At 66.7% G+C, this 115343-nt stretch carries 94 protein-coding genes, 1 tRNA gene and 1 pseudogene (1 of these 96 running past the window's edge); 63 read left to right on the forward strand and 33 right to left on the reverse strand.

Annotated features, from left to right (window positions below):
- The 6 genes and pseudogenes from LTH96_RS03855 to LTH96_RS03880 form a co-directional block, all read right to left on the reverse strand.
- Positions 1-181: pseudogene (locus LTH96_RS03855) on the reverse strand (hypothetical protein); the annotation flags it as partial.
- Positions 182-410: 229 nt separating this feature from the next.
- A complete protein-coding gene (locus LTH96_RS03860) occupies positions 411-1196 on the reverse strand; it encodes a class F sortase (RefSeq protein WP_241464454.1) in 786 nt (261 codons plus the stop codon).
- A 306-nt stretch (positions 1197-1502) separates the two neighbouring features.
- Positions 1503-2321: a hypothetical protein gene (locus LTH96_RS03865; RefSeq protein WP_241464455.1), complete on the reverse strand. Its 819-nt coding sequence runs from the start codon at positions 2319-2321 to the stop codon at positions 1503-1505.
- Between the two features lie 233 nt (positions 2322-2554).
- Positions 2555-3340: a sortase domain-bontaining protein gene (locus tag LTH96_RS03870; protein WP_241464456.1), complete on the reverse strand. Its 786-nt coding sequence runs from the start codon at positions 3338-3340 to the stop codon at positions 2555-2557.
- A 153-nt stretch (positions 3341-3493) separates the two neighbouring features.
- Positions 3494-4642, reverse strand: a complete 1149-nt coding sequence (locus LTH96_RS03875) for a GAF domain-containing SpoIIE family protein phosphatase (RefSeq protein WP_241464457.1) — start codon at positions 4640-4642, stop codon at positions 3494-3496.
- 173 nt (positions 4643-4815) lie between these two features.
- Entirely contained in the window at positions 4816-5349 is a 534-nt protein-coding gene (locus LTH96_RS03880; protein ID WP_241464458.1) for a hotdog fold thioesterase, read from the reverse strand.
- A gap of 160 nt (positions 5350-5509) precedes the next feature.
- Here LTH96_RS03880 and polA point away from each other — a divergent pair, with 160 nt between their 5' ends.
- A complete protein-coding gene (gene polA / locus LTH96_RS03885) occupies positions 5510-8341 on the forward strand; it encodes a DNA polymerase I (RefSeq protein ID WP_241465065.1) in 2832 nt (943 codons plus the stop codon).
- 87 nt (positions 8342-8428) lie between these two features.
- On the opposite strand, the gene LTH96_RS03890 is transcribed toward polA, so the two are convergent.
- A complete protein-coding gene (locus tag LTH96_RS03890) occupies positions 8429-9139 on the reverse strand; it encodes a maleate cis-trans isomerase (protein WP_241464459.1) in 711 nt (236 codons plus the stop codon).
- 119 nt (positions 9140-9258) lie between these two features.
- Between LTH96_RS03890 and LTH96_RS03895 the strand changes: the two genes are divergently transcribed.
- The 7 genes from LTH96_RS03895 (at position 9259) to rpsA (ending at position 17750) form a co-directional block, all read left to right on the forward strand.
- Positions 9259-9780 carry a DUF3830 family protein gene (locus LTH96_RS03895; protein WP_241464460.1) on the forward strand — a complete coding sequence of 174 codons (522 nt, stop codon included), beginning with the start codon at positions 9259-9261 and terminating at the stop codon, positions 9778-9780.
- Between the two features lie 67 nt (positions 9781-9847).
- Positions 9848-10828, forward strand: a complete 981-nt coding sequence (locus LTH96_RS03900; protein WP_370644381.1) for a UbiA family prenyltransferase — start codon at positions 9848-9850, stop codon at positions 10826-10828.
- Positions 10825-12264: an NAD(P)/FAD-dependent oxidoreductase gene (locus LTH96_RS03905; protein WP_241464461.1), complete on the forward strand. Its 1440-nt coding sequence runs from the start codon at positions 10825-10827 to the stop codon at positions 12262-12264. The genes LTH96_RS03900 and LTH96_RS03905 overlap by 4 nt, the downstream gene beginning before the upstream one ends.
- Before the next feature lie 96 nt (positions 12265-12360).
- Positions 12361-13197: an Asp/Glu/hydantoin racemase gene (locus tag LTH96_RS03910; RefSeq protein WP_241464462.1), complete on the forward strand. Its 837-nt coding sequence runs from the start codon at positions 12361-12363 to the stop codon at positions 13195-13197.
- A 163-nt stretch (positions 13198-13360) separates the two neighbouring features.
- Positions 13361-14434 carry a sugar-transfer associated ATP-grasp domain-containing protein gene (locus tag LTH96_RS03915; protein ID WP_241464463.1) on the forward strand — a complete coding sequence of 358 codons (1074 nt, stop codon included), beginning with the start codon at positions 13361-13363 and terminating at the stop codon, positions 14432-14434.
- A 125-nt stretch (positions 14435-14559) separates the two neighbouring features.
- Positions 14560-15966, forward strand: coding sequence for a GNAT family N-acetyltransferase (locus tag LTH96_RS03920; RefSeq protein WP_241464464.1), 1407 nt, complete (start codon positions 14560-14562; stop codon positions 15964-15966).
- 263 nt (positions 15967-16229) lie between these two features.
- Complete coding sequence (rpsA, locus tag LTH96_RS03925; RefSeq protein WP_241464465.1) at positions 16230-17750, forward strand: 30S ribosomal protein S1; 1521 nt, start codon at positions 16230-16232, stop codon at positions 17748-17750.
- Positions 17751-17928: 178 nt separating this feature from the next.
- Here rpsA and LTH96_RS03930 read toward each other — a convergent pair whose 3' ends face one another.
- Positions 17929-19164, reverse strand: coding sequence for a methyltransferase (locus LTH96_RS03930; protein WP_241464466.1), 1236 nt, complete (start codon positions 19162-19164; stop codon positions 17929-17931).
- A 318-nt stretch (positions 19165-19482) separates the two neighbouring features.
- On the opposite strand from LTH96_RS03930, the gene LTH96_RS03935 reads away from it, so the two are divergent.
- A complete protein-coding gene (locus tag LTH96_RS03935) occupies positions 19483-21270 on the forward strand; it encodes a BCCT family transporter (protein WP_241465067.1) in 1788 nt (595 codons plus the stop codon).
- Positions 21271-21387: 117 nt separating this feature from the next.
- A complete protein-coding gene (locus LTH96_RS03940) occupies positions 21388-22077 on the forward strand; it encodes an SGNH/GDSL hydrolase family protein (protein WP_241464467.1) in 690 nt (229 codons plus the stop codon).
- Here LTH96_RS03940 and LTH96_RS03945 read toward each other — a convergent pair.
- A complete protein-coding gene (locus LTH96_RS03945) occupies positions 22050-23042 on the reverse strand; it encodes an EamA family transporter (RefSeq protein WP_241464468.1) in 993 nt (330 codons plus the stop codon). The genes LTH96_RS03940 and LTH96_RS03945 overlap by 28 nt on opposite strands.
- Positions 23043-23113: 71 nt before the next feature.
- Here LTH96_RS03945 and LTH96_RS03950 point away from each other — a divergent pair, with 71 nt between their 5' ends.
- The 6 genes from LTH96_RS03950 to LTH96_RS03975 all read left to right on the forward strand — a co-directional run bounded on the left by LTH96_RS03950 (position 23114) and on the right by LTH96_RS03975 (position 31060).
- The gene (locus LTH96_RS03950) at positions 23114-24076 is read left to right on the forward strand and encodes a LysR family transcriptional regulator (protein ID WP_241464469.1); all 963 of its coding nucleotides are present in this window, start codon (positions 23114-23116) and stop codon (positions 24074-24076) included.
- 40 nt (positions 24077-24116) lie between these two features.
- Positions 24117-24731 (forward strand): dephospho-CoA kinase, encoded by a 615-nt coding sequence (coaE, locus tag LTH96_RS03955; RefSeq protein ID WP_255727991.1) that lies wholly within the window; start codon positions 24117-24119, stop codon positions 24729-24731.
- 9 nt (positions 24732-24740) lie between these two features.
- Positions 24741-26888, forward strand: coding sequence for an excinuclease ABC subunit UvrB (gene uvrB / locus LTH96_RS03960; protein WP_241464470.1), 2148 nt, complete (start codon positions 24741-24743; stop codon positions 26886-26888).
- 115 nt (positions 26889-27003) lie between these two features.
- Complete coding sequence (locus LTH96_RS03965; protein ID WP_241464471.1) at positions 27004-28377, forward strand: polysaccharide biosynthesis tyrosine autokinase; 1374 nt, start codon at positions 27004-27006, stop codon at positions 28375-28377.
- Between the two features lie 3 nt (positions 28378-28380).
- On the forward strand, positions 28381-29001 hold the full coding sequence (locus LTH96_RS03970; RefSeq protein ID WP_241464472.1) for a low molecular weight phosphatase family protein: 621 nt from the start codon (positions 28381-28383) through the stop codon (positions 28999-29001).
- A 532-nt stretch (positions 29002-29533) separates the two neighbouring features.
- The gene (locus LTH96_RS03975) at positions 29534-31060 is read left to right on the forward strand and encodes a sugar transferase (protein WP_241464473.1); all 1527 of its coding nucleotides are present in this window, start codon (positions 29534-29536) and stop codon (positions 31058-31060) included.
- Between the two features lie 2647 nt (positions 31061-33707).
- Here LTH96_RS03975 and LTH96_RS03980 read toward each other — a convergent pair.
- The 4 genes from LTH96_RS03980 to LTH96_RS13200 are packed head-to-tail and all read right to left on the reverse strand — an operon-like array spanning position 33708 to position 37729.
- On the reverse strand, positions 33708-35066 hold the full coding sequence (locus tag LTH96_RS03980; RefSeq protein WP_241464474.1) for a hypothetical protein: 1359 nt from the start codon (positions 35064-35066) through the stop codon (positions 33708-33710).
- A complete protein-coding gene (locus LTH96_RS03985; protein WP_255727992.1) occupies positions 35063-36043 on the reverse strand; it encodes an acyltransferase family protein in 981 nt (326 codons plus the stop codon). Before LTH96_RS03985 ends, LTH96_RS03980 begins: the two co-directional genes overlap by 4 nt.
- A 13-nt stretch (positions 36044-36056) precedes the next feature.
- Positions 36057-36659, reverse strand: coding sequence for a DapH/DapD/GlmU-related protein (locus LTH96_RS03990; protein WP_241464476.1), 603 nt, complete (start codon positions 36657-36659; stop codon positions 36057-36059).
- Entirely contained in the window at positions 36656-37729 is a 1074-nt protein-coding gene (locus LTH96_RS13200; protein WP_241464477.1) for a glycosyltransferase, read from the reverse strand. Before LTH96_RS13200 ends, LTH96_RS03990 begins: the two co-directional genes overlap by 4 nt.
- Positions 37730-37872: 143 nt before the next feature.
- Between LTH96_RS13200 and LTH96_RS04000 the strand changes: the two genes are divergently transcribed.
- Genes LTH96_RS04000 through LTH96_RS04010 form a run of 3 tightly spaced genes read left to right on the forward strand, consistent with a single transcriptional unit; the run spans position 37873 to position 41209 of the window.
- Positions 37873-39144 (forward strand): glycosyltransferase family 4 protein, encoded by a 1272-nt coding sequence (locus LTH96_RS04000; protein ID WP_241464478.1) that lies wholly within the window; start codon positions 37873-37875, stop codon positions 39142-39144.
- A gap of 44 nt (positions 39145-39188) precedes the next feature.
- Positions 39189-40232 carry a GDP-mannose 4,6-dehydratase gene (gene gmd / locus LTH96_RS04005; RefSeq protein ID WP_241464479.1) on the forward strand — a complete coding sequence of 348 codons (1044 nt, stop codon included), beginning with the start codon at positions 39189-39191 and terminating at the stop codon, positions 40230-40232.
- The gene (locus tag LTH96_RS04010) at positions 40229-41209 is read left to right on the forward strand and encodes a GDP-L-fucose synthase (protein ID WP_241464480.1); all 981 of its coding nucleotides are present in this window, start codon (positions 40229-40231) and stop codon (positions 41207-41209) included. The genes gmd and LTH96_RS04010 overlap by 4 nt, the downstream gene beginning before the upstream one ends.
- A gap of 38 nt (positions 41210-41247) precedes the next feature.
- Here LTH96_RS04010 and LTH96_RS04015 read toward each other — a convergent pair whose 3' ends face one another.
- On the reverse strand, positions 41248-41736 hold the full coding sequence (locus LTH96_RS04015; protein WP_241464481.1) for a DUF4916 domain-containing protein: 489 nt from the start codon (positions 41734-41736) through the stop codon (positions 41248-41250).
- A 267-nt stretch (positions 41737-42003) separates the two neighbouring features.
- On the opposite strand from LTH96_RS04015, the gene LTH96_RS04020 reads away from it, so the two are divergent.
- Positions 42004-43206, forward strand: a complete 1203-nt coding sequence (locus LTH96_RS04020; protein ID WP_241464482.1) for a TerC family protein — start codon at positions 42004-42006, stop codon at positions 43204-43206.
- A 22-nt stretch (positions 43207-43228) separates the two neighbouring features.
- On the opposite strand, the gene LTH96_RS04025 is transcribed toward LTH96_RS04020, so the two are convergent.
- The 4 genes from LTH96_RS04025 to LTH96_RS04040 are packed head-to-tail and all read right to left on the reverse strand — an operon-like array spanning position 43229 to position 48808.
- The gene (locus tag LTH96_RS04025; protein ID WP_241464483.1) at positions 43229-44608 is read right to left on the reverse strand and encodes an alpha/beta fold hydrolase; all 1380 of its coding nucleotides are present in this window, start codon (positions 44606-44608) and stop codon (positions 43229-43231) included.
- Positions 44605-47283 carry a DEAD/DEAH box helicase gene (locus LTH96_RS04030; RefSeq protein ID WP_370644382.1) on the reverse strand — a complete coding sequence of 893 codons (2679 nt, stop codon included), beginning with the start codon at positions 47281-47283 and terminating at the stop codon, positions 44605-44607. Before LTH96_RS04030 ends, LTH96_RS04025 begins: the two co-directional genes overlap by 4 nt.
- Positions 47262-47954 (reverse strand): MBL fold metallo-hydrolase, encoded by a 693-nt coding sequence (locus LTH96_RS04035; protein WP_241464484.1) that lies wholly within the window; start codon positions 47952-47954, stop codon positions 47262-47264. The genes LTH96_RS04030 and LTH96_RS04035 overlap by 22 nt, the downstream gene beginning before the upstream one ends.
- Before the next feature lie 5 nt (positions 47955-47959).
- The gene (locus LTH96_RS04040) at positions 47960-48808 is read right to left on the reverse strand and encodes an HAD hydrolase-like protein (protein WP_241464485.1); all 849 of its coding nucleotides are present in this window, start codon (positions 48806-48808) and stop codon (positions 47960-47962) included.
- Positions 48809-49129: 321 nt separating this feature from the next.
- Between LTH96_RS04040 and uvrA the strand changes: the two genes are divergently transcribed.
- The 11 genes from uvrA to secG all read left to right on the forward strand — a co-directional run bounded on the left by uvrA (position 49130) and on the right by secG (position 62782).
- Positions 49130-52033: an excinuclease ABC subunit UvrA gene (gene uvrA, locus LTH96_RS04045; RefSeq protein WP_241465070.1), complete on the forward strand. Its 2904-nt coding sequence runs from the start codon at positions 49130-49132 to the stop codon at positions 52031-52033.
- A 78-nt stretch (positions 52034-52111) separates the two neighbouring features.
- Entirely contained in the window at positions 52112-52822 is a 711-nt protein-coding gene (locus LTH96_RS04050; RefSeq protein ID WP_370644383.1) for a lysophospholipid acyltransferase family protein, read from the forward strand.
- Positions 52815-54860 carry an excinuclease ABC subunit UvrC gene (gene uvrC, locus LTH96_RS04055; protein ID WP_241464486.1) on the forward strand — a complete coding sequence of 682 codons (2046 nt, stop codon included), beginning with the start codon at positions 52815-52817 and terminating at the stop codon, positions 54858-54860. The genes LTH96_RS04050 and uvrC overlap by 8 nt, the downstream gene beginning before the upstream one ends.
- 69 nt (positions 54861-54929) lie before the next feature.
- Positions 54930-55823, forward strand: a complete 894-nt coding sequence (gene rapZ / locus LTH96_RS04060; RefSeq protein ID WP_241464487.1) for an RNase adapter RapZ — start codon at positions 54930-54932, stop codon at positions 55821-55823.
- A gap of 2 nt (positions 55824-55825) precedes the next feature.
- Entirely contained in the window at positions 55826-56836 is a 1011-nt protein-coding gene (gene yvcK / locus LTH96_RS04065) for a uridine diphosphate-N-acetylglucosamine-binding protein YvcK (RefSeq protein ID WP_241464488.1), read from the forward strand.
- A gap of 174 nt (positions 56837-57010) precedes the next feature.
- Positions 57011-57991 (forward strand): DNA-binding protein WhiA, encoded by a 981-nt coding sequence (gene whiA, locus LTH96_RS04070; RefSeq protein WP_241464489.1) that lies wholly within the window; start codon positions 57011-57013, stop codon positions 57989-57991.
- A gap of 146 nt (positions 57992-58137) precedes the next feature.
- Complete coding sequence (locus tag LTH96_RS04075) at positions 58138-58761, forward strand: superoxide dismutase (RefSeq protein WP_241464490.1); 624 nt, start codon at positions 58138-58140, stop codon at positions 58759-58761.
- 319 nt (positions 58762-59080) lie between these two features.
- A complete protein-coding gene (gene gap / locus LTH96_RS04080; RefSeq protein WP_241464491.1) occupies positions 59081-60085 on the forward strand; it encodes a type I glyceraldehyde-3-phosphate dehydrogenase in 1005 nt (334 codons plus the stop codon).
- A gap of 209 nt (positions 60086-60294) precedes the next feature.
- Entirely contained in the window at positions 60295-61521 is a 1227-nt protein-coding gene (gene pgk / locus LTH96_RS04085) for a phosphoglycerate kinase (protein ID WP_241464492.1), read from the forward strand.
- Between the two features lie 114 nt (positions 61522-61635).
- Entirely contained in the window at positions 61636-62460 is an 825-nt protein-coding gene (tpiA, locus tag LTH96_RS04090; protein WP_241464493.1) for a triose-phosphate isomerase, read from the forward strand.
- Between the two features lie 70 nt (positions 62461-62530).
- Positions 62531-62782 (forward strand): preprotein translocase subunit SecG, encoded by a 252-nt coding sequence (secG, locus tag LTH96_RS04095; RefSeq protein ID WP_241464494.1) that lies wholly within the window; start codon positions 62531-62533, stop codon positions 62780-62782.
- Between the two features lie 136 nt (positions 62783-62918).
- Here secG and pgl read toward each other — a convergent pair whose 3' ends face one another.
- The 7 genes from pgl to serB form a co-directional block, all read right to left on the reverse strand.
- Complete coding sequence (gene pgl / locus LTH96_RS04100; RefSeq protein ID WP_241464495.1) at positions 62919-63737, reverse strand: 6-phosphogluconolactonase; 819 nt, start codon at positions 63735-63737, stop codon at positions 62919-62921.
- Positions 63738-63809: 72 nt separating this feature from the next.
- The gene (locus tag LTH96_RS04105) at positions 63810-64772 is read right to left on the reverse strand and encodes a glucose-6-phosphate dehydrogenase assembly protein OpcA (protein WP_241464496.1); all 963 of its coding nucleotides are present in this window, start codon (positions 64770-64772) and stop codon (positions 63810-63812) included.
- Between the two features lie 10 nt (positions 64773-64782).
- Positions 64783-66252, reverse strand: coding sequence for a glucose-6-phosphate dehydrogenase (gene zwf, locus LTH96_RS04110; RefSeq protein WP_241465072.1), 1470 nt, complete (start codon positions 66250-66252; stop codon positions 64783-64785).
- A 155-nt stretch (positions 66253-66407) separates the two neighbouring features.
- Positions 66408-68057: a glucose-6-phosphate isomerase gene (locus LTH96_RS04115; RefSeq protein ID WP_241464497.1), complete on the reverse strand. Its 1650-nt coding sequence runs from the start codon at positions 68055-68057 to the stop codon at positions 66408-66410.
- Between the two features lie 221 nt (positions 68058-68278).
- Positions 68279-69400: a transaldolase gene (gene tal / locus LTH96_RS04120; RefSeq protein WP_241464498.1), complete on the reverse strand. Its 1122-nt coding sequence runs from the start codon at positions 69398-69400 to the stop codon at positions 68279-68281.
- Positions 69401-69469: 69 nt separating this feature from the next.
- On the reverse strand, positions 69470-71632 hold the full coding sequence (gene tkt / locus LTH96_RS04125; protein WP_255727994.1) for a transketolase: 2163 nt from the start codon (positions 71630-71632) through the stop codon (positions 69470-69472).
- Between the two features lie 129 nt (positions 71633-71761).
- A complete protein-coding gene (gene serB, locus LTH96_RS04130) occupies positions 71762-72754 on the reverse strand; it encodes a phosphoserine phosphatase SerB (RefSeq protein WP_241464500.1) in 993 nt (330 codons plus the stop codon).
- A gap of 48 nt (positions 72755-72802) precedes the next feature.
- On the opposite strand from serB, the gene LTH96_RS04135 reads away from it, so the two are divergent.
- The 4 genes from LTH96_RS04135 to LTH96_RS04150 all read left to right on the forward strand — a co-directional run bounded on the left by LTH96_RS04135 (position 72803) and on the right by LTH96_RS04150 (position 75841).
- Positions 72803-73651, forward strand: a complete 849-nt coding sequence (locus LTH96_RS04135; RefSeq protein ID WP_241464501.1) for an ABC transporter ATP-binding protein — start codon at positions 72803-72805, stop codon at positions 73649-73651.
- On the forward strand, positions 73651-74706 hold the full coding sequence (locus tag LTH96_RS04140; RefSeq protein ID WP_241464502.1) for a sulfite exporter TauE/SafE family protein: 1056 nt from the start codon (positions 73651-73653) through the stop codon (positions 74704-74706). Before LTH96_RS04135 ends, LTH96_RS04140 begins: the two co-directional genes overlap by 1 nt.
- 81 nt (positions 74707-74787) lie before the next feature.
- Positions 74788-75045, forward strand: coding sequence for a type B 50S ribosomal protein L31 (locus LTH96_RS04145; RefSeq protein ID WP_036474713.1), 258 nt, complete (start codon positions 74788-74790; stop codon positions 75043-75045).
- A gap of 118 nt (positions 75046-75163) precedes the next feature.
- Entirely contained in the window at positions 75164-75841 is a 678-nt protein-coding gene (locus tag LTH96_RS04150) for a hypothetical protein (protein WP_241464503.1), read from the forward strand.
- Between the two features lie 40 nt (positions 75842-75881).
- Here LTH96_RS04150 and LTH96_RS04155 read toward each other — a convergent pair whose 3' ends face one another.
- Positions 75882-76412, reverse strand: coding sequence for a pyruvoyl-dependent arginine decarboxylase (locus LTH96_RS04155; protein ID WP_255727100.1), 531 nt, complete (start codon positions 76410-76412; stop codon positions 75882-75884).
- A 277-nt stretch (positions 76413-76689) separates the two neighbouring features.
- Here LTH96_RS04155 and LTH96_RS04160 point away from each other — a divergent pair, with 277 nt between their 5' ends.
- Positions 76690-77781, forward strand: a complete 1092-nt coding sequence (locus tag LTH96_RS04160; protein WP_241464505.1) for a biotin/lipoate A/B protein ligase family protein — start codon at positions 76690-76692, stop codon at positions 77779-77781.
- 107 nt (positions 77782-77888) lie between these two features.
- Positions 77889-77973 (forward strand) — tRNA-Leu (locus tag LTH96_RS04165).
- 75 nt (positions 77974-78048) lie between these two features.
- Here the strand turns inward: LTH96_RS04165 and LTH96_RS04170 are convergent.
- From LTH96_RS04170 to LTH96_RS04180, 3 genes are all read right to left on the reverse strand, one after another.
- The gene (locus tag LTH96_RS04170) at positions 78049-78825 is read right to left on the reverse strand and encodes a maleylpyruvate isomerase family mycothiol-dependent enzyme (RefSeq protein ID WP_241464506.1); all 777 of its coding nucleotides are present in this window, start codon (positions 78823-78825) and stop codon (positions 78049-78051) included.
- Positions 78826-78857: 32 nt separating this feature from the next.
- The gene (locus LTH96_RS04175) at positions 78858-79451 is read right to left on the reverse strand and encodes a TetR/AcrR family transcriptional regulator (protein WP_241464507.1); all 594 of its coding nucleotides are present in this window, start codon (positions 79449-79451) and stop codon (positions 78858-78860) included.
- Between the two features lie 81 nt (positions 79452-79532).
- Positions 79533-80246, reverse strand: a complete 714-nt coding sequence (locus tag LTH96_RS04180; protein ID WP_241464508.1) for a hypothetical protein — start codon at positions 80244-80246, stop codon at positions 79533-79535.
- Between the two features lie 300 nt (positions 80247-80546).
- Between LTH96_RS04180 and LTH96_RS04185 the strand changes: the two genes are divergently transcribed.
- The 4 genes from LTH96_RS04185 to LTH96_RS04200 all read left to right on the forward strand — a co-directional run bounded on the left by LTH96_RS04185 (position 80547) and on the right by LTH96_RS04200 (position 85161).
- Positions 80547-81776, forward strand: coding sequence for an FtsW/RodA/SpoVE family cell cycle protein (locus LTH96_RS04185; protein WP_241464509.1), 1230 nt, complete (start codon positions 80547-80549; stop codon positions 81774-81776).
- Between the two features lie 91 nt (positions 81777-81867).
- Complete coding sequence (locus LTH96_RS04190; RefSeq protein WP_241464510.1) at positions 81868-82071, forward strand: hypothetical protein; 204 nt, start codon at positions 81868-81870, stop codon at positions 82069-82071.
- A 499-nt stretch (positions 82072-82570) separates the two neighbouring features.
- Positions 82571-83905 carry a M20/M25/M40 family metallo-hydrolase gene (locus LTH96_RS04195; protein ID WP_241464511.1) on the forward strand — a complete coding sequence of 445 codons (1335 nt, stop codon included), beginning with the start codon at positions 82571-82573 and terminating at the stop codon, positions 83903-83905.
- Positions 83906-84000: 95 nt separating this feature from the next.
- Positions 84001-85161 (forward strand): acyl-CoA dehydrogenase family protein, encoded by a 1161-nt coding sequence (locus tag LTH96_RS04200; RefSeq protein WP_241464512.1) that lies wholly within the window; start codon positions 84001-84003, stop codon positions 85159-85161.
- A 90-nt stretch (positions 85162-85251) separates the two neighbouring features.
- On the opposite strand, the gene LTH96_RS04205 is transcribed toward LTH96_RS04200, so the two are convergent.
- Positions 85252-85470, reverse strand: coding sequence for a DUF5703 family protein (locus LTH96_RS04205; RefSeq protein ID WP_241465073.1), 219 nt, complete (start codon positions 85468-85470; stop codon positions 85252-85254).
- A gap of 143 nt (positions 85471-85613) precedes the next feature.
- On the opposite strand from LTH96_RS04205, the gene LTH96_RS04210 reads away from it, so the two are divergent.
- From LTH96_RS04210 to mshC, 3 genes are all read left to right on the forward strand, one after another.
- Positions 85614-85931 (forward strand): primosomal protein, encoded by a 318-nt coding sequence (locus LTH96_RS04210; RefSeq protein ID WP_241464513.1) that lies wholly within the window; start codon positions 85614-85616, stop codon positions 85929-85931.
- A gap of 146 nt (positions 85932-86077) precedes the next feature.
- Entirely contained in the window at positions 86078-86905 is an 828-nt protein-coding gene (locus LTH96_RS04215) for an undecaprenyl-diphosphate phosphatase (RefSeq protein ID WP_241464514.1), read from the forward strand.
- Positions 86906-87009: 104 nt separating this feature from the next.
- Positions 87010-88380: a cysteine--1-D-myo-inosityl 2-amino-2-deoxy-alpha-D-glucopyranoside ligase gene (mshC, locus tag LTH96_RS04220; RefSeq protein ID WP_241464515.1), complete on the forward strand. Its 1371-nt coding sequence runs from the start codon at positions 87010-87012 to the stop codon at positions 88378-88380.
- Between the two features lie 61 nt (positions 88381-88441).
- On the opposite strand, the gene LTH96_RS04225 is transcribed toward mshC, so the two are convergent.
- The gene (locus LTH96_RS04225; RefSeq protein WP_241464516.1) at positions 88442-89425 is read right to left on the reverse strand and encodes a PAC2 family protein; all 984 of its coding nucleotides are present in this window, start codon (positions 89423-89425) and stop codon (positions 88442-88444) included.
- Positions 89426-89477: 52 nt separating this feature from the next.
- Between LTH96_RS04225 and LTH96_RS04230 the strand changes: the two genes are divergently transcribed.
- From LTH96_RS04230 to tatC, 12 genes are all read left to right on the forward strand, one after another.
- Positions 89478-90227 carry an HAD family phosphatase gene (locus tag LTH96_RS04230; RefSeq protein WP_241464517.1) on the forward strand — a complete coding sequence of 250 codons (750 nt, stop codon included), beginning with the start codon at positions 89478-89480 and terminating at the stop codon, positions 90225-90227.
- Positions 90224-90982, forward strand: coding sequence for a site-2 protease family protein (locus LTH96_RS04235; protein WP_241464518.1), 759 nt, complete (start codon positions 90224-90226; stop codon positions 90980-90982). The genes LTH96_RS04230 and LTH96_RS04235 overlap by 4 nt, the downstream gene beginning before the upstream one ends.
- Before the next feature lie 230 nt (positions 90983-91212).
- Complete coding sequence (locus LTH96_RS04240; protein ID WP_241465074.1) at positions 91213-92217, forward strand: tRNA (adenine-N1)-methyltransferase; 1005 nt, start codon at positions 91213-91215, stop codon at positions 92215-92217.
- A complete protein-coding gene (gene arc / locus LTH96_RS04245; protein WP_241464519.1) occupies positions 92210-94087 on the forward strand; it encodes a proteasome ATPase in 1878 nt (625 codons plus the stop codon). The genes LTH96_RS04240 and arc overlap by 8 nt, the downstream gene beginning before the upstream one ends.
- Positions 94084-95823, forward strand: a complete 1740-nt coding sequence (dop, locus tag LTH96_RS04250; protein WP_241464520.1) for a depupylase/deamidase Dop — start codon at positions 94084-94086, stop codon at positions 95821-95823. The genes arc and dop overlap by 4 nt, the downstream gene beginning before the upstream one ends.
- Before the next feature lie 10 nt (positions 95824-95833).
- Positions 95834-96034: a ubiquitin-like protein Pup gene (locus LTH96_RS04255; RefSeq protein WP_241464521.1), complete on the forward strand. Its 201-nt coding sequence runs from the start codon at positions 95834-95836 to the stop codon at positions 96032-96034.
- Between the two features lie 6 nt (positions 96035-96040).
- A complete protein-coding gene (gene pafA, locus LTH96_RS04260) occupies positions 96041-97534 on the forward strand; it encodes a Pup--protein ligase (protein WP_241464522.1) in 1494 nt (497 codons plus the stop codon).
- A 78-nt stretch (positions 97535-97612) separates the two neighbouring features.
- Entirely contained in the window at positions 97613-98746 is a 1134-nt protein-coding gene (locus tag LTH96_RS04265; RefSeq protein WP_241464523.1) for an FKBP-type peptidyl-prolyl cis-trans isomerase, read from the forward strand.
- Positions 98746-99150, forward strand: a complete 405-nt coding sequence (locus LTH96_RS04270; RefSeq protein WP_241464524.1) for an FKBP-type peptidyl-prolyl cis-trans isomerase — start codon at positions 98746-98748, stop codon at positions 99148-99150. The genes LTH96_RS04265 and LTH96_RS04270 overlap by 1 nt, the downstream gene beginning before the upstream one ends.
- A gap of 9 nt (positions 99151-99159) precedes the next feature.
- A complete protein-coding gene (locus LTH96_RS04275) occupies positions 99160-101244 on the forward strand; it encodes a WYL domain-containing protein (protein WP_241464525.1) in 2085 nt (694 codons plus the stop codon).
- 36 nt (positions 101245-101280) lie between these two features.
- The gene (gene tatA / locus LTH96_RS04280; protein WP_241464526.1) at positions 101281-101601 is read left to right on the forward strand and encodes a Sec-independent protein translocase subunit TatA; all 321 of its coding nucleotides are present in this window, start codon (positions 101281-101283) and stop codon (positions 101599-101601) included.
- 5 nt (positions 101602-101606) lie between these two features.
- Positions 101607-102410, forward strand: a complete 804-nt coding sequence (gene tatC, locus LTH96_RS04285) for a twin-arginine translocase subunit TatC (RefSeq protein ID WP_241464527.1) — start codon at positions 101607-101609, stop codon at positions 102408-102410.
- Between the two features lie 61 nt (positions 102411-102471).
- On the opposite strand, the gene pepN is transcribed toward tatC, so the two are convergent.
- Together pepN and LTH96_RS04295 are read right to left on the reverse strand one after the other, a co-directional pair.
- Complete coding sequence (gene pepN / locus LTH96_RS04290; RefSeq protein WP_241464528.1) at positions 102472-105231, reverse strand: aminopeptidase N; 2760 nt, start codon at positions 105229-105231, stop codon at positions 102472-102474.
- 108 nt (positions 105232-105339) lie between these two features.
- The gene (locus LTH96_RS04295; protein WP_241464529.1) at positions 105340-107415 is read right to left on the reverse strand and encodes an acyl-CoA dehydrogenase; all 2076 of its coding nucleotides are present in this window, start codon (positions 107413-107415) and stop codon (positions 105340-105342) included.
- 199 nt (positions 107416-107614) lie between these two features.
- Here LTH96_RS04295 and LTH96_RS04300 point away from each other — a divergent pair, with 199 nt between their 5' ends.
- From LTH96_RS04300 to hemW, 7 genes are all read left to right on the forward strand, one after another.
- Complete coding sequence (locus LTH96_RS04300; RefSeq protein WP_241464530.1) at positions 107615-108907, forward strand: acetyl-CoA C-acetyltransferase; 1293 nt, start codon at positions 107615-107617, stop codon at positions 108905-108907.
- Positions 108908-108914: 7 nt separating this feature from the next.
- On the forward strand, positions 108915-110276 hold the full coding sequence (locus LTH96_RS04305) for a 3-oxoacyl-ACP reductase (protein WP_241464531.1): 1362 nt from the start codon (positions 108915-108917) through the stop codon (positions 110274-110276).
- A 3-nt stretch (positions 110277-110279) separates the two neighbouring features.
- Positions 110280-111233, forward strand: coding sequence for a MaoC/PaaZ C-terminal domain-containing protein (locus LTH96_RS04310; protein ID WP_241464532.1), 954 nt, complete (start codon positions 110280-110282; stop codon positions 111231-111233).
- Between the two features lie 116 nt (positions 111234-111349).
- The gene (gene holA, locus LTH96_RS04315) at positions 111350-112396 is read left to right on the forward strand and encodes a DNA polymerase III subunit delta (RefSeq protein WP_342357741.1); all 1047 of its coding nucleotides are present in this window, start codon (positions 111350-111352) and stop codon (positions 112394-112396) included.
- Between the two features lie 262 nt (positions 112397-112658).
- A complete protein-coding gene (gene rpsT / locus LTH96_RS04320) occupies positions 112659-112919 on the forward strand; it encodes a 30S ribosomal protein S20 (protein WP_241464534.1) in 261 nt (86 codons plus the stop codon).
- Between the two features lie 197 nt (positions 112920-113116).
- Positions 113117-114994 carry a translation elongation factor 4 gene (gene lepA, locus LTH96_RS04325; protein WP_241464535.1) on the forward strand — a complete coding sequence of 626 codons (1878 nt, stop codon included), beginning with the start codon at positions 113117-113119 and terminating at the stop codon, positions 114992-114994.
- Positions 114995-114997: 3 nt separating this feature from the next.
- A protein-coding gene (gene hemW / locus LTH96_RS04330; protein ID WP_241464536.1) for a radical SAM family heme chaperone HemW crosses the window boundary here: on the forward strand, positions 114998-115343 show its 5' end (the start). It continues 941 nt past the right edge of the window; the window shows 346 of its 1287 coding nt (coding positions 1-346); it begins with the start codon at positions 114998-115000; the stop codon falls past the right edge of the window.

Here is a 115343-nt window from a genome sequence, read left to right on the forward strand (position 1 = left end):
CGGTGCCGCTGTTGTTCAGCGGGTCCAGGTTGGCCTGGAAGGACCAGGACTCGCTGGAGGTCGAGGTGGCGGCGCCATCGGTTGCTCCGCCGTGCTCGGAGTGGGCCATGGCTGGGCCTGCGCCCAGAAGCATTGCGCCGAGCGCGAGGGTGGGGACGGCGAACAGTTTGGATTTAAACATTTGAGGGACTCCTCGTCACAGTGGGTGTGGCCGTGACCAGGGACTCCTGGCCGCGACTTCCTCAGAGTAACCCACGTCACTATCATTTCCAGAAATATTTCGTCATTCTAACTACCGCTGGATCAATTGCGAGGAGCCGGTCGCGGTGATCTCTTTTCCGATATGGCAATCAAAAGCTCATACGCCCGGGGTATTCGAGTGCTGCTGTCCCTGAATGGCCCTCTCGACCTCAGCCGACGAGGGTGGCGTAGACCACGTAGTTGTCCTCGTATTCTCCGGTGGCCTGGTCGTATCCGTCGCAGGTGATCAGTCGGAGTTCGGGGTCTTCGGTGTTGCCGTAGACCTCGAGGGTGGGGAAGGTGTTCTTGCCGTATTGCTCGGCCTTGGTGACCACGAAGGTCGCGGTGTCGCCGTCTTCTTGTCCCACGGTGATCTCGTCGCCTTCGACGAGTTCTGGCAGATCAGCGAAGACCCCTGGCTCACCGAGAGAGTCATCGACATGGCCCAGCAATACTGAAGGGCCTTGCTCGCCTGGGGCGGGGGATCCGGTGTACCAGCTGGCTGGGGAACCTGGGTCACCGGGTGGGACCTCCAGGGTGCCGTTGTCCCTCAGGCCTAAGTGCAGCAGCTCGGAGCTGGCATCGATGGCCGGGATCTCGAACGCGGCGGGGGGTGCGGTCTCGGTGGCGGCCTCGTTGCTCTGGTCTTCGGCGTCTTCAGGTCCGTCGGCTTCGTCGGGTGTCGGTGTCGGGGAGGCTTCAACCTCACCCTCGTCGTCACGGTCTGCGTCGGTCTCTGTTGGTTCAGCTGGCTCATCCGCTTCCGGAGTGCCTGCCTCGGACTCGACCACCGCGGTGGCGGTGTCTTCCCCGGCACCCGGATCGTCGTCCTGCCCGGGTGAACATGCCGAGATCGCCAGTATCAGTGCGGTGGCGATGGTCAGTGCCGCACCACGGTGCCGGCCGCCGGAGGCCGCACAGGTGGTCTCGTGGTGGTGCCGAGGGAGAGGAGACATCAAGGTTCTCTTTCGGGTTGGACCTGCTGGGCTGCGCTCTGGTCCGGGTGGCGGGGACAAGGAGGAGGCCGAGGCGGCGGATCTTGTGGGCTGGTCAGTCACGCGATCTCGTGGCTTGCCCACGTCGACCTCTCCAGAAGTGACCGACGCCCGTGAGGAGCTTCTCGGGATTCTGTGACGGGCAGGGGTGGCCCCACTTCAAACTCGGAAGTTCGAAGTGGGGCCACCGCTGGAGGCGCATCGCTGTGACGCGATGCATGAGCCCTCAGGCTCGATTCGACCGGTCAGAGACCGGTCGAATCGAGATCAGGACTCGACGGTGCGCTGGCGCATGAAGAAGGCACCGGCACCGATGGCGCCGAGGGCGAGTGCGCCGCCGCCGGCGGCCATGGCCACACTGGCGCCCTGTGAGCCGCCGGAGACGCCGGTGTCGGCGCCGCCTTCAGGCATCCCGTCCATCTGGGAGGCGGTCAGGGTGCCGCAGGCAGCGGGAAGAGTCGCAGCGTTGGGCAGGGACTCATCGAGCTCGCTCTGCTTGTTCGCGGCTTCCTCGGTCAGCACGGCTGGGTCCACGCCGTGGACCACGACGACGCCGGTGCCGTCGACGATGGAGGCCAGCACGTCATCGGGGATCTCCAGGCTGCGCTCGTAGGTGTAGCTGCTGCCCCCGGGGAACCGCTCGACCGCGAGGCCGGAGTCCGGTGAGGTGTCGCCTTCGGTGGTCAGTGAGGTGCCGATGCCGCCGTAGAAGGGTGCGCCTTCTTCGACGTTGATGGCGCCGTCGCCGTCGACGTCAGCCTCGGGGCCGGGGCAGGTGCCCTGGGCGCCGAAGTGGATGTGCTGGGCGTGGGGGAAGGGTCCGTCCATGAAGGTCTCGGCTGCGCCGTCGACGGTCATGTAGACCGTGGCCTGGTTGCCCTGGCCCTCGATGAGCACGTCACCGACGGTGCCGCTGTTGTTCAGCGGGTCCAGGTTGGCCTGGAAGGACCAGGACTCGCTGGAGGTCGAGGTGGCGGCGCCATCGGTTGCTCCGCCGTGCTCGGAGTGGGCCATGGCTGGGCCTGCGCCCAGAAGCATTGCGCCGAGCGCGAGGGTGGGGACGGCGAACAGTTTGGATTTAAACATTTGAGGGACTCCTCGTCACAGTGATTTGGTCGCACGGCCTCTGATCGTGGTGTCGACCAGGCCATGTACGCGGAGTTCGGAGCGACATCAGGATCGGATGGTGAAAATCCAAAAAAAGTTTCTCAGCTCACCGATCCGCCTCAACTAGCTAAACCTTTATCGATATCGAAAGACTCATTATTCTCCGCGCGGGAAGTGCTGGGATCCGCTGTGTCGGACCGGCCATTCGGTCTCTAACTGGCGAGGGTGGCGTAGACCACGTAGTTGTCCTCGTATTCTCCGGTGGCCTGGTCGTATCCGTCGCAGGTGATCAGTCGCAGTTCGGGGTCTTCGGTGTTGCCGTAGACCTCGAGGGTGGGGAAGGTGTTCTTGCCGTATTGCTCGGCCTTGGTGACCACGAAGGTCGCGGTGCCGCCGTCTTCTTGTCCCACGGTGATCTCGTCGCCTTCGACGAGTTCTGGCAGGTCAGCGAAGACCCCTGGCTCGCCGAGAGAGTCATCGACATGGCCCAGCAATACTGAAGGGCCTTGGTCGCCTGGGGCGGGGGATCCGGTGTACCAGCTGGCTGGGGAACCTGGGTCGCCCGGTGGGACCTCCAGGGTGCCGTTGTCCCTCAGGCCTAAGTGCAGCAGCTCGGAGCTGGCATCGATGGCCGGGATCTCGAACGCGGCGGGGGGTGCGGTCTCGGTGGCGGCCTCGTTGCTCTGGTCTTCGGCGTCTTCAGGTCCGTCGGCTTCGTCGGGTGTCGGTGTCGGGGAGGCTTCAACCTCACCCTCGTCGTCACGGTCTGCGTCGGTCTCTGTTGGTTCAGCTGGCTCATCCGCTTCCGGAGTGCCTGCCTCGGACTCGACCACCGCGGTGGCGGTGTCTTCCGCGGCACCCGGATCGTCGTCCTGCCCGGGTGAACATGCCGAGATCGCCAGCATCAGTGCGGTCGCCACCGCCAGTGCGGCGCCGCGGGGCCAGTGGTCTGCTGCCGACAGGGCGGTGTGGTTGTCGTGCCGAGGGAGAGGAGACATCAAGGTTCTCTTTCGGGTTGGACCTGCTGGGCTGCGCTCCGGTGCGGGTGGCCGATCTCGTCTAGAGGCAGATATGCCCATAATCTACAGTCCCTCCCATCGGAGGTGCGGCGACAGGGGCGCAGCAATGCTCCGGCCCCTGCCGACGACACGTCAGGAGTCTCTGCGGACCACGACCACCGTGACATCATCGGGGGCCTTTGCCTGCTCGGCACGGCGCAGCGCCTCCTTGACAGCACCTTCGAGACCCTGCTCGCGCAGGACCTGCTCCACCTGCCCGTAGGGGTCCTCGAGGTCCAGAAGGTCCAGGAGTCCATCGCTGCAGGAGAGCAGGGCATCTCCGGGGTGCAGCTGCACGGTGTTCAGTCCGTGGGGCTCGCCCATGCCCATCGCCAGCGGCAGCCCGGTGGATTCCAGGTGCTCCCAGCTGCCGTCGGCGCGATGGATGAAGCTCAGGCTGTGTCCGCCGTCGACGTAGCTGATCTGGCCGGTGCGGGTGTCGATGTCGGCGCAGAACATGGTGACGAACATGTGCAGATCACCGATGTCCTGCTCCAGGAGAGAATCGATCTCAGCGACCGTGGCCTGCAGGGAACGCTCCGGAGCGGTGCGCATCGAGGCGCGGACGGCGGAGGCGATGATCCCTGCGCCGAGGCCCTTGCCCATGACGTCGGCCAGGGTGACCCGCAGCTGATCCCCCCGGAGAGCCACATCATGGAAGTCCCCAGAGACGCACCCGGCCGGGGCGGAGCCGGCGGTGACGGTGAATCCCGCGGGCTGGGGGAGATTGCGGGGAGTCTGTGCGCGCTGGACCACGACGGCATGGTCCAGCTCCTGCTGCTGCGCCAGTTCGGTCTGGACCCAGCGGGCGAGATCTTCGAGAAGGTCGCGTTCCTGCTCATCGAGCTCACGAGGCTTGGTGTCGATGAGGCACAGCGCTCCCACCTGTTCGCCGCCCGGGGCCTGCAACGGGTGACCGGCATAGAAGCGCAGGTGTGGGGCGCCTTCGACATAGGGACTCGCCGCGAACGCCTCATCCTGCTTCAGGTCTTCGATGACCAGGGTGCCGGTCTGCTGGATGGTTGATTCGCAGAATGCGTACTTGCGGGGAGTTTCTCGGCTGCCGAGCCCGACCGAGGACTTGCTCCACTGGCGATCATTGTCGAGGAGATTCACGCTCACCATGGGTACGTCGAAGAGCTCTTGAGCCATCCGCGTGATCCGGTCCACACGCTCGTCGCGCGGCGTGTCGAGAATCTTCATGGCGTCGAGCGCGCTCTGTCGCTTCTTTTCGTCGATCATTCCAGAACCCCTCAAGCTTTTCGTTCAGAAAGTACCTGATAGTGACTTTAGTCCATGTCAGGGGTGTTTTCTGAAATCGCCGGTGTCACAAATTGAATTGAGGGTTTTCCGCGCTGATCGAGTCGAATCTGCTGCGTATGACTTGAACCCGCTATGGGCGCATGATTTCCCGTTCAGCTCCGGTTGGGCAGGATCATGTTCGTCATCCGGGCGGTCGAGAGGCGGCGGCCGGCGTCGTCGGTCATCACGATCTCGTGGCTGGTCAGCTGCCGGCCCAGGTTGATCGGGGTACAGGTGGCCGTGACCATGCCCTCGGTGACCGAGCGATGGTGGGTGGCGCCGAGCTCGGTGCCCACCACGGCATTGTCCACACCCAGGTTGACCCGCGCGTGCAGGATCGCGGCGATCGAGCCGAGCGTCTCGGCGAGCACCATATGCGCGCCACCGTGGAAGAGGCCCATGTTCTGCTCGTTGCCCGCCACCGGGAGGGTGGCCACCATCTTGTCCGGGTGCATCTCCACGTAGCGCAGCCCCATCTTCACGCCCAGCGGAGTGACCCCATGCGGGCCGGTCCACTGCTGATACTCCTCAGGGATCCCGGCGGCCTCCATCCGGGCGGCGCGCTCCTGCTCGTCGGGGAAAGGGGTGGGCGCACCGGGGACGGCGCTGCTGGAAAGGTGGTCGAGGGCGTCAGGCTGAGAAGTCATGGGCTCCAGTTTAGATGCCGGCGGGGAGCGACGGACATCCGCCCCACGAACCGGAGCGGCGTGGGGCCCGTGAGAGGTCTGGGGTGAGCGCGGGGGTCGCGATAGGCTGGGGCTCGTGTCAACTAGTCCCAATAAACTCCTGGTCATCGACGGTCACTCCATGGCGTTCAGGGCCTTCTACGCCCTGCCCACCGAGAGCTTCCTGACGGATTCCGGCCAATACACCAATGCGGTGCACGGCTTCACGAACATGCTGCTCAAGCTGATCCGTGAGGAGCTGCCCACCCACGTGATCCTCGCCTTCGACCTGGACACGCCCACCTTCCGGCACACCTCCTACGCCGAATACAAGGGAGGCCGCGCGAAGACCCCCGAGGAGTTCCGCGGCCAGATCGACCTGATCAAGCAGGTCGCCGAGGGGATGAACATCGCCACGGTGACCCTGGAGGGCTACGAGGCCGATGACATCGTCGCCACCTACGCCACGAAGGCCGACACCGCCGGCTGGGAGACCCTCATCGTCTCCGGCGACCGCGACACCCTGCAGCTCGTCACTGAACGCACCACCCTGATGTACCCCACCTCGGGACTCTCCAAGGTCGCGATGCTCGACCCCGCCGGGGTGGAGGAGAAGTACCTGGTCCCGCCGCTGAAGTACCCGGACCTCGCCGCACTGGTGGGGGAGTCCGCGGACAACCTGCCCGGCGTGCCGAAGGTCGGGCCCAAGACGGCGGCGAAGTGGATCACCGAATACGGCTCCACCCGCGGGATCATCGAGAACGCCCACCTGATCGGCGGCAAGGCCGGGGAGAACCTGCGGGAGGCACTCGCCGATGTGGAGCGCAACCTGGAGCTGAACCTGCTGCTCCGCGACCTCGAGCTGCCCGTGGCGCTGGAGGACTCAGAGCTGAAGGTCCCTGACCGCGAGGTGCTGGAGCCGCTCTTCGACGCGCTGCAGTTCAACCAGATCCGTGAACGGCTCTTCGAGACCTTCGCCGCCCGTTTCCCGGAGACCGTGGTCGCGCCCACCCCCACCGACGCGCTCCCCGCGGTCACAGTGACCGAACAGGCCGAGGAGATCTCCGCGTTCCTCAAGGCCCACGCCGGAGCCCCGATGGCGATCGCGGTCTGCCTGGACCGCGCCGGTGAATCGCTGACCACCAAGCCCAAGCGCGACGAAGCCGCCCGTGTGGCTGAGGCACTCGCCGTCGTGCTGGTGCCCTCGGCTTCCGGGGACGTGGCTGGAGCTGCTGATGCTGCCAAGACTGCAGAGACCGACGACGACGCCGGGGAGCCTGCCGCCGAGCCGACCGGCATCCCCGCGCTGGCGCTCTCGCTGACCTCGCTCGACGCGGCCGCCGACGCAGTCTTCGCCGAGTGGCTGCAGGACCCGGAAGCGCCGAAGCTGGTCCACGACATCAAGGACGCCGGCAAGCGGCTGGCCTGGCGCGGACTGCGCCTGCGCGGCGCCGTGGAGGACACCCTGATCTCCGGCTACCTGATCCAGCCGGACCGGCGGAACTTCGCCTTCACCGAGCTGGTCACCCAGTACCTGGGAGCCTCCACCGACCCGGCCTCCTACCTCGGCGGCCACAGCGAGGACGACGCCGAGGCGTCCGGACCGCAGGGCCCGGACCTGTTCTCCTCTCAGGACCTGCTGCCCGGGGTGACGGCGGAGGACCTGGACACCGCCGCGCTGCACGGGATGCTGCTGCACCAGCTCTCCCAGGCGCTGGGGGAGCAGCTGGTCGAGCGCAACGGCGAGAAGCTGCTGCGCGAGATGGAGATCCCGCTGGCCGAGATCCTGCTGCAGATGGAGCTCACCGGCATCGCGGTGAGCCCGGAGAAGCTGGACGCCCTGGACGCCGAGTTCGCCGCCGCCATCGAGGCCTCCGCGCAGGAGGCCTACGCCGTGGTCGGGCACGAGGTGAAGCTCGGCTCGCCCAAGCAGCTGCAGACCGTGCTGTTCGAGGAGCTCGAGCTGCCCACCGCCGGGGTGAAGAAGAACAAGACCGGCTACTCCACCGATGTGGAGACGCTGCAGGCGCTGCTGATCAAGACCCAGAACGACTTCCTGGTGCACCTGATGAACCACCGGGACTCCACCAAGCTGCGCCAGACCGTCACCGGGCTGATGGAGGCCGTCACCGGGGATGGGCGGATCCACACCACCTATGCGCAGACCGTGGCCGCCACCGGACGGCTCTCTTCGCTGCACCCGAATCTGCAGAACATCCCGGTCCGCACCGCCGCCGGTCGGAAGATCCGCGACGCCTTCGTGGTCGGCTCCGGCTACGAGACCCTGCTGACCGCCGACTACTCGCAGATCGAGATGCGCATCATGGCGCACCTCTCCGGGGACCAGGCACTGATCGAGGCGTTCCGCGCCGGGGAGGACCTGCACAACTTCGTCGGCGCCAAAGTCTTCGGGGTCGAGGCTTCGGAGATCACCCCGGAGCAGCGCTCCAAGGTCAAGGCGATGAGCTACGGGCTGGCCTACGGGCTTTCGAGCTTCGGGCTGTCCAAGCAGCTGGGCATCGGGGTCGATGAGGCCCGGAACCTGATGAACGAATACTTCGAACGCTTCGGCGGGGTCCGCGACTACCTGCGCGAAGTGGTCACCCAGGCGAAGCAGGACGGGTTCACCTCCACCCTCTTCGGGCGGCGCCGCTACCTTCCGGACCTGAGCAGCGAGAACCGGCAGCTGCGCCAGATGGCCGAACGGGCCGCGCTGAATGCCCCGATCCAGGGCTCCGCGGCGGACATCATCAAGCAGGCGATGATCGGCGTGGACTCCGCGCTGCGCTCCGAGGGCCTCGAGTCCCGGCTGCTGCTGCAGGTCCACGATGAGCTCATCTTCGAGGTGGCCTCGGGGGAGCGCGAGGCCCTGGAGAAGCTGGTCACCACCCACATGGGTGCCGCCACCGAGCTCGACGTCCCACTGGATGTGCACGTGGGCGTGGGCTCCTCCTGGCACGAGGCCGCACACTAGGTGTACTGAGTCACGACGTTGGCGACGCCGGCTCGGCAGGAGTCGTTGCGCCACCGGTGTGGATCCGCTCAGGGGCCGGCGACCTGCTCAGCGGCTGAACAGGGCCCCGAGCCCCTGGACGCGAGCCGGGTGGCCGGCCAGGCGGAGCCCCTGCCAGGCGGTGACCTGGTTGGCCGTGAGCACGGGCACGCCCAGGGCCTCCTCGAGCCGGGGCAGCACGGCGATCGTGTGCAGTGCAGTGTCCGGGATCAGCAGGCACTGCGCGCCGGTCAGGTCGGCGGCGCGGGCGGCCTCGAGCACCCACTCGGCGTCCAACAATCCCGCGTCCTCGCCGCTGGGAACGTCGTAGGTGGACAGCGCGCTCACCGCGATTCCCTCCTGCCCCAGGAATCGCATGAAGTGCGAGGCGACTTCCTCGGGATAGGTCGCGGCCACCGCGACCCTGCTCAGCCCCAGGTGGTGCACCGCCTCGGCGAAGGCCAGGGAGGTGGAGGAGGACGGGACGCCAGCGGCTTCCTCGATCCATCCGGCCTGCTCCCGGCAGCCATCCCGGCCATAGACGAAACTGCCCGAGGTGCACGCCCACATCACGGAGTCGGGGGAGAGCTCGCGGGCCTTCTCGGCGGACGGCACCAGGTTGTTCCGAGATCCGAGAGCCAGCAGCGCGTCGACATCGTGGTCGGTGCGGCCCTCCCAGGTGTGGATCACCCGGAACGAGGTGTCCGGGATGAGTTGTTCGAGAGCGGGGAACTCGTCCTCCGCGCTGTATCCGGGGTAGAGGATCGCGAGGGTATGCATGGTGGTGGAGGCCCTCTCGTGGTGCGTGACTGGTCTCCCCGAAAAACCTACAGGTAGATTGTAGACAACCATAGGTCGCCGTTCCGTGGCGCCTGCAGTCCATCGAACGGAGACTGCTGATGACCCGATACCTCACCATCACCTTGGAGAAGCGCGGCGTCACCGCCAGGGCGCGCCTGCTCGACGTTGAGGCCCCGCGCACCGCCGAGGCCGTATGGCAGGCCCTGCCCCAGTCCGGACAGGTGTTCCACGGCAAGTTCGCGCGCAACGAGATCTACGCCCTCGTCCCCGCCTTCGCCGCCGAAGAGCCTGGCCCCGAGAACCAGACGATCACGCCGATCCCGGGGGACCTGTGTTATTTCACCTTCGAGGGCGTGCTCAACAATCCCGCCTACGGATACGACGCCTCCGCGGGGACCGCTGAGAACCGGTTGTTGATCGATCTCGCCGTCTTCTATGGACGCAACAATCTGCTGGTCAACGGTGACGTCGGGTGGGTTCCGGCGAATGTCTTCGCCACGATCGAGGAAGGACTCGACGAGCTCGCCGCCGCGTGCCAGGACGTCTGGATGGGCGGTGCCCGAGGGGAGACGCTGAGCTTCGCGCGGGCCGACGCCGACCCGAAACACGGCATGCGCTGATCAGGATGGTCACTGTTCAGAGTTAACACTCCAGGTCGCAGTCGGTACCTGACGTAGCATCTTGACCATGGGCCCCTCCGCCGTCAGCGACTGGCCACCCCAGAGCCGGGCCACCGGCGAAAACAGGCATGTAGTTCGTTCAGGCACCACTGTTCTACTCGGCAGAAGGGGCTCCACCGTCAAATCTCGTTCTGGAACTGAATCCGTCTTCCAACGAATGGTCCACATCTCACGGCCGGTGCTGTGGATCAATACCATTGGTCCCGCCGTCCTGGGAATGTGGCTGGCCGGTCACTTGTGGCATTGGGATGCATGGGCGTTGATCTTGTGGCTGACGCTGCCATTCAACCTGCTCATCTACGGCGTCAATGACATCTTCGATCAAGAAACCGACGCGCTCAATCCGCGTAAGGGGTCTTTTGAAGGCGCCCGGATTCGCTCTGGTGAGGTCTTCCCGATATGGGTCGCAGTTCTTGTGACCAATCTTCCGTTCCTGACTTACTTCGTGTGGGCGCTTCCCGGTGATGCACTGCTGTGGATAGGGCTCTACCTGTTGGTGTTCGTCTTCTATTCCGCGCCACCATTACGGTTCAAGGCCCGTCCGTATCTGGATTCGGTCAGCAACGCCGCCTATGCCCTGCCGATGGTCTTTGTTCCGCTCGCCCTAGGATCCGGTCCGGTCTGGGCCGCTGCTGTGGCGCTCATGGCATGGAGCGCGGCCAAGCACACTTTCGACGCAGTCCAAGACATCGAGGAAGACGAGGCGGCCGGAATCACCACCACGGCAGTGCGCCTCGGTGTTCGCGGGGTGGTGCTCTGGAGTGGACTCTGGTGGACGGCAGCTACGATCGGCTTTGCAATGGTCAACGTTCCGGTCGCGCTTGTCAACGCGCTGATCAGCGGTTGGCTGCTCTACATGCTGTTCCGCTCCCCCCTCAGCACCACCGCCCATGGTTTGTACCGCCACTCCATCGCCTTTCCCTATGTCGCCGGAGCTGTGGCCGGCATTCAACTGGCTGCGGCGCTGCTGCTGGGGTGGTACCCATGAGCCGTGTCGTGGTGGTCGGTGGCGGAGTGGCGGGCCTGACGGCCGCAGTGCTCTCAGCCTGGGCAGGACACGCTGTCACGCTTCTGGAAGCTAGCTCGGCACTGGGCGGCAAGAGTCGCCGTATCGAAGTTGGTGGTCAAACCATCGACACCGGCCCTTCGCTGTTCACATTCCCGGCCGTCTGGCAGGAACTGCTGCGCCGACTGGATGACTCCAGTCAGGATCCATCCTTGGCGGCCGAAGAGACAGCAAGGCTGAATCTGGAGCGGCTTCCGGAAGTAGGTCGGTACTACTTCCGCGGGCAGGTCTGTTCACTGCCGGTTCCGCCGGGACACCCGTGGCACCCGGCGTGGGAGCGTTTCGCTGCGCTGCACGGACCCATCGGGCCGGATGTGACCCGGCTTCTGACCACGGCCGTGCTGGCACGCGATGCACGCCCCTCCCTGGCTCTTCTGGGGCGACTCTACGGGCACCGGCTCACTACCCGCAGCTATCTCGACAGCCTCACCTGGCTGCCCGACGGGCTGCGCGAAGTGATCGCCATCCACACACTCAACGCGGGGGTGGGCCCATCCCGCACCCCGGCGTTGTATGCCAGCATGCCTGCGGTGATGGCCCAAGACGGGGTGTGGGTGCCGCAGGGCGGCGTCCACGAACTGGTGCGGGCCCTCGAGCGGCTGGCGCGAGCTGCCGGGGTCGATGTTCGCACCGATGAGGCCGTCCTTGACCTGGAGCGGGGACACGTCAGGACTGCCCAGAACGTATATCGGGCGGACGCCGTGGTCAGCGGCATGGACGCCGACCGCCTCGAGGGACTGCTGCGTGGGCGCACACCTCGACCGCCGCGGAAGCTCTCCTGCTCAGCGGTCGCCGTGTACGCCTCGCTCAAGCGTCCCCTCCCGGCGGATATGTCGCGGCACAGCGTGGTTCTGCCCGAGGATCCCACCGCGCTCTACGCGAGTCTGGAGGCTCAACGCGAGCCGACCCAGACCATGGCGTTTCTCAATCACTACCCAGCCACGGACTCAGGCCCCAATACCGCCGACACACTCGCAGTGCTGCTGACAGCGCCCTCAAATGGACAGCGCTATGGCCTCAACAGTGCCTTTGTCGACCGAGAACTTCGCCGCGTGTGGACCACGGCTGGGCTGCCCGGAAGTTTCGACACGTGTATCGAGGAGAGCACCATCCTGGATCCGAACTATTTCAGTCTCACAGGCGCGTCCGGAGGTGCCCTGTATGGACCGATCCGTCCTTTGTTGATGAGCGGGCCCCTGCACCGTCCAGCTCACCATGGCCTGAGGCGGCCATGGCTGTGGCGGGTAGGTGCCTCGGTCCATCCGGGCGGAGGATTGCCGGCAGTGATGGGCGGGGCCATGATCGCGATGGATGGGATGCTTCGCGCACTGCCGCCCGGGCCTGGCGGGCGCAGCTGAAACCGACACACAGCTGAGGACGCCACCAAGCCCGGGACAGACGAACGTCTCCATCAGACCCAGTTCAGGTGAGTTGTCATTGCGCATAGGAGAAACATGACACCGGAAGCTCAGGGCCCGCCTCCCCGCGGGGCGCTTGGCGTCGTCATGCCGTTCGACATGGAGCTCGATGCAGAGCTGTGGCGCTGGCTTCCCGCCGGCGTCGACTTGTCGGTGACCCGGACGCCGTTCTTGGATGACGTTGTCACCGTGGAGTTCGCCCGGGAGGTGGCGCAGACGACAGTCGTCACCGAGGGCGTCCGCAGCGTCACAGCCGGTCGCGCGGATGTGGTCGTCTACGCCTGCGCGTCCGGGAGCTTCGTGCGTGGTCGGGCGGGGCAGGAAGATCTCGTTCGCGCTATGACGGATGCCGGCTCACGTGACGCAGTGACGACCTCCGGCGCCCTCGTGGAAGCTCTCGGCGCCCTCGGGATCACGCGTGTCTCGACGGCGACGCCCTATGTGCCGGCTTTGTCGCTCCTGATGGAGACATTCCTCGCTGAGTACGGCGTCACCGTGACCGGTCGCGCTGAGCTCGGGCTCGACAGGCGCATCTGGGAGGTCCCCTACGCGCAGACTGCGGAGCTGATCCGTCGGGCTGATACGCCCGACGCCGAGGCCGTCGTGGTCAGCTGCACAAATCTTCCTACGTACGACCTCATCGCACAGCTGGAGGTTGAACTGGGAAAGCCCATCATCACCGCCAACCAGGCCACCATGTGGGCCGGACTGCGGCGCCTGGGAAAGCTCGCGAACGGCGAGGGGCAGTCGCTGCTGCACATCACGGCCCAAGGCGAGCAGCGCGGTCTCGGACTCACGGCGCGGCCCCGCATTCGAAACTCCCGCCCGGCCGTGCCCGACTCGACGGAACCGTCGATCCTCCCCAAGACCTGACAGGCCGCTTGGCAGAGGCCTGGTGTGGTGGTGTCCGGTCATGGGTGGGACTGGGCCGATCCGGTGGATATCTCCTGATGAATCCCTATTCGATACAGCGACCCCCTGTTATTTCGGCTCAAATGAACATAGGTTGGCATCACCTGAACTCAGAGGAGCTGCCGTGAACCTGGACACGATTGAGCGAACTCAGAATGACCTGCTGATGAGAGTTCGTTCCCGTTTGAACAGCCGGAGCGCTGCGAAGGTGCTCAAGTCGATCGAAGCCGCGAAGGGCCCGCTTCCAGGGCATCTCAGGGCACAGGCCGATGAGTACGCCGCCGATGTGCTGGGTTCCAAAAGGTATGCCCCGTGGCTCTACATCTACAGCGCGATGGCCGGTGAGTTCCGAGAGGGGTGGATCCCCGACAACTACTACATGCAGGTGGTCCTTCCTGCGATCGAAGGTCGGTATGGCGACCTTTCTGAGATGCGGTCGATGACAGCGCGCGTCTTTGGGCAGGAAAAAGAGATTCCCGACCGCGGATACGTGGTCAAGGGCCGGCTGCTCAACGCGTCACTCGAACCGGTCTCGTCGTTGGAGGAGTTCACGGACCTCGTCTTTGCCGGGGTTGAAAAAGTGGCTTTCAAGGCTGACGCGAGTGATCGCGGCCGAGGCGTGCAGATTCTTGATCGAGACAGGTTCACGCAGATTGCTGCGAACCTTCCCGACGGTGTGATTCAGCCCTTCATCGACCAGCATGAGGCCTTTGCTCAGGTCGCGTCCCGCTCGGTCGGGACGCTGCGGATGACAAGTGTCCTCGAGCCTGACGGGCAGGTCACTGTCAGGGATGCCTACATGCGATTCGGACGAGACACGGATGACCACGTATTTTCAGAGTCGAATATTCGCCTTCTTCTCGATACCGCCACAGGCGTGTTCAGCTCGATCGGATACTCGGTGGACTGGCTCGAGATCGACCGGCATCCCGATTCCGGCTTCATCTTCGCAGGCAACGAGGTGCCGAACTATGCAGCGTGCCTCGAGGCAGTAAAACGGCTGCATCGGCGAATCCCGATGGTCCCGGTGATCGGTTGGGATCTGACTGTTGCTCGCGACGGTTCCGTCCAAGTGCTTGAGTGGAACAGCGGCCATAACGACATCAAGTTCTCAGAGGCGACGTCGGGGCCGTGCTTCGGGGGGCTGGGTTGGGAGCATCTAGGCCGGAACGGCGGAGCGACCCAGATCACCGGGTGATCGCGGGCGGCGGCCAGCTGCGGCAGGGAGACCCTGGACCCGCACCGGGTTCCACCGGGCTCTGTGCACAACCGAGTTCCCCGCCGCCTGGCCCCGGCACCAGCGGACCGATAATGTGGTTAACCGTGCCAGACCAACACGTACCCCAGCAGCCCGAGATCGCTCCGCTCGCACCAGGACTCCGCAGCGAGTCCTTCCGCGCGGCCCTGAACTCGGACGGCAAGACCGCCGACGCGCAGACCGCCGCGTTCGCTCAGACCGCCGAGCAGGGCTTCTACGAGCCCTGGTTCACCGACGAGCAGATCAACCGCATCGGGCGGATCCTGGTCGAGGACGAGCAGCTCCTGACCGGCGTCTACGTGGACCAGGACACCGCCGCGGATGAGCCCTGGGGCAACGCACTCAAAGAGGTCGGCTTCGACCCGTCCCACCCGGTCGGCACGTTCGTCGACTATGACAAGACGCTCAACGCCGGGGGACCGGCCGGCCCGCTGCCTGCACGGCTGATCACCATGGTCACCGTCAATCCGAGCTTCCGCCGCCGCGGCATCCTCAAGCACCTGATGACCTCCGCGCTCTCCCGCGCGGTCGAGGACGGCATGGCCGTGGCCGCGCTGACCGTCTCCGAGGGCGGCATCTACGGCCGGTTCGGCTTCGGCTGCGCCACCCGCGAGGCCAGCATCCAGGTGAACCTCGGCGAGGGCAGCGGGCAGAGCTTCGCGCTGCGCAGCGCGCCCGCCGGCCGCGTCATCTCCGCAGACCCGGTCAAGCTCGACGAGGTCATCGACACCAGCTTCGAGGCGTTCCACGACCGCACCCGCGGCTCCATCGGCCGCCAGCAGACCTACCAGCTGGTCAGCTCCGCGCGCTGGAACCTCGAGGACAACAGCGCCTGGAACCGCAAGCTCCGCGCCGCCGTCCACGTCCGCGAGGACGGCAGCATCGGCGGCTACGTGACCTTCAAGCACGAGGGCTGGGACACCGACCCCAGCACCATCCGGATCTATGACCTGATCGCCGCCGACGACCAGAGCCACCTCGCGCTCTGGGACTACATCGCCGGACTCGACATCGTCCGCCGCGCCACCATGAGCACCGCCGCACTGAGCGATCCGCTGCAGTCCGCGCTGGTGAACCCGCGCAGCTACCAGGTCCAGAAGCTCAGCGACGTGCTCTGGGTCCGGATCCTTGACGTGGTCAAAGCCCTCGAAGCCCGCGCCTGGACCGCCGACGGCGCGTTCCGCCTCGAGCTCGAGGACGGACAAGGCATCACCGGCGGCAGCTTCACGGTGAGCGTCGACGACGGCGCCGCCACGCTCACTCGGGCAGGTGACGGTGCAGCGCCGGTGACCTCAGACCTCCCGACGCTCCAGCTCAGCGTCGAGACCCTCGGCTCGCTCTACCTGGGCGACGTCTCGGTCCGCACCCTCCACGCAGCCGGAAGGCTCGGAGGCACCACCGCCGAAGACGTGGACCGGATCTCCCGGATCATGGACCTGGCCACCCTTCCCTTCTGTGCGACACATTTCTGAGCAAGTCATCGCGCTCGGGACAGCGGTTGATTCGGATTGGATTGCCGGTATAAACTGACACGGCGCGTTCTGCGCACAGAGTCGACCTGACATCTGATGCAGATCATGCTCGAAAGTCCGCTCTTCGGCGTCGCCGCCGGAATCGGGACCTGACGAGCTCTCCTGTTCATCTGTTGATCGCTTTGTGCGCCGGAGTGCCATCTTGCACGGCACGCCCGTGCACTGACCACGCCAGCCACAATCCATATCGGAGCCCCTACTACATGACCCCCACCACCACTGCCCCACAGGTCGCCATCAATGACATTGGCACCGCAGAAGAGTTCCTCGCCGCTGTAGACGCGACTATGAAGTACTTCAATGACGGCGACCTCGTTGAGGGCACCATCGTCAAGGTCGACCGCGACGAGGTCCTCCTCGACATCGGGTACAAGACCGAAGGCGTCATCCCGTCCCGCGAGCTGTCCATCAAGCATGATGTGAACCCGGACGAGGTCGTCGCCGTCGGCGATCTGGTGGAGGCTCTGGTCCTCACCAAAGAGGACAAAGAAGGCCGCCTGATCCTCTCCAAGAAGCGCGCACAGTACGAGCGCGCCTGGGGCGACATCGAGCGCATCAAGGAAGAGGACGGCGTCGTCTCCGGCACCGTCATCGAGGTCGTCAAGGGCGGCCTCATCCTCGACATCGGCCTGCGCGGCTTCCTGCCCGCATCGCTGGTCGAGATGCGCCGTGTCCGCGATCTCGCGCCGTACATCGGCCAGGAGATCGAGGCCAAGATCATCGAGCTGGACAAGAACCGCAACAACGTGGTCCTGTCCCGCCGTGCATGGCTCGAGCAGACCCAGTCCGAGGTCCGCTCCTCCTTCCTCAACAAGCTCGAGCGCGGCCAGGTCCGCACCGGCACCGTCTCCTCGATCGTCAACTTCGGTGCGTTCGTGGATCTCGGCGGCGTCGACGGTCTGGTTCACGTCTCGGAGCTCTCCTGGAAGCACATCGATCACCCGAACGAGGTTGTCGAGGTCGGCCAGGAAGTCACCGTGGAGGTCCTCGAGGTGGACATGGATCGCGAACGCGTCTCCCTGTCGCTCAAGGCCACCCAGGAAGATCCGTGGCAGACCTTCGCCCGCACTCACGCGCTGGGCCAGGTCGTCCCCGGCAAGGTCACCAAGCTGGTTCCCTTCGGTGCGTTCGTCCGCGTCGAAGACGGCATCGAGGGCCTCGTGCACATCTCCGAGCTGGCAGTGCGCCACGTTGATCTGGCCGAGCAGGTCGTCTCCGTGGGTGACGAGCTCTTCGTCAAGGTCATCGACATCGATCTCGAGCGCCGCCGCATCAGCCTCTCGCTGAAGCAGGCCAACGAGGGTGTCGATCCCGAAGGTGCCGAGTTCGATCCGGCCGTCTACGGCATGGATGCCGAGTACGACGACGCCGGCAACTACAAGTACCCCGAGGGCTTCGATCCGGAGACCAACGAGTGGATGGACGGCTACGACGAGCAGCGTTCCGTCTGGGAGGCCCAGTACGCCAAGGCCCAGGAGCGTTGGGAAGCGCACAAGAAGCAGGTCGTTGCAGCAGTCGAGGCCGACGCCGAAGCTGCCGCACAGGCCACTGTCGGTTCTTCCAGCTCCAGCTCCTCGAGCTCGAGCTCTTCCAGCTCCAGCAAGTCGGAGCCCGCTCCGTCGAACTACTCCTCCTCGCAGAACAGCTCCTCCGAGGATGCCGGCACGCTGGCATCCGACGAGGCACTGGCTGCGCTGCGCGAGAAGCTCACCGGAAACAGCTGAACCACACGGGCGGATCACTGATCCCGCCTGAGTGACACATAGAGAAGGCCGGTTCCACCCTCGGGTGGGACCGGCCTTCTCTATGTCTGCTGCACTTCTTCCAGAACACCAGCGAGAACACCAGCGAGGACAACAGCGAGGACGACGGCGCCGCGTCCAGCAGCGCCGCCTTCCAACGTCAGCGCTTCGTCGACACCGTCACGGTGAACCGCGCATCGCGGGCCAGCTGCTCGGTGGGCCCGACCTCCTTGGTGAGCACTGTGCGGTGCTTCAGGTGGGAGTTCCAGACGCTGTAGATCCGTCCGCCCGGTGCCAGCACCCGTGCCGCGGCCCGGATCAGCCGGTTCGCGGCGCCGGGGTCCACCGCGTTGCCCTGGTGGAACGGCGGGTTGAGCAGGATCACCTCGGCGGAGGCGTCCTCGAACCGGGAGAGCGCGTCGTCGCGGACCGTCTCGATCCGGTCCGCGACCCCGTTGGCCTCGGCCGTGAGCTGGGTGGACTGCACCGCGGAGGCCGAATGATCGGTGGCGATCACCTTCAGCTGCGGATGCCGCAGCGTCAGGAAGGCGCTCACCGTGCCGTTGCCGGAGCCGAAGTCGATGACGTACTCGGCACCGGGGAACCCCGGGTGGGCCTCCACGGCCTCGAGCATCAGCCTGGTGCCCGGGTCGAGCTTGGTGCCGCCATAGGTGGCGCCCAGGCTGCACAGGGTCAGCTCGGTGGAGCCCTTCCCGGGGATGCTGACCTGGTGGGTGTTCTTCCGCGGGGCAGAGGTGGGCACGCCGTCGCGCGGTCCGCGGGCGGTGAGCACCCGGGACTTCGAGCGGCCACGGCCGGCGGAGACGTCGGTGAAGTGCTTCTGAAGCACCTGGTTCATCGAGTGGTTCATGTGCTTGTCCCGGCCCACGGCCAGCACGACGACGTCGGCCGCCGCGTGCTCGCGGATCAGCCAGGCCCAGTCGTTGAGCGTCTCCAGAGACCGGGGCAGGTGCATCAGCACCGTGTGCACCCCGGTGAACGCGTCGGGCGCCTCCTCGGTCAGGCTGGGCAGCTCTTGGGGGACCGGCGCCGGCAGATCGGCGCGGCGGGCGTTGCCCTGCAGCGCACGCTCCGCGCCGAGCTCGTCGGCCAGCACCCGCACGGCGGACACGGCGTCTTCGACCTTCGCGCACACCGCGCCGGGCTTGCCGGCATCGGCTATCAGGGAGTGCAGGATCGGCAGGGTGAGCGCTCCGGAGCGGTCATCGAGGATCAGTACGCCCTCGCGCGGGTGGCCGTCGGCCCACCAAGCCGCGGCGGTGTCGAGCAGCAACAGGTCCACCGCCTCGGGCGGGGGACTGATGGGGGTGAAATCGAAGTTCTGGGTGAGTTCAGAGGGCTGGACATCGGGGGTCTGACCCGCGGGAAAAGGCATAGAGCCAGCTTAGAGGATCACCCTGTCACGGCTCCCGAACAGCTCAGCACCAGCTTCCCCCAAGAATCGTTACTGGAATGAGACGCCGGGACTGCATGCGGCTCGTTCCGGGAATTATTCGAGTGTGCTGGACTCAGATCAGGCCCCACCGGCGCAGGATTCGACTCACGAAAGTGCGTCGGCGGCCCAAATTCCATACCGTAGGGACGATCATCCCGCCTGTCAGGTGTCAGACCGCCAGTCTCGTGCCCCGCAAGGGAACCGAGGGTTCTGCCTCTGCCGGGCGCGGGCAGCGACTACACCCACGAAAGGCCAATGATGCTGCTCCGACTCCATAACATCTTCAGGCTGCGCACCAGCCCGATCCTCTTCTTCGGATCAGCCGCGATCGTGATCACGTTCGTCGTGCTGACCCTCCTGATGCCCACCGGCATGGGCGAGTTCTTCGGCACCGGCTCAGGCTGGATCTACGACAACCTCGGATGGTTCTACATCTCCGGTGTCACGATCTTCCTGATCTTCCTCATCTTCGTCGCCTCCGGACGCTTCGGCCGGATCAGACTCGGCGCCGACGGCGAGGAGCCCGAACACTCCAACATCGCCTGGTTCGGCATGCTCTTCGCCGCAGGCATCGGCACCATCCTGATGTTCTGGGCCGTGGCCGAGCCTGCCAACCACTTCGCCAACCCGCCCCGTGAGGGCCAGATGGGCGTAGAGCCACGCTCCATGGAGGCCGCGAATGAGGCGATGGGCTTCACGCTCTATCACTTCGGTCTGCACACCTGGACGATCTTCGCTCTGCCCGGCCTGGCCTTCGCCTACTTCATCTACAAGAGGAACCTGCCCCCGCGGGTGTCCTCGATCTTCCAACCGATGCTCGGCGACAAGATCCACGGCCCCATCGGCAAGTTCATCGACATTCTCGCGATCGTGGGCACCATCTTCGGCGTCGCGGTCTCCATCGGCCTGGGCACGCTGCAGATCCACGCCGGACTCGCCCGCCTGCTCGGCGTGAGCGATGCGGCCTGGAACTTCATCATAATCATCGCGGTGGTCACCATCATTGCCACGATCTCCGCGATGCTCGGCGTGAACAAGGGCATCAAGCGGCTCTCGAACTTCAACATCTGGACCGCCATCGGGCTGCTGCTCTTCGTGCTGATCACCGGCCCCACGGTCTTCATGCTGCGCGGCATGATCGAATGGACCGGCGTCTACGCCCGGATGCTTCCCGAGCTGGCGTTCTGGAACGACACCCTCGCCAACACCGGCTGGCAGGACGGCTGGACCATCTTCTACTGGGCATGGACCGTGGCCTGGGCGCCGTTCGTGGGCATCTTCATCGCCCGCATCTCGCGCGGCCGCTCGGTGCGCCAGTTCGTCGCCGGCGTGCTGGGACTGCCGACGCTGTTCACCATCATCTGGTTCGGCATCTGGGGCGCCGGCACCTTCGACATCGAGCTCAACGGTGACGGCGGCCTGGTCGACACCGTGCTCGACGACGGCGTAGAGGGTGCGCTCTTCGCGTTCCTCGCCGAGTTCCCGCTGGCCACGCTGACCTCATCGATCGCGATCATGCTGGTGGGCATCTTCTTCATCACCTCGATGGACTCCTGCTCACTGGTCCTCGATGACATGTGCAACGGCTACGAGGGACGCTCACCGCTGCACCAGCGCGCCTTCTGGACCATCTCCATCGGCACCATCGCCGCGATCCTGCTCACCGCCACCGGCGAGGGCGGGCTCCAGGCGCTGCAGAACGTCGCCCTGGTGCTCGGGCTGCCGTTCTTCGTCCTGGGCTACTTCATGATGTTCAACCTCTCCCGGGCGATGCGCGAGGACGCCGGCGAGGTCGGCTTCCTGGTCACCCGCCGCTGGCTCAAGACGCTGCCTCCGGAGGAGTACGAACGCCGCATGGAGGAGCCCGACCGCTCGCTCACCGAAGCTGTGGTGGCCCCGGATTACCACGAGGGCACCCAGCCGGAGAACGCGCCGGACGTGGATCACGTGGAGCAGCCACCGATCGTGGAGCAGTATCGGGTCCGCACCGGGGATGTCCCGATCGTGGATCCGGCCCAGGTGAACGGCTCCTACCCGAAGAACTGATCTGCGCCTGCTGAGGCAGTTCGCTGATCAACACCGAGATGCCCGGCTCTCCGATGGGAGAGCCGGGCATCCCTGTCAGCGGGTGTGTCGAGTACCGGGTGCGCTAACGTAGCGCCCATGAGCCAGAAGCGCAGGCCCCGGAACACCTCACGGACCTGGAAGGACGGGGCGCTCATCGCCGCTGTGGGCATTGCAGCTGCCGTCATCGTGGGCGCAGTGGTGATGGTCATTGCTCAGCCGGAACGTGACGTGGCCGAACCACAGAGCATCGTCGTCGTCGGCGATTCGAACACCGAGATGGACTCGCCCGACTTCGCCGCGGGGGAGATCGGTGACGACTCCTGGGTGTCCACCGTGCTTGCTGCCGGTCATCGCTTCGCGGGAGGTTGGGCAGTGGCGGGGTCTACCTCGGTTCAGCAGGCAGAAGGTCTCGACGACGTCGAGGGTGCAGACGTCCTGCTCGTGATGACAGGAACGAACGACCTGGCTCGGGGAGTCCCCTTCGAGCAGACCGCCCCGAGCCTGGATGCGATCGTCGCCAAGGCACCAGCCGACCATGTCGTGGTGCTCGCGATCCCGCCGCGTGACCGGGAGACCACGCCGACCAGCCGCGAATTCAACCGAACGCTGAAGGAACTCGCCGAGGACCGGGGCTGGGAGTACTTCGACGCCCTCGAGTTCCTCCGCAGCCCCGACGGCGGCTTCGTCCAGGGAATGACGAATGACGGACTCCACCTCACCCCCGAAGCTCAGGAGCAGTTCGGCGAGACGGTGGTCGATTACCTGAGTCGAGAGACTTCCTCCTGAGGCGAGGGCTCGGGTGCCGCGTTCGACGCCGCCGCCAGTTCCACGTCTTTCACGTCCTCCAGCGGCCCGGGGTCAGGCGGTGGCGCGGGCTGCGCCGGGGGAGTGCCGCGCACCGAGGCGTAGATGACCCCGCCGACCACCAGCACCCCGCCGCCGAGCTCCAGCCAGGTCGGGACCTCGCCCAGGGCGATCCAGGCCGCCAGGATCCCGACCACCGGCACCAACATCGAGAACGGGGCGACGGTGCCTGCCGGATGCCGACGCATCAGCCAGACCCAGATCCCCGCGCCCGCGACCGTGCCGAACAGGATCGTGTAGCTCAGCCCGAGCCAGGCCGGGATCGCCGCGATGCTGATCGAAGTGGCCAGCGCTGCCCCGATCTCCTCAGGCCCCTCCACCAGGAAAGCCACCGTGAGCAGCGGGATCGGTGGGACCACAGCCATCCACAGCACCAGCGCCATCGGCCGGTCGGTCTGGGCCTTCCGCGAGGCCAGGTTGCCCAGCGCCCAGCCGAAGGCGCCGAAGAGCACCAGCAGGAACGGGGTCCACCCGTCCAGGACGCCCCGGGAGACCCCCACCAGCCCCAGTCCCAGCACGGCGACGCCGACGCCGGTCGCCCGCCGCGCGGTGATGTGCTCCTTGAGCACCAGGGCGCCGAGCAGCACGGTGAACGGCGCCGAAGCCTGCAGCACCAGCGAGGCGAGCCCGGTGGGGAACCCGGCGGCCATCCCAAGATAGAGCCCGAAGAACTGCAGCGTGCCGAAGCCCAGCCCGTAGCCGAGCAGGTAGCGAACCTTCACCCCTGGCCAGGGCACGAACAGCAGCGCCGGCAGCGCCAGGATCAGGAAGCGCATCCCGGCCAGGAACAGCGGCGGGAACTGATCCAGGGAGATCCGGATGGCTAGGAAGTTCAGACCCCAGAAGACGGCGACGAGCAGGGCGAGCAGGGTGTGACGCAGGGGCATGGGTTCATCCTCCGGCACAAGACTGATCAGGTCTACTGAATGCTTCTGCACTGAGCGTGTAGGTTGCCTACATGCAGTCTCACAGCTCGGAACGCAGCCAGCAGCACGCGCGCTATTTGGAACCCCGCCACCTCGAGCTGCTGCGCGAGATCGCCGCCCGCGGCACCCTGGCCGCCGTGGCCAAGGCCACCCACCGCACCCCCTCAGCACTCTCCCAGCAGCTGCGCACCGCCGAGCGGGATCTCGCGGTGAAGCTGGTGGAGCCGGATTCGCGCGGGGTGCGGCTGACCCCGGCCGGGCAGCTGCTCGCGGAGGGCGCCGATGAGGTGATCTCCAGCCTGGCCCGTGTGCAGGCCCGGCTCGACGCCTCCACGGGAGAGCCTCGGGGATCGGTGAGCATCGGCACCCTGCCCAGCGCCGGGCAGGTGCTGCTCCCGCAGCTGCTGCGCCGGCTGCGCGACACCGCCATCACGCTGACCCTGGATGACTTCGACATCGCCGAGGCAGATTTCGCGGCCCGCGCTCTGGACGCGGACATCGTGATCAGTCATAGCATCAGCGGACGCGTGCCGCGCGGGGCCGAAGGGCTGATCAACACGGTGCTCACCCGGGAACCCATCGACGTCGTGCTGCCCGTCGAGCACGCACTCGCGACCAAGGCCGAGCTGACCCCGCACGACGTGGTCGATCATGACTGGGTCGGGGTTCCCGAGGGTTACCCCTTCGACGCGATCCCGGTGGCCATCGAACAGCTGACCGGGCGTCCGGTCCACCGGACGCTGCGGCTGCGCGACAATCACCTGCTGGAATCCCTGGTCGGCGCCGGGGCGGGGATCGGCCTGTTGCCGAGGTTCAGCACCCGGCCCGCACCAGGGGTAGTGCTGCGGCCACTGGTCGGCGTCAGCGCCTCCCGAAGCATCGTCGCGCTGAGCAGACCTGATCGCTACGAGCGTCTCGCGGTCAGGACGGTGACCGAGCATCTGGTCAGCATCGGGGCTGAACTCATGGGCGGATACTCGGTTCAGCACGGTTGACGCACGATCAACGCCGGTGAGTCTCATTTACACTCAAGGGATGCATCGAATCCTCTCAGTGGGCCTGACCGGCGGGATCGCCTCGGGCAAGTCAGCGGTCTCGAACCGGCTGGCTGAACATGGCGCGATCGTGATCGACGCCGACCTCCTGGCCCGGGAGGTGCTCGAACCCGGCACCGACGGGCTGCACGAGGTGGTCGAAGCCTTCGGGACCGGCGTGCTCACCGACTCTGGAACCCTGGACCGGGAAGCACTGGGCCAGATCGTCTTCGCCGATGAGGACGCCCGCGCCCGGCTCAACGCCATCGTCCACCCCCGGGTCCGCGAGGCCCGCAATGCGCTGCGCGCCCAGGCTCCCGAGGGTGCCGTGGTGGTCGAAGACATCCCGCTGCTGGTCGAGACCGGACAGGCCGACCGGTTCGACGTGGTCGTGGTGGTCGCAGCACCTCCGGAGCAGCGGCTGAACCGGATCGTCCGGGACCGGAACACCAGCCCCGAGGACGCCCAGGCGCGCATCGACGCGCAGACGTCTGAGGCCGAACGCACCGCCGTGGCAGACGTCGTGCTGGACAACTCCGGGACCCTGGAGGCGCTGCACGCTCAGGTCGATGAGCTGTACGAGAAACTCCGCGGGCGGGTCACCGCCCAGCAGTAGCATTGATCTATGAGTCTCGCTCAGAAGATCAGCCGCACTGTCGCCCCCTTTGAGGTCATCAGCCCCTTCAAGCCCTCGGGTGATCAGCCGAAGGCGATCGCCGAGCTGGTGGAGCGGATCGAGGGTGGCGAGAAGGACGTCGTGCTGATGGGCGCCACCGGCACCGGCAAGTCAGCCACAGCGGCCTGGCTGGTCGAGCAGGTGCAGCGGCCCACGCTGATCATGGTGCAGAACAAGACCCTGGCCGCGCAGCTGGCGAACGAGTTCCGCGAGCTGCTGCCGAACAACGCGGTGGAGTACTTCGTCTCCTACTACGACTACTACCAGCCCGAGGCCTATGTGCCGCAGACGGACACCTTCATCGAGAAGGACTCCTCGGTCAATGAGGAGGTCGAGCGGCTGCGCCACTCGGCCACCAATGCGCTGCTGACCCGGCGGGACGTGGTGGTGGTAGCCACCGTCTCCTGCATCTACGGCCTGGGCACGCCCGAGGAATACATCAAGCAGATGGTCGCGGTCGAGGTGGGGGAGAAGATCGAGCGCGATGAGCTGCTGCGCCGCTTCGTCGGGATGCAGTACGCCCGCAATGACACCGACTTCCACCGCGGCACCTTCCGGGTCCGCGGGGACACCGTAGAGATCATCCCGATGTATGAGGAGCTCGCGGTGCGCATCGAGTTCTTCGGCGACGAGATCGAATCCATCTCCACCCTGCACCCGCTCACTGGCACCGTAGTGCGCGAGGAAGAAGAGATGTACATCTTCCCGGCCAGCCACTACGTCGCCGGTGACGAACGGATGGCCAGCGCCATCACCCGGATCGAGGATGAGCTGCGCGACCGCCTGGCCGAGCTGGAGTCCCAGGACAAGCTGCTGGAGGCCCAGCGGCTGCGGATGCGCACCACCTATGACCTCGAGATGATGCAGCAGATGGGCTTCTGCAACGGCATCGAGAACTATTCCCGGCACATCGACGGGCGCGGACCCGGGTCTGCCTCGCACTGCCTGTTGGACTACTTCCCGGACGACTACCTGCTGATCGTCGACGAGTCCCATGCCACCATCCCGCAGATCGGCGGCATGTACGAAGGTGACATGTCGCGCAAGCGCACCCTGGTGGACCACGGGTTCCGGCTTCCCTCCGCCATGGACAATCGGCCGCTGAAGTGGGACGAGTTCCTCGAGCGCATCGGACAGACCGTGTACCTCTCCGCCACCCCTGGCCGCTACGAGCTGGACCAGGCCGATGGTGTGGTGGAGCAGATCATTCGTCCCACCGGTCTGGTGGACCCGCAGATCGTGATCAAGAAGACCAAGGGTCAGATCGATGACCTGCTGGGGGAGATCCGCACCCGGACCGCGAAGAACGAACGGGTGCTGGTCACCACGCTGACCAAGCGGATGGCCGAGGACCTCACCGAGTACATGCTGGAGAACGGCATCAAGGTGGAGTACCTGCACTCGGACGTGGACACGCTCAAGCGGATCGAGATCCTGCGGGACCTGCGCCGCGGCGTCCATGACGTGGTGGTCGGGATCAACCTGCTCCGTGAGGGCCTGGACCTTCCTGAGGTCTCGATGGTGGCGATCCTGGATGCGGATAAGGAAGGGTTCCTGCGCTCCACGACTTCGCTGATCCAGACCATCGGGCGTGCCGCCCGCAACGTCTCTGGCGAGGTGCACATGTACGCGGACCGGATCACCGATTCGATGCGCCGCGCGATCGATGAGACCGACCGCCGCCGGCAGCGCCAGATCGATTACAACACCGAGCACGGGATCGACCCCACCCCGCTGCAGAAGAAGATCGCTGACATCACCGACCAGCTGGCCCGCGAGGATGCCGACACCGCCGAGCTGCTGCAGGGAATGGGCGGCCTGGCCACCGGCTTCCAGTTCGGGAAGGGCCATCGCGGTTACACCAGTTTCGACAGCGAGGAGGGGGAGGACAGCACCGGGAAGAAGCGCTCCGGCAAGTCACTGGCGGCGCAGACCCCGGCCAAGGACCTCACCGACCTGATTGCCCAGCTCACCGCCCAGATGCATCACGCGGCTGAGGAGCTGAACTTTGAGGTGGCAGCTCGGCTCCGGGATGAGATCGGGGAGCTGAAGAAGGAGCTCCGGCAGATGCAGAACGCCGGCCACGATCAAATGTGACAGATCCGTGCTACGTCTCAGATCCTGAATTCATTCAATCAGAGTCTGAGTTTTTGCTGTGAATCCCTTATGCTGACGTAGGTCATATCAGTGGGACTTTGGGGGACAGCAGTACGTGGAATTGCGTGAATATTTAAGGATCCTCCATCGCGGATGGCTGATCATCGTGCTGGCGACCCTCGCCGGGATCGGTGCCGCGGCTACGTACTCGATGCTCCAGAGCCCCCAGTACGAGGCCGGGACCAGGGTGTATGTCTCCACAGACTCCGCGTCTACGGTGGCGGAGCTGGGCCAAGGCACCACCTACACTCAGCAGATCGTCGAGAGCTTCGTCCAGGTGACCACGACCCCCCGCGTGCTCCAGCCGGTGATCGATGACCTGGGGCTCCAGCAGACGCCGGCCGAACTTGCAGAATCTGTCGCCGTGTCCACTGACGCCAACACCGTGCTCATGCAGATCACCGCGACCGATGAAGACCCCACGCTGGCGGCGGAGATCGCGAACTCTGTGACGGAAAGCCTGATCGGCGTGGTCGGTGAGATCACGCCAGGCTCATCCGGTGACGACAGCCCGGTCACCGTGGAAGTGCTTCAAGAGGCCGTGGCGCCAGAATCCCCGGTCGCCCCTCGGATACCGCTCAACCTCGCTCTCGGCCTCCTCGTCGGGATGGCCCTTGGCGTGGGGATCGCGGTCCTCCGCGAGGTGCTGGACACCAAGATCCGCGGGGAGCATGACATCTCTGCGATCACTGACACTCCTGTTCTGGGAGGCATCACCTATGACCCCGAGGCACAGAAGCGTCCTCTGGTGGTTCAGGTCGACCCGAAGAGCCCCCGTGCCGAGTCCTTCCGAACCCTGCGCACAAACCTCCAGTTCCTGGAGGTGGGAGAGTCCAGGCGCAGCTTCGTCGTCACCTCGTCCATTCAGGGTGAGGGCAAGTCCACCACAGTCGCCAACCTCGCCATCACCATGCAGGAGGCGGGCCAAAGGGTCCTGGTGATCGACGCCGATCTCCGCCGACCCAGAGTTGCCGATTACTTCGGTCTCGAAGGCGCGGTGGGTCTGACCAACGTGCTGATCGGCAAGGTGGACCTCGCAGACGTCGTTCAGTACTGGGGTCCCCATGACCTTGCGGTGCTTCCCGCCGGAGACATCCCTCCGAACCCGAGTGAACTTCTCGGCTCGCCCAGCATGGACGCGCTGCTGCGTTTCGTGGAGGACCAGTTCGACGTCGTGCTGATTGATGCGCCGCCGCTTGCGGTCACAGATGCGGCAGTGCTCGCCACACGGGCAACCGGCGCCATCATGGTGGTCGCGGCGGGAAAGACCACCCGTCAGCGGTTCACGAGATCCATCAGCTCCCTGGAGAGCGTCGGAGCCAAACTCTTCGGTGTTGTTCCCACTATGCTTCCCACCAAGGGCCCCGACGCCTACGGCTATGGCCTCTACGGCTACGCGTATACCTATGAAGAAGATGGGAAGGCGTGAGCGATGTCGGATCCCTTCCGCGTTCTGGTGGTCTGTACCGGAAACATCTGCCGCTCCGCACAGGCCGAGCAGCTTATCCGCGCCAGGGTTGCCGAGAGCTTCCCGGAGCTTGAATCAGTGGTTTTGGTGGAAAGCGCCGGAACGGGAGCCATGGTCGGGTCCGGTATGCCCGCAGAGGCCGCGGCGCTCTCCGCGCGCCATGGTGGGGCCCCCGCGGACCACGCGGCGCGCCAGCTGACGGCCGAACACATGAGAGCAGCAGATCTCGTCCTAGCAATGGCGGCTAGGCATCGGAGCGCGGCGGTGCGACTGCTGCCTCGCGCGTCGCGAATCACCTTCATGCTCACCGAGTTCGCGGCGCTGCTGGAGAATGCGGACCAGAATCACCCTGCGCTGACGGCGGAGTTCTCCTCATTGGACGCAGCCGACAAACTGCGAAGCGCAGTGACGTGGGCATCAGCGCGCCGGGGCTTCTTGTCACTCGAGGATGGGGCTCCAGCAGACGTGGTGGACCCATACCGACGCTCAGATGAGGTCTACTCGGAATCAGCTCGCCAGATCGTCGAGGCGCTTGACCGCACCCAGCGAGCCGCGGTGAACCTGGCTCAGAGAGTCGGCGCATGAAAGGCACGACGGGAACCCCTAGCCGCAGGCGTGCTGTGGATGCCTCGAAAGATGCCGAACCGGATCCAATCGCCGACGCGATGCAGAACGCACCATGCCTTCTGTCAGCCGCGAGCGAAACCGCGGCCTGGCGCTCTGAAGGGGGCGCCTGCGATCGACGTGGATCCCTCGAGCTCACCATCGACGGAGGTGGGACTTGGGGTGCGGCATACTCCTCCGACGAGGGTTTGGGAGGCTCGCTTTGGGTGTCAGGAGTTGTCTGCTCCACCGTCCAGTCTGCGATTGCCTCCCGTGCGGACTGTAAGCCAGAGGGTGCCCGCACCTCTGACTCTGGAGCTTCCTGGACCCATGACGACCAAGTGGTATCCAACTCGGTGCTCGTGGCATTCGATGACGCGTCAGTCGAATGCCTTGCATGTGCACCCGCAGGACCCGGAGTTGCCACGGTGCTTGATCCCAGTGGAAACACCCTGTGGCTCTCGGTGAAGGACCAGGTAATGGTATGCGCTGACCTCGGGAGGAGTTTCAACTGATGAGCGCTGCAGAGGCCACAGACATGCACGCCACCTACACCGGCATTCAGGCTGTGACTAAGGGCCACTTGCCACGGCGAGTCTGGCAAAAGCGATACGCAACGCGGTTGCTCACCACCGACTTCATCGTCCTTGCCCTTGTCATCGGGGTTACCCAATTGTTCTGGCTCGGCTTCGACGACACAGCCAGCTTTGGATTTCCTACCAGCCCAGGTGGCGAATTCAGTGGAGAAGTCAGCTATGGCATCGTCTCCGGGGCAATACTGCTCCTCTGGATGGTTGTTCTGGTTTCCGTGGGCAGCGTTGACTCCCGTGTAATGGGCGTCGGGCACACTGAGTATCGGAAGATCACAGACAGCGGGGTCGGCCTCTTCGCCGCAATTGCCACGATTATGTTTCTATTAAAACTTGACGTAGCGCGTGGCTATCTCCTCCTCACCTTCGTTATAGGCACAGTGGGACTGCTGTTCGCTCGAATGGTGTGGCGCAAGTGGCTGAAAAACCATCGCACGCGGGGGGATTATTCGAATCAGGTGGTACTCGTCGGGTCACACTCGTCCATCCGCCACATCGCAGATGAGTTGGCGAAGCAGCCCTGGGCCGGTTACAACGTGGTGGGGGCCGCCCTCGCACAGAACCCTAGAGATAGTGGTGTCCTCGCCATCGGCAATGTCCCGGTTGTCAGTGATTTCGACGGCGTGCGCGAGGCTATGGACATCATAGGAGCGGACACCGCTGTTATCACGGGAGCAGATCACCTTCACCCGCAGAGGGTTAGAGAGCTCAGTTGGGAGCTCGAAAAGGGTGAGTATTCACTCGTTATGGCGCCCAGCCTCACGGACGTGAGCGGCCCCCGCATTCACAGTCGCCCCGTCGCAGGGTTGCCCCTTATGCACGTAGAAACACCGCGCTACACCGGTCTACGGGCGGCTATGAAACGCTCCTTCGACATCGTGGGATCCCTCCTGGTCATACTCCTCTTTGCGCTGCCCATGGCAATAGTCGCCATCATGGTCAAGGCCACATCGCCAGGCCCCGCCTTGTTCAAGCAGCAGCGCGTCGGCCTCGATGGAGCGGAATTCCGGATGTGGAAGTTCCGATCCATGCGCCGGGATGCAGAGCAGCTCCTGGCACAGCTGGACGCTGCAGATCGAATGGACCCAGGGAACATCATGTTCAAGATGAAAGATGACCCCCGCATCACTAAAGTCGGTCGCTTCATCCGTCGATACAGTATCGACGAGTTGCCCCAGGTGTTCAATGTGCTGACGGGCAGTATGTCCCTGGTGGGTCCAAGACCATCACTAGCGCGTGAGGTTGTTCAATACGAGCATCACGTCCACCGGAGGTTTCTGGTTAAGCCGGGGATCACGGGGCTCTGGCAGGTGAGTGGGAGGTCTAATCTTCCCTGGGATGAGGCCGTTAGATTGGATCTTTACTACGTGGAGAACTGGTCGATGACTGCTGACCTAGTCATTCTTTGGCGGACGGCCAATGTAGTCATCCGTGGGTCTGGTGCGTACTGAGGCGTTTCGCGCCAGGCCCGCGGTGAAGGTCCGCCGCTCAGTCACTGTCTGGTCTTCCCTTCAGCCAAACCACCAGAGTTCATGAACCAATGGGGGAACTTCCTCGAATTGCCCTTGACTCAGGGTTTGCCCGACCCGTGCGCCTGCCGCGCTCTATTCGGGTGGAGGACACATAGTCGATGATCCACGCCACTAATTAAGTTGGTCGATCCACGCCAGAAATATTTAAATCGATTATAAATTACTTCGATGCTAATTATTGAGAAACTAAATTTCTATTTATGATTTTTATCGACCCGATCACCTATCACTTGGGAGTCCCTGCAAGTTGCACCAGAAGAGAGAACGTAGTCCGAACTCACAGGCGATCATCCTCGCCGCGGCAACAGGATTGTCCCAACTTGCCGTGGCCGTCGTATACATTCTCGCGGCCCGGTGGTCTATGCCTTCGGACTATGGTCTTGTGGTGTCCGCAGTCGCCCTGGGCACGGTAGCGGCAGGAGTCTTCGACTTCGGGGCAAATTCGCTTTGGGTCCGAGAGCTCGCAAGCGGCCGGATGGGTCGACAAGAGGTAAGCAACCGGGCGGTGACGAAGCTACTTGCTTCCGCTACGATCGCTCCGCTCTCAGTAGTCATCCTGATTGCCCTGTTTCCAGGTTCTCCATTGTGGGTAGCAGCGCCTATAGCCTTTGCGGCGATACTAGCCTTCGTCCTGCAGGTCCCCGTTCGTGCGGCATCACTCAGCCATCTGGCTGCCATGGGCATCGTCATTGGTCGGTTCTCAGGGCTTCTACTACTGCTCGTGATGGTGGGCGCCGATGTTTCCCCCGTAGACGCACTCTGGCTTGCATTGGTGTTCGGTAGCATTACAGAGGCGACTATCCACTTCACAGTCACTCCTCGAGAGCGCCGATACAAGTTAAGTGGTTTCTCGATTCGGAATCCTTGGAAAGACTCCCGACACTACGGCGTCCACGGTGTTGCGATCAGCATGCAGAATCTCGACGTGCCAATCTTGACAGGGCTAGCTGGCCCGGCCGCCGGCGGGCTTTATGGGGCCGTCAACCGATGGACACAGCCCCTGGGGACCGCGGTAACCGCATACGCATCGGCCTCTATGCCGTTCGTGGCACGAGCGCGCCGATGGCAGGACGTGGCACCTCAGTTGAAATCCGGTCTATGGTTGCCTGCATCAGCCGCATTTACTTGCGTAGTAGTCGCGGCAGGTGCCCCTTGGATCGTGCCATTCATGCTCGGTGGGCAGTATGACAGCTCTTCAGACATATTGGTTGTACTATCGCTGGGAATGCTTCCTGTCATCGCGAACCAGCCTCTCGCGGTCTTCCTTCAGGCGCTCGGGAAAGATGCGCTAGTGGCCCGAGTCACCGCAGGAACCATTCTTGCGCGGCTCGCGTTTGTCGCCTTAGTGGCCGCTTCATGGGGGCCAATGGGCGCTGCCTTCGCGTTCGGGGGAAGTCAAGTGGTCATCTGCATCATGCTATCGACGGTGTTCACTCGGACGGTGCGTCGATGGCGCGACCAGGACGACCCCTAACGTGGCGGAATCGCTTCGATCAACCTTTGAGCGAAACCATGGGATTCTGGGGGGACGGGTTGCTCGCCCGGCGCTTGTGCAGCCTTTGCAAGAGCGTCTATAAGCGCAGGGCGCGTTAGTGGGACCCACGAAACAAGACTTGGAGCAAGACGCGCGTCCCTCCTTAGCGAAAGGGCTCCCGCCCCCACAACTCTCGTGCCGGCCGCAAAGGCTTTGCCCAAAATCCCACTTGGTCCCTCGTTAGAGTGCGCAAGAACAACGCAGTCCAACGCTGTGACTGCGGCGTCGAAGTCGTCGTCGGGCAACTGATCTGAGTCACGGAAGTAGCGCACGCGGGACGCTCTGAGAGTTTCCGTCCATGCTTCGATCGCATCTTCGTTCGGCGAAGCACGTCCAAGAAGAACTAGACCGAGCTTTGGGTCATCTAGAGCTGCGAGTGCAGAGGCGACGAGATCGATGTTTTTCCGTTCGCTAAGTGCACCAATAATTCCGAACCAATAGATTTCATCCGCGCCCATCTCACTTGACCAGCGGCGTCTCATCCGAGTTGCTCGGTCTCTGTCGAGCGAAAATGTCACCGGATCACGTACTTCATGGCGGCTTGTGTGGGCGGTAGCGGCACTCGCTAGTTTGAAAACTCTCACTCGCGCACGTGAACGTGTCGCTCCGCGAAGGACCGCTTTCGCTGCCGACTGAGCTGACCTAAGTACGGGATATTGAGATTGTCCTGAGGGGCGCATGACGAGCAAGGATGTCGGGCCCCGCCACGGCAGATCAGAAAGTGCCGCGCGAGGCAACCACTGATCACCATCAGGAAACAGCACGGGGCCGTCGAAGCCTGAAGGCAAGCCTGCATGAATCGACGATGTTGTCATGGACGAGAGTTCTACTATAAGAATCTGTGAGTCAAGATGAGAAAGGTGGAGTACGTATTCATCAGAATTCGTTATCCCCTTGGATGCAACGAGAATTGGCTGGACGCCAATACTCAACGCCTCTTCTGCCAGAAGCCGAATATAGCTGAGTCGGTGACCGCGGTAATCCTGCGCAACGATCGCAAGGGAGCGGGAGAAATGAACCACAAATACCAATCTATCGGTCGATTTTGATCAATGGCAAACGGCGTGAATTGAAGGCCCTCTCGGTGGCCCCGTGGTGCGAGAATCTAGGGGCCGCTGGTCTGGAGGGAGTCCCAAAAGAGAGGCTGAAGGCGACAAGTACAAACCAGGCGCCTACCTGCCATTGAGACGGCTGCGCGACGACAGCGGTGATCGTGAAGGCTAGCCAGATTACTGTTCCAGGAATAGATCGAAGGGCGATCGTAGCTGCGAATATGATTCCAGTAATCAAGCATGCCGCTAAGAGCGGATCATTTTCCATAGCAGTCATGATATTGATATTCGCGTATCCAGAATTTGACCCGATCCCTCTATCTGCAAGCGAGATACCAGAGTCGGCACCCTTCTGGGCGAAGACTGGAAGAATGAACACGGGTAAAAGTAATACACCAATCGCCATCACCAGGGCGACAGAAAGCAGAGATCGCCTGCGTATTCTCGTAAGTGTCAATCCGATGAGCAGCACGACGACTACGACCAGTATGGTGGCCGTCGACTGAGTCAACAGGCTTACCAGCGTGACGAGCACGAAAATTGCCCACCAGCTAGTTGCCCTTCTCAATACAAAAAGTGCTGCGAGCATGGGCAGTAGGTAGAACACCACGAGACCTGGCTCTCCAAGCAAGGGAGAACCTCGTCGTGTTTCCTCGAGGATCGGTGGACCAGAGGTGGCCAAGGTTATTGGGAAATATAATTCTAGATTGCGGGTTCCAAATTTCAACGTCGTCAACTGATTGCCGCTGAATCCGACAGCAAGTGTGACGAGGTAGGACGTGACGTAAAGGGCAAAAAGGATGATCAATCCCGTGGTGAGGTCCTTGAGGAACCGTCGTTGAGACGCGGATAATATCGCGACAATAGTTAGGATACCTTGGACAACTGCCAAAGAGGCTGCGTTTAGATAAATCAGTCCTACGGCGGGACAAACCATAGCGAGCACGGCGAAAATACGAAGTCCGACGCTTGGGCTTGCAGGCGCGTCTCGATAGGTCATTACTATCACGAGCAGACCGGCCGCGCCGACCAGAGCGAACATGCTGGACGATTCTCCAATGACTCCAGGTGGAATCAAGAAAAGGCAGAATGCAGAAGCGATACCGCGAAAGTATGCGATGTGGACTGTCCCCGCTAGAGCGAGCACGCCGATGAACGACAAAATGCCGGTCAAGGAACTGTCCGTGAACAGTGCAACCACACTCGCAACCGATGCGGCCACGAGTGCAGAAATTGCTACTGCCATCCGGGCTCCCCGATATCCGGCCTCATCAATCACTGGTATCTCTTCCAATACCTTCTGGCGACCGTGCGGTCCATAATCCACCTGATCACTCATAGAGACCTGTGCCGCGAGGAATCGTTAGGGGTGCTAGCGAGTGATCGCCGGTGAACACGGCGCCGGAGATCCGGAAATGTAAAAAGCACTGCTCCTACAGGAGTTTTCGCAATGACTACGAGGATCGTCCCGACCGTAAATGCCGCGATCACAGCTATAAAATAGGCAATCCAGGGATTTGTAACCCCAAGTCCCGCACACGCTAGAACAGTGATATAAATGACGGGCACGTGGCTCGTGTAGTAGACTATTGACTTCCTGCCAAGGAAAGATAATGCAGCCATAAATGGCATATCGCAGAAACGTTCTACGCGAATTGCCACGGCAATGATGACAAAAATACCCGCAATGACTCCTCCGATCCAGCCTGTCTCATACAAGATTCTCTCTCCAGAGACTGCTAGAGAGGAGACAATTATCATTGGGATGATTCCAAGAAATATCCATCGACTATGGAGTACGGCAATATTATTGACTGATCTCTTGGAGTACAACCATTCTCCTAGCATGAAGATGCCCCACAGGAAGAAGAATCTCTGGATGGTCTGAATGTCGGCTGGCACGGATGCAGCCAGCGTAAATGCTATGAGTATTAGCGGGAGTCTGGGGATGTTGATCGCCAGAAGCGAAATAAAATAGTAAACAAAAACAAAAATGAGATACCAAAGGTATGACCCATAAAGTTGATGATCAAATATTGAGTAAGAGCTTCCTATTGTCAAGAAGTAAACGAATGTCCAAATTGCATAAGGCCAAATTAGATTTCTTAACTTGCCTGCAGTAAAGTCTGCGAAAGACTTTCGTAAAGACATATTTACGATTACCCCAGAGAGAAATACAAGGAGAGGCATTCTATATGGGCCGAAAAAGCTATTAAATGCAGTCAGTGATTCGGGTGGATCGTAGCCAAATCTTAGTAGAGTATTCGAATGGAAGAGGATCACCATGAAGATGGCCGATCCACGCAAGTAGTCCATCCAGTGCAGCCGATCAGGCACTTCCAGTTGTCCCTTCAGTCCCCAATTTATTTCGAGTGCTATTCAATAGACGGAGATGCTCTGCTTGGATAGTGTCACTCATCCTATGGCCGATTGTCTGCGCAGGATTTCCGCCAACGATTTCGAATGATCCTACATCCCGCGTGACGACGGATCCAGCTGCGATTACCGCGCCGTCACCGACCGCAATTCCTGACAATAACACCGCACCATAGCCGATCCACACGTCGACGCCGATGTTGACTTCGTCTGAACTCGTTTTCTCGCGGTCCCCAACCCAGGTTGCATCAACGATGGCCGTGCCGAGCTCGTCTAAGGCGTGGTCGTTTCGCCCGACGATACCAACGTTGGCTGCAATTACGGTCTTATATCCGATTCGTCCTGCGACTTCAATGGTGCAATTTCGTCCGATCGCCACGCCATCCTCGATTGACAGTCCGTGGAGCGAACGAATTACGGTGCCGCTACCGACGCGAACATTACGTCCTACCGCAACTTCTCCTGAAGTTGCCAGTGTCAGCATGCCTTTGCCAACTAGTCGTCGCAACGTGGCGCCGCCAGGTAGCTTCTTTAGTCTGCCTCGCTCGTCACTCATTGGTCCTCCTCCTGTTGCTTACCTATGATTGCGGCGAGGAAACCTGAAGCCATGGCCGTGGATGAGTATTGGCCACGCGCGGTTTCCATCACGCGCTCAGGCTCCCACCTCAATCGACCTTCGAATACCTCAACAAGTCTTGCTGCGAGCGCCTCAGCACTGCCTGCTGCGAAGTAGGCACCGGTTTCTGGCGAGAGAAGCTCAATTTCCGGTGCGTGCGGCTCATCGTCCGCAACCAACATTGGTACGCCGAACCCCAGGCTCTGGGTTAGGCTCAGGCCTGCATATCCGGGTGAGACGGATATCATGGTCTCGGCGTATATTTGCTTCAGTGCGCAGTAGTCACCGATGTGGCCAAGCAGCTCGACTTGATCAGAGGCGCCTAGGTGTTCAACGCGTTCCTCGAGCGTGCTGGAGAGAGATCCCGATCCGACAAGAGTTAGCTTGACCCCGTCGGGCAACTTCGAGATAGCGCGCAGGTAGGCATCGACTAAAAGTTCCGGTCGTTTGGCAGTTTCAAGGCGACCGACGTAAAGAATGCGATATCTGTTGGAAGACGGATTATATACCAGCTTATCGGAGGGGTATAGTCCATTTGCGGCGACCCAAACAGGTGATTTCTGTTGCTCCGCATTGACCTGCTCTGCGTCTGTCCACGTATAGGTGACCACTCCACTCGACAGTCGTCGCATAAAGCGCCTCAGCGGCGCCGTCCGGGAGTCACGCCCTGCACGCGGGTTCACGTGACCCCATACGAGAGTGCGTCGTCGAGTCAATCGCCTCGTCCCGACAATGAGCCAAGCGGTGATTGAACGGGGGTTGAGGTCTACGATCGCAACATCCGCCCTTATTCCTGCAAACACAGTGCCAGGTTGCCAAAGCATGCGCCGCCCAAAAAGGTGTACGTTCGACACGTATGTCACGCCAGGGTGCCATGAGCTGCGCACGCTAGCATCGGCATGTGAATCGCCAGCGATGAACCTCAATTTTACTGCGCTCGTGGAGGTGAGCTTCGTGAGCTCTTCAATGAAACTCCTGCGGTACTCAGGAAGAACGGCGAGTATAGCCACCGCATCGAGTGTATGCCTATCGTTGGGTGCTCGATTCGCCTGTGATGGATCGATCACGGGCACATCGGTGCCACTTGGAGATTCGCGCGCCACTGGTTCATCCATTCTGGTTTACGTGAGGAGATGCACTAGATTCTAGCCCGATGACTACTCCACTCAGAATCAGTGTCCTCGGCCTAAACTACGTTCCTGAGCACACGGGCATTGCCCCCTACACGAGCGGTCTCGCGATGGGGCTCACCCAGAGAGACTTCAGCGTCCACACATTCGCGGCCCATCCGCACTATCCCGACTGGGCAGTCAGCGAGGGGTATGGCGCGTGGACTTCGCATGAACAACTACGTGGCGTGCCGCTCACTCGTTTCCGCCATTACGTTCCATCTGACCCCAGAGGGGTTCGTCGGCTCGCCTCCGAGATCACATTTGGATTGCGGCTGCTGTTCGCAAGCTTCGATCGCCCTGATGTAATCCTTGCGGTCTCACCCTCGCTCTTCTCAACCGCGATTGCCGCTATGGGGATACGGCGGGGGACCCCATTTGTAGTGTGGGTTCAGGATATCTATTCCTTGGGAGTTAAGGAGACTGGCGGTAGCCGAGCTGTCGCGAGCATTGTTGAGAAGGTCGAGTCGTGGCTACTTCGCCGAGCCGATCGCGTCGTCGTGATCCACGAGCGTTTTGCCGACTATCTGTGTGCTTCGCTCGGTGTGCCCCGCGAGCGAATCGAAGTCATTCGCAATTGGACTCACTTGCGGGAGAGCGCCCTCCCTGATCGTGCCGCGACCCGTGCACAGTTCGGTTGGAGCAGCGATGAGACTGTAGTGCTTCACGCGGGAAACATGGGCGTCAAACAGGGACTTGAGAATGTGATCGACGCCGCGCGTATTGCGGATGAGCGAGCGGCGCGGGTCCGATTCGTGCTGATGGGCAACGGCAGCGAGCGCGATAGTCTTGCGGCTCTCGCTATGAATGTAAAACGAGTGGAGATAATACCCTCTCAGGAGGATGAGTTGTTCGCCGCGATGCTCGACGCGGCTGATGTTCTACTTGTGAACGAGAAGCCCGGGGTTTCCGGCATGGCTGTTCCTAGCAAGTTGACATCGTACTTCTCAGCAGCCAGGCCAGTGCTTGCGGCGACCGATCTTGGGGGTACCACCGCCAGCGAATTGAACGCGGCAAGTGCCGGCGTCATAGTGAATGCGGGCGAGCCAGAAGCCCTCTTCGAAGCTGCTATGGAGCTCGCAAGCGACGTCGAGAGGCGTCATCACCTCGGTCGAAACGGTCGACTGTACCGAGAGACCGTACTCACCGCCGAGACAGCCATTGAGAAGTTTGCAACGCTACTGACTAGATTGAGTAATGCCGGAGCGCGCCGCGGCAAGTCGAGTCTGAAGTATCCTGTAGGTAGAGCATCTTAAAGCCTAATTGTTATCAATTATCTGTAGCCTAGAGCGGAGCATTCGTGACGAAACGTGCACTTATCACCGGCATCACCGGTCAAGACGGTTCTTATCTCGCTGAGCTGCTGCTTGCCAAGGGGTACGAGGTGCACGGCATCATTCGCCGTGCGTCAACGTTTAATACCAGCCGTATAGACCACCTCTACGTCGACCCGCACGACCCCTCGGCGAAGCTGTTCCTGCACTATGGCGACTTGAGCGACGGTGCGCGCCTCGTCACGCTGATGAGTCAGATCAATCCGGACGAGGTCTATAACCTCGCCGCGCAGTCGCACGTTCGTGTGTCATTCGATGAGCCCGAGCACACGGCCGACACTACGGGCACGGGCACGATTCGTCTGCTCGAGGCTGTGCGTCTGTCCGGTGTAGAGACCCGCTTCTACCAGGCGTCGTCATCGGAGCTTTACGGGGCCACCCCGCCACCGCAGAGCGAGACCACGCCGTTCTACCCGCGTTCCCCTTACGCTGCTGCCAAGCTCTACTCGTACTGGATCACCAAGAACTACCGCGAGGCCTACGGAATGTTCGCCGTCAACGGCATCCTGTTCAACCACGAGTCGCCTCGCCGCGGTGAGACATTCGTCACCCGCAAGATCACCCGTGCCGTCGCACGCATCAAGGCCGGCGTGCAGAAGGACCTCTACCTGGGAAACCTAATGTCGGTACGCGACTGGGGTTACGCGGCGGAGTACGTGGAGGGCATGTGGCGCATGCTGCAGGTAGATACTCCCGACGATTACGTGCTTGCCACCGGCGTGGGCTACACCATCAAGGACTTCCTGGAGACCTCGTTCACTCATGCAGGCCTCAACTGGCAGGACTATGTGAAGTTCGACGAACGCTACCTGCGGCCGACTGAGGTTGACGCGCTCGTCGGTGACCCTTCCAAGGCTAATTCCGAACTTGGCTGGACTGCCAAGGTCGATGGGCTTGATCTCGCCAAACTCATGGTGGATGCCGATATGGAAGCTCTCGAATCTGAGGGGCGTCCGTGGATCGACAAAGTGAATCTGCCTTCATGGAGCACGGAGGAAGTCGTACGATGACCGCGGGTGACGACCTCGCTTTCAACCCCGGGCCGCTCGACCGCGACGCTGCCTTCTACGTCGCGGGACATCGCGGCCTTGTGGGCTCCGCCATCTGGCGGCGCCTCGAGTCTGGCGGGTTCACGAACCTCATCGGCAGGCCCTCCGCTGAACTCGACCTCAAGGATCGCGAAGCCGTATTTGACTTCTTCCGCGAGACCAAGCCGAAGTACGTAGTGCTCGCTGCCGCGAAGGTCGGGGGTATCCTCGCGAACAGCACCTACCCGGTCGACTTCCTGAGTGAGAACATCCGTATCCAGTCGAATGTTATGGACGCCGCCCTGGAGACGAATGTGGAGCGGTTGCTGTTCCTGGGATCGAGCTGCATCTACCCGAAGTTCGCCGACCAGCCCATCCGCGAAGATTCGTTGCTCACCGGACACCTCGAGCCGACCAACGACTCCTACGCGATCGCAAAAATCGCTGGCATCCTGAACGTGCAGGCCGTGCGGCGCCAGTATGGACTTCCGTGGATCTCGGCGATGCCGACTAACCTCTACGGGCCGAACGACAACTTCAGCCCCAAAGGCTCACACGTCCTGCCGGCACTGATCCGCCGGTACGACGAGGCTGCTCGCTCCGGCGACTCCACGGTCACGAACTGGGGAACAGGCACACCCCGGCGTGAATTCCTGCATTCAGACGATATGGCCGACGCCTGCCTTCACCTGCTGGAACACTACGACGGACCAGAACAGGTCAACGTGGGCACCGGTAGTGACGTGACCATCCGCGAGATCGCCGAGACGATCGCCTCAGTAGTGGGCTACCAGGGCGAGACGCAGTGGGACACTTCCAAGCCTGACGGGACGCATCAGAAGCTCCTCGACGTCTCCAAGCTCAGTGACGCCGGTTGGACGGCCAAGATCAGCCTTGCAGAAGGCCTTGAGCGCACCGTGAAGTGGTATCGCGAGCACGTGGACAGCGTTCGACAGTGACGGACGCTGACCCGCACCGCGGATAACCGTGGTGCGGGTCAGTGCGGTTCGAGGCTTGAGAGTAAATCTCGGCATCCGGGCCACAGCGGATGGGGGAGCTCTGCAGGTCCGAACCAATTGAAGTCGAGCGCCTCATTGCGTGGGTTCGGGTCTCCATCCAGCTCGACGGTGTAGGACAGTCCCACCGAGTGTTTGCGTGGGTCCACGCCGTGCGCAAGCTGCTGGGCTGACTCGGGCGTATCCTCGGGCGGGAACCACTGGTACACGTGGCTGGGCTGTGGGTCGGCACCTAGAATAATGTCCGTGTTCAGGGTGTCGCGGCAATGCCGTTGCAGCGCAGCGGCGATGGTTTCTCCGCGGGAGATGCGCCCGCCCAGGTGGCACCAGACTCGCCCGAACGGTGAATCCCGGAGTATCAGCCCAATCTCAGTCATGCCCTCGACCTGTCGCACAGGGATGAAGTCCACGCAGATGAGGGGAACAGACTGCTCGACCTGGGCATATAGCTCGTCCGGTAGGAATTTCACGACATAAGTCTAGGTGCAGCCCTGCGCTTAGGGGCACGCCTCAACGGTCAGCCCGTGTTCACCAGAGACAGCTCTCCAGCGAATCCGGGGCGCTTGATCCGGTTCGCTGACCCGGCGGTGTATCATCATCCAAGCGTGGGGGAGTATCCCTAACACTGTGGTCGTCAGCACGCGGGGCATCGTCGCCTCGCCGGACACAGAGGCCTGGATTCAGGCGGAGAGACTCGCGAGGACATCGCTGTACCCTTCTTCGCGAAAGGCTCCTTCATGGAGATCTCCCCACTGGTCTGGACCGTCACGCTTGCGCTGATCGTCGGCCTGCTGCTCTTCGACTTCGTCTTCCACGTGCGCAAGGCGCACACCCCCACCATCAAAGAGGCCGCCCTCTGGTCTTCCTTCTACGTGGGCGTCGCGCTGCTGTTCGGCCTGGGCTTCTTCGTCCTGGGCCACCCGGAGATGGCCACCGAGTACTACGCCGGCTACGTCACCGAGAAGGCGCTTTCGGTGGACAACCTCTTCGTCTTCCTTGTCATCATCGGCAGCTTCAACGTCCCCCGGGAGTACCAGCAGAAGGTGCTGCTCTTCGGCATCGTCTTCGCGCTGATCGCGCGCAGCGGGTTCATCTTCATCGGCGCCGGGTTGATCAACCTCTGGAGCGACGTCTTCTACCTCTTCGGCATCATCCTGCTGATGACCGCCGGGCAGCTGCTGAAGAAGGAGCTCGCCGGGGACACCGGGGGAGACGAGGCGGACAACTTCTTCATCCGGTTCGCACGCCGGCACCTGAACACCACCGAGGAATACCACGGGGACAAGATCACCACGCGGGTCAACGGCAAGCGGATGTTCACTCCGATGCTGCTGGTGATGCTCGCCATCGGTGGCACCGACCTGCTCTTCGCCGTGGACTCGATCCCGGCCATCTACGGGCTCACCCAGGAGCCGTTCATCGTCTTCGCCGCCACCGCCTTCTCGCTGATGGGTCTGCGGCAGCTGTACTTCCTCATCGACGGTTTGCTGGACCGGCTCATCTACCTCTCCTACGGCCTGGCCCTGATCCTGGGCTTCATCGGCGTGAAGCTGATGATCCACGCCCTGCACGAGAACAACCTCTTCTTCATCAACAACGGCGAAGACGTCTCGGTGGTCGAGATCGAAACCGGCCTGTCGCTGCTGGTCATCGTGGGTGTCCTGATCATCACGGTGACCACCTCGCTGCTCGCACCGAAGGGCCGGGCGCTTCGCGCCATCCAGAACGCCGAGAAGTACTCTCAGCGCTACGTGGATCTCCGAGAAATGGCGCCCGCGGACCGAGAGTTCAATCTGATCCAGACAGCCCAGAAGTACGACTACTGGGCCACCAAGGTGGCGAAGGTGCCCGAGAAGTACCAGGAAGACCTGATCGAACATCGCGGCCAGTACCTAGCGCTCCTGGAGAAGGCTCGAGGCCTGCGCAGCGGCGTGCGCTGACTCCAGTTCAGCCGAGCCAGAGTCAGGTGCGCTTCAGCAGCTCCGCGAAGACTCGGGCGCCGTCGTCGGCCAGGCCGTCATGGTGGAACTCGGAGGTCTCCCAGACGCTGATCCCGCCGATGAGGTCCGCGGTCTCCCAGGAGAGCTCCCGCGCCACGTACACGTCGTCGGTGTAGAGCGCCGCGGCGGTGGGCACCCGGTTGCGGCCCAGCTGGGCCAAGTCGTAGAGCGGCTCCCAGTCCTCGACGGCGGCGAGCCGGTCCGCCGCCTCCACCAGGTCCTTCAATGTCGGGTCAAGGAGCAGGTGTTCGCGCAGGATCATCTCACCCAGCAGCAGGGGAGAGGCGCCCTCCGCGTCGAACTCCGGGAACTCGGCGCCCACCCGCTGGGCCGCCCAGCCGGTCGCGGCGCGTCCGTCGGTCAGCTTGGCGGGCTGGCCGTAGATGGATTCATGCATCACCGCGTACATCGGGTTCGCGGCGAAGGAGAGCTGCTGGCCCACCGCTGCGAGGAAGGTGTCTGAGAGCTCGGTCTGCTCCGGCCCGGTGAACGCTTCTTCGAGCAGGTAGTGCAGCGAGTCGGCGCGGGCATTGCCACCCAGCAACATCCCGACCAGCTGGAACCGGGCAGGGGTCAGCGCGGACCCGTCGAGCAGCTGCACGTGGTGGGTACGAAGGTGGGCGAAGACCGCGTCCAGGATCTCGCGGTCCTGCGGGAACCGGTCGAAGTGCTCGTAGTTCCGGGCCCGCATCTTGGCGTAGGTGGCACGGTAGACCCGGTCCGCGTGACCCGTGAGCGGGGCCAGGCCACCGGTGATCAGCGCCCGGGTTAGGGACTCAGGGGCGAAGGAGAGGTAGCTCAGCGTGGCGAACCCGCCGAAGCTCTGACCCAGCACGCTCCAGGACGTCAGCCCCAGCGCGCGTCGGAACGCCTCGGCGTCCTTCACGATCGAATCGGCGCGGAAGTGGCGCATGTGGGCAGCCTGGGCGGCGGCGTCGCCCCGGGCGGCGAGGGAGTGCCGGGTGAGCGGGGCGGAGAGTCCGGTGCCGCGCTGATCCAGCATCAGGATCCGGAACTTGGCTCCGGCCTCGGACATCCAGCCGCCGAGCTTGGCCGGCCGGGTGCCCTTCCCGCCGGGGCCGCCCTGCAGGAACAGCAGCCAGGGGAGTGACTCCACATGGTCCCGGCCCTGCGCGGAGGCCTCCGCGGCGACGAACTCCCGCGCGTAGATCCGGATCCGCTCACCGTCGGGCGCCCGGTGGTCCAGCGGCGCTTGGTGGTCTAACGGCACATCGAGCCAGTGATCGGTGATCTGGGTGCCGTCGATCAGCGTGGACGTCGCCCCCGCCGTATGGGCCTCAGGTGTTCCGGAACCGGCGGCGCTGATCCCCGCACTGGTCATCCCAGTTCGCCGACCCGGTCCATGATCACCACGGGGGCCCCGGTCTCATCCGAGGCGGTGAGGTCGATCCAGGCGTGGATGCCCCAGTCGTGGTGGGAGTCCGGGTCATCCAGGACCTGCACGGCCCGCCAGTAGCGGCGCTCCGGGTCCGGGGTGTCCTTCGGAGAGACGTCGATCCGCACCAGGCTGGGCCCGCGGGACTGGGCGTCGGTGTAGAGGTCCTCGTAGATGTTGAAGTAGGCGTCCAGCGCCTGACCCCAGCGGTCCTTGTCCCAGCCGTGCTCGGCGTCGAGCTCGGCGAGCTTCGCCTCCTTCTCCTGGGCGAAGAGCTCTGCGCGCAGGAACAGGGCGTTGCGCACCATGACCTTGAAGGCCCGCGCATTGGAGGTGACCCGGTCCGGGTGATCCAGCGCGGAGATGTCGGCCTCCATGGCGGCGAGCTCGGCCAGCTTCTCCGGGTCATCGCCGGCCTGCAGCCGTTCCCATTCCTCCAGCAGCGAGCTGTCAGTCTGCCGGACCACTTCGCCGAGCCAGGCGAGCAGGTCTTCGAGCTCCTCGGTGAGCCGGTTCTCCGGGACCGTCTGCTTCAGCGCCTTATAGGCGTCGCTGAGGTAGCGCAGCAGCACTCCCTCGGAGCGGGCGATCTGGTAGTGGTTGACCATGGTGGTGAAGTCGAAGGCCCGCTCGAGCATGTCGCGGACCACCGATTTCGGCTGCAGCGCATAGTCGGAGACCCAGGGTGCGCCGGTGCGGTAGATCTCGAACTGCTGGGTGAGCAGCTCGGCGAGCGGCTGCGGGTGGGTGAGCTCGTCGAGGATCCGCATCCGGTCCACATACTCCACGCCTTCGGCCTTGAGCTCGCCGATCTTCTCCGACTTCAGCTGCTTCACCTGGGCGCCGGTGATCTGGTGCGGGGTCTCCAGGATGGACTCGATCACGCTGATCACATCGTGGGCGTAGGACTCGGACTCGGTGTCCAGCAGCTCCACGGCGGCCACCGCGAAGGGCGCCAGCGGCTGGTTCAGCGCGAAGTTGTCCTGCAGGTCAAGGGTCAGGTCCACGGTGCGGCCGTCCTCATCGGGACGTTCCAGGCGCTCCAGCACCCCGGCGGTGAGCAGCTCGCGCAGGATCTGCAGCCCCTGCCGCTGCAGCTGGGCCTTCCGGGCCGGGGTCTCATCGGCGGCGAGGATCATCCGGCGCATCGCCCGGATCGGATCCTCGGGCCGCTCCAGCAGGTGCAGCACCATCGAGTAGCTGACCTTCATCCGGGAGACCATCGGCTCCGGGGTGGCGGTGATGATCCGTTCGAAGGTCTTGTCGCTCCAGGAGACGAACCCGTCGCGGGGCTTCTTCTTCCCGGCCGAGCGGATCGCCTGGGAGACCTTCTTCTCATCGTCGCCGTGCTTGGCGCGGGCCTTCTCGATCGAGGCGTTGTTCTCGATCACGTGCTCGGGGGCCTGGACCACCACGGTGCCGTGGGTGTCGAACCCGGCCCGGCCGGCGCGACCGGCGATCTGATGGAACTCCCGCGCGTTGAGCTGCCGGGTGCGGGTGCCGTCGTATTTGCTCAGCGCGGTCAGCAGCACCGTGCGGATCGGCACGTTGATCCCGACGCCGAGGGTGTCGGTGCCGCAGATGACCTTCAGCAGGCCCTGCTGGGCGAGCTGTTCGACCAGCCGGCGGTATTTGGGCAGCATGCCGGCGTGGTGGACCCCGATCCCGGCGCGGAGCAGCCGGTTCAGCGTCTTGCCGAAGCCCTTGGCGAAGCGGAAGGTCTCCAGCTTCACCCGGATCGCCTCACGCTCGCCCTTGGAGACCACGTTGAGCGAGGCCAGGCCGACGGCGCGCTCGGCCGCCTCGCGCTGGGAGAAGTGCACCACGTAGACCGGGGCCTGGTGGGTGGTGACCAGCTCCTCGAGCTTGGTCTGCAGCGCGGTGGTGGAGTACTCGTAGCTCAGCGGCACCGGACGTTCGGCGCTGGAGACGGTGACGACGTCGCGCCCGGTCCCTGCACTGAGCCGAGCCTCGAACCGGGAGGTGTCGCCCAGGGTGGCGGACATCAGCAGGAACTGTGCCCGGCTGCCGGCGGCGCCGTGGCCCGGGGTGCCGGGCTCGGCGCGGCCGGTGAGCTCCAGCAGCGGGACCTGCCAGGCCCAGCCGCGCTGCGGATCGGCGTAGAAGTGGAACTCGTCCATGATGACCGGGCCGACGTTGGCGTCGCGGCCGTCGCGCAGCGCCTCATTGGCGAGGATCTCCGCGGTGCAGCACACGATCGGGGCGCCGGCGTTGACCGAGGAGTCACCGGTGACCATCCCGACGTTCTCGGCACCGAAGATCTCCACCAGGGAGAAGAACTTCTCCGAGACCAGCGCCTTGATCGGGGCGGTGTAGACGCTGCGCTCGCCGCGGGAGAGCGCGAAGAAGTGCGCCGCGGTCGCGACCAGGGACTTGCCCGAGCCGGTGGGGGTGGCCATGATGACGTGCTGGCCGTCGGCCAGCTCCAGGATGGCGTCCTGCTGGGCGGGGTAGAGGGTGAGCCCCTGGGTCTGGGTCCAGGCTTCGAAGGCCGCGTAGAGCTCCTCCGGTCCGGCGGGGCCTTCTCCTTCGGCGGAGGTTTCGAGCTTGTGCAGCCGCTTGGCGGCGGTCACGGCGCTCACCAGCCGCGTTCCCGCCATGCGGGGAGCTGGGCGCGTTCGGCGCCCAACGTCGTGGGGTCGCCGTGGCCGGGGTGGATGATCGTGTCGTCCTCGTAGTCGGCGAAGAGCCGGGCCTCGACGTCGTCGAGCAGCGTGGCGAAGTCTTCGGCCGACCAGGTCTTGCCGACGCCGCCGGGGAAGAGCGAGTCCCCGGTGAAGATGTGGGTGGGGCCGTCTTCGACCCGGTAGACGAAGGCCATGGACCCGGGGGTGTGGCCGCGCAGGTGGATCACGTTCAGGTCGACGCCGTCATAGGAGAGCACCTCGCCGTGGCTGAGCCGCCGGTCGATGGTGACGTTCTTCTCGGCCTCGATGGCGGGCGCGTCCTCGGCGCCGGCCGCGGACTCCGGGCCGGAGGTTGCTGCGGCTCCGGCCCCCGGGGCGTTGAGCAGCTCCTCCAGCGCCCGGATGTGATCCCAGTGCGAGTGGGTGGTGAGCACCGCGGTCAGCTCCAGCGGGCAGGGCGTGTCCTGGGCGGCTTCAGCGAGCAGACCCCGGATGGCCCCGGCGTCGTCGGCGGCATCGATGAGCACCTGGACCCCGGACTTCTTCGCGGTGAGCAGATACACGTTGTTGTTCATCTCGGAGACCGAGATGCGGCGAAGCGTGATCGCAGGGAGATCGTAGAGCAGAGAACTGTCAGAGGCCATAGGGCTCAGTCTAAGGTCTGGCGACCTCGCGGAGTCACGAAGCGGACGTACCCCGGCGCATAGGCCAGCTGCTTGGCCGGGCTCAGGATCCCGGCCGAGATCAGCGCATCTTCGAGGCGCTCCGTGGTGCTCACGATCGGGTACGCCCCGGCCTCTTCCAGCTCTCCGGCGGGGGCGTAGCCCCAGCGCACGCCGATGCAGCGCAGGCCGTGGGCTGCGGCGCCGTCCACGTCGAAGATCCGGTCACCGACCATGATCACCCTGGCGTCGGGGGCCGTCTGGCTGAGCGGGCCCGCGGCGGGGTCCAGGCCGATCGCTTCCAGCGCGGCGCCGAGGATGGGGCCCTTGCCGTCGTGCGGGACGGACTCGTCCTCGGGGGAGCCCTGCACCGCGGCGAAGTGCTCGCGAATGCCCTGGATGCTCAGCAGCCGCTCGGCCAGTCCGGTGGGCTTCGAGGTCGCCACCGCGCAGACCACACCGGCGGCGTTGAGCGTGCTCAGCAGCTCCTCGATCCCCGGGTAGACCCGGCTCGCCTGCATGCCCTCGGCGAGGTAACGCTGCCGGTACTCCTCCACGATCGAGGGGATCAGCGCCTCGGTCACGCCGGGCAGGCTGGCCAGCGAGGTGGCCAGCGGCGGACCGACGAACGAGTCCAGCACCTCCTGATCGGGGATCTCGATCCCGTGCACGCCCAATGCATGGACGACGCCGAGGGTGATCGCCCCGGCCGGATCGACCAGGGTGCCGTCGAGGTCGAAGAGCACCACCCGGATGTCGGAGGTGTCAGCAGCGTCGGCGGCGGAGTCGACGGTGGGGCGGGCGGTGGCAGGGGCGGCGGGGGAGTCAGAGATCACGGCGCCATTCTGACATGGACCGACGCGGCGTCGTCGTCGGGGTGATGAACGCCACCTCGCGCTGAGCGGCGGAATCTCCGAGCACCAGGGCCCGAAATCCGGGTCAGATGCGCGGAGAATCCGCCTTTCGACGCAGGGAGCGCCCGGTCCCGAACGCGAGGACTGCCCCCACCCCGCCCTGGCTTCGAACGTTTGTTCGAACGGGTCAGGGGTTCTACACTGAATCACGTGTCAGAGCGAGCAGCCGAAACAGCCATCATCGAATCCGTGGACGACTACTACGCCGAGGGTGCGCGACGAAAATCCGCCACCAACGGGACGATCGGTCATGCCGAAGCCGACCGGATCGTGGTCCAGGGTGCGCGCGAGCACAACCTCAAGGACGTCACCGTCGAGCTGCCGCGCAACTCGTTCATCGTGTTCACCGGCCTCTCCGGCTCCGGCAAGTCCTCGCTCGCCTTCGACACCATCTTCGCCGAGGGCCAGCGCCGCTACGTCGAGTCGCTCTCCGCCTACGCCCGGCAGTTCCTCGGCCGGGTGGACAAGCCCGACATCGACTTCATCGAAGGCCTCTCCCCGGCGGTCTCCATCGACCAGAAGTCCACCTCCAAGAACCCCCGCTCCACCGTGGGCACGGTCACCGAGATCCACGACTACCTGCGCCTGCTCTGGGCCCGGATCGGGATCCCGCACTGCCCCACCTGCGGGGAGAAGATCGAACGCCAGACCCCGCAGCAGATCGTCGACCAGGTCCTGGGCTTCCCCGAGAAGACCCGCTTCCAGGTCCTGGCCCCGGTGGTCCGCGGCCGCAAGGGCGAGTTCAAGGACCTCTTCCGCGACCTCGCCAGCGAGGGCTTCTCGCGCGCCATCGTCGACGGCGAGATCATCCAGCTCAGCGAACCGCCCACGCTGGAGAAGACCTATAAGCACCAGATCGAAGTGGTCATCGACCGGCTCGTGATCCGCGAAGGCATGCGCCAGCGGCTCACCGACTCGGTGGAGACCGCGCTGAAGCTCGCCGACGGGCGCCTGGTCATCGACCTGGTCGACCTCGACGAGGACGGCGAACCCACCAACGACAAGGTCCCCGAAGGCCTCACCGGCCCCAAGCAGCGGCCCTTCTCCGAGAACCTGGCCTGCCCGAACGAGCACCCGCTGGCGCTGGACGAGATCGAGCCGCGGTCCTTCTCCTTCAACAACCCCTTCGGCGCCTGCGAGGTCTGCTCCGGCATCGGCTCCAGCCTCGAGGTGGACATCGACCTGGTCATCCCCGATGACACCCTCTCGCTCGAAGGCGGCGCCATCGCCCCCTGGGCCCTGGGCAAGGCCTCCAAGGACTACTGGCTCCGGCTGATCACCGCGCTCTCCAACGAGCTGGACTTCTCGGTGCGCACCCCCTGGAAGGACCTGCCCAAGAAGGTGCAGAAGGCGCTGCTGCACGGCCGCAACCACAAGGTCGTCGTGCAGTACCGCAACCGCTTCGGCCGCGAACGCACCTACTCCACCGGGTTCGAAGGCGCGCTCTCCTACATCTCGCGCAAGCACCTCGAGGTGGAGTCCGACAACGCCCGGGACCGCTACGCGCAGTACATGCGCCAGATCCCCTGCCCGGCCTGCAACGGCCAGCGGCTGAACCCCGCCGCGCTCGCGGTCACCGTGCAGGGCGCCTCGATCGCCGAGATCGCCCGGCTGCCGCTGGACAAGTGCGCCGAGTTCTTCTCCACCGTGAAGCTCTCCGCCCGCGACGCCACCATCGCCGACCAGGTGCTCAAAGAGATCCTGGCCCGGCTGAACTTCCTGCTCGACGTGGGCCTGAGCTACCTGAACCTGGAGCGCGCCGCCGGCACGCTCTCCGGCGGCGAGGCCCAGCGGATCCGGCTCGCCACCCAGATCGGCTCCGGCCTGGTCGGGGTGCTCTACGTCCTCGACGAGCCCTCCATCGGGCTGCACCAGCGCGACAACGCCCGGCTCATCCAGACCCTCACCCGGCTGCGCGACCTCGGCAACACCCTGATCGTGGTCGAACACGACGAGGACACCATCGCCGAGGCCGACTGGATCGTGGACATCGGACCCGGCGCCGGGGAGCGCGGCGGCGAAATCGTGCACTCCGGCTCCGTGCAGGGCCTGCGCGACAACACCCACTCCATCACCGGGGACTACCTCTCCGGCCGGCGCAGCATCCCGATCCCGGCGCAGCGCCGCCCGGTGGACAAGACCCGGATGCTCAAGGTCATCGAGGCCCAGGAGAACAACCTGGACAAGGTCTCCGTGGAGATCCCGCTCGGGATCTTCCTCTCCGTCACCGGCGTCTCCGGCTCCGGCAAGTCCACGCTGATCAACGAGATCCTCTACAAGTCGCTGGCGAACAAGCTCAACGGCGCCAAGCAGGTCCCCGGCCGACACCGCCGGATCGACGGGATCGACGATCACCTGGACAAGGTGATCCACGTGGACCAGTCACCGATCGGGCGCACCCCGCGCTCCAACCCGGCCACCTACACCGGGGTCTTCGACCACGTCCGCAAGCTCTTCGCCCAGGCGCCGGAGTCCAAGACCCGCGGCTACCAGCCCGGCCGGTTCTCCTTCAACATCAAGGGCGGCCGCTGCGAGTCCTGCTCCGGCGACGGCACGCTGAAGATCGAGATGAACTTCCTGCCCGACGTCTACGTGCCCTGCGAGGTCTGCCACGGCGCCCGGTACAACCGCGAGACCCTCGAGGTGAAGTACAAGAACAAGAACATCGCCGAGGTGCTCGACATGCCGATCGAGCAGGCCGCGGAGTTCTTCGCCGCCTTCGCCCCGATCGCCCGACACCTCAACACCCTGGTCGAGGTCGGCCTGGGCTATGTGAGGCTCGGCCAGTCCGCCACCACGCTCTCCGGCGGCGAGGCCCAGCGGGTGAAGCTCGCCTCGGAGCTGCAGCGCCGCTCCAACGGGCGCAGCGTCTACGTGCTGGACGAGCCCACCACCGGGCTGCACTTCGAAGACATCCGCAAACTCCTGCAGGTCCTGCAGGGGCTGGTGGAGAAGGGCAACAGCGTGATCACCATCGAGCACAACCTCGATGTGATCAAGTCCTCCGACTGGGTCATCGACCTCGGCCCCGAAGGGGGCAGCGGCGGCGGGCTCGTCGTCGCGCAGGGCACTCCGGAGAAGGTCGCCGCCACGGCGGAGAAGACAGGATCCCACACGGGCGCATTCCTTGCCGCACTGCTAAAGTGAGTGGGCCAGTTCACAGAGCGGCACCCACGTCACACAGCAGGACTACGTCGCTGATCAGCGAGTAAGCGGAGGCACCAGGTGAGCACCACCCCCGAGGCGCAGGAGTCTGAGCGCGTCGCCACCAATGATGCGGTCCGCAAGACCTTCGAGATCGCCGTGAAGCTGTCCTGCCGGCCCGTGATCACCGGGCTGGAGAACACCCCCGCCGAGGGCGGGTTCATCGTCGCCTCCAACCACCTCTCCTTCCTGGACTCGGTGCTGATCCAGGCGCTCTTCCCGCGCACCGTGAGCTTCTTCGCCAAGGCCGAGTACTTCAATCAGACCGGGGTCAAGGGCCGCGCGATGAAGCTGTTCTTCGAATCCGTCGGCTCGGTCCCGGTGGAGCGCCAGCGCCAGTCCGCCTCGGTGGAGGCGCTCTTCGAGCTGGGCGCCATCGCGCAGGCGGGCCACGGCGTCGGGATCTACCCCGAGGGCACCCGCAGCCGCGACGGCCGGCTCTACCGCGGCAAGAACGGGGTCGGCTGGCTCGCCGTGGCCACCGGGCTGCCCGTGATCCCGGTCGGGCTGCGCGGCACCGAGGCGCTGCAGAAGCCGGACTCCAGGATGGTCCGACCACGGAAGTTCGAGATGCACGTGGGGGAGCCGCTGCAGTTCCCGCAGCTGGGCAAGAAGCACCCGCTGCCGGCCCGCCGGGCGGCCACCGAGCAGATCATGGACGCCATCGCCGCGCTCAGCGGCCAGGAGCGGGTAGCCAGCTACAACGCGCCGCCCGCCGAGGCCGATGGCTGACCCCACCTCCTACCGACCTCGCACCGGGGAGATCCCCACCAACCCCGGGGTCTACCGCTTCATCGACCCGCACGGCCGGGTGGTCTACGTGGGCAAGGCCAAGAACCTGCGCGCCCGGCTGAACTCCTACTTTTCCCGGGTCGCCACCCTGCACCCGAAGACCTACGCCATGGTGCACGCCGCCTCCAGCGTGGAGTGGACCGTGGTCGGCTCCGAGCTCGAGGCGATCCAGCTCGAATACACCTGGATCAAGCAGCACACCCCGCGGTTCAACATCATGTACCGCGACGACAAGTCCTACCCCTACCTCGCGGTCACCATGAACGAGAAGTACCCGCGGGTCCAGGTGATGCGCGGGGACAAGAAGCCCGGGGTGAAGTACTTCGGACCCTTCTACCCGGCCAAGGCGATCCGCGAGACCGTGGACACCATGCTGCGGGTCTTCCCGGTGCGCAGCTGCTCCGCCGGGGTGTTCAAGCGCGCCAAGGCCTCCGGCCGGCCCTGCCTGCTGGGCTACATCGGCAAGTGCGCTGCGCCCTGCGTGGGGGAGATCAGCGAAGAAGACCACCGCAGGCTCGCCGAGGAGTTCTGCGAGGTGATGGCCGGGCGCCCCGGCCCGCAGGTCCGCCGGATCACCAACGAGATGAAGGCCGCCGTGGCCGAGCTGCGCTACGAGGACGCCGGCCGGCACCGCGACGACCTCGAGGCCATCCGGCGGGTCTTCGAACGAAACTCCGTGGTGCTCTCGGAGGACACCGAGGCCGACATCTTCGCCTTCGCCGAGGACGAGCTCGAAGCAGCCGCCCAGGTCTTCCACGTCCGGCAGGGCCGGATCCGCGGTCAGCGCGGCTGGGTCGTGGAGAAGGTCGAGGACACCGACGCCGGCGCGATGGTCGAGCAGCTCCTGATGCAGGTCTACGGCTCCATGGCCGACACCGAACGGATCCCGCCCGAGGTGCTGGTCCCCGCCCTGCCGGACAATGCCGAGGAGATGACCGCCTGGCTGCGCCAGCTGCGCAGCGACTCGGGCGAGGGTCGGGCGCAGATCAGCCTGCGCGTGCCCCAGCGCGGCGACAAGGCCGCCCTGCTGGGCACCGTGCAGGAGAACGCATCCCAGGCGCTGGCCCTGCACAAGGCCCGGCGCAACTCCGACATCACCACCCGGTCCGCCGCGCTGCGCGACCTGCAGGAGGCGCTCGGCGCCGCCGAGCCGCTGCTGCGCATCGAATGCTTCGACATCTCGCACACCTCCGGCACCAACGTGGTCGCCTCGATGGTGGTGCTCGAGGACGGGCTCGCGAAGAAGCGCGACTACCGGCGCTTCTCGATCAAGGGCGACGCCGCCCGCGATGACACCTCCGCGATGTACGACGTGATCACCCGCCGCTTCGCCCGACACCTGAAGGACCAGGCCCAGTCCGACGCCGCGGTGCCGGTGGCCGAGTTCGCGGAGCCTGCGCCAGCGGAGCCTGTGACAGCGGAACCCGTGAGTTCTGTTGCGGCGGCGGGGGAGCCTGCTGAAGCCGCCGAGGCCAGGGACTCCACGGTGGTCGAGCGCGAGGCCGAACGCTTCGCCTACCCGCCCAGCCTGGTCGTGGTCGACGGCGGCCAGCCGCAGGTCAACGTGGCCCGGCAGGCACTCGATGACCTCGGGATCACCGACCTGCCCGTCGTCGGACTGGCCAAGCGGCTCGAAGAGGTCTGGCTGCCCGGGGACGACTTCCCGCTGGTGCTGCCGCGCTCCTCCGAGGCGCTCTACATGCTCCAGCGGATCCGCGACGAGGCCCACCGGTTCGCCATCGCCTACCACCGCTCCAAGCGGTCCAAGGCGATGACCGCGTCTGCGCTGGATGAGGTGCCGGGCCTGGGGCCGAGCCGCCGCGCCGCCGTCGTCGCACACTTCGGCTCCGTCGCGAACCTGAAGAAGGCCAGCCTGGAGGAGATCATCGAGGTCCCCGGGCTGGGCCGCGACACCGCGCAGAAGATCCTCGACCACCTCACCGCCGAGGCCCCCGCACCGGCGAAGGGCCCGGCCTGACGCAGGGCCTCAACAGTGGCCTGAACCGGGGCTTCACCCGATTCGTGCCAGCCAGATAGGCTCTTCAGCATGGATGTTGGTCTGACCCCGGTGAAGCCTCCCGAGAACGAACTGTTGATCGTCACCGGCATGTCCGGTGCCGGCCGAACCACGGCCGCCCACGCCTTAGAGGATCTCGGCTGGTACGTGGTCGAGGGGCTCCCGCCGGAGCTCATCACCACCATGATCGACATCATCTCCCGGCACCCCGGATCCATGGAGAAGCTCGCCGTGGTCATCGACGTGCGCACCCGCGCGCTGTTCTCCGACATGCTCGGCGCCCTGGAGCAGCTCAAGGCCACCGGCGTGACCTACCGGATGCTCTTCCTGGACTCCTCCGACGCGCTGCTGGTCCGCCGCTTCGAACAGGGCCGCCGCCCGCACCCGCTGCAGGGCTCCGGGCGGATCCTCGACGGCATCACCGCCGAGCGTGACCTGCTCAAGGACGTCAAGTCCGCCGCCGAGATCGTGCTCGACACCACCGACCTCAACGTCCACGGCCTGGCCCGGGAGATCACCGAGATCTTCAACGAGGACGGCCCGGTCCAGCTCCGGCTCAACGTGATGAGCTTCGGCTTCAAATACGGGGTCCCCGCCGACGCCAACTTCATCGCCGACATGCGCTTCATTCCCAACCCGCACTGGGTGCCCGAGCTGCGCGCCTTCACCGGCCTGGACTCCCAGGTCAGCGAGTACGTGCTGGGCAATGAGGGCACCGGCGACTTCCTGGCCAACTACGTCGAATCGCTGCGCCCGGTCATCGAGGGCTACCGGCGGGAGAACAAGCACTACGCCAACATCGCGGTGGGCTGCACCGGCGGCAAGCACCGCTCGGTCGCGGTCTCCGAGGAGCTCGCCCGCCGGCTGGACCAGCTGCCCAACGTCACGGTGAACACCATCCACCGTGATCTGGGACGTGAGTAGGGGTGAGCCAGATCGCCCAGCCGCAGCCGCGCGGCTCCTTCCGCGTCTCCGCCCTCGGCGGAGGCCACGGGCTCTCCGCCACGCTCTCGGCGCTGCGCGTCATCGCCGCTGAGCACCTCACCGCCATCGTCACCGTGGCCGACGACGGCGGCTCCTCCGGCCGGCTCCGCGAAGACATGGACGTGCTGCCCCCCGGGGACCTCCGGATGGCGCTCGCCGCGCTGTGCGACGACACCGAATGGGGCCGCACCTGGGCCCAGGTCATGCAGCACCGGTTCCGCTCCCGCGAGGGCGTCACCGGCAGCCTCGACGACCACGCGATGGGCAACCTGCTCATCGTCGCGCTCTGGGAGCTCATCGGCGACTCCGTGGAGGGCCTGCGCTGGGCCGGGACCCTGCTCGGAGCCCGCGGCCAGGTGCTGCCGATGTCCCGGCAGCCGCTGACCATGTCCGGGGTGGTGGAACCCATGGAGGGTGAGTCCGGGTCCGAGCCGCCGTTCAACAACGGCGATCGGCTCTCCTCCCAGGTGGCGCTGGCGACGGCGGGCAGCCTGGGCCGGCTGCGCGATGTCCAGCTGCACCCGGCCGAGGCCTCGGCCTGCGCCGAGGCGCTCACCGCCATCGAGCTCAGTGATTGGGTAGTGTTAGGTCCTGGCTCCTGGTATACCTCGGTGCTGCCGCATCTGCTCCTGCCGGAGCTCCGGGACGCTCTCTATGAGACCGAGGCCCGGCGGTGTATCGTGATGAACCTCACACCTCACACCGACGAGACCGCCGGCATGAGTCCCGCAGAACATCTGCGAGTTCTTCATCACTACGCCCCCGGGCTGCGCGTGCACCGCATCATCGCGGACCCCACGTCGGTTCCCCTCCAGGAGCGCGAGGAGTTCGCCGAAGCAGCGGAGCTGCTCGGCGCGAAGGTGAGGTATCACGACGTCGCGAAGGCGGGTCAGCCGGATGTGCATGACCCGCTGCGGCTGGCCATCGCCTTCAGCGAGGTCTTCGGCGACTGAACCGGAGCGCCCGTGGACCGAGCGACCGTGGACCGAGCGACCGTGGACCGAGCGACCGTGGACCGAGCGGGAGCGCCTGTGAATTGAGCAAGGGTGGCTCTGAGCGGATTCCCGCTCAGGGGCATTGGGTACGATGACCGATCTGCATCAGACGAAGACCAGAGGACAACACATATGGCGCTGACCGAGTCGGTCAAAGAAGAGCTTTCCCGCCAGCACGTCAAGACGACATCCGAGCGGAAGGCCGAGGTTTCGGCCATGCTCCGCTTCGCCGGAGGACTGCACATCATCTCTGGTCGGATCGTGATCGAGGCCGAGCTGGACCACGCCGCCACCGCGCGGCGGCTCAAGACCACCGTCACCGAGGTCTACGGGCACAACCCCGAGGTCATCGTGGTCTCCGGCAACGGGCTCAAGCGCGGCTCCCGCTATGTGGTGCGCGTGGTCCGCGACGGCGAGGCGCTGGCCCGGCAGACCGGCCTGCTCGACGCCCGCGGCCGCCCCGTGCGCGGCCTGCCCTCCGTCGTCGTCAACGGCTCCATGGCCGACGCCGTCTCCGCCTGGCGCGGCGCCTTCCTGGCCCACGGCTCGCTCACCGAGCCCGGCCGCTCCTCCTCCCTGGAGGTCACCTGCCCCGGCCCCGAGGCCGCCCTGGCCCTGGTGGGCTCCGCCCGCCGGCTCGGCATCCCCGCCAAGGCCCGCGAGGTGCGCAACGTGGACCGGGTGGTGATCCGCGACGGCGACTCCATCGCCAAGCTGCTCACCCTCATGGGCGCCCACCAGACCCTGCTGGTCTGGGAGGAGCGCCGGATGCGCAAAGAGGTCCGCGCCACCGCCAACCGGCTGGCGAACTTCGACGACGCCAACCTGCGCCGCTCGGCCCAGGCCGCCGTCGCCGCCGGCGCCCGGGTGCAGCGCGCCCTGGAGATCCTCGGCGACGAGGCCCCGCACCACCTCAAATACGCCGGAGAGCTGCGGCTGGCGCACAAGCAGGCCTCCCTGGACGAGCTGGGCCGGCTCGCGGACCCGCCGATGACCAAGGACGCCATCGCCGGACGCATCCGCCGGCTGCTGGCCATGGCGGACAAGAAGGCCTCTGAGCTGAAGATCCCGGGCACCGAGTCCAGCGTCACCCCGGACATGCTCGAAGGCTGAGGCCCAGCTCACCGCAGTTACTCCAGTGGTGAACACTTCAGGTCATGGACGTCATCCCCCTTTCTGGTGATGCGCCCACGGCATAGGATGAGGACCGAGCCGAGGTGCAGCTGGCCTCGACGAACCCCCGTGTCTAGGAGGACATTTTGACTGACTTCACACTTCCTGAATTGGACTACGACTACTCCGCGCTGGAGCCGCACATCTCGGCCCGCATCATGGAGCTGCACCACTCCAAGCACCACCAGACCTACGTCACCGGCGCCAACACCGCGCTGGAGAAGCTGGCCGAAGCCCGCGAGAAGGGCGACTACGCCACGACTCCGAAGCTTCTCAAGGACCTGCAGTTCAACCTCGGCGGGCACACCAACCACTCGATCTTCTGGAAGAACCTCTCCCCAGAGGGCCAGGAGCGCCCCGAGGGCGAGCTGGCAGCAGCCATCGACGAGTACTTCGGCTCCTTCGAGGCGTTCCAGGCCCAGTTCACCTCCGCCGCGCTGACCATCCAGGGCTCCGGCTGGGCGATCCTCGCCTACGAGCCCATCGGCGGCAACATCGTCATCGAGCAGTTCTACGACCAGCAGAACGGCGTGCCCGTGGGCACCATCCCGCTGCTGATGCTCGACATGTGGGAGCACGCCTTCTACCTGGACTACCAGAACGTCAAGCCCGACTACGTGAAGGCCTTCTGGAACATCATCAACTGGAGCGACGTCGCCGCACGTCTGGAGGCCGCCCGCTCGGGCGCCTCGAAGCTGCTCACTCCCTGATCGCTTCGGCACCGACGGTGTGACTGTCCGGCACGGACGGTGTGACCGTCCTCCCAGGCAGAACCGGCCCCAGGATGTTGGGGCCAGCCATGTCGACATGGTTGAATGATCTACGAGAAAACTGAAAATCACGTTCTGCAGACAGCCTGATGAACAACGATGTTGTTGGGGGTCAGCGGTTCGACTACGGTCGAGCTGCTGATCCCCAACGTGTGTCTAAGGGCTTTTTCGTCCGGAGTGAGAAGCTCCAGGTCTGCCTCTGCAAGAACGGCCCCAAGGCCCGCAGGAACTGCGGTCCCACTGTCAAGAGAGGAACCTCATGGCGACAAAAATCGCGATCAATGGTTTTGGACGTATCGGACGCACCGTGCTGCGCGTGCTGGAGAACACCGGCCGCACCGACCTCGAGCTCGTGGCGATCAACGATCTCACCGACCCCGCCCAGCTGGTGAACCTGACCAAGTACGACTCCGTCATGGGTCGCTTCCCGGCCGATGTCTCCCTCGACGGTGACACCCTCGTCGCCGGTGACCGCCGGATCAAGATCCTCTCCGACAAGGACCCGGCGAACCTGCCCTGGGCCGAGCTCGGCGTCGACGTCGTGCTCGAGTGCACAGGCTTCTTCACCACCAAGGAGTCCGCCGGCAAGCACCTCGATGCCGGCGCCAAGAAGGTCGTCCTCTCGGCACCGGGCAAGGGCGTCGATGCGACCCTGGTCATGGGCATCAACGAGGACACCTATGACTCGGAGAACCACACCGTGGTCTCCAACGCCTCCTGCACCACCAACTGCCTGGCTCCGCTGGTCAAGGTGCTCAACGACGAGTTCGGTCTCGTCGAGGGCCTGATGACCACGGTCCACGCCTACACCGGTGACCAGCGCCTGCACGACGCCCCGCACAAGGATCCCCGCCGTGCACGCGCCGCCGCCGTGAACATGGTCCCCACCTCCACCGGTGCGGCCGCCGCCATCGGTCTGGTCATCCCCGAGGTGGACGGCAAGCTCGACGGCTACGCCCTCCGCGTCCCGGTCATCACCGGGTCGGGCACCGACCTCACCATCGCCATCGAAAAGGAGGGCGTGACGGCTGAAGACGTCAACGCCGCCTTCAAGAAGGCCGCCGAGGGCCCGCTCAAGGGCATCCTGCACTACAGCGAGGATCCGCTGGTCTCCTCCGACATCGTCGGCGATCCGCACTCCACGATCTTCGACGCACCGCTGACCAAGGTCATCGGCAAGACCGTCAAGGTCTTCGGCTGGTACGACAACGAGTACGGCTACTCCGCCCGCCTGGTGGACATGACCGCGCACGTCGGCCGCTGATCCAGCTCGCCTGATCGCATGGGCCCCGGCTCGACGAATCCTCGTCGAGACCGGGGCCTCTGCCGTGCGGCGTGTCGGTGTGCGGGGCATCTGCGTGCGGCGCGTCTGTGTGCGGTGACCGCGCCGTCGTCGTCGGCGTCTTCTTCTCGCCGATTCCGGCGCCCGCCGCCTCCCTGTTTCTCCCTTCCAGCGATTGGTACCCTGATCCCATGACTGCAGCCACCCTTGACGCCCTGCTCTCCGAAGGCCTGAACGGCCGCCGGGTGCTCGTCCGCTCCGACCTCAACGTGCCGCTCAAAGACGGTGTCGTCACCGACGACGGCCGGATCCGCGCCTCGCTGCCGGTGCTGGAGAAGCTCGCCGCCGCCGGCGCCCGGGTGCTGGTCACCGCCCACCTGGGACGCCCCAAGGGTGAGCCCGAGCCGAAGTACTCCCTCGCCCCGGTGGCCGCCCGGATGTCCGAGCTCACCGAGGTCACCGTGCTGCGCGCCGATGACCTCGTCGGCCCCAGCGCCCAGGAGCAGGCCGCCGCGGTCGAACCGGGTCAGATCCTGCTGCTGGAGAACGTCCGCTTCGATGCGCGCGAGACCTCCAAGGACGACGCCGAGCGGGCCGGCCTCGCCGCCGAGCTCGCCGCCCTGACCGGCACCGACGGCGCCTACGTCAACGACGCCTTCGGCGCGGTGCACCGCCGGCACGCCTCGGTGGCCGACATCACCGCGAAGCTGCCCGCCTACCAGGGTGACCTGGTCCGCGACGAGCTGCTGGTGCTGCAGCGGCTCACCGAGACTCCGCAGCGTCCCTACACGGTGGTCCTGGGCGGCTCCAAGGTCTCCGACAAGCTCGCCGTGATCGAGAACCTGATGAGCCGCGCCGACACGCTCCTGGTGGGCGGCGGCATGGTCTTCACCTTCCTCAAGGCCCAGGGCCACGGCATCGGCAAGTCCCTGGTCGAGGACGACAAGCTCGACACCGTCAAGGGCTTCCTGGAGGCCGCCGAGCGGCAGGACTGCCGGATCGTGCTGCCCACCGACATCGTGATGGCCTCGGCCTTCGCCGCCGACGCCGAGGTCGAGGTGCTCCCGGCCGACGCGCTGGAATCCGGCAAGCACGGCGCCGAGGCGCTCGGCCTGGACATCGGGCCCGACACGTCGAAGGCGTTCGCCGCCGAGATCGCCCAGGCCAAGACGGTCTTCTGGAACGGGCCCATGGGCGTGTTCGAGATGGAGGCCTTCGCCAAGGGCACCGCCGCCGTGGCCGAGGCGCTGACCACCACCGAGGCGTTCACCGTGGTCGGCGGCGGCGACTCGGCGGCCGCCGTGCGCGCGCTGGGCTTCGACGAGGACAGCTTCGGGCACATCTCCACCGGCGGCGGCGCCAGCCTGGAATACCTCGAAGGCAAGGCGCTGCCCGGCATCGACGCGCTCGAGGGCTGAACGCCGCGCCGTGACCCTGTTGCTGCGACTCTCGCTGCTGCGACCCTGTTGCTGTGACTGGGTCACGGCGACTGAACCGCTGATCTCATCACCGTTGAAAGGGAACTCCTCTCCATGACTACTCAGAAGAATGGCGCTTTCGTGCGTCGCCCGCTGATCGCCGGCAACTGGAAGATGAACATCGACCACATGGAGGCGATCGCGCTGGTCCAGAAGCTCGCCTGGACCCTCAACGACGCCGGCCACGACTACGACCGCGTGCAGGTCTCGGTGTTCCCGCCGTTCACCGATCTGCGCGGCGTGCAGACCCTGGTCACCGGGGACAAGCTGGGCATCGACTACGGCGCCCAGGACCTCTCCGACCAGGACTCCGGCGCCTACACCGGGGACATCTCCGGGGCCTTCCTGAAGAAGCTGGGCTGCTCCCAGGTGCTCATCGGGCACTCCGAGCGCCGCGAGGTCCATGGCGAGACCGATGAGCAGCTCAACGCCAAGCTCAGCGCCGCGCTGCGCCACGGACTTGCTCCGGTGCTCTGCGTCGGCGAGGGCCTTGAGGTCCGTGAGGCCGGGAACCACGTGGCTCACACCCTGGCCCAGCTCGAAGATGCGGTGACCGGCCGCAGCGCCGAGGAGCTCAGCGAGCTCGTCGTCGCCTACGAGCCCGTCTGGGCCATCGGCACCGGCAAGGTCGCCGGGCCGGAGGACGCGCAGGAGATGTCCGCCGCGATCCGCGCGAAGCTCGCCGAGCTGTACTCGGAAGGGTTCGCCGACACCGTCCGGGTGCTCTACGGCGGTTCGGTGAAGTCCAAGAACGTCGCCTCGATCCTCGCCGGAGCAGACGTGGACGGCGCCCTGGTCGGCGGCGCGAGCCTGGACACCGACGAGTTCAGCAAGATCGCCTCCTTCGAGAAGCACATCGACACCGGCGCGCAGGGCTGAGGCCAGGGTTGAGCCCGTTCCGGGCTATCCTGGTAGCTGATTCGCCCACGTTCCATCACGAAAGGTCGCTGTGTCTGCACTGACCATCACACTTCAGGTCATCCTCGCCGTGATCAGCCTGCTGCTGATCCTGCTCATCCTCCTGCATAAAGGCCGCGGAGGAGGCATGTCTGACATGTTCGGCGGCGGCGTGACCTCATCCCTGGGGTCCTCCGGCGTGGCAGAGCGCAACCTGAACCGGCTGACCATCACCCTGGCGGTGACCTGGGGCCTGATCATCGTCGCCCTGGGACTCATCGTCCCGATGGGCGCCGACATCTGACGCTTCCGTACAGGAGAAAAGCCCAGCTCGACCACCACGGTCGACCTGGGCTTTTCTCATGCCCACCCCTCCCGGGCGGTTGAGTTCTCCGGCGGTTACGTAGTAGCCGGAGAACTCAACCACACGGGAGGAGGGGTCAGCGGAGTGTGCTGGCGGCTGCCTGATCCAGGTGCCAGATGGTCTCCCGAGCACCGCGGGCGTTGACCGCGGGGATCTCGGTGGCCTCGGTGCCAGGGGTGAGCGCCTTCGCGGCGGCCTCGGCCTTGTCCGCGCCGGCCACGACCATCCAGACCCGCTCGGCGGTGTGGATCGCCGGGAAGGTCAGCGTGATCCGCTGCAGCGGAGGCTTCGGGGACTCATCCTCACTGGTGGTCACCTGCTCGGTGACGTGCAGCGACGCCTTGCCCGGGAAGAGGCTGGCGACGTGACCGTCGGGGCCGACGCCGAGCAGCAGCACGTCGAAGCGGGGGAGCGCCAGGCCGGAGCGTCCGCCCTCGGCGCTGTGGCCCTGCAGCTCGGAGGCGTACATCTCCGCGCCGATGAAGGGCTCTGCGGCGTCTTCGGAGGTGGCCATCGGGTGGATGTTGCCCTCGGGAAGCCCGTGCTTCTCGATCAGAACCTCGAGCAGCGCCTCGTGGGCCTGCACGGCGTTGCGCTCGGGGTCATCGCTGGGCAGCAGGCGCTCGTCGCCCCACCAGAAGTGCACCTTGTGCCAGGGCGGAGTCTCGGTGCCCGGCGTCGCGACCAGCTGTGCCACCTGAGCCAGGACGGCGACGCCGGCGCTGCCGCCGGTGAGCACCGCATGGGCGTCACCGTGGTGGCGTGCGGCGTCGACCAGGACCGCGAGCAGCCGCTCGGCGACCACCGTGACCAGCTGGTCCTTCTCGGCGTAGACCTCGGTGCGCGGGGCGGCCAGCGCCGCCTGGGATGAAGCGGCCTGAGGGGAATCTGTCATGGGAGTGCATCCTTCCGCGGCATCGTCACTGATGCCACGAGCCTAGTATGTCGGTCAGTACAGCGCAGCAGCTCAGTTGAATCCAGGGGAGGCGCCGGAGAGATCGGTGGCCGGCAGCGCCCGGGTGAGCACCTCGCCGTAGACCTCATCGGAATCCAGCCGGCGCAGCTCCTCGGCCAGGCACACCTGAAGGGTGCGCACCGGCAGCGGCACGCCTTGGACGAGTCCGTCGGCGGAGCGCAGCTCGGCGATCTCCTCGCCGCGCGGCCTCGAGAGGCTCACGTCCCCGCTGGGGCGGTGGAAGGTGACCGCGGTTAGGGTGAGCGGCAGCTCGGACTCGACCGGTTGCGCCGTGGAGACCAGGCTGACCGAGATCCGCAGCGCCTGCTGCAGCCAGGCCGCGAGCAGCGCCGCGCTGGGCAGGTCCGCGGCGGCCTCCACGGTCACGCCGGTGAGCTCCGCGGGGTCCAGAGTGTCCAGGATGCTGGCCAGCTGGATCCGCCAGTGTGTCAGCCGGGTCCAGGCCAGATCGGTGTCGCCCGCGGTGTAGTGCGCGGAGATGCGCTGCAGCGCCTCCAGCGGGCGCGGGTCCATCGCCGAATCGGTGATCCGGCGGTGCGCGATCCGCCCGATCGGGGTGGAGCCGACGTTCTCCGGCAGCTCATCGGCCCACCAGGCCACGATCGGGGCGTCGGGCAGCAGAAGCGCCGAGACCATCGCCTCGGTCTGCTCGGCGAGCTCGCCGGAGGCTTCCAGCACGATCACCTCGGAGGCGCCTGCGTCACCGCCGACCCGGATCTGCGCATCCAGCCGGGTCTCATCCGCGACCTGCCCGGAGGCCAGCACGATGATCCGGCAGGGATGCTCCCGGGAGGCCAGGTTCGCCGCGGCGATGGCGGGCTCGGCATTGTCCTTCGAGGTGAGGATGACCAGGGTCAGCACCCGGGTCAGGGCGACGACGCCGCCGTCCTCGCGCAGCTCACGCAGCTTCTTGGAGACCTTGGAGGTGGTGGTGTTCTCGATGTCGACGATCACGGGATTCTCCTTAGGGCCTGCGCCAGGTGCGGCCGTCGCGGGCCAGCAGGTCATGGGCGGACTGCGGCCCCCAGCCGCCCGGGGCGTAGGGCTCGGGCTGGGCCTTCTGGGCGGCCCAGTGATCCTCGAAGGGGTCCAGGATCTTCCAGGAGAGCTCGACCTCTTCATGGCGCGGGAACAGCGGCGGCTCGCCGAGCAGCACATCGAGGATCAGCCGTTCATAGGCCTCGGGGCTGTCCTCGGTGAAGGCGTGGCCATACCCGAAGTCCATCGTGACGTCGCGGACCTCCATCTGGGTGCCGGGCACCTTGGAGGTGAACCGGATGGTGGCGCCCTCGTCAGGCTGGACCCGGATGACGACGGCGTTCTGACCGAACTCGTGGTCGTCGTGGTCCTGGAAGAGCAGATTCGGGGCGCGCTTATAGATCACCGCGATCTCGGTGACCCGACGGCCCAGGCGTTTCCCGGCGCGCAGGTAGAACGGGGCGCCGGCCCAGCGGCGGGTGTTGATGTCCAGCTTCAGCGCGGCGAAGGTCTCGGTGGTGGAGTCCGGGTTGAATCCCTCTTCGTCCAAGAACCCGACGACCTTCTCCCCGCCCTGCCAGCCGGAGGTGTACTGTCCGCGGGCCGAGGCGGCGCCGAGGTCCTCGGGGAGCCGGACGGCGCCGAGCACCTTCTCCTTCTCGGCCCGCAGATGCTCCGCGTCGAAGGAGATGGGCTCCTCCATGGCGGTCAGCGCGAGCAGCTGGAGCAGGTGGTTCTGGATGACGTCGCGGGCCGCGCCGACGCCGTCGTAGTAGCTGGCCCGACCCCCGATACCGATGTCCTCAGCCATGGTGATCTGCACGTGGTCCACGTACTGGGCGTTCCAGAGCGGCTCGAAGAGCTGGTTCGCGAAGCGCAGCGCCAGCAGGTTCTGCACCGTCTCCTTGCCCAGGTAGTGATCGATCCGGAAGACCGCGTCCGGCGGGAAGACCGACTCCACCACGGCGTTGAGCTCCCTGGCCGAGGCCAGGTCATGGCCGAAGGGCTTCTCGATGACCACCCGGCTCCACGGATCCTCCACGCTGTTCTGCGCGGTGGCGAGGCCGTGGGAGGAGAGCTTCTCGCAGACGATCTCGAAGGAGTTCGGCGGGATCGAGAGGTAGAACGCGTGATTGCCGCGGGTCCCGCGCGATTCCTTGAGCTCATCCAGGGTCTCCCCGAGACGGGCATAGGCGGCGTCGTCGTCGAACCCGGTGGTGGTCACGAAGCGCAGCCCGGCGGAGAGCTGGTCCCAGACCTGCTGATCGAAGTGGGTGCGTGCGGAGATCTTGACCTGCTCGAGCACCTCCGCGGCGAACTCCTCATGACTCCACTCCCGCCGGCCGAAGCCGACCAGCGAGAAGCTCGGCGGCAGCAGCCCCCGGTTGGCCAGGTCATAGATGGCCGGGAGCAGCTTCTTGCGCGCCAGGTCCCCGGTGACGCCGAACATCACCATCGCCGAGGGCCCGGCGATCCGGTTCAGCCGGCGGTCACGCGGATCGCGCAGCGGGTTGCCCGGCTTGGCCCGGGAGCTGCTCCGGGAGCTGCTCGTGCGCGATGACCCGGTCCGCGATGACCCGGTGCGCGAGGAGTCGCCGGTGCGGGGTGCGTTCACAGGGCGTCCACGGTCTCGATGACCTGGGTCAGGCCCGCGGTGCGGTCATTGAGGTGCACCTGCAGCACCGGCATGTCGTGTCCGGCCAGGACCTGGGCGTCGCCCTCGGCCTGGGCGGCGATCAGCTTCGACAGCGTGAACGGCCGGTCCGGGACCTCGACGTCGGTGCTGGAGCTGGTGGTCAGCTGCAGGAAGGCGCCGATATGGGGCCCGCCCTTGTGGAACTGTCCGGTGGAGTGCAGGAACCGGGGTCCCCAGCCGAAGGTCACCGGGCGTCCGGAGAGCGAGGAGAGCTGGGCGCGGATGGCTTCGAGCTGGGTCTCGGTGGTGCGGTCCAGGTACGCGGTGACCGCCAGGTAGCCGTCCTCCGGGACAGCCTTCACCAGCGCCTGCAGAGCCTCGCTCAGGTTCGACGCGTCGGCGTCGGTCAGCGCGGACCCGCCGAGGGTGCGGAACGCCACGGCGCCGTCGGTCACGGAGTCCCCGGCCTCGGGGGCGGGCGCGTCGAGCAGACCGCGGGCGGCGGTCTTGGCGGATTCCACGTCGGGCTGGTCGAAGGGGTTGATGCTCAGCAGCGCGCCGGCGACCACGGTGGCGACCTCCCAGAGCATGAACTGCGCCCCGAGGCTGCCGCCGGTGCGCACCGCGTGGGAGCTGACCACCAGATCGGCGTCGTCGTTGTCCACCGAGGCGCCGTCTTCGACCTCGACGTCGATGATCTGGGTGATCAGCACGTCGTCGACGTCGCGGTGCAGCTCGGGCTCGCCGTCGGCGACGATCACCGGCAGCAGACCGGTGCCGTTCTTGCCGGTGGACTCGGCGACCAGCTGTTCGATCCAGTTGCCCAGCCCGATCAGCGGGGAGCCGGCGTCGACGATCACGAGCTTGTTGCGCAGCGGGACGGTGCCGCCGATGGCGGAACCCAGGCGCAGGCCGGGGTTGTCGGCGTCGTCCTCGGCGAGGATCGCGAGCGAGTCCTCGGCGTCGTCGAGCAGGGATTCCACGTCGGCACCGGCCAGGCCGGAGGGGACCAGACCGAAGGCGGTGAGCGCGGAGTAGCGCCCGCCCACGGTGGGGTCGGCCTCGAAGATCGCACGCACTCCGGCCTCGGCGGAGGACTTCGCCAGCGGGGAGCCGGGGTCGGTGACGATCACGGTGCGGGTCACGGCGTCGATCCCGGCCTCGGTCATGGCCTGCTGCACGATCCGGCGCTGCGAGTCGGTCTCCACGGTGGAGCCGGACTTCGAGGAGACCACGAGCACGGTCTTCTCGATGTCGGTGCCGATCACGGCGGCGACATGCTGCGGGTCGGTGGAGTCCAGCACGGTGAGCTCGACCCCGGCGGTGGCGCAGATGACCTCGGGCGCCAGCGAGGACCCGCCCATGCCCGCGAGCACCACCCGGGTGAGGCCTTCGGCGGCGAGCTCCTCGCGCAGCGCGGCGATCTTGGGCAGCAGCGCGCGGGAGTCCTCGAAGAGCGAGACCCAGCCGAGCCGCTTGCTGGCCTCGTCCTCGGCGGCCACACCCCAGAGGGTGTGGTCCTTGGCGGCCAGCCGGGAGGCGAATTCGTGGTCGAGCAGACCTGGAACCTGGTTCTCGGCGGCCTGACGGGCCGCTCCGGTCAGTGTCAGGGAGAGTGAGCTCATGACGTGCTTCCTTTCTCAGCCGAACGCCTCGGTTCAGCCTGGCCAGCATCTGCGCTTATAGGGGGCCGGTGGGATTGACGTGGCTGTTGTCCCTGATCGGCGCCCGGTGGGGGAGTCTCTGCTCCAGTCTTGCTGGATCAAGACGCCGCCTGGGCCGGGCGCCGTACGGGGTGAACAGTCGAATGATCAGCTCAGCGTGCGAGCCGACCGGCATGCACGGTTCAGCTGTTGCGCTTGAGCCCATCATCGATGGTGCCCAGCAGGCCAGTCCAGGAGACCTCGAACTTCTGCAGACCCTCGGTCTCCAGGGTGTCGACGACCTCGCGGTAGCTGATCCCGGCGGCGGAGATGCCGTCGAGGACCCGGTTGGCCTCCACGTAGGTGTCGGCGAGCGTGTCCTTCTCGACGACGCCGTGGTCGGCCAGCGCCAGCAGGGTCTTCTCCGGCATGGTGTTGACCACGTCGGCGCCGGCCAGCTCGGTCACGTACAGGGTGTCCGAGAGGTTCGGGTCCTTGGTGCCGGTGGAGGCCAGCAGCAGCCGCTGCGGGCGTCCGCCGCGCTCGGCCAGCAGCTGCCAGCGCTCGGAGGAGAAGGTCTCCACCGCGATCTGGTGCGCCAGTCGGGCGTTGGCGACGGCGGCCTGGGACTTCAGCTTCTCGGTGCCGGGCTTGCCCGCTTCGGCGGCGAGCTCCAGGCGCTTGTCGATCTCGGCGTCCACGCGGGAGACGAAGAAGGAGGCCACCGAGTGGATCTTCGAGATGTCGATCCCGTCCGAGTGGGCCTTCTCCAGGCCGAGCATGAACGCGTTGATGACCGCGCGGTAGCGCTCGAGCGAGAAGACCAGGGTCACGTTGACGCTGATCCCCTCGGCGGTCACCGCGGCGATCGCCTCGATGCCCTCGACGGTGGCGGGAATCTTGATCAGCACGTTCTCCCGGTCCACCGCCTTGTAGAGCTCGCGGGCCTGGGCGATGGTGCCGGCGGCGTCACGGGCCAGCCGGGGGTCGACCTCGATGGAGACCCGGCCGTCGACGCCGTCGGTGGCGGCGTAGACCCCGGCGAACACGTCGCAGGCCTCACGCACATCGGCGGTGGTGATGTCGAAGACGGCCTTCTCGGCGTCGGCTCCGGCGGCGGCCAGCTCGGTGAGCTGCGCCTCGTAGGCCTCGCCGTCCTTCAGCGCGGACTCGAAGATGGTCGGGTTGGTGGTGACGCCGACGATGTTGTGGGTCTCGATCAGCTTCGCCAGCGAGCCGGAGTTCAGCCGTTCGCGGGAGAGGTCGTCGAGCCAGATCGAGACGCCGAGGTCGGAGAGCGCCTGAGTGTTCTTGTTTGCAGTCATATCTGTTCTCCTGATGCCAGGTGATGGATGAGTCTTTGCGCGCCGGGTGCCTCCAGGAGGCGGCGGCGATTAGGAGGCGGCGGCGATGGATTCCTGGGCGGCCTCGGTGACGGCGGCGGCGGTGATGCCGAACTGCTCGTAGAGCACCTTGTAGTCGGCGGAGGCGCCGAAGTGATCCAGGCCGATGATCCGGCCTGCGTCACCGACGATGTCGCGCCAGCCCATGGAGGACGCGGCCTCCACCGAGACGCGTGCCCTGACCGCGGCCGGGATGACGCTCTCGCGGTAGGCGGCGTCCTGCTCGAAGAACCACTCGCGGCAGGTCATCGAGACCACCCGGGCGGCGATGTTCTGCTCGGCCAGCGCTTCGCGGGCCTGCACGGCCAGCTGGACCTCGGAGCCGGTGCCGATGAGCACGACGTCGGGGGTCACCACGGCGCCGTCGCGGACGGCCTCGGCGAGCACGTAGGCTCCCTTGGCCGCGCCCTCGACCGCACCGAACTCGGTGGCGGTGGCCGCACCGGCGCCGCGGGCGTAGGTGGGGATGTTCTGCCGGGTCAGCGCCAGACCGGCGGGACGGTCGTTGCGGCGCAGCACCTCGCGCCAGGCGATGGCCACCTCGTTGGCGTCGCCGGGACGCACCACATCGAGGTTCGGGATGGCGCGCAGGGTGGCGAGCTGCTCCACCGGCTGGTGGGTGGGGCCGTCCTCGCCCAGGCCGATGGAGTCATGGGTCCAGACGAAGATCGATCCCGCGCCCATCAGCGCGGCCAGCCGGATGGCGGGGCGCTGGTAGTCGGAGAAGATCAGGAAGGTCCCGTTGTAGGTGCGCAGCGGGGTGGACAGCGAGATGCCGTTGCTGATCGCGGCCGCGGCGTGCTCACGGATCCCGAAGTGCAGGTTGCGCCCGTAGGGGTTGCCGGTGAACTTCTCGGTGGAGTGGGACTCCGGGATGAAGGAGTCGTAGCCGGCCAGCAGGGTGTTGTTGGACCCGGCGAGGTCGGCGGAGCCGCCCCAGAGCTCGGGCAGCACCTCGGCGATGCCGTTGAGCACCTTGCCCGAGGCCGAGCGGGTGGCGACCTCTTCCCCGGCGGGGAACTCCGGCAGCTGGGATTCCCAGCCCTCGGGCAGCTCGCCGGCGGTGAGCCGGTCCAGCAGCTTGGCCTCATCGGCGTGGGCCTCGCGCCAGGAGGCGTACTTGGAGTCCCATTCCTTGCGGGTCTCGACGCTGCGGGTGAGGATCTTGCGGGCGTGGTCGATGACCTCGTCCTCCACGGCGAAGTGGGCTGACGTGTCGAAGCCGAGCAGCTCCTTGAGCGCCTCGAGCTCCTCGGTGCCCAGCTTGGCGCCGTGGATCCCGCCGGTGTTCTTCTTCTTCGGCGAGGGGTAGCCGATCATGGTGCGCAGCGCGATGAGCGAGGGCTTGGAGGTCTCGGCCTTGGCCGCCTCCAGCGCGCGGTGCAGCTCGTTGATGTCTTCGTCGTAGTCGCCGGTCTGCATCCAGTCCACGCGCTGGACGTGCCAGCCGTAGGCCCGGTAGCGGGCCTGGACGTCCTCGGTGAAGGAGATGTCGGTGTCGTCCTCGATGGAGATCTTGTTGTCGTCCCAGATCACCACGAGGTTGCCGAGCTCCTGGTGCCCGGCGAGCGAGGAGGCCTCGGAGGTCACGCCCTCCTGGAGGTCGCCGTCGGAGGCGATGACCCAGATGGTGTGGTCGAAGGGGGACTCTCCGGCGGGGGCGTCGGGGTCCATCAGTCCGCGCATCCGGCGCTGGCCGTAGGCGAAGCCGACCGAGGAGGCCAGGCCCTGGCCCAGCGGGCCGGTGGTGATCTCCACGCCGGCGGTGTGGCCGTACTCGGGGTGGCCGGGGGTGAGCGAGTCCCAGGTGCGCAGCGCGGCCAGGTCCTCGACCTCGAGGCCGTAGCCGGAGAAGTAGAGCTGCAGGTACAGGGTCAGGGAGGTGTGACCGGGGGAGAGGATGAAGCGGTCGCGGCCGATCCACTTGGGATCGGTCGGATCGTGCTTCATCACCTTCTGGAACAGCAGGTAGGCGGCTGGGGCCAACGACATCGCGGTGCCGGGGTGGCCGGAGCCGACCTTTTCGACGGCGTCTGCGGCCAGCACGCGCAGCGTGTCGACTGCTCGCTTGTCCAGATCGGTGAATACGGCATTATCGGTCACTATGTTTCCTCCAGATGGTGAGGGACGGTGGACAACGAGGGCCGCGCACATCGTTGTGCCGCGCAGGTTCAACCCTACCGGGGTAGAGGCTATTCCTGGCGGATCATCAGAGCATTGCAGAATGCTCACGCGTGATGATCGCGAGTATGAGGTCTTGGAGCTGCGACGTCTACGGGCAGCTCAGCCCATCCCCAGGGCCAGGGAGATGAGCTCGAAGGAGCGGTGATCGATCACCAGGTCTGCCTGCTCGGCCAGTGCGGGCTTCGCGCAGAAGGCGATCCCCACTCCGGCGGCCGCCAGCATGTCCAGGTCGTTGGCGCCATCGCCGACGGCGACCACGTTGCGGGGGAGCAGCCCCTGTGACGCCGACCACTGTTCAAGATACTCCCTCTTGGCCGCACGGTCGACGACGGCGCCCCGGACGGTCCCCTCCAGGGTTCCCTGCGCCGAGATGGCCAGGTCATTGGCGTGGTAGCCGGTGAGTCCCAGATCAGCGGCCAGCGGAGCCAGCACCTGGAGGAACCCGCCGGAGACGGCGTAGCTGGGCCAGCCGCGGCGGCGCAGGTCTGCGAGCAGCTCGCGGGCGCCCTGCGTGGGGGTGATCGCGGCGAGGGTGGAATCGATCACGCCCTCGGGCAGTCCGGTGAGCGCCTGGACCCGCTGGTGCAGCGAGGCCGCGAAGTCGATCTCTCCGCGCATCGCGCGCTCGGTGACCTCGGCGACCTCGGCCTCGCGGCCGGCGTCGCGGGCCAGCAGCTCGATGACCTCCTGGTCGATGAGCGTGGAGTCCACGTCCATCAGCAGCATCAGCCGGCCGTCCTCGGCGTGCAGCTGGGCCCGCCGCGGGGCGGGCAGCACCGTCTGGGTGACCGTGCCCTCGAGCTGATGAGCGGCGTCTTCGAGCAGCGAGACCGCCAGCTGCGAGCCGTAGGAGTCATCGGAGTCATCGAGCGTCAGGGACCAGCGCACGGCGGAGACCTCGGTGCCGTCGCCCAGCGGGACCTGGCGCAGCTCCACGCTGTGCACGACGCCGCGCCGGGAGAACTCGTGGGTCAGCGAGCGGATGAGCGGCCCGTCCAGCTCAGCGGCCGCCAACATGGCCACCGTGCCGTGGGGGAGATCAGGGCTGGGCAGATCAAGTGTGCGGAGATCATGGTGAGGGTGCGCAGTCATAGCGTGTTCAGCCTATAGCGCCTCATCGGGTTCGATAGTGTTGGGCCCATGAGCCCTGTCCTCGATATCCAGAATGTCAGCGTGCGCCGCGGGCGCAAGAAACTCCTCGATGACGTCTCCTGGACGGTGAACGAGGACGAGCGCTGGGTGATTCTGGGGCCGAACGGGGCGGGCAAGACCACTCTGCTGCAGATCGCCGCCGCCCGGATGTTCCCGACCACCGGTACGGCCGCGATCCTCGATGAGCAGCTCGGCGCCGTCGACGTCTTCGAGCTGCGCCCGCTGATCGGCTTCAGCTCCAACTCGCTGACCACCACGGTCCCGATGCAGGAGACGGCGCTCAACGTCGTCGTCACCGCCGCCTACGGGGTCACCGGACGCTGGCGCGAGGAGTACGAGCAGCTCGATGAGCGCCGGGCCTTCGCGCTGCTCAACGAGTGGGGCGTGGGCACGGTCTTCGACCGTCCCTTCGGCACCCTCTCCGAGGGGGAGCGCAAGCGGGTCCAGATCGCCCGGGCGCTGATGACCGACCCAGAGCTGCTGCTGCTCGACGAGCCCGGCGCCGGACTGGACCTGGGCGGACGCGAGGCGCTCGTGGCGCGGACCAGCGAGCTGGTCCGCAGCGAAGAGGCTCCCACCACCGTGCTGGTCACCCACCACCTCGAAGAGATCCCGCCCGGCTTCACCCACGTGCTGCTGCTGCGCGACGGCAAGACCGTCGCCGCGGGACCGATCGAGGAGACCATGACCTCGGCGAACCTCTCCACCACCTTTGACACCGAGCTTGATCTGATCCACCGCGACGGGCGCTATTCGGCCTTCAAGAAGCAGCCCGAGGCGGCTGTGGCCGGCTCCATGGCTGCTCCGGCGGCTGGGCTGTCGCAGGCTCGTGGTTGATGGAGGCGCTCGCTGACTTCTTCCTGAACGAGCTCAGCGTCGCGCAGCTGCTGCTGATCCTGGTGGCCGGGATCTGGGCCGGCGCGATCAACACGGTGGTCGGCTCCGGCACCCTGGTGACCTTCCCGGTGCTGGTCGCCATGGGAGTGCCGCCGGTCTCGGCCACGGTCTCCAATGCGATGGGCCTCATCGCCGGGAACTTCACCGGCGCCTGGGGGTACCGGCGCGAGATCCGGCAGGTGAAGTCGGTGCTGGTGAAGCTGGTGCCGGCCTCGATCCTGGGCGGCGTCATCGGCGCCACGCTGCTGATCACCCTGCCCGAGGAGATCTTCGGGAGGGTCGCCCCGATCCTGATCGTGGTCTCGCTGGGCTTCGTCATCGCCCAGCCCAGACTCTCGGCCTGGGTCCGGGCGCGCGCCGCGGCCCGGGAGTCCGACGCCGGGGCCGCCGGAGCATCCGGGGCTGCCGGAACTTCCCGGCCGGCCGAATCCGGTGCGGGTGACGCGCCCACGGCGGGCAGGCCCTCGATGCCCACGGTGAGCCTGGCGCTGATGCTGCTGGTCTTCGCGGCCGGCATCTACGGCGGCTACTTCGTCGCCGCGCAGGGGATCCTGCTCATGGGCATCCTCGGGATCTTCCTGATGGCCAACATCCAACAGGCCAACGGCGTGAAGAACCTGCTGGTCGCCGTCGTGAACCTCACCGCCGCGATCAGCTACGTGTTCGTGGACTATGTGCTGCGCGAAGCCGGGGACCGCGTGATCCTCTGGGAGGTGGTGGTGGTCATCGCCGTGGGCTCCACGCTGGGCGGCCTCATCGGCGCCTGGGTGGGACGCCGCCTCTCGCCGCTGGTGCTGCGAATGATCATCGTCACCCTGGGCCTGGTGGCGCTGTTCGTGATGCTGCGCAACCTCTTCGTCGCCTGCCCCCCCCTCGCACCCCCCGGGGGGGTTGAGTTCTCCGGCTACTACGTAACCGCCGGAAAACTCAACCACCCGGGAGGGTTAGGTTCTTCGCGACCGGCGCCGGACAGGGGCACGGCCGATTTGATATAGTGCTGTGTTGGTCCAAACTCGGCCCACCCTCAGTTCCACGCCTCTGGCAAAATCCAGCGGCAGATGAAAAGGACACACTCCATGAAGTCTGATATCCACCCCAAGTACGAGCCGGTCATCTTCAACGACCTGGCCTCCGGTGAGAAGATCCTCACCCGCTCCACCACCTCCTCGAAGAAGACCATGGAGTGGGAAGACGGCAACACCTACCCGGTCATCGACGTCGAGATCTCCGCCGCTTCGCACCCGTTCTACACGGGCAAGCAGCGCATCATGGACTCCGAGGGTCGCGTCGAGCGCTTCAACGCACGCTTCAAGGGCTTCGGCGGCAAGAAGTAGGCAGTTCACGCTTCTGGCGTCTCAAGCATCCTCAGCAGGGCCGCAGTCACCTCGACTGCGGCCCTGCTGCTGTCTCAAGGCCCTGGGCAGTGAGGCGCAACGCCGACTAGAATGAGTCATGACCAAGACCGGCCGGAACACCGCCGCGGCGGTGCTGCTCGTGGCAGCGGCAGCGCTGGCGCTGCTGGGGGTATTGGTCCATCACAGTTTCACGGCTGAGTACGGCATCATCACGCATAGTGCAGTCGAGGGCCTGGTCTGGGGATTTACGGCCGGCCTCTCCGGAGCAGCTCTCGTGCTGGTCGGGGTCGTCGCCGTGTTCGCCCTGGTGCTCTCACCGCGACCGTGGATGCGGTGGACGGCCGTCGCCATCCCGGTCCTGATGCTGATCGGGATGCTTGCTCTCACCCCCTTGGCGCTCCAGCAGAAGACTGAGGCCCAGTACGACGCCGTTCCGCAATGCGTGACCGAGGGTTCGGGTGAGCCCGCTGCCGCTGCAGAGCGTGAGTCCCAGCGGGCATTCGACTCCATCGAACACATCGGATACTTCGGCGCCGGCGGCGCCAGTGGGGTCGATGGCTGTGACCGCAGCTTGGTGGTCTCCGAAGAGGTCGATGTGCTCGAGCACTATCGTGCAGCGCTGCCCGAGGCGGGCTGGGAGGTGATCGAGGACGACGGACGCCACCTGCGGGCCCAGCGGGAGGGGATGGCGTTCGAAGTGGCGCTCTGCCCCGGAGGCGGCGTCGTGTGGGCTGGAAGCGACGACGGCGCCGGTGCGCAGTGCGAGCCTGGCTGACCCGGAGCTGTCCTGCAGGGTCACCGCTGCGCGGGTGCTCTCAGTCGTCAGCGACCACCGGGTAGATGTAGTTCATGAAGCACAGCGCCGCGATCGCGGTGCCATAGGCCTTGGAGGGGACGATCGACTCCACGATGTAGCGGATGCCGCTCAGCTCGAAGTGCTGGTAGCCGTTGTAGTACAGCTCATCGAGCATGTCGCGAAGATGAGGTTTGACGTCCTCCTCGCCCATCCCCCCGCCGAACTCGCACACCAGGCCGCCCTGCTTCTCCCCGTTCTCATCGTGGAGCAGTCCGTAGATGATCCCTGCGGTGGCCCGCTCGCCGGGGCCGCACGAGAACTCAGCCACGATGGACTCCATCACCTCGCCATGGGCGATCGCCTTGCGACCGGGATACTCCTTCAGCACCGCAGTCTTCGGCAGGATCGAGCTGTACGTCATGATGTTCGCCATCTCGATCCCGGCGTCGTGGAGTGCCAGGTGGTAGGACCCCGCGTGGATGGTCACATCACTCTCACCCTTCCCCTGCGTCTCGAAGTAATCACAGGGTATGCGGTTGCCAATTTTCATAGATCTACTCCAAACGTGGGGCTCTGTCGATCACGGGGACGGTGCATGCCCGTCGGCTCTGCAGCTCCCCGAGGTCCGACATCGCAGATGTTCAGGGCGCCCCTGGAACGGAGGGACGCCTGTCACGGTGCACTGACCACGCTAGGTCGGGAGGCCGGCCCTGCATCACAGTGATGGGCGAACCCCCGCGTGGACTACGGGGGAACCCCCGTGATTCCCGGTGGTGAAACATTCCTGCCCCTGCTCGCCCTATCACCGGCAGGAATAGGATTGCCCCATGACGGACACGCATCAGCAGCACGGGGAGTACAAGGTCGTGGGCGGCAAGCTCGTCGTCGTCGACCTCCACTCCGACCTTGATCCCCGCACCCACCCGCGCGACGCGCGCATCACCGCCGCCTCGGTCAACGGGGACTTCTTCCTGGAGCCCGATGAGGCGCTGGACTCGCTCAATGCCGCGCTGATCGGGCTGCCGACCCGCGCCACCCGGGAGGAGATCGCCGAATCCGTGCGCGCCGAGCTGCCCGCGGAGGCCCATATGTTCGGCTTCGACGAATACGCCATCGCCACCGCGGTGCGCCGCGCCCTGGGCCATGCCACCCGCTGGGAGGACCACGACTGGGAGGTCATGCCGGCGGTGCAGATGCCCGTGGAGATGCACGTGGCGCTGGATCAGGTCCTCACCGAGGAGGTGGGCCGCGGCACCCGGCCGCCGCTGATGCGGATGTGGGACTACGCCGGCCGGGCCGTGGTGATCGGTTCCTTCCAGTCCCTGGTCAACGAGGTCGACTCCGAGGCCGCCGAGCGGCTCGACGCCACCGTGGTGCGGCGGATCACCGGCGGGGGAGCGATGTACATGGACGAGGGCAGCTTCGTCACCTACTCGCTCTCGGTGCCGCAGTCCCTGGTGGACGGGCTCAGCTTCGCCGACTCCTACCCGTTCCTGGACGCCTGGGCGATGGAGGCGCTGACCTCGATCGGGATCACCGCCTCGTATAAGCCGCTCAACGACATCGTCTCCACCGAGGGCAAGATCGGCGGGGCCGCGCAGAAGCGACTGGCCAGCGGCGGAATGGTGCACCACGTGACCATGAGCTACGACATGAACGCCGACGACATGCTCCAGGTGCTGCGCATCGGGCGGGAGAAGATCTCCGACAAGGGGATCACCTCCGCAGCGAAGCGGGTGGATCCGCTGCGCAGCCAGACCGGGCTGGCCCGAGCGGAGATCCTGGACGCGTTCGTGCAGACCTTCGCCACCAAGTACGGGGCGCGGATCGCCGAGATCCGTCCCGAGGAGCTGGCCCGCGCCGAACAGCTGGTGAAGGAGAAGTTCAGCACTCCGGAATGGACCGCCAGAGTCCCCTGAGCTGGGAGGATACAGAGTCCGACGACGGGGCTGAGGTCCACGATTCGCGGTCCAGTTCAGCGTCGTGCTAATGTTTCTTGTCGTTGCCTCTGAGGCAAAAACAAGATGCGCGGGTGGCGGAATAGGTAGACGCGCTAGCTTGAGGTGCTAGTCCTCGTAAAGAGGGTAGGGGTTCAAGTCCCCTTCCGCGCACATCTGAGAACGAAGCAAAGACCCCGGTCTGACATGGAGCAATCCATGTCGGCCGGGGTCTTTTGCTTGCCTCCTTCAGAAGGGCACCTGGGTGGCGAGCAGCCCGGCCGCCGGTGCGCGACCGCTGGTGACGCGGCAGAACTCAAACGGGTCCATGGCGAAGTGCTCTCCGCCCCCGCCGGCGTTCCCGCCGTCGCCGAATGTCCAGTGCCCGCCGGCGGGTCCGCTGAGCTCGAGGACGACGGGCCGCCCGTGGCGCAGGGCCCACTCGTGGACGGCGTCGTCGACGATGACGCCCTCATGGTCGGCCGTGGCGAGCATCTCCATGCCCGTGGCCCGGGTGATGTCGATCCGGTGCATGAACGGGTCGCGGGTCAGGATCACGTCGAACAGGTAGCCGAAGGTCCATCGCCCGTCGGTCTCCTCCTCCATGGTCTGGTTTCGCAGGAACGTCGGTGAGCGGCGCCGGTTGCGGAGAGCCTGTGGGCTCAGCCTCCGGTACTGACGGGCGACCTCCTCGGCGGTGAGCGCTGCGTTCTTCTCGACTTGGAGCGCGGTGAGCGCGTCGATCTGCAGGCCGCCGCGGCGCCGTGCGCGCAGGGCGGCCGTCGCCTGCTGGCGGATCATCTCGGGCACCGAGGCCGCCATCTGGACCATCCCCAGCATGTGCCCGGCCATCGCGCGCACATCCCACTCGGGGCAGTCGGTCTGGGCGGCCCACTGTTCAGGGGTGAGCTGGTCCAAGAGATCGGCGACGCGCGCGTATTCGGTGGCGGCGAGCTGGGTCGCGAGGGCGCGGTCCAGCTGGGGGAGGCGGGCCTCCCGGGTCAACTCTTGCTGCTTGGTGCTCATGACTGCTCCTTAGGCAGTGGGTGGTTCTGGAGTCAGGGCAGGCCGAGGTCGTCGGCCAGCATGTCGATGGCACGGTCGAGCAGTCGAGCCCAGCGGTCTCCGCCGGGATCGTTGGCGTGTTGAGAATCCACCAGGCCCCCTACCAGCGCGGTGAACAGGTCGAGGTCCTCTTGTGCCGTGATGCCGTGACGAATGAAGATCTCGCGAGCGAGGTCCAGGGTCGCGACGGCAGGGGCGTAGTTGTGCGCGCTCGGGGTGAAGCCCGGGATCGTCCGCAGATTCATCAATTGATGTCGGGGAAGGTCGCTGACGGCGAAGTCGAAGAAGCTCCGCGCGATGAACCGGAGCGCCTCGCGCGCGTCCTCCGGGACCTGGTCCCGCAGGGACTCGAACTGCGTGAGACATTCGGCCCAGGCCTGCCCGAACATGGCGTCGTAGATCGCGTGTTTGGATCCGAAGTGCGTATAGAGCGACGGCGCGCGCATGCCGACCCGCTCGGCCACCCCGCGCAGGGTGATCTCCGCGAGCCCCGCCTCACGCGCCATGGACCAGGCCGCGTCGAGGATTTCGAGCTGCGTGGCCTCACGCCGTTCGGCCTGCCTATCACGCGTAGTTCCACCTAACATAGTTAGGATTCAAGCACCGGCGCGTATGGCCTGTCCAGGGTTCGGGTCCTCATCCCCGCCCCTCAACGCAGGGGGCGCCGCTCAGCCGTCGTTGGCGTTGCCTCGGTCGGCGTAGTCCTCCGGGTCACCGCCGTCGTGCTGTGCCCACTGCTCCGCGCAGGTGCCCCCGGGGGGATTCGGCTCCCAGTCGGCGCGGGCCTGGGACTGCTGCCACAGGTTCTGGTCGACCTCTTCCTGGGACTGTCCGCCCCGCACGAGCGTCGAGGTCTCGATGCCTTCCCAGCAGGCGAAGTGGGACTCCAGGTGTTCCCACTCATCGATCTGCAGGTAGTCCGGGTGGCACAGCGGGTCCGGCATCGCTCCGCTGCCGTCCCAGTCTTGCGGCCAACCTGCCGGCTGGGCGCCGTCGTTGTGCGCGGCTTTCGCGGCCAGTGCCTCGTCGTCGTTGCAGTGCAGATGGAAGACCTCGCTGCCGTCGTCCTCCTCCGGAGAGATGTAGAAGAACTCCACGCCATCGGGCCCGCCGATGAGCTGCTGGCCTCCGGGGTGCTGCTCAGCGTCACCCTCAGCGGCATCCGCGGTGCCCGGTCCGGCGGCATCTGACTCGGCGGGGGCGTCTTCGTCGCTGGTGTCTGCCGCAGCCTCTGCGGTCTCACTGGAACTCGACGCCGGCTCCTCAGCCGCAGCGACATCGTCGGCAGGATCATTCTCGGCGGGAACATCGGCCGCGCAGGAGGAGAGCAGCAGGGCCGCTCCGACGGTCGAGAATACCGGAATCCAGCGTCTGTCAGGCATGTTCACACCATACATATCGCTGATTCTGAAGTGAATAACAATGAGCAATCATCTTGGCCGAGCCGAGCGGGGAAACCTTGCGATCCTGGCGTGTCGCCTGGCAAGCCTGGCCGACGCGCTGCGTCATCTCCTTGAGCGCACCTGGTTCCTCCTGGAAAAAGCCCGTGTGCTAGCGTCATACGGTCTCCGGCAGGGGCCTCCACCCGCGCCGGATTCCCCGGTCGCGGTGCATGTCTCGGCAACAGACTTCAGACCGTTCATCTCGCCGACTTCGCCACGTGTTCAGAGACGGAGCAGCCGATGAAGCACCATGCCGAGGACGCCCCCTCGACGCCTCGGCGAGAACCGTCTGATGTCCGGTCCGCGGAGGAGCAGCACGGCTCGTCGTCGGTGATCGCAGCAGGAACCCCGCGCATCAACTACGCACTGATCCTCGGCTCCACCCTGGCGCTGACCGCTATCGGGCTCACCATGGTCTTCTCCACCACCGCGATCAACGCTTTCGGCGACGCCGAGGGCAGCACCGGCGTATTCCGGGGTCAGGCAGAGTGGGCGGCGGTCGGGCTGCTGGGGATGATGCTGGTCTCCCGGGTCAGAGTGCAGCTCCTGGGGGCTCTCGGCTGGGCGCTCATGGCGCTGTCCTGTGTGCTGCTGGTGCTGATGGTCGTCACGCCGCTGGGTGTCGAAGCAGGCGGGAGCACCAATTGGATCCGGCTCGGCCCCATCACGGGTCAGCCCTCCGAGGTGGCGAAGCTCGCGCTGGTGGTCTGGGGCTCCACGGTTCTCACCCGCAGAGCCAGCGGCGACCGGAGGCTCCTTGACTGGCTGGTCCCGATCGTGATGCCGGGGGCGCTCGTGGTGCTCACACTGGTCTGGATGGGCGGCGATCTCGGCACAAGTCTGATCATCATCTTGATCGTCGGTGCCCTGCTGTTCAGCGCTGGCATCGCCAAGCGATACCTCCTCATCACGGCGGGGGCCGCCCTGGCTGCGGTGGTCCTGCTGATGTGGACCACGCCTTACCGGATGATGCGGGTCTCTGCCTGGCTGCGCCTGAACTGTGATCATCCGCTCGGGCCCTGCCGGCAGTGGGAACAAGGCTTCTCTGCACTCACCTCAGGGGGCTTCTGGGGCGTCGGGCTGGGGGAGTCCCGGCACCGGTCTTCCCTCCCGGAGGCAGAGCATGACTTCATCTTCAGCATCCTCGGCGAGGAGCTCGGCCTGCTGGGCGCAGCGGTGGTGCTGGGACTCTTCGCGGTGCTGTTGCTGGGAATCCTCCGGGTGGTCGCCGCATCCCAAGACAGGTTCATCCGCCTCATCGGCACCGGCGTGGCTGTATGGATCGCCGGTCAGGCGTTCCTCAACATCGGCATGGTCACCGGTCTGCTTCCCGTGGTGGGGGTGCCGCTGCCCTTCATCTCTGCCGGTGGTTCCGCGCTGACCTGCGTCCTGCTCGGCGTCGGGGTGCTTCTGAACTTCGCGCGAGGCCAACACCTCGACCGGCAGTCCGCACTCCGTTCCGCGCGGTGAGGGGCGCCGTCGGTTCGCCCGCTGGCCCAGCGCGGCCAGGCGTGCCGCCTCAGTGATTCGCCGCTGCCGCGTCGTGGGCCGCTTGGCCTGGGTGGACCGCATCCTGACCGAGCTCAAGCCGCTCTTCGACTCCCTCGATGAGCTGCCGGCCCACTTCACCGCCCAGGAGCAGGCAGCGATCAACCGGTATCTCCGCCTCGCGGCCCAGCAGCTGACCGAGTTCGCCGCGGGACTTGGCCATGATGATGACGAGGGTGTCAGAACAGAGCAGCCCAAGGCCCGGATCTTGGGGTGAACTACCCGGAGATTCCGCCCCTCAACGGGGGTCGCACCTAGCTCAGCGAAGCGTGCGTCAAAGGAATGCTCTTCGCCCAGGCCCATGTAGAGGGTCCGGGCCTGCGGCGATCCAGAAGTTTGGCAGATCGCGCTGATGGAGCAGAAGAACACCCACCACCACGCACTGAGGGGCGGATTCTCCGACTACATCGGGCCATTTCGGGCCCAACTGGTCGGAGAATCCGCCCCTCAACGGGAAGGTTCGCCCCTCAACGGGGACGGAAGAGAAGTGTCAGCGCGGGGCGGTGCCTGCGCCGGGGTTGCCGGGGTTGCGGCCTGAACGGCTGCGCACGGTGCGGAAGACTTTGCGGCCGAGCCACATGAGGACTGTTCTGATGATCATCTTCGGAGCATAGCCGAGCCCCCACCCCGCCCAGCACACGCGAGCTGAACAGGGCCTGGGCAAGTCAAACTCGATAGGCTGATGGGAGAAGAATCCCAACCCCAGGAGACGCCCTGTGAGCATCGCCCCCGGCACGAATCCCGCAGATCCCGCCGCAGCAGCCGAGACCGAGGTCATCGACTTCTGCCGCGACCTGATCCGCTTCGACACCTCCAACTGGGGCGAGGGCAGGTCCAACGGGGAGCGTGAGGCCGCAGAATACTGCGCCGCGGTGATGCGTCAGGCCGGGCTGGTGCCGGAGATCTACGAATCCGCTCCGGGGCGCACCTCGGTGGTGGCCCGGATGAAGGGCGCCGACCCGGAGCCCGGCGCGCTGGTGGTGCACGGGCACCTCGACGTCGTCCCCGCCCAGGCGGAGGACTGGCAGGTCGACCCCTTCGCCGCGGAGATCCGTGACGGGATGATCTGGGGCCGCGGCGCCGTGGACATGAAGGACATGAACGCGATGATCCTCGCCGCGATGCTGCGGATGCACCGCGAGGGCCACCAGCCCCAGCGCGACCTGATCTTCGCCTTCTTCGCCGATGAGGAGGACAACGGCAGGTTCGGCGCGAAATGGATGGTCGAGCACCACCCCGAGGTCTTCGACGGGGCCACCGAGGCCATCAGCGAGGTCGGCGGGTTCTCCACCGACGTCGCCGGCCAGCGCGCCTACCTGATCCAGACCGGGGAGAAGGGGCTGCACTGGACCAAGATGACCGCCTCCGGCACCGCCGGGCACGGCTCGGCCGTCCACAGCGACAACGCCGTGGTCCGGCTCGGCGCGGCCGTGGCCGCCATCGGCGAATACGAATGGCCGCTGGACTACACCAAGACCACCCGGGCACTGATGGAGCAGCTCTCCGAGCTCACCGGGATCCCGTTCGACGAGAAGGACCCCTCGAAGCTGCTCGAGGCCACCGGCAGCGCCTCGAAGTTCATCGCCGCCACGCTGCGCAACACCTCCAATCCGACTCTGCTCGAGGGCGGCTACAAGCACAACGTGGTCCCCGGCTCCGCCTCCGCGCTGGTCGACGCGCGCACCCTCCCGGAGCAGGACGACCAGGTCGCCGCGAAGCTCAAGGAGCTGGCCGGGGAGAAGGTCAGCTTCGAGCTGCTCAACGGCGGGCCTTCGCTGGAGGTCCCCTTCTCCGGGCTGCTGGTCGAACAGATGGTCGCTTCGCTGAAGGCCGAGGACCCCGAGGCCGTGGTGCTGCCCTACATGCTCGGCGGCGGCACCGACAACAAGCACCTGGCCTCGCTGGGGATCTCCGGCTATGGCTTCGCCCCGCTGCAGCTCCCCGCCGACTTGGACTTCACCGGCATGTTCCACGGCGTGGACGAACGGGTCCCCACCGAGGCGCTGACCTTCGGCGTCCGCGTGCTGCACCGCTTCCTCGCCGTCCAGTAAGTACCGCAGCAGACGACCCCGGCGGACGGCCCTGAGCTGCGCGCCGGCACATCACCTTCCAAGCAACACCCGAGCCCCCACCGCAGGAGCGCACCATGGACCCCGTCACCACCGTGCTGAGCCCGGAGCTGCTGGCGCGCATCGCCGCCCGCGCCCCCGGATACGACGCCCGCAACGAGTTCTGCCACGAGGACCTCGCCGAGCTCACCGAGGCCGGGTACCTGCGGGCCATGGTCCCGGCGCAGATGGGCGGGCTCGACTGGGACCTGCCGACCCTCGTCGCCGCGCAGCGTCGGCTCGCGGCCGCCGCACCGGCCACGGCGCTCGCGGTGAACATGCACCACATCTGGGTGTCCGTGGCGCGCAGCATGGTCGCCGGCGGGCACGACGCCTTCGAGCAGGTGCTGAAGGAGGCCGCAGCCGGGGAGATCTTCGCCTTCGGCATCTCCGAGGCCGGCAACGACGCGGTGCTCTTCGACTCCACGACCCAGGCAGTCCTTGACGACGACGGCGCGGTCAGCTTCACCGGCACCAAGATCTTCACCACCTTGTCCCCGGTCTGGACCCGGCTGGGCCTCTTCGGCAAGGACACCGCCGCCACCGGGCAGGAGGGGGAGACCCCGCTGATCTTCGGGTTCCTCGAGCGCGAGGCCCCGGGCTGGCGCACCATCGAGAACTGGGACACCCTCGGGATGCGCGCCACCCAGTCCCACGCCACCGCCCTGGAAGGGGCCAGGATCCCGGCGGAGCGGATCGTGCGACGGCTCCCGGTGGGACCGAACCCGGACCCGCTGGTCTTCGCGATCTTCTCCTCGTTCCTGACCCTGCTCGCCGCGGTCTACACCGGGATCGGGGACCGCGCGCTGACCCTGGGCGCGGAGCTGGTGGCCCAGCGCCGCTCGCTGCTCAGCGGGGAGACCATGGACCGGGACCCCGACGCCCGGTACAAGCTGGCCGAGGCTCAGCTGGCCCAGCTGTCCCTGGATTCTCAGCTGCGCGGACTCGCCGCGGAGATCGAAGCCGGAGCCGAGCACGGCGCCTCCTGGTCGCCCCGGCTGGCGGCGCTGCGCACCAGCGCCACGCGGACCGCGCGGAAGGTGCTGGACCTGGTCCTGGGAGTCAGCGGGGGAGCGCAGTACCACCGCGAGTCCGAGCTCAGCCGGCTCTACCGCGACGTGCTCGCCGGGATCCACCACCCCTCCGACGACGAATCGGCGCACCGGACGCTGGCGAACTACACCCTCGGCCCGCTCTGAGCCGCCCCCTCTGGCAGGCCTGTGCTGACCGGCCCGCGGAGACCGTCCTGCGCTGAGCCGACCTCCGGGCCGCGTCACCACCTGCCTGCCCTACAGCGTGCGCTGGACCCGCATCACCCGGCGGCGCAGCCAGTATCGACGCATTCCGCCGGTATAGATCATGGAGCGGCGCAGCTCCCATTTGCCGTACTCCGCGTGGTCGGTGACCCGGCGGCGAACCTCTTTCAGCGACTCCTGCGGCTGGCAGGTGATGACCATGTATTCCCAGGTGGGGCCGGCGTCGTCGGTCGTGGTGTAGAGCTCGGCCATGGGCTGGGACCACCAGTTCTGCTGGGTCATCAGAGGTTCACCGTCACTTTCGTGGAGGAGCTTCAGCCTACGTCGGACAGAGTCTCGATCCGAGGTCTCAACCAGGACTTACCGAAGTGGTGTCTCGTTGGTACGGTGAGCATATGACTATGGATCCTCGCGTGGCACTCAACGCGCTGACGAACGCTCTCGAAGAGCACCTCTCCGCCTCGCTGAACCGCCGTGGGAATGAGGATCCGGCAGTGGAGTCCGCGTTCTACGAGATCTCCGACGCCTTCGAAGCCTACGAAGACGCGCTCTTCGCCGCCAGCGGCGAGGTCACCCCGCTGGACCTCTACGACGAGGACGACAGCGACGATGACGGCGACGATGACAGCGACGACGAGCTCGAAGAAGAAGAAGACGACGATGAGGACGACGACGGCGAGGCAGAGGTCTACGAGGAGGACGAGGAGCGCTAGGCGCTCAGCGACTCCAGCAGACCCAGCACCCCCCGTCCTCTCCCAGAGCATCTCCAGAGGTCTTTCAGCGGGTTCACAGCCCCGCGTGATCTTCGCCACTGTGGTCGGTCACCGGCAAGCAGACTCCGATGCTCTAAGCTCGGCCTGTGCAGTGGATAGAAGCAATCATTCTTGGCCTGGTGCAGGGCCTCACCGAGTTCCTCCCCATCTCATCCTCCGCGCACCTGCGGATCGTGGGGGAGTTCCTGCCTGGCGCCGCTGACCCCGGCGCGGCGTTCACCGCGATCACCCAGCTCGGCACCGAGTTCGCGGTGCTGGTCTATTTCTGGCGTGACATCGTGCGGATCGTGAAGGCCTGGTTCGCCGCCCTGATGGGCAAGCTGCCCCATTCCGACGCCGATGTGCGGATGGGCTGGCTCATCATCGTGGGCACCGTCCCGATCGTCGTGCTCGGGCTGCTCCTCGAGGACATGATCGAATCGGTCTTCCGCACGCTCTGGCTCACTGCGACGATGCTGGTGATCTTCGGCGTGCTCCTGGCCTTCGCCGACGCCTACGGCAAGCAGCGCAAACCGCTGGATCAGCTCAGCATCCGGGACGGTATCATCTTCGGCTTCGCCCAGGCCATGGCGCTGATCCCCGGGGTCTCCCGCTCCGGCGGCACGATCACCGCGGGTCTGCTGATGGGCTACACCCGTGAGGCCGCCGCCCGGTATTCCTTCCTGCTGGCCATCCCGGCGGTCTTCGGCTCCGGGTTCTACAAGCTCTTCGGCTCGCTGGGGGAGCAGACCGGCCCCTACACGATGGGCCAGACCATGGTCGCGACGGTCGTCGGGTTCTTCGTGGCCTATCTGATCATCGGCTGGTTCCTCAAATACGTCTCCACGAACTCCTACACCTTGTTCGTGAACTACCGGATTCTGCTGGGCCTGTTCGTGTACGTCATGCTGGGCCTCGGAATCATCAACGCCTGATCGGCGTTCAGTCAATAACGACTCTCTTCCCGGCAGCGGGTTCCGCGGCGGCTCAACGCTGCCGATCACCTGCCGGGCTGCCCCACTGGTGAAAGGACCTCTGCGTGAAATCGTGGACCTCCCCGGACGTGCCCACCCTGCCTGCGCTGCCGGAGACCCTGCAGCTGCACGACACCTCGGCGGACGCTCTGGTCCCGGTGGAGTCCACCGACGGCGTGGGGTCCCTTTACGTCTGCGGCATCACCCCCTATGACGCCACGCACCTGGGCCACGCGAACACCTACGTCCAGTTCGACCTGCTGGTGCGCTATTGGCGCGCCGCCGGACTGCGCGTGAACTATGTGCAGAACGTCACCGACATCGACGACCCGCTGCTGGAGCGCGCCACCGCCACCGGCGTGGACTGGTTCGAACTCGCCAAGGAGCAGACCGAGCTCTTCCGTGAGGACATGGCCGCCCTGGGCGTGATCGCCCCCGACACCTATCTGGGCGCGGTGGAGACCATCCCGGTGGTCGCCCACGACGTGGCCCAGCTGGTCGAGCTCGGCATGGGCTACCCGGTGCCGGTGCCGCTGGAGGAGCTGGCCGACGGCGTGACTCCCGGTGAGCCGGAATCCTTCGACATCTACTTCGACACCACGGCGGCCCAGGCCACCACCCCGTGGACGCTGGGCAGCATCGGCCACTACGACCGCGCCGAGATGGAAGAGCTCTTCCCGCAGCGCGGCGGAGACCCCGAACGGGTCGGCAAGCGCGACCCGCTGGATCCGCTGCTGTGGCGTGCGCGCCGCAATTCCGAGCCGCACTGGGACGGTCAGAGCCTCGGCCAGGGCCGCCCCGGCTGGCACATCGAATGCTCGGTGATCGCCCGCCGCCACCTGCCCGCGCCGTTCATGGTCCAGGGCGGCGGCTCCGACCTGCGCTTCCCGCACCACGAGTTCAGCGCCGCCCACGCCACCGCCGCCGACGGCGTGGCGCTGGCCCAGACCTACCTGCACGCCGGGATGGTCGGCCTCGACGGAGAGAAGATGTCGAAGTCCAAGGGCAACCTGGTGCTCTCCTCCCGGATGCGCGCCGAAGGGGTCGACCCGCAGGTGATCCGCACGCTGCTGCTCAGCCACCACTACCGCGCGGAGTGGAACTACACGCCCGACCTGCTCGACGCCGCGGCGCAGCGCTGGGAGCGCTGGAACGCCGCGCTGGACGCGGCTCCGGAGACCGACGGCTACGGCGAGCTCGGCACCGCCGGCGCCGTGCCCGAGGACCTGCAGCACGCGCTGCACTCGGCCCTCTCACAGAACCTCAACGCTCCGGCGGCCCTGGACACCGTCGACATGTGGGCCACCGGCCAGCTCGCCGGCCGCACCAGCCGGGCGCGGGTCATCGCGGTGGTCAAGGCGCTGCTGGGCATCGAGCTCCAGGAAGCGACTCCCGCGCACAGCGGGCATGCCACCAAGGCCAAGACCGCCGGCTGACGACACGCCGGCCAAGCCGGTAGGCGTCGGCAGAGACCGCCGGCTGAAGCGTCTGACGCGATCAGCCCTCGGGGCGCTTGCGTCGGCGCAGGTAGCGTTCGAACTCCTGCGCGATGGCCTCGCCGCTGGCCTCAGGCAGATTCGTGGTGTCGGTGGCCTCTTCAAGACGCTTGACGTAGTCAGCGATCTCGGCGTCCTCCTCGGCCAGATCATCGACCCCGCGCTCCCAGGCCTCGGCATCCTCGACGACCTCGCTCTCATCGAGGGTCAGCCCGAGCAGATCCTCGAGCTCCCGCATGATCGCCAGCTGCGCCTTCGGTGAGGGCGCCTGACCCACATAGTGCGGAATCGCCGCCCATAGCGAGACGGCGGGAAGCCCGGCCTGAGCCGCCGTGTGCGCGAGCACCCCGACGATCCCGGTGGGACCCTCATAGGTGGGTTCATCGATGTCCAGGATCTCCTGCAGCGCGACGTCCTCGCTGGAGAGCGAGGCCGGGATCGGGCGGGTGTGCGGCACATCGGCCAGCAGCGCGCCGACCAGGATGATCCCGGAGACGTCGTTCTCCGCGGCGCGGGTCAGCAGATCTGCGGTGAAGGCCTGCCAGCGGAAGCTCGGCTCCACGCCGTGGACCAGCAGCAGATCCACCGCCGCCCGGGCCGGTCTGGCCCGGTAGATCTTGGTGGAGGGCCAGATGATCTCCCGGTGCCCCCCGGAGCTGCGCACCTTGGGCCGGGAGAACTGGTAGTCGTAGTACCCCTCGTCGTCGACCTTGCCGACCAGTTCGGCGCCGCAGGCCTGTCCCACCGCGCGCACCGCGGAGGAGGCGGCCGCGCCGGCGTCGTTCCACCCCTCGAAGGCCATCACCATCACGGTGGGCCGCGAGCGGGGAGCTTGACCTTCGCCGGTGACCGCGGCGGTCTGGTTGGCGCGCAGGTGCTCGGCGAAGCGCTGTGCGAAGCCTTCGGGCAGCGCGGATTCTCCGGCCGCCTGGGGTTCGCCGGAGTCCTCGGGGGAGGAGTCCTGAGGCGCTGTCTCGTCGCTCACGCTTCTCACACTATCCCCCTGGTGACCCCACGGGAAGCGTACGATTGAGCCCATGCCTTCGACCTCTTCTGCCACTGTTCAGCACCAGACCTCCGGTGCTTCCGCCGCCCCTGAGGCGCTCTCCGGGGAGCTTCAGGCCGTGTTCTGGGACATGGACGGCACGCTGGTGGACACCGAGCCGTATTGGATCTGGGAGCAGCGCGCCCTGGTCGAGGCCCACGGCGGCACCTGGTCCCAGGAACAGGCGCACGGGCTGGTCGGGCAGGCGCTGAGCTACAGCGCCCTGATGCTGCGCGAGGCCGGGGTGGACATGACGGTGCGCGAGATCATCGACCACCTCATCACCCGGGTCGCGGAGCGCGCCGTCGCCGAGATGCCCTGGCGTCCCGGAGCCCGCGAGCTGCTCGCGGAACTCAGCGCCGCCGGAGTGCGCTGCGCCCTGGTCACGATGAGCGAGAAGCCGCTGGCCGAGGCGATCGTCGCCGCGCTTCCGGCGGGGCAGCTGGAGTTCATCGTCAGCGGGGACATGGTCAGTCGCGGCAAGCCGGATCCGGAGGCCTATCAGCAGGCGTTCACCAGGATGTCCGGCGACCACGGACAGCGCAGCGGGGAGCCGCTGCAGATGAGCCGCTGCATCGCGATCGAGGACTCGGTCCCCGGGGTCACCGCCGCCTCTGACTCCGGACTGGTCACCATCGCGGTCCCGCACTACACCCCGATCCCCGCGGATGCGCGCTGGCAGACCCTTGACGGGCTGGCGGGCGTGAGCGCGGCAGACCTCGAACGGCTCCTGGCCCGATGACCGCAAGCCCCGGCAGACGGCGCAAGAAGGCGACGACCCTGGTGCGGATCGCCGGCATCCCGGTGCGGTTCCGCGCCTCCTGGTTCCTGGTCAGCGCCGTCATCGTGGTGCTCTTCGGACCCCAGGTGCAGCGGATCTTCCCTGAGCTGGGCGTCCTGGCCTACCTGGTGGCGCTGGGCTACGCGGTGCTGCTGATGTTCTCGGTGCTGGCCCATGAGCTCGCCCACGCGCTGGCCGCGCGCTCCTTCGGCTGGCCCGCCACCGAGATCGAGCTCAACCTCTGGGGCGGACACACCGAGTTCCTGGCCCACCGCGCCACACCGTCGAAGTCTCTCGCGGTCTCCCTGGCCGGCCCCGCCGCCAACCTGGTCATCGCCGGACTCGGCTTCTACCTCTCCGGCGCGCTCGAGCTCACCGGGGTCACCGCCATGCTGGTCCAGGTCACCGTGCTGGTGAACTTCTTCGTCGGGATCTTCAACCTGCTCCCCGGGCTGCCGCTGGACGGCGGACGGATCGTGGAGTCCGCGGTCTGGGCCGCCACCGGAGATCAGGACCGCGGCATGCGCGCCGCCGGATGGGCCGGGCGCCTCGTCGTCGTCGCGCTGCTTGTCGGACTGGCCGTCGTGGTGATCACCGGGGTGCGCGAGGTGAGCCTGGTCGTCGTCGTGGTGGCGGTGATGGTCAGCTTCTTCATCTGGCAGGGCGCCTCGGAGAACGTGCGGGTGGCCAATGCGCGGCTGAAACGGCCGCGCTGAGCTTCAGCTCCGCTGGCGCCGACCACGACTGCTGCCTCCGGGTCCGACGGAGGATCGCTCCGGGCTGATGGCCAGGCCGTGACAGGGATAGGCTGAACGCAGACGATACGTCCGCCCGGACCGGATCATGGTCGGCGGAGCCGCAGCACCTCAGAGAGCGAGATTCAGTGACCACGAGCACCTCCGGCGAGTCCCCGGCGACGACCCCCTCCGGTCCCATCGGGGCCCATATGCGCTCGGGTCCGCTGCGCGCGGGCCAGCGCGTGCAGCTCACCGACCGCAAGGGCCGGCCCAGCACCATCACGCTGCAGCCCGGCGGGGAATGGCACACCCACCAGGGCGTGCTGCGCCACGATCTGCTCATCGGCGCCAGCGAAGGCATCCTGGTGGCCAACGACGCCGGCCACGAGTACCAGGTGCTGCGCCCGCTGCTCAACGACTTCGTGCTCTCGATGCCGCGCGGCGCCACCGTGGTCTACCCCAAGGACTCCGCCCAGATCGTCCAGGTCGCCGACATCTTCCCCGGCGCCCGCGTGGTCGAGGCCGGCGTGGGCTCCGGCGCCCTGTCCATCTCGCTGCTGCGCGCGGTGGGGGAGAGCGGGGTGCTGCACTCGTTCGAGCGGCGCGAGGACTTCAAGGACATCGCCGTGGGCAACGTCGAGGCGTTCTTCGGCGAATCCCACCCCGGCTGGGAGGTCTACCTCGGCGACATGCAGGAGGAGGTCCTCACCGTGGAGGAGCCCGGAAGCGTGGACCGGGTGGTGCTGGACATGCTCGCCCCCTGGGAGTGCCTGGACGCGGTGAAGACCGTGCTGGCGCCCGGCGGCGTCTGGGTCAGCTACGTCGCCTCGGTGACCCAGCTGTCCCGGCTGGCCGAAGAGATCCGCTCCTCAGAAGGCTTCACCGAGCCCGAGGCGCACGAGACCATGCTGCGCACCTGGCACCTCGACGGCCTCGCCGTGCGCCCCGATCACCGGATGGTCGCCCACACCGGCTTCCTGCTCTCGGCCCGTCGGCTCGCCGACGACCAGACCCCGCTCCAGCTGAAGAAGCGCGAGAAGGTCTCCGTGGTCAGCGAGGAGGACCACGCCGCCTGGCCGGCCAACGACCCCGACGTCGTCTGGGACGAGGCCAGCCTGAAGACCCGGACCGTCTCCGGGAAGAAGGCCCGCAAGGCTGCGGCCTATTCACAGAAGATCGCCGCCCAGGCCAAGGAGGTGTTCACCCGTGAGTGAGCAGACAGGCAACGAGCGAAACACCGAGCACAGCACCGAGCGCCACCCGGCACGGACCCCTGACCCGGAGCCCGCGCAGGCCCCGGCGCAGACCCGTGAGGCGCAGCTGCAGCAGGAGCGGCTCGCCCAGGCGCACCGCCAGCTGGACACGCTGCGCAGCCGCTCCAAGCAGCTCGAGGCGCAGCTGCAGAGCGCCGGGCGGAACAACCAGCGGATGACCGACCTGCTGGAGACCACCCGCAACGAGATCTCCCAGCTGCGCAACGCGCTGCAGGCCGACGGTCAGGCGCCGTTCACCTTCGGCACGGTCATCGGCTACCGCCCCGAACACCCCCAGGCCGAGGGCCGCGAGATCCAGGCCGCCACGGTGGCCGGGGTCGACATCCTGCAGGCCGGACGCAAGCTCCGGGTCAGCCTGTCCCCGCTGATCAGCCCGGACCAGCTGCAGGCCGGCGACGAGGTGCTGCTGAACGAGAACTTCACCATCGTGGCGATCCTCGGCGCCGAGCGCACCGGAGAGCTCGCGAGGGTCAAAGAGGTGCTGCCCGATGCGCGGCTGGTGATCATCTCCCGCGGCGAGGACGAGCGGGTGGTCACCCTCACCGAGGCCGCCACCGCCCAGGCCCAGCGCGAAGGCCTGCACGGCGCCCGGGTCGGCGACGCCGTGATGGTGGACCTGCGCACCGGCACCGCCACCGAGATCGTGCCGCTCTCCGAGGTCGAAGACGTGGTGCTCGAAGAGTCACCGGACGTCTCCTACTCCGACATCGGCGGCCTCTCCGAGCAGATCGAAGCGATCCGCGACGCCGTGGAGCTGCCATTCCTGCACGCCGACCTCTATCAGGAGCACGGGCTGCGCGCACCGAAGGGGATCCTGCTCTACGGGCCTCCCGGCTGCGGCAAGACCATGATCGCCAAGGCCGTGGCCAGCTCGCTGGCCGAGACCGGACAGGCGGCAGCCGACGACGCCGGCCAGCCCAGCCCCGGCCAGCCCAGCCCCGGCCAGCCCAGCCCCGGTCCGAGCAGGGGCGCGTTCTTCCTCAACATCAAGGGCCCCGAGCTGCTGAACAAGTACGTGGGCGAGACCGAGCGGCACATCCGGGTGATCTTCGCCCGGGCCCGCGAACGGGCCTCCGCCGGGCAGCCGGTGGTGGTGTTCTTCGATGAGATGGAGGCGCTCTTCCGCACCCGCGGCTCAGGGGTCTCCTCCGACGTGGAGACCACCATCGTCCCGCAGCTCCTCGCCGAGATCGACGGGGTGGAATCGTTGGAGAACGTCATCGTCATCGGCGCCTCCAACCGCGAAGACATGATCGACCCGGCCATCCTGCGCCCCGGACGCCTCGACGTGAAGATCCGGGTCCAGCGCCCCGGCCGGGAGGGCGCCGGAGAGATCCTGGGCATCCACCTCGGCGGAGCAGTCCCGCTGCACGCCGACCTGCTCGCCGCCCACGGTGACCGCGGCGCCGCCGTCGCCGGCCTGGTCGACGCGCTGCTGGACCGGCTGTTCCCCGGGACGCCCAAGGCCCGGCTGCGCCTGATCCACGCGGACGGCACCCATACCGCGTTCCAGGCGGCGGACTTCATGTCCGGGGCGGTGCTCAGCAACATCGTGGACCGGGCGAAGAAGGCCGCGATCAAGGACTTCCTGCGCGCCGGCACCGACCCGGCGCAGAAGGGCCTCACCCTGGAACATCTGCTCGCCGCCGCCGAGGAGGAGCTGCGCGACCAGGAGGACCTGGTCAACACCGCAGATCCGCAGGCCTGGGCTCGGGTGGTCGGCGCCTCGACCTCCCCGGTGGTCCGGATCGAACGGCCCGGCGAGGCGGCAGCCGCCGCACACACCGGAGCCCCCGAGGTGCAGGGATGACCGTGCGCCGGCTGATCGGGATGGAGACCGAATACGGGATCCACGCCCCGGCCAACCCGCGCGCCAGCCACATCGCGCTGTCCATCGAACTGGTCAACGCCTACGCCGCCCACATCACCGAGTCCGGCGGTGCGGTGGCCGGCACCGAATGGGACTACCAGTCCGAATCCCCGCTGGTCGACGCCCGCGGCTGGGTGCTCCCGCGCTCCGCCGCGCACCCCTCCCAGCTCACCGACACCGGGGAGGCGCTGGCCCATGCCAGCCACGACGACGCGCTCACCCACGCCACCGAGCAGGAAGCGGGCCAGGGCCCGGTGCGCGATGCGCTGGGCAACGTCAGTGGAGGAGACCCCAGCCCGGCCGACCTCGCCGGGTCCTTCCACGCCCCCGGCTCACCGCACTGGCGAGGCGAGTTCTTCCAGGCCGATGAGGGCGCCCCGAAGCTGCTGATGAACCTGGTCCTGGGCAACGGGGCCCGGTTCTACGTGGACCACGCCCACCCCGAATACTCCTCACCCGAGGCCATCGGCGCCCGCCGGGCGGTGCTCTACGACGTGGCCGGAGACCGGGTGGCGCTCGCCGCCGCCCGCCGGCTGAGCCAGGAGCAGCACGCCCCGCAGGTGCTGCTGTATAAGAACAACACCGACAACAAGTCCGTGTCCTACGGCGCCCACGAGAACTACCTGGTGCCGCGCAGCGTGGACTTCGACGCCCTCGTGGCAGGGCTGCTGCCGTTCTTCGCGACCCGGCAGGTCCTCTGCGGCGCCGGGCGGGTGGGGATCGGACAGACCAGCGCTCAGGCCGGCTATCAGATCTCCCAGCGTGCCGACTTCTTCGAGGAGCAGGTCGGACTCGAGACCACGGTCCGCCGCCCGATCATCAACACCCGCGACGAGCCCCACGCCGATCACGACCGGTTCCGCCGGCTCCATGTGATCATCGGCGACGCGAACATGAGCGAGTACTCCGCCTGGATGCGGGTGGGCAGCACCGCGCTGGTGCTGGACCTGATCGAATCCGGCCGAGCCCCGGAGCTGACGCTCACCGACCCGGTGGCCGCGCTGAAGACGATCTCCCATGACCCCAGCCTCACCGCCACGGTGCCGACCTCCCGCGGGGAGCTGACCGCGGTGCAGATCCAGCAGCTCTACCTGCAGGCCGCTCTGGACTGGGAGCGGGAGAAGACCCCGCCGCCTGGCACCCACACGGTCCCGGACACCGAGACCGCCGAGGTGCTCGAGGCCTGGGAAGAGCTGCTGCAGGACCTGGGCACCGATCTCTACGCCGCCGCGGACCGGGTGGACTGGATAGCGAAGCTGACCCTGCTGGAGTCCTACCGCCGCCGCGATGGCCTGGCCTGGGACGCCCCGCTGCTGGGCATGGTGGATCTGCAGTATGCCGATCTGCGCCCGGAGAAGGGCCTCTATTACAAGCTGGCCCGCGCCGGCCGGATGCGCCGTCTCTTCACCGACCACCAGATCGCCTGGGCCTCAGAGCACCCGCCCGAGGAGACCCGCGCCTGGCTGCGCGGCCAGCTGGTGAGCGACCACGCCGACGTCGTCGTCGGCGCCAGCTGGGACCAGATCCTGCTGCGCGCTGATGACGTCTCCCCGGTGGTGCGCCTGGGACTGCCGGACCCCTATGCCGGGACCCGCGCGGCGGCGGAGAATACACTTGTCAGCGCGGCGACCCCGGAGGACCTCATCACTGGACTCCAGCGGCTGCTGGGTCAATAAAGGAGACACCATGTCCACACAACCGCAGAAGCGCCCGCAGGGCGGCAACGACGACGGCGCGGCGCCCGAGGCCGCAGCCACGGCCGGCGCCAACGCGCAGGCGCAGAAACGCGCAGGCGAGCTCGACAGCCTGCTCGACGAGATCGATTCGGTGCTGGAGTCCAACGCCGAGGAGTTCGTCAAGGGCTTCGTGCAGAAGGGCGGCGAGTAGGCCTCCATGGATCGGCGCGTCATCGGGGTCGAGACCGAGTTCGGCATCACCCACGCCGGCGGCACCCACCGCGGCCTGCCCCCGGACGAGGTGGCCCGCTACCTCTTCCGCCCGGTGCTGCGCTGGGGGAGAAGCTCCAACGTCTTCATCCCCAACGCCTCCCGGCTCTACCTCGACGTCGGCTCACACCCGGAATATGCCACCGCCGAATGTGATGACCTGCTGGATCTGATCGCCTCCGACCGCGCCGGCGAGCTGATCATGCATGACCTGGCCCAGCGCGCCGAAGCGGCGATGGCCCAGGACGGCTTCGACGGCAGCGTCTACCTGCTGAAGAACAACGTGGACTCCCAGGGCAACTCCTATGGCAGCCACGAGAACTACCTGATCCCGCGCACCACTCACTTCCGTCGGCTCTCCACCATCCTGCTGCCCTTCCTGGTCACCCGGCAGATCATGGTCGGCGCCGGACGGCTGGTTCCGGCCACCGACGAGAGCGACCCCCATTACGCGTTCTCCCAGCGCGCAGACCACATGTGGGAGGGCATCTCCTCGGCCACCACCCGGTCCCGGCCGATCATCAACACCCGCGACGAGCCGCACTCCGACGCCGCCGTGCACCGCCGGCTGCACGTGATCGTGGGCGACTCCAACATGTCCGAGACCACCAGCCTGCTCCGCTACGGCGCCACCGACCTGGTGCTGCGCATGGTCGAGTCCGGGGTCCCGGTGGGGGACTTCGAGCTGGAGAACCCGATCAGCGCGATCCGGCACATCAGCCACGACATCACCGGTCAGGCCGCCGTGAAGATCCGCAACGGAGGCGAGCAGACCGCGGTGGACATCCAGGCCCGGCTGCTGGACCGGGCGCGGCGCTTCGTCCGGGAGAACGGCGCCCATCACGAGCGGGTCGAGCAGATCTTCGAACTCTGGGAACGCACCCTGCAGGCGGTGGCCAGCGGTCAGCACGCGCCGATCGAGCGCGACATCGACTGGGCGATCAAGAAGCGGCTGCTCACCGACGTCGCCGAACGCGGCAGCCTCCCGATGGGCCACCCGAAGCTGGAACAGCTCGACATGGCCTATCACGACGTCCACCCCACGCGCGGGGTGTTCAACCTGCTCGCCGCCCACGGGCGAGCCAGCACCCAGCTTCAGCCGGAGCGGATCCAGCGCGCCATCGTGGACCCCCCGGCCACCACTCGCGCCGCGCTGCGCGGACGCTTCCTCTCCACCGCCCGGGCCATGGGCGCCGAACACACCGTGGACTGGGTGCACCACAAGCTGGTGGACCGCCCGCTGGACGCGCTGATGCTCAAAGACCCGCTCAGCGCAGAGGATCCCCGGCTGGACACCCTGCTCGGTCGGCTCGGTGAACGGGTCGCGACATTGAGCGAGCAGACCCTCGATCAGCGCCGCGCCCAGGAGGTCCCGCTGGCCCTGAGCGAGCGCTACAAGCTGGGGCATCCCCAGGAGCTTGCTGAGCCTCCGCTGATCTGACGAACCAGGTGTCCGGCCTGTACAGTGCTGGGCAGGCCCAGACCTTGTCAGGTCGCCGTTCAAGCTGAAGGAAACACCGTGCATTCTTCGTTCCGCCGCACCAGCGTGGCTCTGTCCATCCCGGCAGTCCTGCTGCTCACGTCTTGCTCCGACGACGGTCTGGGTGACACCGACGCACTCTCCGGCGTGGACCTGCATTTCACCGATGAAGGCACCCCCGAGGTCATCCTGCGCAGCCCGCTGGAGCTCGAGGAGGAAGCCTCCCGGGTGCTCGACCGCGGCGACGGCGAAGACCTCGACGAGGAGCAGATCCTGGAGGTCTCCCATGCTGTGGCCGACCCCAGCTCCGGAGAGATCCAGGAGGAGAGCTTCAGCGAGGGCAGCCCCTCGATGATCTACCTGCCGCAGATGCAGGAGCAGAGCGAGTTCATCTACGACTCGCTCACCGACACCGACCTCACCGTCGGCTCTGAGATCGCGCTCTTCGAACCGGCCAACGCCGAGACCGGCGCCCAGGCCACGCTGCTGGTGCTGCGTGTGGAGGGCCAGTCCCCGGCCTTCGCCGAGGGCGAGGTCCAGGAGCAGGACGGCGAGCTGCCCGAGATCGAGAACGAAGAAGGCGTGCTCCCGGAGCTGAACGGCGGCAACGACGGCGAGGAGCCCGAGGAGGTCAGCACCGAGGTGCTCATCCAGGGCGACGGCGACGAGGTGGCCGCCGACGACCAGGTCGTCGTGCGCTACTCCGGCTGGAAGTGGTCCGACGGCGAGCTCTTCGACTCGAACTGGCCCCAGGACGACGAAGAGCCCGACGCAGGTCCGGCAGGCTTCCCGCTGAGCAGCCTGGTCCCCGGCTGGGCCGAGGGTCTCGAGGGCGAGCAGGTCGGCTCCCGCGTGCTGCTGGTCATCCCGCCGGAGTCCGGCTACGGAGAGAGCGACGAGGACGCCGAAGAGGGCGCCGAGCACGAGCTCGCCGGCGAGACCCTGATCTTCGTGGTCGACCTGATCGCCTCCGCCGAAGCACCCCAGGCGGCACCCGCTCCCGAGGGGGGCCAGCCCGAGCTCTCCGAGGAAGACATCGAAGAGATGATCGAGCAGATGGAGGCCGAGCAGGGCGGTGCCGACGGCGCTGAAGGCGACGACGCCGGCAGCGACGATGCAGGCAACGATGATGACGCGAACAATGATGCAGAGAACGAAGAGGAGACCGACTGATGTCTTTCGGCCAGCGCAGCTATGACCGCACCCGCCCCGAGATCGACTTCCCCGGAGAGACCCCGCCCGAGGACCTCGTCATCGAGGAGCTCATCGCCGGCGGCGGACACCCCGTGGAGCCCGGCGATTCCATCTCCTGCCACTACGTGGGCGTCTCCTGGTCCACCGGCGAGGAGTTCGACGCCTCCTGGAACCGTGGCGAGACCCTCGACTTCACCGCCGGCATCGGCCAGGTCATCCAGGGCTGGGACCAGGGCCTGATCGGGATGAAGGAGGGCGCACGGCGCCGCTTCGAGATCCCGCCGCACCTGGCCTACGGCGAGCAGGGCGCCGGAGCCGCCATCGGCCCGAACGAGACCCTGATCTTCGTGGTGGACCTGGTCAGCGTCCGCAAGGCCTCCTGATCCGCCACGGTGACTGAGAAGATCGACGGCGAGACGGCGCCGCCCGCGACGGATGCGCAAGATCTCCGGGCGGCCGAGGAGGAGCAGGACGTCTACGCCGACTATGGCGTGGCGCGCGCCTTCTCGCTGGCCGCGAGCATCCTCGACGCCGGTCAGGGCGGACTGACCAAGGCGGAGATCCGCGACCGGGTCGAGCACTACCGCAGCCAGTCCGAGGAGCAGTCTCAGGACGCCTGGGAACGGCTCTTCAGCCGCGACAAGGACCATCTGCGCAGCTGCGGCATCGCCATCGAAGAGCCCGCCGCGGACCGCGAGGACTACCGCTACCGGATCGACCCGGCCGACTACGGCCTGCCGCCGCTGCCGCTGAGCGAGACCGAGACCCTGGTGCTCTCCCGCGCCACCCAGCTCTGGGCCGGCAGCCGCACCCGCTCCTGGCTGGAGCAGGCCAGCTGGGCGCTTGCCGGACCAGGCGAGCCCCCGCCGTCGTCCGCCTCGCCGAGCGTGACGCCCAGCTCGTCGTCGCCCGCGGCTGCACCAGCGCAGGCCTCCACCGCACTGAGCTTCAACCTGGGCAGCGACGAGGAGTTCGAACGGCTCACCGAGCTCGCCGCGCTCGAGCCGCGACAGCCGATCGGTTTCGACTACACCGGCAGGGGCGCTCAGCAGCCCGAGCCGCGCCGGGTGGTGCTGCTGGACTTCGCCGCCCGCGGCCACTGGTACCTGATCGGGCATGATCTCGACCGGGGCGCCCGCAGGACCTTCCGGCTGGACCGGGTGCACGGACCCATCGGCCCGCTGCGCCCCGCACCGCAGCTGACCGAGCCGGACCGCGCCGCCATCGACGCGGCCGACGTCGGCGCCGCGCTGGACGGACTCGCCGGGGAAGAGGATCCGGCGCGGCTGCTGCGCGGAGCCCTCGAGGCCCATGAGGGCCCCGCCCCGAAGCCGCCCCGATTGGCGCCGGCCGCCGCGCCGCGCCGGGCCGATCCCGCCCACCGCAAGGTGGAGCGTGTGCTGGCCATGGCCGCCTATCTGCTCAGCGCCGACGGGGTGCGTCCGTCTGAGCTGCTGACACGACACCAGATCACGCCCAAGCAGCTGCTCAAGGACCTGCTCTCCATCCAGCAGTCCGGCAGCTTCGGCCCCGGACAGTACGGCGAGTTCATCGACATCCACCCCGCGCCGCCGCTGAACCTGGACGCCTTCACCCAGGACTACCTGGTGACCGACGCGCCGATCACCCTGGCGATGCCCTCCGCGCGCACCGGCGACGTCCTGGCACGCCCGCTGACGCTGACCAAGCCCGGCGCGCTCTCGCTGCTGATCGCGCTCAACACCATGATCAGCGCCGCGGACTCCGCCGTCGACGACACGGCCGCTGACGTCACCGCCGACGACACGGCTACTGACGACACGGCCGCCACGGCCGCGGCCGACGCCTCCGCCGAGAGCTGGGTCTCCGCGGCCGAGTCTCTGCGCGGGAAGATCGCCCGCGTGCTCCCCGCGGGTCTGCAGGAGGCCGCGACCAAGGTGGCCGCCGGCGCCCAGGCGCGCAATGAATCCACCGCCGAACTGCGCGCCGCGGTGACGGGCGGCTGCTGCGTCGAGCTGCGCTATGAGGACGCCTCCGGGACCATCACCGAGCGGGTGGTCGAGCCGACGCACGTCTACATCGACGGCCCCCGCACCTATCTGCAGGCCTGGTGCCGCCTGGCGCAGGGACCACGGAATTTCCTCGGCTCACGCATCCGGGCGCAGCGCCCGCTGCCCGAGGAGCCGATCAGCGAGACCGCACGTCTGCTCGCCCAGTCCCCGGCGGAGCCGCCACGACCGCCGCAGGGCAGCGGAGCGTTCGACGTCGTCCTGCGCTTCTCCCCGGCCGCCGCCGCGCTGGCCGATCGCTATGCGCCGCAGCGTCAGCGCATCCAGCCCGACGGCGTCCGGATCATCAGCACCTGGTTCCAGAGCCGCGAGGCTCTGATCAGGCTCTGCCTGCAGCTCGGGGGAGATCTCACCGTCCTGGTCCCTGCCGAGATTCGCGAGAAGGTGACTATGCGGGCACGCGAGGAGCTGTCGGTCCTGTCTGAGTGATTGGCGTACGATTGGGCTCGAGGAAAGGAAGTCACTATGGGTATCCAAGGCTGGCAGTTCGCGATCATCGCACTGCTCATCATCCTGCTCTTCGGCGCCCCGAAGCTGCCGAAGCTGGCCAAGTCAGTGGGCCAGTCGATGCGCATCTTCAAGTCTGAGGTGCGCACCATGAGCGACGAATCCAAGCGGAACTCCTCTGATTCTGATTCCGAATCCCCGGACGTCTCCGCTGCGCCCAGCAGGGACCCGCGTGAAGATGAGCGCGCCCCCGTCGAGGGCCGGGTGCTCAACCCCAATGACCCCACCGCCGAGCAGGCCCGCCGCAATGAGCGGGAGCAGCGGGGAGACCACCGCTAAGCCGCATGGCCACATCGAAGAAGCGGCGGCGCGATCCCGAGCGCACGATGGCTCTGAAGGATCACCTCAGGGAACTGCGCAATCGCCTCATCAAGGCCGGCATCGGCATTCTGCTCGGGGCCATCGCCGGATTCTTCCTCTACGACTGGCTCTTCCGGCTGCTGGCTGAGCCTATCGTCGGCTATGAGGGGGAGGGCCGGCTCGCGGAGATCGCCTTCAACACCGTGGGCGGCCCGCTGGATCTGATGATCAGGCTCTCGCTCTTCGTGGGCGTCGTGATCTCCTCACCCATCTGGCTCTACCAGATCTGGGCCTTCATCATGCCGGGGCTGAAGAAGACCGAGAAGCGCTACGCCATCGGCTTCATCGCCGCCTCGGTGCCGCTCTTCCTGGGCGGGATCGTCGGCGCCTACAGCGTGCTGCCCCAGGCCATCGACTTCTTCTTCGCGCTGAACCCCGAAGGCACGTCGAACCTGATCAACCCCGACGTCTACTTCACCTTTGTGCTGCATCTGTTCCTGGCCTTCGGGCTGGCCATGGTGATCCCGGTGGTGCTGGTCGGGATCAACATGATGGGCCTGGTCACCGGCAGACAGGTGCTCAAGGCCTGGCGCGGGGTGGTGATGCTCATCGCGGTGGTCTCCGCGCTGGCAGCCCCGGGCGGCGACGCGGTGAGCATGTTCTTCATCGCCCTGCCGCTGACCGTGCTCTTCGGCGTCGCGATCCTGCTCTGCATGCTCAACGACCGCCGGCGCCGCAGACGCGAGGCCGCCGCCGAGTCCGAGATCGACGAGCTGCTGCTCGACTGAGCCGGGCCGCACCCCGCCCGAACACCGCCCGCGCGCCTGTCCCGCACCCCGCCCGCCGGGCTCAGCCCTGGGCCGCCGCCTGGGCGCGGAGTCCGCGCAGCAGCTGATCCTGCTCCTCGATGAGCAGCCGGCGCAGCGCCGCGGGGGCATCCGCGTTCTCATCGAGCCAGCGCTGCGTGCGCAGCGCCAGCGGGTGCTCGGTCGGCTCCGCTCCGGCGTCGAGGTCCTGAGCCCCGGGGTAGAGCCCGGAGACCACCCGGGTGGCCTGTCCCTGGCTCATCCGCTCCCACACGTCGGTCAGCGCGTCGAAGTACGCCTCGGTCTGCCGCTCGATCACCGCCGCGGTCTCCGGGTCACCTGCCACGGTGAAGCCGTCCACGGTGGCGGTGAGGTGATCGTTGGAGAGCTCCTCGCCGGAGTCATCCGTCCCGGCGAGCGCCTGCCCGAAGGCCGCCTGCTTGACCCGACGGTCGGGCCTCGCGGCGGCGGCGAGCCGGTGCGCGATCCGGGCCCGGGCCGTGGTCTTGGCGGCCAGCTCCGCATCGAGCTGATCCAGGCTCACCCGACCGTGCGCGGCCAGGGCCTGCAGGAACGCCCAGCGCAGCTCCTCATCGATGCGCAGCCCCGAGATCCCATGGTCTGCGGCGCCGCCGTCGAGCAGCGCCTCGAGCAGCTCCAGCTGTGAGCCCTCTCGGCGGGAGAGTGTGGCCAGGGTTCGAGCGGTGGCGCGCTGATGGTCCCCGCCGGTGCGGCGGGTCAGCTCCGCGGCGAGCCGGGCGGCGAGGTCGCGCTGCAGCGCCGGCCGCTCGTCGGCTGGGGTGTAGCGCTCCAGTGCGGTCAGCGACTGCCGCAGCAGCCCCTGGACGACGACGATCTCGTCGATGCCCAGGCCCAGCTGCTGCACGGCCGCCAGGAAGCGGCGGGCGGGCAGCTCGCCGTCGCGCACCATGGACCACAGCGCAGCCCACACGGTGGCGCGCGCCAGCGGATCGGCCACCGGGTAGGTCAGCACCGCGGCCAGCGACTCCGGGTCGAGGCTGAGCTTGGCGTAGGTCAGGTCATCTTCATTGGGCAGCAGCAGCCGCGGCCGGTCCGCCGGCACGCTCAGCTCCGGCACCGGGGTGAGCCCCTCCGGGGCGGCCGGGTCCAGGAAGACCTCCTGGGCGGCGTGCAGTGCCAGCGTCTCGCCTGCGGCATCCAGCACATGGACCCCGACGCGGATCTTGTGCGGCCGGGACACCGACTCCCCGGTGGCCGGGGCGACGCCCTGCTCACGGACCAGCACCCGGTCCGCACCGCCACCGGCGGCGTCGAGCTCGGCGGAGAGCACCGGGACCCCGGCGGTCTGCAGCCACGCCCGGGCCCAGTCGTCCATGTTCGCCCCGGTGACCTCTTCGAGCACGGCGAGGAAGTCGCCCAGCGAGGCGTTGCCGAAGGCGTGGCGGCTGAAATAGCGCCGCGCGGCCTCGCGGAAGGCCTCACGTCCGGCGTAGGCGGCGAGCTGCTTGAGCACCGAGGCGCCCTTGGCGTAGGTGATCCCGTCGAAGTTCTGATCCGCGGCCTCGAGGTCGGGGATGTCCGCGACGATCGGGTGGGTGGTGGGCAGCTGGTCCTGCACGTAGGCCCACGCCTTGCGCCCGTTGGCGAAGGAGATCCAGGAGGTGGTCCAGTCGGTGGCCTCGTCCACGGCCAGGGATCCCATGTAGTCGGCGAAGGACTCCTTGAGCCACAGGTCATCCCACCAGTGCATGGTCACCAGGTCGCCGAACCACATGTGAGCCATCTCGTGCATGAGGGTGTTGGCCCGGGTCTCGTACTGGGCGTCGGTGGCGGCGGTGTCGAAGACGTATGTCTCGGTGAAGGTCACCAGCCCCGGGTTCTCCATCGCCCCGAGGTTGTACTCCGGGACGAAGACCTGGTCGTACTTGCCCCAGGGGTAGGGGTAGGCGAACTCGGCGTGGAAGAAGTCCAGCCCGCGCTGGGTGAGCTCCAGCAGCGCGTCGGCGTCGAAGTGCTCCGCCAGCGACGCCCGGCAGAGCACGCTCAGCGGGATCTGGACGGTCTCGCCGCCGGGCACTCCGCCGCGGTAATGGCCCTCCACGTGGTGATAGGGACCCGCCAGCAGCGCGGTGATGTAGGAGGACATCCGCGGGGTCTCGGCGAACTCCACCCGGACCAGCGGGCCGACGACGGCGGCACCGGCAGCCTCCGCGGCATCGTCTGCCCCAGCGGGCTCACCCTTCGCAGCCCCTGCGGCCTCACCGCTCTCCAGCGGCATCCGCGAGATCGCGGGGCTGTTGGAGCGCAGCTGCCAGTGCTGGGGGCCGATGATCGAGAAGCTGAACCGGGCCTTCAGATCCGGCTGCTCGAAGACCGGGAACACCCGGCGGGAGTCGGCCGGCTCGTACTGGGTGTAGAGGTAGACCTGCTCGTCCGACGGGTCCACGAACCGGTGCAGCCCCTCGCCTGAGCGGGAGTACCGCGAGGTGGACCGGATCTCCACGGTGTTCTCCGCCCGCAGCCCGGGCAGCAGGATCCGAGCCGGACCCACATGGGCGGCCACATCCAGGGTCTCCCCGTTGAGCACCAGGGACTCCACCGAGGCGCCCAGGTGGTCCAAGAAGGTGCTCACACCGACCGCGGAGGACGCAAAGTCGATCCTGGTCCGCACCGGGTAGGTCTCGGCCTTAGGGGCGGGCGCGCCGCGCAGATCCACCTCGACGCGGTAGTGGGTGACCTCGAGCAGGGTGCCGCGCTGGGCGGCCTCCTCGCGGGTCAGATTCTCGACGTCGGCACGGGGGAAGGGCAGCTGAGCAGTCATCCTGCTATTCAAGCAGACGCCTGCTCAGCCGCCCATCACCCGAGAATCGCCAGCCAGTCGACCGCTCAGCTCAGCGGCTGATCAGCTGAGCGGCCCGAGCGGCCCAGCTCACTTCCGGCGCGAGTGCAGCAGCTTCTCATCCACCGGCGCGGTGGGAGAGGCCCGCAGCGTCCGGTAGTACTCCATGGACTCGTCCTGGCGTCGCTGCTCGGAGCCGGAGGTGATCTCCATGCGCACGTGCTCGGGGGAGTAGCCGAAGGAGTCCACGATGTCCTGGGCGTGCGGGCGCAGCCGCTGCAGCAGCCGGTTCACATACGGGCTCAGCGTGCGGGCGCGCTGGGAGGAGATCCGCCCGTTGAGCAGGTACCAGTCCAGCGTGTCCTCGATCTTGGTCAGCGCGTAGAGGTCACGCAGCCAGGTCATGATCTGCTTGGTCCCCGGATCGTCGACCTTCTCGAGGGCTTCGGTGAAGGATTCCCAGAGCAGCAGGTCCGCGTGGGCCTTGGCGGCGTTGATGATCTCGTACTGGTGGTCGTTGAAGATCGCCGCCTGCTTGGCCGCAGGCAGCTTCGACGCCGAGCGCAGCTCTGAAGCCACGTCGATGACCATCTGCCGGGAGCGTTCGGTGAGCAGCTGGCGCTGCACGTCGGGCTGCTTGAACCAGTTGGCGCTGCGGCGTTCATCCCCGGTGTCCTGCACCGACTGGAACGCCCGGCGCAGACCGAAGCGGTTCATCACCGTGGACTGCGCCTGGGTGGCCACATAGCGGGAGAGCACCCCGAAGTCGGCATCCTTGAACTCTGCGGCGTAGTCGCTGAGCAGACGCTTGGCCACCAGCTGGAGCAGCACGTTGTTGTCACCTTCGAAGGTGACGTAGACGTCGAGGTCCGCGCGCAGCGAGACCAGCCGGTTCTCGGAGATGAAGCCGGCGCCGCCGCAGGCCTCGCGGGCCTCCTGCAGCGTGTCCAGCGCGTGCCAGGTGGTCACGGACTTGATCGCCGCGGCCAGGGTCTCCAGCTCCTGCCGGTTCTCATCGGAGTCGTCCTTGCCGGAGAACACGTCGTCGAGCTTGACCAGCAGGTTCTCATGGGCGAAGTTCGCCGCGAAGGTGGTGGCCAGGCGCGGGAGCAGTCGGCGCTGGTGCAGCCGGTAGTCCAGCAGCACCTCTTCCTCGATGGTGGAGGAGGCGTTGAACTGGCGCCGCTGGTTGCCGTAGGTGACCGCGCCGATCAGCGCGAGCTTCGAGGCCGCCACCGAGGCGCCGGTGAGCGAGACCCGGCCCTGCACCAGGGTGCCGAGCATCGTGAAGAACCGGCGACCGGGGGAGTCGATCGGGGAGCTGTAGGTGCCGTCGGCGGCGACGTCGCCATAGCGGTTGAGCAGGTTGGTCCGCGGGACCCGGATGTTGTCGAAGGTGAAGCAGCCGTTGTCCACCCCGTTGAGGCCGCCCTTCTGCCCCTCATCGGTGATGGTGATTCCCGCCAGCGGCTGGCCGTCATCGCCACGGATGTTGGTGTAGATGCAGTGCACCCCGTGGTTGACCCCGTTGGTGATCAGCTGGGCGAAGACGACGGCGTCCTTGGCGTCGTTCGCCGCATTGCCCAGGTAGCGCTTGGTGGCCGCGGGGAAGGGGGTGTTGAGGATGAACTCCTCGGTGGCCGGATCGTAGGTCGCGGTGGTGCCGATGGAGGCGACGTCGGAGCCGTGGCCGAACTCGGTCATCGCGAACGCGCCGGGAGCCCGGAGGTCCATGGTCGCGGGAAGGAACCTGCGGTGGTGATCCTCGGAGCCCAGGTGCAGCACCGCGGCGGCGAAGAGGCCCCACTGGACCCCGGCCTTGATCTGCAGCGAGGGGTCAGCGGTGACCAGCTCCTCGAACGCGGCGATGTTCGCGCCGTGTGCATCGGAGCCGCCGAACTCCATGGGGAAGGCGCGGTGCACGGCGCCGTCCTCGGCGAGCTTCGCCATCTGCTCGAAGACCCGCTCGCGGTGATCCTCCTTCGACATGCCCTCGACCTTGTGGAAGGCGGAGTCCTTGAGCAGCTCGCGGGCCTGACGCCGGGTGTCGGCCCAGTGTCCGAGCAGCACGTCCTCCATCACCTTCTTGTCCACGCGAGCGGAGTCGGCGGAATCGATGGCCTCGATCGGGTCGGTGACCGGGTGGGTGACCGGGTGGTGTGACATGAGGTCTCCTCAGACTGGGGGTTGAGCGTCAGGCGCACGGGATGATCTGCGCCGGTTCCTCGGCGCGGGGCTGATCAGTGATCCTGCACACAAAATAGTCTATGATACTGACCAGTAACAAATGCAAGACCTGCCGGACCCGCTGACCCAGCGGACGTTCCGTCGGGTGCCTGCACCCCTCGACCCAGGAGTCAGATCCATGAGTGCACAGAACATCCGAGACGCCGTCATCATCGGTGGAAATCGCATCCCCTTCGCGCGGGCCCACACCGCCTACGCCACCGCGGGCAACCAGGACATGCTCACCTCGACGCTGAACGGCCTGGTGGCCCGCTTCGGGCTGCAGGGCGAACAGATCGGCACCGTCGCCGCCGGTGCGGTGATGAAGCACTCGAAGAACTTCAACCTCACCCGCGAGTCCGTGCTGGGCACCCCGCTGGACCCCAAGACCCCGGCCTTCGACGTGCAGATGGCGTGCGCCACCGGCATGGAGGCGATCGGTTCGATGGCGAACAAGATCAAGCTGGGCCAGATCGATTCCGCCATCGCCGGGGGAGTGGACTCCATCTCCGACGCCCCGATCGTGGTCACCGATGAGCTGCGCGGGATCCTGATGGAGGCCAACCGGGCCAAGTCGGTGCCCCAGCGGCTCAAGGCGCTGGCGAAGATCCGCCCCGGCCACCTGTCCCCGCAGGCCCCCGGCGTCAACGAGCCCCGCACCGGCATGTCCATGGGCGAGCACATGGCGATCACCGCCCACGCCTGGGGGATCACCCGGGCGGAGCAGGACGAGCTCGCCCTGGCCAGCCACAAGAACCTCGCCGCCGCCTACGACCGCGGCTTCTTCGACGACCTGGTCACCCCCTTCAAGGGCGTCGGACGTGACACCAACATGCGCGCCGACTCCACGCTGGAGAAGCTGGGCAAGCTCTCCCCAGCGTTCGGGCGTGACCTCGGCGCCGAGGCCACCATGACCGCGGCGAACTCCACCGCCCTGACCGACGGCGCCTCCGCGGTGCTGCTGGGCTCCGAGGAATGGGCCGATCAGCACGATCTGCCCAAGCTGGCGAACTTCATCGACTACGAAGAAGGCGCAGTGGACTTCGTCGACGGCGCCGAGGGCCTGCTGATGGCTCCCGCCTACGCCGCGGCCCGGATGCTCAAGCGCAACAACCTGAGCTTCTCGGACTTCGAATACCTCGAGATCCACGAGGCCTTCGCCTCCACGGTGCTGGCCCAGATCAAGGCCTGGGAGTCCGAGGAGTTCTGCAAGAACAAGCTCGGCCTGGACTCCGCGCTGGGAACCATCGACCGCAGCCGGCTCAACGTCAACGGCTCCTCGCTCGCCGCCGGGCACCCCTTCGCCGCCACCGGCGGACGGATCGTCGCCTCGCTGGCCAAGGCGCTGCACGGCAAGCCCGGCAAGCTCGGCTTCATCTCGGTCTGCGCCGCCGGCGGTCAGGGCATCACCGCGATCATCGAAGGACGGTAACCGCTTCATGGCTAGAGACACCTACACCGAATTCGCCAACACCAGCTTCGGCCGCACCCTGACCAAGAACCTCGGTCTCCCGCAGCCGGCGAAGCTGCGCCGCCACCGGCCCGGACGCCCGCTCATCGAAGGCCCCGTGGTCGTGCTGGGCAGCTCCGAGGCCGCCTCGGCGCTCGCGGACCGGCTGCTCGGCTGGGACCTCGATGTCCGCCGCAACGTCGGGCCCAAGGAGAAGGTGGCCGGCGTCGTCGCCTGCTTCGACTCCGCCTCCAGCCCCGCGGACCTCAGCAGCACCGTGCTGGAGATCGGGATGCTGCTCAAGCAGCTCAAGCCCTCCGGCCGGGTCATCACCGTCTCGCGCGATCCGCAGGGCACCTCGGATCCGGCCGTGCGCGCCGCCCGCAGCGCGGTCCAGGGCCTGACCCGCTCGACGGCGCACGAGATGCGCGCCGGCGGCACCGCCAACGGCATCGTGCTCGCCGACGACCTGGACCCCTCAGCGCCCGGTGCGGCCGGAGCGCTGCGCTTCCTGCTCTCCGGACGCTCGGCCTTCGTCTCGGGACAGTTCATCTCGGTGGACAGCGTCAACGGGGCGCTGCCGGGCAACTGGGACCGCCCGCTGCAGGGCCAGGTCGCAGTGGTCACCGGCGCCGCCCGCGGCATCGGCGCGTCCATCGCCCGGGTGCTGCACCGCGACGGCGCCACACTGATCCTGGTGGACATCCCCGCCGCAGGCGAGCAGCTCGCCGGCGTCGCCAACGAGGTCTCCGGCACCGCGCTGCAATTGGACATCACCGCACCCGACGCCGGGGACCGGATCCTCGCCCACGCGGAGCAGCACCACGGACGGCTCGACATCGTGGTGCACAACGCCGGGATCACCCGGGACAAGCTGCTCGCCAACATGGACGAGTCCCGCTGGAACTCGGTCATCGCAGTCAACATCGAGGCGCAGCTGCGGATGAACCGGGCCTTCCTGGCCTCGGAGCTCTTCAACGCCGACGCCCGCGGCGCGATGGGTCCGCGGATCATCTCGCTGGCCTCGACCTCCGGGATCGCCGGCAACCGCGGCCAGACCAACTACGCGGCCTCCAAGGCCGGGGTCATGGGGATGGTCTCCGCGACCGCCGCCCAGCTGGCCGCCCGGCACGGCACCATCAACGCCGTCGCACCAGGTTTCATCGAGACCGAGATGACGGCGAAGATCCCCTTCGCCACCCGGGAGGTCGCCCGGCGGCTGAACTCGCTGAACCAGGGCGGACTGCCCGTGGACGTGGCCGAGACGATCGCGTTCCTGGCCTCGCCGCAGGCCGGGGGCACCTCCGGGCTGACCCTGCGGGTCTGCGGACAGAACCTCGTGGGGGCCTGAGCCATGGTCACTGAAATCGAGATGCCCTCGCTGAGCAGCCTCTACGGCCGCGCCGCCTTGGGCGCCGCGCGCTCGAAGCTGCGCCCGGGCGCTGGCGCCCGCACCCTGCCGGGCAGGTCCGTGCTGGCCCAGCACCCAGGGGTCAGCGTCGAGCAGGCGGAGAGCTACCGCCGGCTCTTCGGCGGAGAATCCTTCGACGGCGCCCACCGCGCCGCGCTGCCCTCGGTGCTGGTCCACATCATCGGGTTCCCGATGCAGATGGCTCTGATGAGCGACGGCGAGTTCCCGCTGCCGCTGATGGGGCTTGTGCATGTGGCCAACGAGGTTGAGCACCTGCGCCCGGTCCGGGTGGGCCAGCCGGTGCAGATCCTGGTGGCCGCGGAGAACCTGCGCCCGCACCGCCGCGGCACCCAGGTCGACATCAAGGTCACCGTGCTCGAGCAGGGGGCAGACCCGGCGAACGCTGACTCGGAGAATGCAGCGGAGACCTCGGTGCTGTGGCGCTCGGTCTCGACCTATCTCAGCAAGGGCACCCAGCTGGGCACAGAGATCTCGGCAGACTCGGGGTCCACGGACGTGACCCGCTCCGACGCCGAGCCGAAGTCCTTCGTCCCGCCGGTCAAGACCGCCTCCTGGCGGCTGGGCTCGGAGGCGGGCAGGGCGTATGCCGCCGTGTCGGGGGACTACAACCCGATCCACGTCTCCCAGCTCGCCGCCAAGGCGCTGGGCATGCCCGCCGCGATCGTGCACGGCATGTACTGCGCGGGCAGGATGCTGGAAGGGCGGGAGCCCGAGGGCGCCGGACACCGCTGGTGGATCCGCTTCGAGGCGCCGGTGACCCTGCCCGGGACCGTGGCGTTCGCCGCGGAGCCGCATGGGCCCAAGGCGGTGCGCTTCACCGGCTGGAACCCGCGCAAGGCCCGGCGGCATTTCAGCGCCGAGCTGCAGCTGCCCTGATCCGGTTGCCCTGATTCGGTGCCGGAGGAGTCTGCACAGGATTCTGACCTGCATCACCACGGCCGGTCTTTCCACCACAGGATCCGCGTGGGATCCGGGCCGCTAGGATGAGCCCCATGGCTTCTCAGCGGACCGGGTCCTCGCGGACCGGCACACAGCGCGGCGGCGGTGCGGGCCGCGGTGCGAACAAGGCCGAGGGCCTTGACTTTCGCAGCGTGGAACCCGCCCCGCTGATCCTGCTCAAGGGCAACGAGGACTACCTCGCCGGCCGGGCGCTGGACAAGATCAAGCGGGCACTCCGGGCGCAGCACCCGGACCTGGAGTTCACCCGGCTCGACGTCGCAGACGCCGGGCCGGGAGAGCTGTTCACGGTCACCTCGCCCTCGCTCTTCGGCGAGGCGCGCCTGGTCCTGGCCGAGGACCTCGCCTCGATGAACGACACCTTCCTCACCGACGCCCTGGCCTACCTCGAGGAGAAGCCCGAGGACGTGACCCTGGTGCTGCGGCACAGCGGCGGCAACCGGGGCAAGAAGCTGCTGGACGCGCTGGCCAGGCGCGCCGTCGTCGTCGACTGTGCAGGGACCCGCAACGACAACGAGAAGCTCGACTTCGTGCGCCGCGAGTTCCGCGCCGCCGGACGTGAGATCCACGCCGACGGCGCCCGCGCGCTGGTCGCCGCCGCCGGCTCCACGCTCTCGGACCTCGGCGGGGCCTGCCAGCAGCTCATGGCCGACGTCGCCGGGGACATCACCGAGGAACACGTGGACCGCTATCACGGAGGCCGGGTCGAGGCCAGCGCCTTCAAGGTGGCCGACGCCGCCTTCGAGGGTCGCCGCGAGGCCGCCACCCGGCTCTACCGCCACGCCATCGCCACCGGGGTCTCGCCCATCGCCGTCACCGCCGCGCTGGCCCGCAAGGGCCGGCACATCGCAGCGCTGGTGGACCATCGCGGCAGCCCCGCCGCGCTGGCCGCCACCCTCGGTGCTCCACCCTGGCAGCTGCAGCAGGTCGCCGAGACCGCGCGGCGCTGGCACCCGCTGCGCGCGGCCGAGGCCATCGAGGCGATCGCCCGCGCCGACGCCGAGGCCAAGGGCGCCTCGCGGACCCCGGAATACGCGGTGGAACGCGCCATCACCGTGATCGCCTCCTCGGCGGGCCGCTGAGCCCGACGCCGGACCTGACACACACCCTGACACCGCCCTGCTCGGTGGCTGGAGTGCGGCTTCTCTGCTATCGTCTATAGGCAGTGTCTGGGGTTCGAAAGAGCCCCAAAACCCTGCGGCAGCAAGTCTCGCGCAGTCCTGGGCCCTCTACCTCAATGGGCTGCGCAATCGCTATGGCAACCCCACGCCACTGAAGTTTGTCTGCTGCCGGCCGACAGGGATGTATCCTCACGTCCAGTGACCTCAGACAGAAAGACAACTCGTGGCAAACATCAAGTCTCAGAAGAAGCGCATTCTCACCAACGAGAAGGCGCGCCAGCGCAACCAGGGCGTCAAGTCCCAGCTGCGGACCGCCATCAAGAAGGTCCGCAACGCTGTTGCCGCCGGCGACAAGGACGCAGCGATCGCAGCCAACCGCGAGGCAGCTCGCAGGCTCGACAAGGCCGTCTCCAAGGGCGTTCTGCACAAGAACAACGCCGCCAACCGCAAGTCCGGTCTGGCCGCCACCGTCAACGCTCTGTGAGCTTGACTCTCTAGAACGTCCGCTCACACGCGAGCGAGCAACGGGGCCCTGCGCGCTGCGCGGGGCCCCGTTCGTGTAAGACCTGACCGCGCCGTCGGCAGCGTCCCAGCGCAGCCACCGCCGCAGTCATGGAACAATGAAGTGCCAGGTGCAGCACAATGCCCGGCGTCTCGACGAAGCAAAGGACTCCCACCACCGTGTCACCGAAGGCCCGCAGCTCGCAGGTGCCCGCCGCCACTGACCCCAGTGTCATCAGGAACTTCTGCATCATTGCGCACATCGACCACGGCAAGTCCACGCTTGCGGACCGCATGCTGCAGCTGACCGGGGTGGTGCAGGCCCGCGACATGAAGGCCCAGTATCTCGACCGGATGGCCATCGAGCGCGACCGCGGCATCACCATCAAGTCCCAGGCCGTGCGGATGCCCTGGGAGCTCGACGGGCAGACCTACGCCTTCCACATGATCGACACCCCGGGCCACGTGGACTTCTCCTACGAGGTGTCCCGCTCCCTCGCCGCCTGCGAAGGCGCGCTGCTCCTGGTCGACGCCGCCCAGGGCATCGAGGCGCAGACCCTGGCCAACCTCTACCTGGCCATGGAGCACGACCTCAAGATCATCCCGGTGCTGAACAAGATTGACCTGCCCTCGGCCCAGCCGGAGAAGTACGCCGAGGAGATCGCCTACCTGATCGGCTGCGAGCCTGAGGACGTGCTGCGCGTCTCCGGCAAGACCGGCGACGGCGTCGAGGAGCTGCTGGACAAGATCGTCGCCGAGATCCCCGCCCCGCAGGGCGACGCCGACGCTCCGGCCCGCGCGATGATCTTCGACTCCGTCTATGACACCTACCGCGGCGTGGTCACCTTCGTGCGCGTGGTCGACGGCAAGCTCTCGCACCGCGAGAAGATCAAGATGATGTCCACCGGCGCCACCCACGAGCTGCTCGAGATCGGGGTCTCCTCCCCGGAGCCCGAGGCCACCAAGGGTCTCGGCGTCGGCGAGGTCGGCTACCTGATCACCGGTGTGAAGGACGTGCGCCTCTCCAAGGTCGGTGACACCGTCACCGCCCAGAACCGGCCCGCCGCGGAGATCATCGGCGGCTACGACGACCCCAGCCCGATGGTCTTCTCCGGGCTCTTCCCGCTCGACGGCTCCGACTTCCCGGTGCTGCGCGAGGCCCTGGAGAAGCTGCAGCTCAACGATGCCGCACTGAACTTCGAGCCGGAGACCTCCACCGCGCTGGGCTTCGGCTTCCGCGTGGGCTTCCTGGGCCTGCTCCACCTGGAGATCACCCGGGAACGGCTCGAGACCGAGTACAACCTTGATCTGATCTCCACCGCTCCCAACGTGGTCTACGAGGTCACCGCCGAGGACGGCGAGATCCATCGGGTGACCAACCCCTCGGAGTTCCCCGAGGGCAAGGTCAGCGAGATCCGCGAACCGATCGTGGACGCCACGGTCATCGTCCCCGCCGAGTTCATCGGCCCGGTCATGGAGCTCTGCCAGTCCCGGCGCGGCACCATGGAAGGCATGGACTACCTCTCCGCCGAACGCGTGGAGATCCGCTACAAGATGCCGCTGGCCGAGATCGTCTTCGACTTCTTCGACCAGCTGAAGTCCCGCACCAAGGGCTACGCCTCGCTGAACTGGCAGGGCACCGGTCAGCAGGCCGCCGACCTGGTCAAGGTCGACATCCTGCTCCAGGGTGATCAGGTCGACGCGTTCTCCGCGATCACCCACCGCGACTCCGCCTACGCCTACGGGGTCAAGATGGCCTCCCGGCTGAAGGACCTGATCCCGCGCCAGCAGTTCGAGGTCCCGATCCAGGCCGCCATCGGCTCGCGGATCATCGCCCGCGAGAACATCCGCGCGATCCGCAAGGACGTGCTCTCCAAGTGCTACGGCGGCGACATCAGCCGCAAGCGCAAGTTGCTGGAGAAGCAGAAGGAGGGCAAGAAGCGGATGAAGATGGTCGGCACCGTGGAGGTGCCGCAGGAGGCCTTCATCGCCGCGCTGTCCTCGGACGAGGACGCCGGCAAGGACAAGGCCGGCAAAGAGAAGGCCGGGAAGAAGTAGGCGTTGCCCTCCACCCTTCCCCTCGGCGACCCGGTCCCCGCCGACGGCGGCTTTCCCGCCGCCGTGCAGCGGGCCCTGCCCGCCCGTGCCGAGGTGCCCTTCGGCCTCTACGTGCACATCCCGTTCTGCAGCGTGCGCTGCGGCTACTGCGACTTCAACACCTACACCGCCGAGGACCTCGGCCCCGGCGCCTCCCAGGTGTCCTACCCGGACACGCTGATCTCCGAGCTGGTCTTCGCCCGCTCGGTGCTCGACGCCATGGGTGCCCCGGAGCGCCCGTTCTCCACGGTGTTCTTCGGCGGCGGCACCCCGACGCTGCTGCCGCCCGAGGAGCTCGCCCGGATCCTCG

The organism is Nesterenkonia sp. LB17, assembly GCF_022565915.1.
GTDB lineage: Bacteria > Actinomycetota > Actinomycetes > Actinomycetales > Micrococcaceae > Nesterenkonia.

Bases quoted from the DNA above. Each gene is read 5' to 3' on its own strand.
- LTH96_RS03910 (WP_241464462.1), top strand. From the start codon at position 12,361: ATGACACCGGAAGCTCAGGGCCCGCCTCCCCGCGGGGCGCTTGGCGTC.
- LTH96_RS04025 (WP_241464483.1), bottom strand. From the start codon at position 44,608: ATGACCAGTGCGGGGATCAGCGCCGCCGGTTCCGGAACACCTGAGGCC.
- LTH96_RS04270 (WP_241464524.1), top strand. From the start codon at position 98,746: ATGTCTTTCGGCCAGCGCAGCTATGACCGCACCCGCCCCGAGATCGAC.
- pgl (WP_241464495.1), bottom strand. From the start codon at position 63,737: ATGACAGATTCCCCTCAGGCCGCTTCATCCCAGGCGGCGCTGGCCGCC.
- zwf (WP_241465072.1), bottom strand. From the start codon at position 66,252: ATGGTGATGTTCGGCGTCACCGGGGACCTGGCGCGCAAGAAGCTGCTC.
- serB (WP_241464500.1), bottom strand. From the start codon at position 72,754: ATGACTGCGCACCCTCACCATGATCTCCGCACACTTGATCTGCCCAGC.
- tatC (WP_241464527.1), top strand. From the start codon at position 101,607: ATGGCCACATCGAAGAAGCGGCGGCGCGATCCCGAGCGCACGATGGCT.
- pgk (WP_241464492.1), top strand. From the start codon at position 60,295: ATGACTGCAGCCACCCTTGACGCCCTGCTCTCCGAAGGCCTGAACGGC.
- LTH96_RS04240 (WP_241465074.1), top strand. From the start codon at position 91,213: ATGCGCTCGGGTCCGCTGCGCGCGGGCCAGCGCGTGCAGCTCACCGAC.
- tatA (WP_241464526.1), top strand. From the start codon at position 101,281: ATGGGTATCCAAGGCTGGCAGTTCGCGATCATCGCACTGCTCATCATC.
- LTH96_RS03905 (WP_241464461.1), top strand. From the start codon at position 10,825: ATGAGCCGTGTCGTGGTGGTCGGTGGCGGAGTGGCGGGCCTGACGGCC.
- LTH96_RS04230 (WP_241464517.1), top strand. From the start codon at position 89,478: ATGCCTTCGACCTCTTCTGCCACTGTTCAGCACCAGACCTCCGGTGCT.
- coaE (WP_255727991.1), top strand. From the start codon at position 24,117: ATGCATCGAATCCTCTCAGTGGGCCTGACCGGCGGGATCGCCTCGGGC.
- LTH96_RS04160 (WP_241464505.1), top strand. From the start codon at position 76,690: ATGACGGACACGCATCAGCAGCACGGGGAGTACAAGGTCGTGGGCGGC.
- LTH96_RS04140 (WP_241464502.1), top strand. From the start codon at position 73,651: ATGGAGGCGCTCGCTGACTTCTTCCTGAACGAGCTCAGCGTCGCGCAG.
- LTH96_RS04020 (WP_241464482.1), top strand. From the start codon at position 42,004: ATGGAGATCTCCCCACTGGTCTGGACCGTCACGCTTGCGCTGATCGTC.
- LTH96_RS04200 (WP_241464512.1), top strand. From the start codon at position 84,001: ATGGACCCCGTCACCACCGTGCTGAGCCCGGAGCTGCTGGCGCGCATC.
- LTH96_RS03975 (WP_241464473.1), top strand. From the start codon at position 29,534: ATGAGCGCTGCAGAGGCCACAGACATGCACGCCACCTACACCGGCATT.
- holA (WP_342357741.1), top strand. From the start codon at position 111,350: ATGGCTTCTCAGCGGACCGGGTCCTCGCGGACCGGCACACAGCGCGGC.
- LTH96_RS04180 (WP_241464508.1), bottom strand. From the start codon at position 80,246: ATGCCTGACAGACGCTGGATTCCGGTATTCTCGACCGTCGGAGCGGCC.
- LTH96_RS03935 (WP_241465067.1), top strand. From the start codon at position 19,483: ATGCTGCTCCGACTCCATAACATCTTCAGGCTGCGCACCAGCCCGATC.
- LTH96_RS04295 (WP_241464529.1), bottom strand. From the start codon at position 107,415: ATGTCACACCACCCGGTCACCCACCCGGTCACCGACCCGATCGAGGCC.
- LTH96_RS04175 (WP_241464507.1), bottom strand. From the start codon at position 79,451: ATGTTAGGTGGAACTACGCGTGATAGGCAGGCCGAACGGCGTGAGGCC.
- uvrB (WP_241464470.1), top strand. From the start codon at position 24,741: ATGAGTCTCGCTCAGAAGATCAGCCGCACTGTCGCCCCCTTTGAGGTC.
- LTH96_RS04255 (WP_241464521.1), top strand. From the start codon at position 95,834: ATGTCCACACAACCGCAGAAGCGCCCGCAGGGCGGCAACGACGACGGC.
- tkt (WP_255727994.1), bottom strand. From the start codon at position 71,632: ATGTGCGCGGCCCTCGTTGTCCACCGTCCCTCACCATCTGGAGGAAAC.
- LTH96_RS03870 (WP_241464456.1), bottom strand. From the start codon at position 3,340: ATGTCTCCTCTCCCTCGGCACGACAACCACACCGCCCTGTCGGCAGCA.
- rpsA (WP_241464465.1), top strand. From the start codon at position 16,230: ATGACCCCCACCACCACTGCCCCACAGGTCGCCATCAATGACATTGGC.
- LTH96_RS03945 (WP_241464468.1), bottom strand. From the start codon at position 23,042: ATGCCCCTGCGTCACACCCTGCTCGCCCTGCTCGTCGCCGTCTTCTGG.
- LTH96_RS04010 (WP_241464480.1), top strand. From the start codon at position 40,229: ATGACCGCGGGTGACGACCTCGCTTTCAACCCCGGGCCGCTCGACCGC.
- LTH96_RS03990 (WP_241464476.1), bottom strand. From the start codon at position 36,659: ATGAGTGACGAGCGAGGCAGACTAAAGAAGCTACCTGGCGGCGCCACG.
- LTH96_RS03890 (WP_241464459.1), bottom strand. From the start codon at position 9,139: ATGCATACCCTCGCGATCCTCTACCCCGGATACAGCGCGGAGGACGAG.
- tpiA (WP_241464493.1), top strand. From the start codon at position 61,636: ATGACTACTCAGAAGAATGGCGCTTTCGTGCGTCGCCCGCTGATCGCC.
- LTH96_RS03875 (WP_241464457.1), bottom strand. From the start codon at position 4,642: ATGATCGACGAAAAGAAGCGACAGAGCGCGCTCGACGCCATGAAGATT.
- LTH96_RS04155 (WP_255727100.1), bottom strand. From the start codon at position 76,412: ATGAAAATTGGCAACCGCATACCCTGTGATTACTTCGAGACGCAGGGG.
- LTH96_RS04235 (WP_241464518.1), top strand. From the start codon at position 90,224: ATGACCGCAAGCCCCGGCAGACGGCGCAAGAAGGCGACGACCCTGGTG.
- LTH96_RS04205 (WP_241465073.1), bottom strand. From the start codon at position 85,470: ATGGCCGAGCTCTACACCACGACCGACGACGCCGGCCCCACCTGGGAA.
- LTH96_RS04135 (WP_241464501.1), top strand. From the start codon at position 72,803: ATGAGCCCTGTCCTCGATATCCAGAATGTCAGCGTGCGCCGCGGGCGC.
- LTH96_RS03880 (WP_241464458.1), bottom strand. From the start codon at position 5,349: ATGACTTCTCAGCCTGACGCCCTCGACCACCTTTCCAGCAGCGCCGTC.
- uvrC (WP_241464486.1), top strand. From the start codon at position 52,815: ATGGCTGACCCCACCTCCTACCGACCTCGCACCGGGGAGATCCCCACC.
- LTH96_RS03900 (WP_370644381.1), top strand. From the start codon at position 9,848: ATGGGCCCCTCCGCCGTCAGCGACTGGCCACCCCAGAGCCGGGCCACC.
- LTH96_RS04210 (WP_241464513.1), top strand. From the start codon at position 85,614: ATGACTATGGATCCTCGCGTGGCACTCAACGCGCTGACGAACGCTCTC.
- LTH96_RS03930 (WP_241464466.1), bottom strand. From the start codon at position 19,164: ATGCCTTTTCCCGCGGGTCAGACCCCCGATGTCCAGCCCTCTGAACTC.
- polA (WP_241465065.1), top strand. From the start codon at position 5,510: ATGGCGTTCAGGGCCTTCTACGCCCTGCCCACCGAGAGCTTCCTGACG.
- LTH96_RS04300 (WP_241464530.1), top strand. From the start codon at position 107,615: ATGAGTGCACAGAACATCCGAGACGCCGTCATCATCGGTGGAAATCGC.
- tal (WP_241464498.1), bottom strand. From the start codon at position 69,400: ATGACTGCAAACAAGAACACTCAGGCGCTCTCCGACCTCGGCGTCTCG.
- LTH96_RS03865 (WP_241464455.1), bottom strand. From the start codon at position 2,321: ATGTTTAAATCCAAACTGTTCGCCGTCCCCACCCTCGCGCTCGGCGCA.
- LTH96_RS04115 (WP_241464497.1), bottom strand. From the start codon at position 68,057: ATGAGCTCACTCTCCCTGACACTGACCGGAGCGGCCCGTCAGGCCGCC.
- pepN (WP_241464528.1), bottom strand. From the start codon at position 105,231: ATGACTGCTCAGCTGCCCTTCCCCCGTGCCGACGTCGAGAATCTGACC.
- LTH96_RS03985 (WP_255727992.1), bottom strand. From the start codon at position 36,043: ATGGACTACTTGCGTGGATCGGCCATCTTCATGGTGATCCTCTTCCAT.
- dop (WP_241464520.1), top strand. From the start codon at position 94,084: ATGACCGTGCGCCGGCTGATCGGGATGGAGACCGAATACGGGATCCAC.
- LTH96_RS04150 (WP_241464503.1), top strand. From the start codon at position 75,164: ATGACCAAGACCGGCCGGAACACCGCCGCGGCGGTGCTGCTCGTGGCA.
- pafA (WP_241464522.1), top strand. From the start codon at position 96,041: ATGGATCGGCGCGTCATCGGGGTCGAGACCGAGTTCGGCATCACCCAC.
- gap (WP_241464491.1), top strand. From the start codon at position 59,081: ATGGCGACAAAAATCGCGATCAATGGTTTTGGACGTATCGGACGCACC.
- LTH96_RS03950 (WP_241464469.1), top strand. From the start codon at position 23,114: ATGCAGTCTCACAGCTCGGAACGCAGCCAGCAGCACGCGCGCTATTTG.
- LTH96_RS03970 (WP_241464472.1), top strand. From the start codon at position 28,381: ATGTCGGATCCCTTCCGCGTTCTGGTGGTCTGTACCGGAAACATCTGC.
- LTH96_RS04035 (WP_241464484.1), bottom strand. From the start codon at position 47,954: ATGGCCTCTGACAGTTCTCTGCTCTACGATCTCCCTGCGATCACGCTT.
- LTH96_RS03895 (WP_241464460.1), top strand. From the start codon at position 9,259: ATGACCCGATACCTCACCATCACCTTGGAGAAGCGCGGCGTCACCGCC.
- LTH96_RS04030 (WP_370644382.1), bottom strand. From the start codon at position 47,283: ATGGCGGGAACGCGGCTGGTGAGCGCCGTGACCGCCGCCAAGCGGCTG.
- LTH96_RS04310 (WP_241464532.1), top strand. From the start codon at position 110,280: ATGGTCACTGAAATCGAGATGCCCTCGCTGAGCAGCCTCTACGGCCGC.
- LTH96_RS03860 (WP_241464454.1), bottom strand. From the start codon at position 1,196: ATGTCTCCTCTCCCTCGGCACCACCACGAGACCACCTGTGCGGCCTCC.
- LTH96_RS04305 (WP_241464531.1), top strand. From the start codon at position 108,915: ATGGCTAGAGACACCTACACCGAATTCGCCAACACCAGCTTCGGCCGC.
- LTH96_RS04000 (WP_241464478.1), top strand. From the start codon at position 37,873: ATGACTACTCCACTCAGAATCAGTGTCCTCGGCCTAAACTACGTTCCT.
- LTH96_RS04145 (WP_036474713.1), top strand. From the start codon at position 74,788: ATGAAGTCTGATATCCACCCCAAGTACGAGCCGGTCATCTTCAACGAC.
- LTH96_RS04170 (WP_241464506.1), bottom strand. From the start codon at position 78,825: ATGAGCACCAAGCAGCAAGAGTTGACCCGGGAGGCCCGCCTCCCCCAG.
- LTH96_RS03940 (WP_241464467.1), top strand. From the start codon at position 21,388: ATGAGCCAGAAGCGCAGGCCCCGGAACACCTCACGGACCTGGAAGGAC.
- LTH96_RS03980 (WP_241464474.1), bottom strand. From the start codon at position 35,066: ATGAGTGATCAGGTGGATTATGGACCGCACGGTCGCCAGAAGGTATTG.
- rapZ (WP_241464487.1), top strand. From the start codon at position 54,930: ATGGATGTTGGTCTGACCCCGGTGAAGCCTCCCGAGAACGAACTGTTG.
- LTH96_RS04185 (WP_241464509.1), top strand. From the start codon at position 80,547: ATGAAGCACCATGCCGAGGACGCCCCCTCGACGCCTCGGCGAGAACCG.
- whiA (WP_241464489.1), top strand. From the start codon at position 57,011: ATGGCGCTGACCGAGTCGGTCAAAGAAGAGCTTTCCCGCCAGCACGTC.